This window comes from Paenibacillus sp. CF384, from assembly GCF_900106745.1.
GTDB lineage: Bacteria > Bacillota > Bacilli > Paenibacillales > Paenibacillaceae > Paenibacillus_Z.
Map to the genome: position 1 here is coordinate 115,343 of NZ_FNNV01000010.1, position 115,343 is coordinate 230,685.

General features: G+C 50.6%; 96 protein-coding genes, 1 pseudogene and 1 riboswitch (2 of these 98 running past the window's edge). Of the genes and pseudogenes, 25 read left to right on the forward strand and 72 right to left on the reverse strand.

Annotated elements, in window-relative coordinates:
* From BLW29_RS17395 to BLW29_RS17420, 6 genes are all read right to left on the reverse strand, one after another.
* Positions 1-192, reverse strand: the 5' end (the start) of a protein-coding gene (locus BLW29_RS17395; RefSeq protein WP_090981855.1) for a phytanoyl-CoA dioxygenase family protein. Its footprint begins 597 nt before the window's first position; 192 of the gene's 789 nt are visible here — the first part of the coding sequence; its start codon is at positions 190-192; its stop codon lies off the left edge, out of view.
* A 72-nt stretch (positions 193-264) separates the two neighbouring features.
* Positions 265-3,030, reverse strand: a complete 2,766-nt coding sequence (locus BLW29_RS17400; protein WP_090981857.1) for an alpha-mannosidase — start codon at positions 3,028-3,030, stop codon at positions 265-267.
* Between the two features lie 54 nt (positions 3,031-3,084).
* A complete protein-coding gene (locus BLW29_RS17405; protein ID WP_090981859.1) occupies positions 3,085-3,975 on the reverse strand; it encodes a carbohydrate ABC transporter permease in 891 nt (296 codons plus the stop codon).
* An 18-nt stretch (positions 3,976-3,993) separates the two neighbouring features.
* Positions 3,994-4,950: a carbohydrate ABC transporter permease gene (locus BLW29_RS17410; protein ID WP_090981861.1), complete on the reverse strand. Its 957-nt coding sequence runs from the start codon at positions 4,948-4,950 to the stop codon at positions 3,994-3,996.
* The gene (locus BLW29_RS17415; RefSeq protein ID WP_177186689.1) at positions 4,947-6,368 is read right to left on the reverse strand and encodes an ABC transporter substrate-binding protein; all 1,422 of its coding nucleotides are present in this window, start codon (positions 6,366-6,368) and stop codon (positions 4,947-4,949) included. Before BLW29_RS17415 ends, BLW29_RS17410 begins: the two co-directional genes overlap by 4 nt.
* Before the next feature lie 209 nt (positions 6,369-6,577).
* On the reverse strand, positions 6,578-7,756 hold the full coding sequence (locus BLW29_RS17420; RefSeq protein ID WP_090981866.1) for a GntR family transcriptional regulator: 1,179 nt from the start codon (positions 7,754-7,756) through the stop codon (positions 6,578-6,580).
* Positions 7,757-7,967: 211 nt separating this feature from the next.
* On the opposite strand from BLW29_RS17420, the gene BLW29_RS17425 reads away from it, so the two are divergent.
* The 3 genes from BLW29_RS17425 (at position 7,968) to yhbH (ending at position 11,003) form a co-directional block, all read left to right on the forward strand.
* Positions 7,968-9,203: a DUF2157 domain-containing protein gene (locus BLW29_RS17425; RefSeq protein ID WP_090981868.1), complete on the forward strand. Its 1,236-nt coding sequence runs from the start codon at positions 7,968-7,970 to the stop codon at positions 9,201-9,203.
* Entirely contained in the window at positions 9,196-9,726 is a 531-nt protein-coding gene (locus BLW29_RS17430; protein WP_177186690.1) for a GDYXXLXY domain-containing protein, read from the forward strand. The genes BLW29_RS17425 and BLW29_RS17430 overlap by 8 nt, the downstream gene beginning before the upstream one ends.
* Before the next feature lie 116 nt (positions 9,727-9,842).
* Positions 9,843-11,003, forward strand: coding sequence for a sporulation protein YhbH (gene yhbH, locus BLW29_RS17435; RefSeq protein ID WP_090981871.1), 1,161 nt, complete (start codon positions 9,843-9,845; stop codon positions 11,001-11,003).
* A 53-nt stretch (positions 11,004-11,056) separates the two neighbouring features.
* On the opposite strand, the gene BLW29_RS17440 is transcribed toward yhbH, so the two are convergent.
* Together BLW29_RS17440 and BLW29_RS17445 are read right to left on the reverse strand one after the other, a co-directional pair.
* The gene (locus BLW29_RS17440; protein WP_090981873.1) at positions 11,057-11,920 is read right to left on the reverse strand and encodes a class I SAM-dependent methyltransferase; all 864 of its coding nucleotides are present in this window, start codon (positions 11,918-11,920) and stop codon (positions 11,057-11,059) included.
* A 198-nt stretch (positions 11,921-12,118) separates the two neighbouring features.
* Entirely contained in the window at positions 12,119-12,907 is a 789-nt protein-coding gene (locus BLW29_RS17445) for an SDR family oxidoreductase (RefSeq protein ID WP_256208697.1), read from the reverse strand.
* Positions 12,908-13,116: 209 nt separating this feature from the next.
* On the opposite strand from BLW29_RS17445, the gene BLW29_RS17450 reads away from it, so the two are divergent.
* From BLW29_RS17450 to cyoD, 5 genes are all read left to right on the forward strand, one after another.
* Positions 13,117-13,368, forward strand: coding sequence for a hypothetical protein (locus BLW29_RS17450; protein ID WP_090981875.1), 252 nt, complete (start codon positions 13,117-13,119; stop codon positions 13,366-13,368).
* Positions 13,369-13,658: 290 nt separating this feature from the next.
* Entirely contained in the window at positions 13,659-14,699 is a 1,041-nt protein-coding gene (gene cyoA, locus BLW29_RS17455; protein WP_090981878.1) for a ubiquinol oxidase subunit II, read from the forward strand.
* 17 nt (positions 14,700-14,716) lie between these two features.
* Positions 14,717-16,687: a cbb3-type cytochrome c oxidase subunit I gene (locus tag BLW29_RS17460; RefSeq protein ID WP_090981879.1), complete on the forward strand. Its 1,971-nt coding sequence runs from the start codon at positions 14,717-14,719 to the stop codon at positions 16,685-16,687.
* Positions 16,687-17,313, forward strand: coding sequence for a cytochrome o ubiquinol oxidase subunit III (gene cyoC, locus BLW29_RS17465; RefSeq protein WP_090981881.1), 627 nt, complete (start codon positions 16,687-16,689; stop codon positions 17,311-17,313). The genes BLW29_RS17460 and cyoC overlap by 1 nt, the downstream gene beginning before the upstream one ends.
* A gap of 1 nt (position 17,314) precedes the next feature.
* Complete coding sequence (cyoD, locus tag BLW29_RS17470) at positions 17,315-17,653, forward strand: cytochrome o ubiquinol oxidase subunit IV (protein ID WP_090981883.1); 339 nt, start codon at positions 17,315-17,317, stop codon at positions 17,651-17,653.
* A gap of 349 nt (positions 17,654-18,002) precedes the next feature.
* Here the strand turns inward: cyoD and BLW29_RS17475 are convergent, their stop codons facing one another.
* The 14 genes from BLW29_RS17475 to BLW29_RS17540 all read right to left on the reverse strand — a co-directional run bounded on the left by BLW29_RS17475 (position 18,003) and on the right by BLW29_RS17540 (position 40,925).
* Entirely contained in the window at positions 18,003-19,292 is a 1,290-nt protein-coding gene (locus BLW29_RS17475; RefSeq protein ID WP_090981884.1) for a copper amine oxidase N-terminal domain-containing protein, read from the reverse strand.
* 601 nt (positions 19,293-19,893) lie between these two features.
* The gene (locus BLW29_RS17480) at positions 19,894-20,955 is read right to left on the reverse strand and encodes a carbohydrate ABC transporter permease (RefSeq protein ID WP_090981886.1); all 1,062 of its coding nucleotides are present in this window, start codon (positions 20,953-20,955) and stop codon (positions 19,894-19,896) included.
* Positions 20,956-20,963: 8 nt separating this feature from the next.
* The gene (locus tag BLW29_RS17485) at positions 20,964-21,899 is read right to left on the reverse strand and encodes a carbohydrate ABC transporter permease (RefSeq protein ID WP_256208698.1); all 936 of its coding nucleotides are present in this window, start codon (positions 21,897-21,899) and stop codon (positions 20,964-20,966) included.
* Positions 21,896-24,199, reverse strand: coding sequence for a DUF5696 domain-containing protein (locus BLW29_RS17490; protein WP_090981888.1), 2,304 nt, complete (start codon positions 24,197-24,199; stop codon positions 21,896-21,898). Before BLW29_RS17490 ends, BLW29_RS17485 begins: the two co-directional genes overlap by 4 nt.
* Positions 24,189-26,285: a YIP1 family protein gene (locus BLW29_RS17495; protein WP_090981890.1), complete on the reverse strand. Its 2,097-nt coding sequence runs from the start codon at positions 26,283-26,285 to the stop codon at positions 24,189-24,191. Before BLW29_RS17495 ends, BLW29_RS17490 begins: the two co-directional genes overlap by 11 nt.
* Positions 26,286-26,303: 18 nt before the next feature.
* Positions 26,304-27,185, reverse strand: a complete 882-nt coding sequence (locus BLW29_RS17500) for a carbohydrate ABC transporter permease (RefSeq protein ID WP_090981892.1) — start codon at positions 27,183-27,185, stop codon at positions 26,304-26,306.
* Positions 27,182-28,153, reverse strand: a complete 972-nt coding sequence (locus BLW29_RS17505; protein WP_090981894.1) for a carbohydrate ABC transporter permease — start codon at positions 28,151-28,153, stop codon at positions 27,182-27,184. The genes BLW29_RS17500 and BLW29_RS17505 overlap by 4 nt, the downstream gene beginning before the upstream one ends.
* Positions 28,150-31,104 (reverse strand): extracellular solute-binding protein, encoded by a 2,955-nt coding sequence (locus BLW29_RS17510; RefSeq protein ID WP_090981896.1) that lies wholly within the window; start codon positions 31,102-31,104, stop codon positions 28,150-28,152. The genes BLW29_RS17505 and BLW29_RS17510 overlap by 4 nt, the downstream gene beginning before the upstream one ends.
* Positions 31,098-32,216 carry an ABC transporter ATP-binding protein gene (locus tag BLW29_RS17515; protein WP_090981897.1) on the reverse strand — a complete coding sequence of 373 codons (1,119 nt, stop codon included), beginning with the start codon at positions 32,214-32,216 and terminating at the stop codon, positions 31,098-31,100. The genes BLW29_RS17510 and BLW29_RS17515 overlap by 7 nt, the downstream gene beginning before the upstream one ends.
* 109 nt (positions 32,217-32,325) lie before the next feature.
* Positions 32,326-33,774, reverse strand: coding sequence for an ABC transporter substrate-binding protein (locus BLW29_RS17520; RefSeq protein WP_090981899.1), 1,449 nt, complete (start codon positions 33,772-33,774; stop codon positions 32,326-32,328).
* 210 nt (positions 33,775-33,984) lie between these two features.
* Complete coding sequence (locus BLW29_RS17525) at positions 33,985-35,118, reverse strand: substrate-binding domain-containing protein (RefSeq protein WP_090981900.1); 1,134 nt, start codon at positions 35,116-35,118, stop codon at positions 33,985-33,987.
* Positions 35,119-35,145: 27 nt separating this feature from the next.
* Entirely contained in the window at positions 35,146-37,500 is a 2,355-nt protein-coding gene (locus BLW29_RS17530) for a family 78 glycoside hydrolase catalytic domain (protein ID WP_090981902.1), read from the reverse strand.
* Between the two features lie 184 nt (positions 37,501-37,684).
* Positions 37,685-38,794: a mandelate racemase/muconate lactonizing enzyme family protein gene (locus BLW29_RS17535; RefSeq protein ID WP_090981904.1), complete on the reverse strand. Its 1,110-nt coding sequence runs from the start codon at positions 38,792-38,794 to the stop codon at positions 37,685-37,687.
* An 892-nt stretch (positions 38,795-39,686) separates the two neighbouring features.
* Complete coding sequence (locus BLW29_RS17540; protein WP_090981906.1) at positions 39,687-40,925, reverse strand: MFS transporter; 1,239 nt, start codon at positions 40,923-40,925, stop codon at positions 39,687-39,689.
* A gap of 184 nt (positions 40,926-41,109) precedes the next feature.
* Between BLW29_RS17540 and BLW29_RS17545 the strand changes: the two genes are divergently transcribed.
* A complete protein-coding gene (locus tag BLW29_RS17545; protein ID WP_090981908.1) occupies positions 41,110-42,969 on the forward strand; it encodes an LTA synthase family protein in 1,860 nt (619 codons plus the stop codon).
* 104 nt (positions 42,970-43,073) lie between these two features.
* Here the strand turns inward: BLW29_RS17545 and BLW29_RS17550 are convergent, their stop codons facing one another.
* The 3 genes and pseudogenes from BLW29_RS17550 to BLW29_RS31460 form a co-directional block, all read right to left on the reverse strand.
* Positions 43,074-44,321, reverse strand: coding sequence for an ATP-binding protein (locus BLW29_RS17550; protein ID WP_090981909.1), 1,248 nt, complete (start codon positions 44,319-44,321; stop codon positions 43,074-43,076).
* A gap of 123 nt (positions 44,322-44,444) precedes the next feature.
* Positions 44,445-46,305: pseudogene (locus tag BLW29_RS17555) on the reverse strand (ABC-F family ATP-binding cassette domain-containing protein).
* A gap of 107 nt (positions 46,306-46,412) precedes the next feature.
* Positions 46,413-46,556, reverse strand: a complete 144-nt coding sequence (locus tag BLW29_RS31460; RefSeq protein ID WP_177186691.1) for a hypothetical protein — start codon at positions 46,554-46,556, stop codon at positions 46,413-46,415.
* Between the two features lie 171 nt (positions 46,557-46,727).
* Between BLW29_RS31460 and BLW29_RS17560 the strand changes: the two genes are divergently transcribed.
* Complete coding sequence (locus BLW29_RS17560; RefSeq protein ID WP_090981911.1) at positions 46,728-48,173, forward strand: SpoVR family protein; 1,446 nt, start codon at positions 46,728-46,730, stop codon at positions 48,171-48,173.
* Between the two features lie 64 nt (positions 48,174-48,237).
* On the opposite strand, the gene BLW29_RS31825 is transcribed toward BLW29_RS17560, so the two are convergent.
* The 6 genes from BLW29_RS31825 to BLW29_RS17590 form a co-directional block, all read right to left on the reverse strand.
* Positions 48,238-48,396 carry a Uma2 family endonuclease gene (locus BLW29_RS31825; protein ID WP_256208707.1) on the reverse strand — a complete coding sequence of 53 codons (159 nt, stop codon included), beginning with the start codon at positions 48,394-48,396 and terminating at the stop codon, positions 48,238-48,240.
* A 274-nt stretch (positions 48,397-48,670) separates the two neighbouring features.
* A complete protein-coding gene (locus BLW29_RS17570) occupies positions 48,671-49,555 on the reverse strand; it encodes a transglutaminase family protein (protein ID WP_090981913.1) in 885 nt (294 codons plus the stop codon).
* Positions 49,552-50,553, reverse strand: coding sequence for an alpha-E domain-containing protein (locus BLW29_RS17575; protein WP_090981915.1), 1,002 nt, complete (start codon positions 50,551-50,553; stop codon positions 49,552-49,554). Before BLW29_RS17575 ends, BLW29_RS17570 begins: the two co-directional genes overlap by 4 nt.
* Before the next feature lie 27 nt (positions 50,554-50,580).
* Entirely contained in the window at positions 50,581-52,038 is a 1,458-nt protein-coding gene (locus tag BLW29_RS17580; RefSeq protein ID WP_090981916.1) for a circularly permuted type 2 ATP-grasp protein, read from the reverse strand.
* 219 nt (positions 52,039-52,257) lie between these two features.
* Positions 52,258-52,632, reverse strand: coding sequence for a LytTR family transcriptional regulator DNA-binding domain-containing protein (locus BLW29_RS17585; RefSeq protein WP_090981918.1), 375 nt, complete (start codon positions 52,630-52,632; stop codon positions 52,258-52,260).
* Positions 52,633-52,783: 151 nt separating this feature from the next.
* Positions 52,784-54,682 carry a PrkA family serine protein kinase gene (locus BLW29_RS17590; RefSeq protein WP_090981920.1) on the reverse strand — a complete coding sequence of 633 codons (1,899 nt, stop codon included), beginning with the start codon at positions 54,680-54,682 and terminating at the stop codon, positions 52,784-52,786.
* 443 nt (positions 54,683-55,125) lie between these two features.
* Here BLW29_RS17590 and BLW29_RS17595 point away from each other — a divergent pair, with 443 nt between their 5' ends.
* Positions 55,126-55,932, forward strand: coding sequence for a DUF2161 domain-containing phosphodiesterase (locus BLW29_RS17595; RefSeq protein ID WP_371264737.1), 807 nt, complete (start codon positions 55,126-55,128; stop codon positions 55,930-55,932).
* A gap of 20 nt (positions 55,933-55,952) precedes the next feature.
* The gene (locus BLW29_RS17600; protein ID WP_090981922.1) at positions 55,953-56,273 is read left to right on the forward strand and encodes a Rieske (2Fe-2S) protein; all 321 of its coding nucleotides are present in this window, start codon (positions 55,953-55,955) and stop codon (positions 56,271-56,273) included.
* 85 nt (positions 56,274-56,358) lie between these two features.
* Here the strand turns inward: BLW29_RS17600 and BLW29_RS17605 are convergent, their stop codons facing one another.
* The 3 genes from BLW29_RS17605 to trmL form a co-directional block, all read right to left on the reverse strand.
* Positions 56,359-57,555, reverse strand: coding sequence for an aminotransferase-like domain-containing protein (locus BLW29_RS17605; protein ID WP_090981924.1), 1,197 nt, complete (start codon positions 57,553-57,555; stop codon positions 56,359-56,361).
* Positions 57,556-58,016: 461 nt separating this feature from the next.
* Complete coding sequence (locus BLW29_RS17610) at positions 58,017-58,268, reverse strand: AbrB/MazE/SpoVT family DNA-binding domain-containing protein (RefSeq protein WP_090981926.1); 252 nt, start codon at positions 58,266-58,268, stop codon at positions 58,017-58,019.
* A gap of 148 nt (positions 58,269-58,416) precedes the next feature.
* On the reverse strand, positions 58,417-58,881 hold the full coding sequence (gene trmL, locus BLW29_RS17615; protein ID WP_090981928.1) for a tRNA (uridine(34)/cytosine(34)/5-carboxymethylaminomethyluridine(34)-2'-O)-methyltransferase TrmL: 465 nt from the start codon (positions 58,879-58,881) through the stop codon (positions 58,417-58,419).
* A gap of 114 nt (positions 58,882-58,995) precedes the next feature.
* Here trmL and BLW29_RS17620 point away from each other — a divergent pair, with 114 nt between their 5' ends.
* The gene (locus tag BLW29_RS17620) at positions 58,996-59,724 is read left to right on the forward strand and encodes a response regulator transcription factor (RefSeq protein ID WP_090981930.1); all 729 of its coding nucleotides are present in this window, start codon (positions 58,996-58,998) and stop codon (positions 59,722-59,724) included.
* 99 nt (positions 59,725-59,823) lie between these two features.
* On the opposite strand, the gene serC is transcribed toward BLW29_RS17620, so the two are convergent.
* The 12 genes from serC to liaF form a co-directional block, all read right to left on the reverse strand.
* Complete coding sequence (gene serC, locus BLW29_RS17625) at positions 59,824-60,912, reverse strand: 3-phosphoserine/phosphohydroxythreonine transaminase (protein WP_090981932.1); 1,089 nt, start codon at positions 60,910-60,912, stop codon at positions 59,824-59,826.
* Between the two features lie 184 nt (positions 60,913-61,096).
* A complete protein-coding gene (glnA, locus tag BLW29_RS17630; RefSeq protein ID WP_090981934.1) occupies positions 61,097-62,521 on the reverse strand; it encodes a type I glutamate--ammonia ligase in 1,425 nt (474 codons plus the stop codon).
* Positions 62,522-62,793: 272 nt separating this feature from the next.
* Positions 62,794-63,855: a 3-deoxy-7-phosphoheptulonate synthase gene (aroF, locus tag BLW29_RS17635; RefSeq protein ID WP_090981936.1), complete on the reverse strand. Its 1,062-nt coding sequence runs from the start codon at positions 63,853-63,855 to the stop codon at positions 62,794-62,796.
* Positions 63,856-63,998: 143 nt separating this feature from the next.
* The gene (locus BLW29_RS17640; protein ID WP_090981938.1) at positions 63,999-64,511 is read right to left on the reverse strand and encodes a DUF2062 domain-containing protein; all 513 of its coding nucleotides are present in this window, start codon (positions 64,509-64,511) and stop codon (positions 63,999-64,001) included.
* Positions 64,512-64,531: 20 nt separating this feature from the next.
* Positions 64,532-65,482, reverse strand: coding sequence for a 4-hydroxy-3-methylbut-2-enyl diphosphate reductase (locus BLW29_RS17645; protein WP_090981940.1), 951 nt, complete (start codon positions 65,480-65,482; stop codon positions 64,532-64,534).
* Between the two features lie 70 nt (positions 65,483-65,552).
* On the reverse strand, positions 65,553-67,034 hold the full coding sequence (locus tag BLW29_RS17650; RefSeq protein WP_090981941.1) for a sensor histidine kinase: 1,482 nt from the start codon (positions 67,032-67,034) through the stop codon (positions 65,553-65,555).
* Between the two features lie 4 nt (positions 67,035-67,038).
* Entirely contained in the window at positions 67,039-67,731 is a 693-nt protein-coding gene (locus tag BLW29_RS17655; protein WP_090981943.1) for a response regulator transcription factor, read from the reverse strand.
* Positions 67,732-67,896: 165 nt separating this feature from the next.
* Positions 67,897-69,540, reverse strand: a complete 1,644-nt coding sequence (locus BLW29_RS17660) for a S1C family serine protease (RefSeq protein WP_090981945.1) — start codon at positions 69,538-69,540, stop codon at positions 67,897-67,899.
* Between the two features lie 219 nt (positions 69,541-69,759).
* Positions 69,760-70,173 carry a YugN family protein gene (locus BLW29_RS17665; protein WP_090981947.1) on the reverse strand — a complete coding sequence of 138 codons (414 nt, stop codon included), beginning with the start codon at positions 70,171-70,173 and terminating at the stop codon, positions 69,760-69,762.
* Between the two features lie 60 nt (positions 70,174-70,233).
* Entirely contained in the window at positions 70,234-70,899 is a 666-nt protein-coding gene (locus tag BLW29_RS17670; protein ID WP_090981949.1) for a response regulator, read from the reverse strand.
* A complete protein-coding gene (locus BLW29_RS17675) occupies positions 70,886-71,926 on the reverse strand; it encodes a sensor histidine kinase (protein ID WP_090981951.1) in 1,041 nt (346 codons plus the stop codon). Before BLW29_RS17675 ends, BLW29_RS17670 begins: the two co-directional genes overlap by 14 nt.
* 7 nt (positions 71,927-71,933) lie before the next feature.
* Positions 71,934-73,034, reverse strand: a complete 1,101-nt coding sequence (gene liaF / locus BLW29_RS17680; protein ID WP_256208699.1) for a cell wall-active antibiotics response protein LiaF — start codon at positions 73,032-73,034, stop codon at positions 71,934-71,936.
* A 262-nt stretch (positions 73,035-73,296) separates the two neighbouring features.
* Between liaF and BLW29_RS17685 the strand changes: the two genes are divergently transcribed.
* Positions 73,297-74,592: an ammonium transporter gene (locus tag BLW29_RS17685; RefSeq protein WP_090981953.1), complete on the forward strand. Its 1,296-nt coding sequence runs from the start codon at positions 73,297-73,299 to the stop codon at positions 74,590-74,592.
* 101 nt (positions 74,593-74,693) lie between these two features.
* Here the strand turns inward: BLW29_RS17685 and BLW29_RS17690 are convergent, their stop codons facing one another.
* The 11 genes from BLW29_RS17690 to metA all read right to left on the reverse strand — a co-directional run bounded on the left by BLW29_RS17690 (position 74,694) and on the right by metA (position 86,524).
* On the reverse strand, positions 74,694-75,074 hold the full coding sequence (locus tag BLW29_RS17690; protein WP_177186692.1) for a hypothetical protein: 381 nt from the start codon (positions 75,072-75,074) through the stop codon (positions 74,694-74,696).
* A 100-nt stretch (positions 75,075-75,174) separates the two neighbouring features.
* Positions 75,175-76,563, reverse strand: a complete 1,389-nt coding sequence (locus tag BLW29_RS17695; protein ID WP_090981955.1) for a methyl-accepting chemotaxis protein — start codon at positions 76,561-76,563, stop codon at positions 75,175-75,177.
* A 128-nt stretch (positions 76,564-76,691) separates the two neighbouring features.
* Positions 76,692-76,820 carry a hypothetical protein gene (locus tag BLW29_RS31830; RefSeq protein WP_256208700.1) on the reverse strand — a complete coding sequence of 43 codons (129 nt, stop codon included), beginning with the start codon at positions 76,818-76,820 and terminating at the stop codon, positions 76,692-76,694.
* 77 nt (positions 76,821-76,897) lie between these two features.
* A complete protein-coding gene (locus tag BLW29_RS17700) occupies positions 76,898-77,416 on the reverse strand; it encodes an RNA polymerase sigma factor (RefSeq protein ID WP_090981957.1) in 519 nt (172 codons plus the stop codon).
* Positions 77,417-77,529: 113 nt separating this feature from the next.
* The gene (locus BLW29_RS17705; protein ID WP_371264742.1) at positions 77,530-78,108 is read right to left on the reverse strand and encodes a 3D domain-containing protein; all 579 of its coding nucleotides are present in this window, start codon (positions 78,106-78,108) and stop codon (positions 77,530-77,532) included.
* A gap of 92 nt (positions 78,109-78,200) precedes the next feature.
* The gene (gene thrS, locus BLW29_RS17710) at positions 78,201-80,138 is read right to left on the reverse strand and encodes a threonine--tRNA ligase (protein WP_090981962.1); all 1,938 of its coding nucleotides are present in this window, start codon (positions 80,136-80,138) and stop codon (positions 78,201-78,203) included.
* A 443-nt stretch (positions 80,139-80,581) separates the two neighbouring features.
* Entirely contained in the window at positions 80,582-81,580 is a 999-nt protein-coding gene (locus BLW29_RS17715; protein ID WP_090981964.1) for a putative sporulation protein YtxC, read from the reverse strand.
* A 342-nt stretch (positions 81,581-81,922) separates the two neighbouring features.
* The gene (gene mqnC, locus BLW29_RS17720) at positions 81,923-83,059 is read right to left on the reverse strand and encodes a cyclic dehypoxanthinyl futalosine synthase (RefSeq protein WP_090981967.1); all 1,137 of its coding nucleotides are present in this window, start codon (positions 83,057-83,059) and stop codon (positions 81,923-81,925) included.
* A gap of 162 nt (positions 83,060-83,221) precedes the next feature.
* Positions 83,222-84,400, reverse strand: coding sequence for an aminotransferase class I/II-fold pyridoxal phosphate-dependent enzyme (locus BLW29_RS17725; protein ID WP_090981969.1), 1,179 nt, complete (start codon positions 84,398-84,400; stop codon positions 83,222-83,224).
* A gap of 6 nt (positions 84,401-84,406) precedes the next feature.
* Entirely contained in the window at positions 84,407-85,567 is a 1,161-nt protein-coding gene (locus tag BLW29_RS17730) for a PLP-dependent transferase (protein WP_090981971.1), read from the reverse strand.
* A gap of 39 nt (positions 85,568-85,606) precedes the next feature.
* Positions 85,607-86,524 (reverse strand): homoserine O-acetyltransferase MetA, encoded by a 918-nt coding sequence (gene metA, locus BLW29_RS17735; RefSeq protein ID WP_090981973.1) that lies wholly within the window; start codon positions 86,522-86,524, stop codon positions 85,607-85,609.
* Between the two features lie 98 nt (positions 86,525-86,622).
* Positions 86,623-86,729: riboswitch (SAM riboswitch) on the reverse strand.
* Between the two features lie 479 nt (positions 86,730-87,208).
* Here metA and corA point away from each other — a divergent pair.
* Complete coding sequence (corA, locus tag BLW29_RS17740) at positions 87,209-88,144, forward strand: magnesium/cobalt transporter CorA (protein WP_090981975.1); 936 nt, start codon at positions 87,209-87,211, stop codon at positions 88,142-88,144.
* A gap of 60 nt (positions 88,145-88,204) precedes the next feature.
* On the opposite strand, the gene BLW29_RS17745 is transcribed toward corA, so the two are convergent.
* Positions 88,205-88,852: a metal-dependent hydrolase gene (locus tag BLW29_RS17745; RefSeq protein ID WP_090982080.1), complete on the reverse strand. Its 648-nt coding sequence runs from the start codon at positions 88,850-88,852 to the stop codon at positions 88,205-88,207.
* A gap of 210 nt (positions 88,853-89,062) precedes the next feature.
* Complete coding sequence (locus BLW29_RS17750) at positions 89,063-90,337, reverse strand: MFS transporter (RefSeq protein ID WP_090981977.1); 1,275 nt, start codon at positions 90,335-90,337, stop codon at positions 89,063-89,065.
* Between the two features lie 186 nt (positions 90,338-90,523).
* Between BLW29_RS17750 and BLW29_RS17755 the strand changes: the two genes are divergently transcribed.
* The 3 genes from BLW29_RS17755 to BLW29_RS17765 all read left to right on the forward strand — a co-directional run bounded on the left by BLW29_RS17755 (position 90,524) and on the right by BLW29_RS17765 (position 93,316).
* The gene (locus BLW29_RS17755; RefSeq protein ID WP_090981979.1) at positions 90,524-91,426 is read left to right on the forward strand and encodes a LysR family transcriptional regulator; all 903 of its coding nucleotides are present in this window, start codon (positions 90,524-90,526) and stop codon (positions 91,424-91,426) included.
* A 13-nt stretch (positions 91,427-91,439) separates the two neighbouring features.
* Positions 91,440-92,249, forward strand: a complete 810-nt coding sequence (locus BLW29_RS17760) for a histidinol-phosphatase (RefSeq protein ID WP_090981981.1) — start codon at positions 91,440-91,442, stop codon at positions 92,247-92,249.
* Between the two features lie 152 nt (positions 92,250-92,401).
* Complete coding sequence (locus BLW29_RS17765) at positions 92,402-93,316, forward strand: EamA family transporter (protein ID WP_090981983.1); 915 nt, start codon at positions 92,402-92,404, stop codon at positions 93,314-93,316.
* Positions 93,317-93,326: 10 nt separating this feature from the next.
* Here the strand turns inward: BLW29_RS17765 and BLW29_RS17770 are convergent, their stop codons facing one another.
* Positions 93,327-94,166: a DUF695 domain-containing protein gene (locus BLW29_RS17770; RefSeq protein WP_090981984.1), complete on the reverse strand. Its 840-nt coding sequence runs from the start codon at positions 94,164-94,166 to the stop codon at positions 93,327-93,329.
* 228 nt (positions 94,167-94,394) lie between these two features.
* Here BLW29_RS17770 and BLW29_RS17775 point away from each other — a divergent pair, with 228 nt between their 5' ends.
* A complete protein-coding gene (locus tag BLW29_RS17775) occupies positions 94,395-94,703 on the forward strand; it encodes a winged helix-turn-helix transcriptional regulator (protein ID WP_090981986.1) in 309 nt (102 codons plus the stop codon).
* An 867-nt stretch (positions 94,704-95,570) separates the two neighbouring features.
* Here the strand turns inward: BLW29_RS17775 and sdhB are convergent.
* Genes sdhB through BLW29_RS17790 form a run of 3 tightly spaced genes read right to left on the reverse strand, consistent with a single transcriptional unit; the run spans position 95,571 to position 98,792 of the window.
* A complete protein-coding gene (gene sdhB, locus BLW29_RS17780) occupies positions 95,571-96,335 on the reverse strand; it encodes a succinate dehydrogenase iron-sulfur subunit (protein WP_090981989.1) in 765 nt (254 codons plus the stop codon).
* Positions 96,336-96,349: 14 nt separating this feature from the next.
* Positions 96,350-98,095 carry a succinate dehydrogenase flavoprotein subunit gene (gene sdhA, locus BLW29_RS17785; protein WP_090981991.1) on the reverse strand — a complete coding sequence of 582 codons (1,746 nt, stop codon included), beginning with the start codon at positions 98,093-98,095 and terminating at the stop codon, positions 96,350-96,352.
* Between the two features lie 25 nt (positions 98,096-98,120).
* Positions 98,121-98,792, reverse strand: coding sequence for a succinate dehydrogenase cytochrome b558 subunit (locus tag BLW29_RS17790; RefSeq protein WP_090981993.1), 672 nt, complete (start codon positions 98,790-98,792; stop codon positions 98,121-98,123).
* A 229-nt stretch (positions 98,793-99,021) separates the two neighbouring features.
* Between BLW29_RS17790 and BLW29_RS17795 the strand changes: the two genes are divergently transcribed.
* Positions 99,022-99,915 (forward strand): LysR family transcriptional regulator, encoded by an 894-nt coding sequence (locus BLW29_RS17795; protein WP_090981995.1) that lies wholly within the window; start codon positions 99,022-99,024, stop codon positions 99,913-99,915.
* Positions 99,916-100,682: 767 nt separating this feature from the next.
* Here the strand turns inward: BLW29_RS17795 and BLW29_RS17800 are convergent.
* The gene (locus tag BLW29_RS17800; RefSeq protein ID WP_090981997.1) at positions 100,683-101,345 is read right to left on the reverse strand and encodes a potassium channel family protein; all 663 of its coding nucleotides are present in this window, start codon (positions 101,343-101,345) and stop codon (positions 100,683-100,685) included.
* A gap of 268 nt (positions 101,346-101,613) precedes the next feature.
* Between BLW29_RS17800 and BLW29_RS17805 the strand changes: the two genes are divergently transcribed.
* Entirely contained in the window at positions 101,614-103,227 is a 1,614-nt protein-coding gene (locus tag BLW29_RS17805) for a CPBP family intramembrane glutamic endopeptidase (protein ID WP_090981999.1), read from the forward strand.
* A 54-nt stretch (positions 103,228-103,281) separates the two neighbouring features.
* Here BLW29_RS17805 and BLW29_RS17810 read toward each other — a convergent pair whose 3' ends face one another.
* From BLW29_RS17810 to uvrC, 4 genes are all read right to left on the reverse strand, one after another.
* Positions 103,282-104,259: an ABC transporter permease gene (locus tag BLW29_RS17810; protein ID WP_090982001.1), complete on the reverse strand. Its 978-nt coding sequence runs from the start codon at positions 104,257-104,259 to the stop codon at positions 103,282-103,284.
* The gene (locus tag BLW29_RS17815; RefSeq protein WP_256208701.1) at positions 104,252-105,208 is read right to left on the reverse strand and encodes an ABC transporter ATP-binding protein; all 957 of its coding nucleotides are present in this window, start codon (positions 105,206-105,208) and stop codon (positions 104,252-104,254) included. Before BLW29_RS17815 ends, BLW29_RS17810 begins: the two co-directional genes overlap by 8 nt.
* Positions 105,208-106,011 (reverse strand): GDSL-type esterase/lipase family protein, encoded by an 804-nt coding sequence (locus BLW29_RS17820; protein WP_090982003.1) that lies wholly within the window; start codon positions 106,009-106,011, stop codon positions 105,208-105,210. The genes BLW29_RS17815 and BLW29_RS17820 overlap by 1 nt, the downstream gene beginning before the upstream one ends.
* An 82-nt stretch (positions 106,012-106,093) precedes the next feature.
* On the reverse strand, positions 106,094-108,055 hold the full coding sequence (gene uvrC, locus BLW29_RS17825) for an excinuclease ABC subunit UvrC (RefSeq protein WP_090982005.1): 1,962 nt from the start codon (positions 108,053-108,055) through the stop codon (positions 106,094-106,096).
* Positions 108,056-108,255: 200 nt separating this feature from the next.
* On the opposite strand from uvrC, the gene BLW29_RS17830 reads away from it, so the two are divergent.
* The 4 genes from BLW29_RS17830 (at position 108,256) to BLW29_RS17845 (ending at position 113,021) form a co-directional block, all read left to right on the forward strand.
* A complete protein-coding gene (locus tag BLW29_RS17830; protein ID WP_090982007.1) occupies positions 108,256-108,402 on the forward strand; it encodes a YqzM family protein in 147 nt (48 codons plus the stop codon).
* Positions 108,403-108,832: 430 nt separating this feature from the next.
* Positions 108,833-109,939, forward strand: coding sequence for a ribosome small subunit-dependent GTPase A (gene rsgA / locus BLW29_RS17835; protein ID WP_256208702.1), 1,107 nt, complete (start codon positions 108,833-108,835; stop codon positions 109,937-109,939).
* Positions 109,940-110,073: 134 nt separating this feature from the next.
* The gene (locus BLW29_RS17840; RefSeq protein WP_218147112.1) at positions 110,074-110,673 is read left to right on the forward strand and encodes a TetR/AcrR family transcriptional regulator; all 600 of its coding nucleotides are present in this window, start codon (positions 110,074-110,076) and stop codon (positions 110,671-110,673) included.
* Between the two features lie 80 nt (positions 110,674-110,753).
* A complete protein-coding gene (locus BLW29_RS17845; RefSeq protein ID WP_090982011.1) occupies positions 110,754-113,021 on the forward strand; it encodes an MMPL family transporter in 2,268 nt (755 codons plus the stop codon).
* Positions 113,022-113,111: 90 nt separating this feature from the next.
* Here the strand turns inward: BLW29_RS17845 and BLW29_RS17850 are convergent, their stop codons facing one another.
* The 4 genes in view from BLW29_RS17850 to cysT are tightly spaced (at most 21 nt apart) and all read right to left on the reverse strand, a layout consistent with a single transcriptional unit that may run on beyond the window.
* Positions 113,112-113,342 carry a YezD family protein gene (locus BLW29_RS17850; RefSeq protein WP_090982013.1) on the reverse strand — a complete coding sequence of 77 codons (231 nt, stop codon included), beginning with the start codon at positions 113,340-113,342 and terminating at the stop codon, positions 113,112-113,114.
* Between the two features lie 21 nt (positions 113,343-113,363).
* Complete coding sequence (locus BLW29_RS17855) at positions 113,364-114,428, reverse strand: ABC transporter ATP-binding protein (protein ID WP_090982015.1); 1,065 nt, start codon at positions 114,426-114,428, stop codon at positions 113,364-113,366.
* A gap of 3 nt (positions 114,429-114,431) precedes the next feature.
* Positions 114,432-115,313: a sulfate ABC transporter permease subunit CysW gene (gene cysW / locus BLW29_RS17860; protein ID WP_090982017.1), complete on the reverse strand. Its 882-nt coding sequence runs from the start codon at positions 115,311-115,313 to the stop codon at positions 114,432-114,434.
* Between the two features lie 13 nt (positions 115,314-115,326).
* Positions 115,327-115,343, reverse strand: the end of a protein-coding gene (cysT, locus tag BLW29_RS17865) for a sulfate ABC transporter permease subunit CysT (protein ID WP_090982019.1). The gene runs 832 nt beyond the window's last position; only the last 17 of its 849 coding nucleotides appear in the window; its start codon lies beyond the right edge, outside the window; it ends in the stop codon at positions 115,327-115,329.

The following is a 115,343-nucleotide window of genomic DNA, read 5'->3' on the forward strand; positions in this document are numbered from 1 at the left end:
TGTCTCATAGCCCCGTCCGACCTGACCGAAACCTTCCGTGCCCGCAGCTCTATGCACACGTTCCGAAGCTTCCAGGCATTGCTTCACCTCTTCTGCGTTCAGGACATCAGGTATGACAAAATATCCCCATGATTCAAAAATAAAACGATCGGTTTCTGTTAATTCGCCTGGTGACACTACCGGGTTCAACATTGAGCTATCGCTCCTTCTGTAAGTGTAAGTTTAGAAATGATCATGGCGTACTATCACAACTATATGCCAGTCCTACGAGCCGAATGTCAGTCGGATCGTCTGAATCCGTTTGGCCCCAAGCGTGATCGTAATTGCCCCGTCCTTCAGATGCAGGTCCGTGAAATCTGCAATCGGCTGTTCATCCAGCGAGACGGCTTCCGCAGATTCGATCGGACGATCGAACCGGACAACAGCTGTTTCCGCATGCTCCGACGAGTTGAACAAGCGGATATTCACCCCATAAGCCAGCTGCTCCGCTTGCTGAAGCGCACTTATCCGGACTGCGCCATTGTCCACTTGGACGTAGGAATGGACTGCCGGCAAGTCCCGCTCCCGCCGCTGCAGCGATTCATAACGAATGTCATCTCTTCGCACCGTTAACGACTGCAAGCCGGCGGCAAACTGCTCGCGTTCTGCCCATAGATTCGGAAGCGATACAGTCTGTGCTTCGAACGGTCTGATGGCATAGTCGAAGGTCATCTCGCACAGGAGCTGACCGCCATCCCCACCATCGCTCAGCACTTCCTTATCCGTACTGCGATATAACGTAAGCGCGACGGTACGTGCCTCGTCTTCTTTCATCGCCATCTCGTAGAGCCCCTTCGAGTATAGCGCTAGTCCCGCTGTATCATCTCGCAAGGCAACAATGCCGTTATATGGCGCATCCCCTCGCGCTGTCTCCAAGTGAGCCGCAGCATCATTCTGCTTATTCGGGCGCTTAACGAGATCAAACGGCGTACTCGCAAAATGATGATCCGTCTGAACCCCTGATGGGAACAGCAGCTTCAGCCGGTGATTGCGTGCCGTGTTGTTCACGATCGTTTGGCAGCGCAGCACCGGATCATCTTTGCGCAGCTCCAGATAAGTGCGTATCCCCAATCCGACCTTGTCATCACGGCGGCTTGTATCGTCGTGCGTGATGCCGGCCGGTACGATGAAGTTGATTTCGACACATGCGATACTGACCAGCGGTCCATCTGTAACCGTTGAGATCACGGCGCGGCAGCCTGCGGAATGAAAGATCGCATTGTTAGCCGGCGCTACATAATTCCAGCCCTCGCCGATATCAGCCGCATCTTCAAACAACAGCAGCCCGTCATGAACCTTGCCGGTGTGCAGATTCGTCACTCGAATCGTGCCGTTCTCATTCACACGCATTTCGATTCGACCGTTATTCCAGGTCGTCTCGTTGACCTTCATCGTCCCGAGCAGTCGACGCGGCTGCACGAGCGTAGTCATGCCATACTCCCCGAAAGCCGGCACCGGAATGACTGTCTTCTCAATCGCAAATGCTGCATAACCGCAAGGCGGAATGCTTCCTACGAAGGCGAGCTTCAAGCGATCCACCGTTTCCGCGCTTGGTATATCGCGATATTTGCGAATACGTCTTACTTTATTACGTGCGATCTCCACAACTTGGCAATCCAGCAATTGTCCGCTTGCATCCCTCAGCTGGAGGAAGCTGCCCCCAAGTACGATGGATTTCAGTCCGCCGGCGCCGTCATGCGGAAGCTCTGCATCTACAACGACGACGCCGTCCCCGGCATCCTGAAGCGGATTGTACACGACGAGAATATCGGAACCGACAAGTCCGCTTGGATCAATATGGTTGGCCAAATAGTGCAGCTGCTCGTGGTTCATTTGCTGCGCAATGAGTCGGCTTTGATCGAACCGATAGATCATGTCCCGATGGACCTGATCGATGGAACAGCCGCAGATGGAATCATGCGGATGGTTCTGCAGCAGGAATTGCCAAGCCTTCTCCAGAAAAACGCGCGGATAAGCCCTTCCTTCAAATCCGGCGAATACAGCCCATGGCTCGGCCCACTTCTCAAGCAGAAGCTCACACTGCTGATTGCGCTGCTTCAAGTGGATTCGGGAGGACAGCACATTCACCAGCACCCAGTTGTTGATCCCGTTAAAGCCATTCGTTCGCTGCTCCCCTTGGTACAATTTCAAGTCGCTGACTTTGCCTCGCAGCGCTTCCAAATACTGCTCCAATGTGGCATGCCTAAATGTGACACCTTCAAGCCCCTCCGCTTCATTCAGCGTTTGCAGCATCCACGGCAGACGAGGCTCGATTTCGATATGATCCACGCCGTCCATGCCCATCATGATATCCGTCGTTGCCCGTTTGTTCTTATAGGCGAGCATCGAAATCGCCCGTTCAATAAGCTCCGGTTCCTCATAGCGGAACTCGCGGTCCACGAATGGCCAGCGAAGGAAGAAGTAGAAATCGCCGTAAGCGCGGTCTTCGTCCAGCTTCAGTCCAAGCACGCGGCTCCCGTCTGCCCCTTCCCATTCCATTTCCGCCGGGTCGCCGTCGCCGCGGAAGCCGCGGAACAGCACCGCATTATCAATGCCGAATCCGCGCAGCAGCTGCGGAAATTGACTGTTATGACCGAATATATCAGTGACATACCCCGATTTGACCGGTTCCGTGCCAAGCTTGCGCGATTCGCGGAAGCCTGTCTGCAAATTACGAATGAGCGATTCCCCGCTGACCAGGAACTCATCCGGCATGACATACCATGGCCCAACGCCGATTCGCGACTCCCGAATGAAGCGCGTTAGCTGCTCCCGCCGCTCCGGACGGATTTCCAAATAATCGTCAATGACGATGGTCTGACCATCCATCAGAAAATAGCGATAATCCGGATTGGCCTCCATCGTATCGAGCAGCTCATCGATCATATAAACAAGTCTTGTGCGAAACCCTTGATAATCCTGATACCATTCCCGGTCCCAGTGGGTATGGGATACGACATAAACCGTTTTAATGGAAGATCGCTTCGTCATGAGTTCCTCCTAACAGACCGAATAGGCGTTATTCCGCAGGGAGCCGCGGTGCTGCTACCCTTTTATCCCTGCCATTGCATAGCCTTGAATGAAATTGCGTTGGAGCAGCAAATACACCAGAATCGGAGGCAGCACAACGATGGCTGTCAGCGCGAAGAAATCGGGATACTCCGGCACTTGGCCGCTTTGCATCATCGTCGTAAGCAAGCTGGTGACGCCTGTATTGATGACCTGAATATTCGGATTGTTGATCGCTACAAGCGGCCACAAATAATCGTTCCAAATCGTAATAAACGTCGTAATGACAATAACCGCAAGGACAGCGCGAACCATTGGCAAATAAATACCGAATATCGTCCAGAATACACCGGCACCGTCAATTCGGGCAGCCTCCTCATATTCGAACGGAATCGACTCCATCGTTTGCTTCACCAGAAAGATCGCAGCAATGTTCACAATACCGCTTCCGAGCAGCAGCGCCCCCCACGTATCGATCATGCCGTGACCGCCTTGCCCCAGCCAATCATTGCCGCCGAGCATCGGAAAACGAGCGAACAGCAAATACGTCGGGATGAGCGTTACCTGACCCGGAATCATCATCGAAGTGAGGAAGATGACAAACACCGTGTCGCGTCCTTTAAACCGAAGCTTGGTAAACACATAAGAAGCGATGAGCGACACGAAACAAGTAACCGCAATGTAGTAGATGCTTCTAAGCGCTGTATTGATGAAGTAGCGGAAAATAAGATTGTTTTGAAACAGACTGACGTAGCGGTCCAAATTAATCTCAGTCGGAATCGGGAGCAGAATCGAGTCGTAATAATCCTTGTTCGAGCCGATGGAAGCCATCACCTGAAAGAGGAACGGATAGAACATGACGGCACTTCCGACAATGAGCAGCAAGTAGATGGCGAAACTTTCAAGCTTGCTTCGTTCATTCACCATGTCTTAGCGTTCCTCCCCTTAGGTTTGGTTTCGCTGCGAAATGCGGTATTGAATCATCGTAAGCGTGAACGTGAACAGCAGCACCATGACGGAGGAGGCACTGGCCATCCCCATATTGAAGGACTGGAAGGCATCCTGATAGATGCGATGCAGAATGATGTTGGTATGGCCCTGAGGCCCCCCGTGAGTTAGGAGCTGCACCGGCTCGAAGATCTGAAAACTGGCGATAATTCCCATGATGGCAATGTACATTGTAATCGGACGAAGCGATGGCAGCGTAACGTAGAGCATGATCTTGAACCTCGACGCCCCATCAACCTTTGCCGCCTCATATAACGTTGTATCAATCCCTTGCAATCCGGCCAAATAGATAATGACCGTACCTCCGATGCCCTTCCAAATGGAGATGATTATAAGCCAGAAGGTCATCCAGAAGACGCTTTGTTGAAAAATAATCGGCTCCATGTCGAAACGCTCCATCACCTTGCGCGCTAAGCCGGTAACCGGATCAAGAACCGCATTCGCGATCTGCGCAACGACCGCGAAGGATACGAGAACAGGCAAATACCACAGTGTTCGGTAGAGGCCGACGGCCTTCACCTTCTGGTTCAGCAGAAGCGCAATGAAGAAACCGATCGACATACATCCAACCAGGATAAGCAATCCATACAAGCCTGCATGCAGTAAAGTGACTAAATAATCGCCCGTCGTAAAGAAGCGATGAAAGTTATCTAGAGCGACCCACTTCGGCAGTCCGAGCACGCCATTCCATTCCGTAAAGGACAAGTAGATGACGAATAGAACCGGAAATAAAGAAAAAACAGCGAAAAAAACAAACATGGGCGCAAGTAAGGAATATCCGATCACACCGTCACGGTGACGATTATAGAACGGTCTCAGCCGCTGCAGGATGGACGAGGAATTCTCCCCGGGCACCGCCCGGGGAGCTTCGTTCTTCAACTGGACCGATCTCACTTCAGCTGTTCCTCAGCTGTTTTCTGTGCATCCTTCAGTGCGTCCTCGATCGGTTTATCTGTTGTCAGCGTAATATCCTGCGCTTTATACCACGCTTCCCAGATTTGCGGACCGTTCTTCGGATAAACCGGAAGCGGAGCGCTTTGCTCGTTCGCTACGATGTCGTTGAACACTTGAAGCTCCGGATAGGCTTTGAGCAGATCCGTGTTTTTGCCAGCTTCCATGTTAGCCGGAAGTCGGCCCGTTGCGTTTGCTTCAAGCTCTTGATATTCTTTGCTCGCCAGAATCGTCAGGAATTCAATCGCTGCCTCTGGATGCTTCGATTGCTTGAGTGCATAGAAGAGCGTGTTCCCAACGATGACGTTGCCCGTATGACCTGCTTCAGGAACCGGCAGCGGTGCAAAGCCGCAGTTTGTGCAGCCCATGGATTTGCCCCAAGCGATATGCCAAGGACCGTTAACCGCGAAAGCTACTTTCCCGCTGTTCAACAGGTTGAAGAATTGGCCTTCATCCGTCATGGACGTGGAGCCCGGAGGTGCTGTTTTGGAAAGCTCACGCAGGAATGTGAGCGCTTTGACGTTCTCCGGCGAATTGAAGGTCACCTGCGACCAATCCTCATTCGTGAAGTCTCCGCCTGCTTGGCGCATGAACGGCGCAAGACGGAACGCTCCGCCAAGACCCATGTTTTGAACGATAGAGCCGTAGTATTTACCTTTACCTGCTACCGTCGCTTTCTTGGACATATCAAGCCATTCATCCCATGTTTTCGGCGGTGTATTCGGATCAAGTCCGACCTTCGTCATAACATCCTTGTTATACACAAGGCTGAATACGCCTGTCATCTGAGCTACCGCATACGGCTTGCCGTCATGCATAGCCGCTTTCATTGGACCTGGAGCAAGCTGAGCAGCCACATCTTGCGGAACCTCCAGAAGCGCACCGATCCGCGCAAACTCCGGAATGAAGTCTTCACCGTCTGCCACATCCGGCGGATTACCGCCCATGACGGCAACCATGATGGCTTGACGAAGCGTATCCGCCCAGCCTTTATCGATATATTTAATCGTAACGCCCGGGAATTTCTCTTCCATCTTCTTCTGAATATAATCATAAATCTTCGTCGCTGTCGGATCGTTGGCTTCCGGCATCGCATTGGCCACGTTATGGCTCCAAACCGTCAACTCAAACGGTTCGGCTGCCGGAGCTGCAGCAGTATCATCGCTGCCGTCATTCGTCGATTCCGTCGCCGTGGAATTCGTATCGGAACTGGTTGTGTTGTCCGTTGTCGTTGGTGCTGCTGCGTTATTTTTGTTACCGCTTTCATTTTTGTTGCCTGAATTGTCGGAACAAGCTGTTAAAACGAGTGTTAACACCACGAAGATGGACAAGATCGAAGAAACCCATTTGCTCCCCTTCATTGACCCAAGCTCCTCTCGCCTCTTAAATTGCTTGTGAACCAAATCCATTTCAAATCATGATGTCAGCGGACTGTCGGCTGCACCTCCCTACATATGTATTATATGATATGTCGATATATTACTCCCAAAGAAACTTTATTGTCAACGACTACTTTTGTCGAAAACTTCCATAAAAAAGAACCCTTCGCAATGAAGAGTTCCGCGTTCGTTTATGGTTTGGTGCGAACCGGGCAACCTGCCGTTGAAACGCTTGAAACGAGGTGAGGTTCAATGAGCAGTTTCCGATATTTGTTCTCCTGCTGGTTCATTTTCCCCGTGTCGTCCAGTAGTCCAAGCAGCTGCTCTGCCGCCAATCTTCCTACGGTTTCCTCGTGCTGGTCGATATAGGTGAAGAAATTGAACTCGCGGCTCGGCGATAAATTATCGAACGTCACGATGGAAATATCCTTCGGCACCTCGAGTCCGAGATGGCGAACGATCCGAAACAAATGCAGTGCCATCGTACCGTTTAGCGTAATGTACGCTGTCGCTAGACCATTCTTAACGTAACGGAAGAGCGGATGCTGCTCATCCAGCTCCTCCCGCTCGTAATCGACATAGAAGTCGGTCAGCATCATAGCCGGATTAATCATTTCCCCCAGCTCCTTGAGCGCCTTCATATAACCGGACAGCCGCTGCTCAATCGTCGTCGTAGACAGTGGAACATCGGAACAAATCGCGATATCCCGGTGGCCTAGCTCATAGAGATGATTGACGGCCAGCCTCGATGCTTCTACCCCGTCAGATCCTATGAAGTGTGTCTCGATTCCGGTCAAATACCGATCGATAATGACTAGCGGAAACCGCTCTAGCTTCAACCTTAAGATCTCCTCGTTATAGGTTTCCGCATCCACCGGGAAGATTATCAAGCCGGAAGCGCCCATGTACAGCAGTTCGCGGATAGCTGCAGCTTCACGCTCCTTGGAATTCTCCGACAGCATGAGCACGAAATTATAGCCGGATTGTTTCAACGCCTTGGAAATGCCTTTATTCATTCTCATGGAGAAGAAATCGCTTATATTGGGCAATATCAATCCAATTACGTTTCGGCGGCTCTCTTCTTGTTCTGCAGGCGTGATCATGCCAATGCTTGGCCCGGATTGCGCCGTGCTGCGCAGCGATAGCGCCATATCGTGGACGTAGCTGCCCTTCCCTTGAATCCGGTTCAGCCAGCCTTCCTTGGTCAGACCGGTCAGCGCATTGGATACTGTAATTCGGCTCACCTCAAACTTCTCCATGAGCTCCTTCTCCGTAAAGATTTTATCGCCCGGACTCCAAACGCCTGTCTGAATCTGGTTCTTAATAAAGTCTTGAATGACTTGATAGATCGGAATCCTTCCGTCTTGCATGTGAAAACCTCCAATCTGATCGAATGAAACAGCCCGAAACTTGTATAGTTGTATTATAACCAATATGACATATTATGCAATAGGGTTTACATCCATGACTTGGGCTTCTATCTCAAACAAGGCTTATCGCCGGTACCAGGTAAAGTTAGTACTATGTTTTGAAATATTGTTGACTATACTGAAAGTAAGAAGAGAGAAAGAGGTGCGGCAGATGAGCAGAAAATGGCTGCAGCAAGAGGGTCCTTCCTGGACTCGGCAAGGTATCATCACCCCCGAACAATTCCAACGCATTCTCGCCCAATATCCGGAGAAGAAGCGCGCCATCGGCATAATCCCTATACTGGGAAGCATCTTGGTTGGTCTTGGCATCCTCAGCTTCGTCGCCGCGAACTGGGGCCAAATCCCGCAGCTGATGCGGCTCATCCTTATCGCGGTTATTATGGTTGGATTCTACGGGGCAGGAGAAATGTTCCGCAGGAGAGATCATGAGAAGCTAGGTACTGCTCTCATTGGACTCGGACTTCTCACTTTCGGAGCTGGCATCGTACTGACGGGTCAAATGTTTCATCTGCAAGCTTATGATGTCACTTCATTTATAGTGTGGGGAACAATCGGCGTGCTGCTCACTTATCTCATTAAGAGCCGCTACCTATTCCTGTTAACCTTACTGATCTTCACAGGACTACAATGGTACAATTCGACGGAATTCAGTCATTTTAGCTATGTCGCGCTTGCGATTATGATGCTTGGCCTCGGTTATTACTGGCTGAAACGTCCCAATACACTGCTTGCTTGGTGTCTGGCTGCCAGCTTTACGATTCAGAGCATCCTGCTTGTAACCGTCAACGATTGGGCCTTCTCCTGGTTCTTCATCCCGATTTGGCTGCTTTACAGCTTGATGGATTGGGCCCGGGAACGCAAATCCGTCTATCCGTTTCAAGCGATCCCGCTCGTGGCGGCGTTTGTCCACAATCTGTTTATCGTCCTGTTCTGGAACGATAGCAATGATTCATCCTTCTTAAAGGACCTGTCTGCACAGCCACTTTGGTTCACCCTTGCGCTGGTCGCTCTGTTCGCACTATCGATTGCGGGCAAATATCGAAACCACCGTCTCATGTCGAGCCCGGATTGGCTGCTGGCACTTCCATTCTTCTACCTGGCTCACGGCGCGGATGCTGCCTATCTGATCGTATTGTTCGCTTTCTCCCTGTACTTGCTGTGGAGAGGCTATGCGGAAGAATGGGCTGTCAAAATCAACCTGGGTACGCTGCTGTTTCTTACGAGCACGATGGCGGCTTATGGGAAGCTGGCATGGGATTTTATGGACAAATCGATCTTTTTCATCCTTGGCGGCGTCATCCTGCTTGCACTGAGCTGGTTCTTGAATCGCCGTAAGAAACAATTTCTGGTCGAGCTCCATGAGGAGGAGGAGAAGCCGCATGAATGATCAAACGATGTTCAAACGAGGCCGCAATGTCTGGCTGATCCTGCTCGTTGCGGTTCAACTGCTCTTCCTTGGCGGCATCGCTTGCTTTCATTATTCAGCGCTGTGGGTTGGCAAAGAAATCACGCTCCGAACCGTTCCCGTCGATCCTCGCGATCAGCTGTATGGCGATTATGTGCAGCTCAATTATGCGATTAATAACGCCGCTTGGTCGGATTGGAAAGATGGCGACAAGGCTAAGCAAGGCGATACCATTTATGTACTGCTTGCGCAAGATGGGGACGCGTCTACGTACGAAATTAAAGGTGTATATGACCGTAAACCCCCTCGCGGCACAGGCGAGGTTGCACTTAAAGGCCGCGTGCAGTATACCACGGATGACACGCTTCGGATTACCTATGGACTGGAGCAATACTATGTGGAGGAAAATACGGGCAAAGAGCTGGAGCAGCGCGCCGGCAAGCTGATCGTACATGTCAAAGTAGCCCCTTGGGGCAGCGCCATAATTGAAAGAATTCAGCCCTAGACTGCCAGATTGCTAGATATGGGCCAATATTGCCTCACATAACCGTTCGAGACTTGAATAGAATGAATAACAATAAGAATCTTTCTAGCTCAATCGGTATGGGGAGGTGCCCAGGCATGGCAGAAAATGAAGGTACGCTTTACACCGTGTCTCGTGAGGACTGGTCACTGCATCGCAAAGGACATCAGGATCAAGCACGGCACCAGCAGAAAGTGCGCGAAGCGATAAAGCAAAATTTACCCGACCTCGTCTCGGAAGAAAACATTGTCATGTCGGATGGGAAGCATGTCATTAAAGTTCCGATCCGCAGCCTTGATGAATATCGTTTTGTCTATAATTTCAACAAAAACAAGCATGTCGGCCAAGGCGACGGCGACAGCCAAGTCGGCGACGTGCTCGGCGTTGACCCTGCTTCCGCCCAGAAGGGCGGCAAAGGCGAGAATGCCGGCGATCAGCCGGGCGATGACATCGTGGAGGCTGAGATCAGCCTCGCTGAGCTTGAGACGATGCTCTTCGAGGAGCTGGAGCTGCCGTTCCTGAAGCAGAAGGATCGCGATCAGTTGGAAACCAAAGAAATCCGCTTCAACGATATACGCAAGAAGGGGATCATGTCCAACATCGACAAGAAACGGACGATCCTTGAGAACCTGAAACGGAATGCAACGAGCGGTGTGCCGGGTATTCACGGTATTTCGCCGGATGACCTGCGCTACAAGACGTGGGAAGAAATCATTAAGCCGCAGTCCAATGCGGTCATTTTGGCCATGATGGACACGAGCGGATCGATGGGTTCCTTCGAGAAGTACGTTGCCCGCAGCTTCTTCTTCTGGATGACCCGCTTCCTGCGGCATCAATACGAGAATGTGGAGATCGTGTTTATCGCGCATCATACGGAAGCGAAGGAAGTCACGGAGGAAGAGTTCTTCACCCGCGGCGAGAGCGGGGGGACGATCTGTTCTTCCGCTTATATCAAAGCGATCGATATTATCGACAGTCGCTTCCCTCCGACGCTCTATAATATTTATCCGTTCCACTTCTCCGACGGTGACAATCTTACAAGCGACAACGAGCGCTGCGTGAAATTGATCGGCGAGCTGCTCAAGCGGGCGAACTTGTTCGGCTATGGCGAGGTTAATCAGTATAATCGCTCCAGTACGCTCATGTCAGCGTATAAGCACATCAATTTGCCCAACTTCATGCACTACGTGATCCGCGAGAAAGGCGAAGTGTATAACGCGTTGAAGTCGTTCTTCCGTAAGCGGGAATTAGTGGTGTAATTAAAATGGCTGTCACTAAAGCGAGTTTGTCGCTTTGGTGGCAGCCTTCTCCATTATTGGACCGTTCCGAATGTAATCCTCATCCCGGGTGCATAAGCAGCTGCACTCGTTGAAGTAAATGCCGATGCAATTAGCCTCTCTGCCTCGTACTGCCGCTCTGCTTCATCTAGTTGCATTCCACGCAACAACAGGTTACGAATATAAGTCTCACGCTCCCCGGGATCGCTGAAGCGCATGGCTTCATACCGCTCAGCCCGATTCTGATCATCGACTGTCGGATCCAGTACATTCACTCTATCGCTTACGCGGCACTCCACTTGGCGTAAACCTAACTGATTGAAGTATAGAGGAAGCTTTGCACCGATGTTGCCATCCTTGCCCGTGCATTTGACATCTCGCTCGAATAACTCTTGCAGTAGTCCAAGCGGCATGATACGGGATTGATCAACACCTTCTAAATAAAAGCCGGCATGATTCCCATTCCAATGAGGCTCGAACGTGATTATTTTCCCATCCTTCTTCACACAGTCGATCATTTTCCGCAGCAGCTGCATCGGATCCGTCATATGGAGCAATACAGCATGACAGAGCGCAATGTCATATTTCTTCTCGAACTTGTACGTGAGGAAATCCCCGTTCATAAATTCTGTATCGTAGGGAGCTTCATTAAAGAGCGCGCGGGCATGATCGATAAGCTTGCTGCCGGCATCGATGCCGGAGTACGTTGAACCACTTGGCAGCAATGGCATTAGTCGCAACCCCAGATGTCCAAATCCACAGCCATAATCGATGATGTTGACAGGAGAGTCAATCTTCCATACGCGCTCGATAAGAAACTGTATATAATCATCGTTGTAGTATAAGCTTGCCGATCTCTTTAAGTACGCGATTTGTTCATCCCAATAATAGTGTTCCATCGCCGTTCTCCTTAGCCATATTAGCGCCGCGGTCGCTTCATTAAACATACAGGGTAACCCCATAAAACAATAGACTGATATCCAAAATTTATATATACTATTATACGGCTATGCCTTTTTTTCACTTATACACTCAAATAAAAACGACACCTTTAAAGGTGTCGTTTCTTTATTTATATAGGATGAATCGCACTTGTTTCACTTTGATGCTTTAAGCATGTTGTCCACAGACTTACTGAGCTGGCCGAAAATAAAGTTCGGCGCGATTCGGCTCATAAGCTTCAATGCGTTGCTTTGTCCTGGGCGAATTTCGAGTTTATCTTGTTCCATCCCACGAATGGCAGCTCCAACCAATTGGGATACGCTCATCGCTTTCGAACCTGCCATATCTGCCGAATCGAATGAATCTAACAGCGGAGTCTCGGTTAACGGAGGCGCCAGTTCAAATACTTTTACTCCCGTACTCTTAAGCTGCGCCCTCAGCGATTGTGTATAGGAGTGGAGCCCAGCTTTCGCCGCACAATACACGGGCGAGATCGGCAGCGGCACAAATGCCAGTCCAGAGGAGACATTCATAATCGCGGCAGACTCCTGTGATTTCAGATGGGACAGGAATTGCTTCACCATCCGAATAGGTCCGCTTAAATTCGTGGCGATCTCGCGGTTGAGATCTTCCAAATCAACATCCGGATCATGCAGATTAATTCTGCGCATCAGTCCTGCATTATTAATGAGGACGTTAAGCTTCGGGAATTGCTTCACCACTTGATCAAACAGCGCTGCAATCGCTTGAGAATCCCCCGCATCGCTTTGCATCGTATGTACGGTCGGAAGCTTCTTCTTCGCCTCATCCAACCTCGCTTGATCCCTTCCCGTTATGATAACGGTATTCCCTAACTTAATCAGCTGAGCTGCGAATTCGAAGCCTATACCCGAGGTGCCTCCTGTAATCAGAATTGTGTTCCCGCTCATTTTCATACCTTTCATCCTATCCTCTCATCATCATTTTGGAAGAAGTATCCTGCATAATGTATTCGCGGAATTGTTAATCAATCCCTTGTACGTCTGTTTTCAATAAAAGTGTCCGAATCTTGAAAAATAATTGAACAAAGTATGAACAAAAGGTGAAGATTGTGTTATAATTAGACATAATTAATTTCGAGCAGAACATTCTCTACGAGGAAGTGAATATTACGATGGCTAATGTAGCAGTTAAACAGCAGACAGAGCGGGACGGGAAATCATTGTTTTTCGTAATGAAGATTGCGGCATGGACAGCGCTTTGTGTTGGGCTGGTTCTGTGTTTGTTCAATATTAACGACTTTAGCGACAGCAATGCTACATTGATGTCGGGTGTTGGCTTCATGGTAGGCAGCGTGTTTATCTATATGATCGGTACAGCGATGAGCCTGGTGCACAAACGCAGCTCCGAATCTCTATCGGAGTAACACATGAAGAATAACATCTAGTTGCCGAATGGAAGTATCGTTCAGCAACCCCAAATAAGAGGACTGTTTCCAGATTTCTGGGTACAGTCCTCTTATTTTTTGTCCAATTAAGTCTAACCGTTGAACAGATTATTACAGAAATAAGTCGTTCTCTTGACGCCTTTGTTAACAGCACACACACGGCGCTCAGAACGTGATACTATCTTTTTGCAGAGGTAGTGAATGAAATCACAAACATTTTCGCTAACGAGAATCTCGGTGAGCATAAGGTACGTTGGGAGATGAGAGAAATGAAAATTGCCAAGATCATACGAAGGTTTGCAGGTCTTGCCACAATGGCTGGCATTGCTGTAATGACCTCGGGCTGCCAATCAATCGCTGTTTTCGACCCTAAAGGGCCGATTGGAGCCCAGCAGAAAGACTTAATTTACTTCACCATGCTGCTATGCCTGATCGTAATGGTGCCCGTGCTGCTGCTGGCGGCATGGATCGTATGGCGTTACCGCGACAAGAAGGATAACAAAGCCGCCTATCATCCGAAGTGGGAACACAGCACCAAGCTGGAGACCATTTGGTGGGGCATTCCGATTGTTGTTATTATCGTGCTCGGCATCGTAACGGCTCGCTACACCTACGACTTGGATCCGGCTAAGCCAATCGAATCCGATGTGAAGCCGATTACCATACAAGTAACATCGTTGGACTGGAAATGGTTGTTCCAATATCCGGAGCAAGGCATTGCGACAGTCAATTATCTGGTCATTCCGGAAGACACACCGATCAAGTTCGAGCTCACTTCCGACGGTCCGATGAACTCCTTCTGGGTCCCTCAGCTCGGCGGGATGATTTATACCATGTCCGGCATGTCGACGACGCTTCACTTACAGGCAGACGAACTAGGTGAATTTATGGGAAGCGGCGCTAACTTCTCAGGACGTGAATTTGCCAAAATGTCCTTTACCGTTAAATCCGTATCGCAGGATGAATTCGGTAAATGGGAAAAACAAGCCGCAGCCAGCGGCAATGCGCTGACAGAGGAAGGTTATCAGAAGCTAGCGAAGCCTGGTACGTCCGATAAGCTTACGTATGCCTCGATTCCCGAAGGCCTCTTCCACCGGATCGTACACGATTATTCAATGAATCGCGGCGCACCGGCAGGCATGGGTCAGAAAGCAACAACATTAAGTGATGAGCATGCACTGGGTACGGATGAGGAACCGTCAACCGAGGAGCAGCCTTCAAAGGACGATACGAAGTCTTCTACCAACGAGACTCCGCAAGATAACCATTCCGACCACGACCACATGGATGGCATGGACATGACCAAATAACGAAAGGAGGCAGTACCATGTTTGAAAAAATCAAATCATTCGCTTCGTGGTTCTTCGTTACCGGCGACCCGCTGATTTATGGAGCGGATATCGCGATCACGTTAACTGCGCTTTCGATTATATTCGTATTATCGTATTTCAAGAAGTGGACCTGGCTCTGGCGCGAGTGGCTGACTACTGTCGATCACAAAAAAGTAGGTATTATGTATATCATCGCTTCCTTGCTCATGCTGTTCCGCGGCGGCGTCGACGCCTTAATGATGCGGACGCAGCTTGCTTTTCCGGAGATGAAGTTTCTAACGCCTGAACATTATAACGAGGTGTTCACGACACACGGCGTTATTATGGTACTCTTCATGGCGATGCCGCTCATGTTCGGCTTATTCAACATCGCAGTCCCTTTACAGTTAGGTGCTCGCGACGTCGCATTTCCATTCTTGAATTCACTTAGCTTCTGGTTGTTCTTCATGGGCGCCATGCTGTTCAATATGTCTTTTGTTATCGGCGGTTCTCCGAATGCGGGATGGCTGTCCTATCCACCTCTATCGGAGATGACCGGCAGTCCCGGCGTAGGTCAAGATTTCTACATCTGGGGCATTCAAATTTCCGGTATCGGTTCATTGATGACGGGGATTAACTTCATCGTCACGATTGTCAAAATGCGTGCGCCAGGCATGACTTGGTCGAAACTACCGATCTTCACTTGGTCCGTGCTTTCAAGCTGCATCACGATCATTCTGGCATTCCCTGTATTGACCGTAACGCTAGCTCTTCTGTTCTTTGACCGCTACTTAGGCGCTCATTTCTTCACGATGGACGGCGGCGGCAACGCCATGATGTACATTAACTTAATCTGGATGTGGGGCCATCCGGAGGTGTATATCGTCATCTTGCCTGCATTCGGGATATTCTCCGAGATTGTAGCCACGTTCTCGAAGAAACGGTTATTCGGTTACGCCTCCATGGTATTTGCCATGATGAGTATCAGTCTCATGTCGTTCTTCACCTGGCTCCATCACTTCTTCACGATGGGCTCGGGAGCGAACGTCAATATCTTCTTTGCCATAACCACCATGATCATCGCGATCCCGACAGGCGTCAAAATCTTCAACTGGCTGTTTACAATGTTCCGCGGCCGAATTCGATTCAGTACGCCAATGCTGTGGACGATCGCGTTTATCCCTTGCTTCGTTGCAGGAGGGATGACAGGGGTCATGCTTTCGGTAGCTCCTGCAGATTTCCAATTCCATAACAGCTACTTCCTGATCGCTCACTTCCACCAAGTCTTTATTGGCGGTGTTGCGTTCGGATACTTCGCAGGTCTGTACTACTGGTGGCCTAAGATGTTCGGCTTCAAGCTGAATGAGAAAATCGGGAAATGGGCGTTCTGGATTTGGAACATCGGTTTCTATGTCTGCTTCATGCCGCAGTACTTCCTGGGACTTGACGGTATGACTCGCCGAGTCAACAGTTACACCTGGGACAGCGGCTGGTGGCCGCTCAACTTCACGTCGACAATCGGCGGCTTCTTAATGGGTCTGGGCTTCTTGTTCCAAGTATGGCAAATCGCGCACAGCATTAAATTCATGGACAAAGATACGACCGGTGATCCGTGGAACGCCCGTACGCTGGAGTGGTCGATTCCTTCACCGGCGCCGTTGTATAACTTCGCCATTACGCCTACGGTTTCGGATAGAGACGAATTTTGGGAAGAGAAAGAGCGCATCGCCGCAGGTCAAGCACCGAAGGCAGCACCGCCGCTGGAGCCGATTCATATGCCGCGCAATTCGGCAATCCCATTCATTCAATCGATCTTCTGGTTTATGGTCGGTTTCGGTCTAGTCTTCCATTGGCTCTGGATTGCTATCCCAGGCTTTGTCGGTATTGCTGCAACAATGTTCGCGCACTCGTTCAATTACAAGACGGATTATTACATCCCGGTGGATGAAATCAAACGCACGGAAGCTGCGGCAAGGGGGACTGTGTAATGTCGAATCACGCTAACCATCCGCATTCGCAGGCTCTTGCCCACGAGGCAGGTCATGATGGACATCATGACCTGGAAGAGCTTCGCAAATTCGGTTTCTGGATTTTCCTTATTACCGACTGTATTCTCTTCTCTGTATTATTCGCTACCTACCTAGTCCTGCACCATAGCACTGCAGGTGGCCCGGATGCGAAAGAGATTTTCGAAATGCCCGGCGTTATCGTCGAAACCTTCATTCTGTTAACGAGCAGCTTCACGAGCGGTCTCGCGGTTCTGGCAATGAATGTAGGCAACCGTAAAGGCTTGATCGGCTGGCTGGTTGTTACTGTTCTGCTCGGTGCCTGCTTTATCGGGCTTGAAGTGAGCGAGTTCGTGAAGCTTGTTCATGAGGGTCATACCATTAGCACCAGCGCTTTTCTATCCGCTTTCTTCACGCTCGTCGGCACGCACGGGCTGCATGTAACTGTAGGTATCTTCTGGATTACAGGCATCATTATTCAGCTTTCACGTCACGGTATCACACCGGTCACTAAGCGTAAAGTGACGATTACGAGCCTGTACTGGCATTTTCTCGATGTGGTATGGATCTTCGTATTCACAATCGTCTACTTGATGGGGGTGATGTAAGATGGCGCAGCACGGCAATGAGTTGCATGGCGAACATGGCGGCCATACAGGAGGCAGCCACGGCTCGCTGAAAGAATATGTCACAGGCTTCGTTCTTTCCATTATTCTGACGATCATTCCACTGTTAATTGTGATGAACCACTGGATGCATGGAAAAGCGCTGGTCGCCGTCCTTCTTGGTACGGCAGTATTGCAATTTGTGCTCCAGCTTGTCTTCTTCATGCATCTGCGAGATGAACGTGGACCTCGATATAATCTGATGACGCTCCTTCTCGGCTTAGTCGTCGTCATTACGATTGTCGTCGGCTCCATCTGGATCATGACGAACAATGGGATGTAAGTTTTTTCATAAAAAGTGGCTGTCGAGAGCATCTCGACAGCCACTTTTTTGTCTATATTACATGGAAAAAACTTTAACGGTTGCCAGAGCGGCTATTTTATGAAAATTCGCCTTTTTGAAATTCTAACGGTTGCGACAGAGGTTATTTGAGCCAAATTGGTCGATTACTAGTGAAAAACATTCAAATAAGTTCGCTGGCAACCGTTAGAAAATAAAATGGGTAAAATCATGCCAAATAGCCGCTCCCACAACCGTTAGATTTGGGAATGCGCAACACAGCATACGCTTCGTCGGCGGATCCTCTCGGATTCATTTTATAGTTCAGATCTTGCTACCGGCTTTCTCGAAGCTAACTCGAGCTCGACTGTGGAGATGCCACAGTTACATTTACACTCCGCGTGCCTCCATCCCATACGACCGGCATGCCAAATGCGGCTGTTACAGCGCGAATCGGCACATACGCTCTGCCGTTATGGATAATCGGCTGTAGTTCAGCGGCAGCCTTTTCCTCATCGATCCACAGCTGCGGGCTGCCGTCGGAAGATGCGCTCACCGTCGATTGCTTCGTGCGGATCAGAACGCTCTTCGTCACAGCGTCCCAAACGACGTTTTCGTTCGACAATGCAGCGATGGCGCGTACAGGCACAAGCGCGTGCCCGCCTACGAACAGAGGCATAAACGACGGATCCGCTGCAGGCACTCCGTTAACCGAGAGAAAGCCTTTACTGGCCGGATGGAGCTTAATTGCGGAGGTTGATCCTCCTGTTATCGATCCGCTTCCCACTGAAGCCTCGATGGATATAACGCCGTCCCCCGGAAGCAGCCGCTGTAACGTACCATCGAACGCTTCACCGTAAGCCGGCATCGTAAACGAAACGTCGTATCGGCCAAACTTATGCGCGCCCGAATAGAGCAGCAATGACGATTTGGACGGAAAATGAACACCTTTAGCCGATAGAACCGAGCTGCGGTTGTTCAGCGTGGTCGTCCAGAAAATTTGGATCTCGAACGATTCAAAAGCCACGTTGTTGCCTCTGACATGCAGCGGTTCATTGAAATGTACCGAATTTCCTACAGCAGCTGAATGCTCAGGCAGCACTTCCAAACCCATATATTCGGCATAGGACTTGGCATCGTTCAGAACCAGCCGCTGTTTTCCTTGATCCACGGCTAATTTACCATCCCAAATTTCATAAATAGTCATGTAACTGCCATCCGTAAATTGGATATCCATTTGATTCCTGAAATTATGTTCACCAACCTCGGGTGCCGGCACCGCTTCTGCCTTGCCTTTAGTCGCTATTCGCTGCAAAATGCTGCAAACCACAGTTATCGACTTTTGATCCTCTTGGCGAGCTCCGAACAATGGGATATAACTGTTATCTCCCAGGCTCGGATAGACTTGCTTTATCATTCCCGGCTTGCAGTCTGCGGCAATCGTGGCCAAACTGCCGCTGTCCGGCTGCTTTGCTTGCGCGTCAGCCGCTGCATGAACTACGTCGTCTCCTGCCACAAACGCAGGAAGCGCCAATAACGCAAAGAGCGCCGCACCAAGCATTACTGTTCGCCATCTAGCAACTAGCCACGTTGCACTCCCATGCCTAACTTCATATCGTATCGTTTGCATAAACCGTGTCATGTTCGACCTCCTCAGCTAGCTCTGCGTACAATGATCTCCATCCTCCTATGACGATTCCAGCTGCGAAAAGTTGCGCGAAGTTCCAAACAAGGTATAATTTGGCTAGGATTTTTGGTTCTGAAATTCTAACGAACCGCAGAGGTCTTATTTGACCGCATTTTCCGGGTTCAAAATTCTAACGAACCGTGGAGGTCTTATTCGGGGATAATCGACACCATTTTGCCCAGAAAACGTCAAATAGCGGCTCTACGATTCGTTAGAATTTTTTCCGAACTATTTTGGGGCAAATAAGCCCCGTACGGTTCGTTAGAGCAATTTGGTGGTTGGCGGGTTGGCGGGGTTGGCGATTGCTGGGTTGGTGGGCAGGCAGTTGGCGATTGCTGGTTGGTGGGTTAATAGGCAGGCAGGGGTTCGGGGTTCGGGGTTCGGGGTTCGGGGTTCGAGGTTCGAGGTTCGAGATTCGAGATTCGAGATTCGAGATTCGAGATTCTAGGTTCGAGATTCTAGGTTCGAGGTTGGTGGCTTGGTGGGTTGGTGGCTTGGTGGGTTGGAAACAAAAAAAAGCTGACCCCGCAAGGTCAGCTTCCCATAACCACCAAATCTACTCCACGATCCCCGTTCGCTCAATCCCCTCGACAAAATAGCGCTGCGCTAAAGCGTACAGCAGCAGCGGCGGCAAGATGACGAGAAATGCCGCTGCCATCATCTGCGTCTCAATGAGATCAAACGGCACCAACGCATTCCCGGCGATCGTCTGCAGGTTCGTCGGCATCTGCGCCATCTGATTGCCCATCATGATGAAGCTGACATCCTTCAAGTACATCGATGGCTCGAACGTGTCGTTCCAATGCCACACGAAGGAGAACAATCCGACGACGAGCATGGCAGGACGCGAGAGCGGAAGCATGATTCGGTAGAAGGTCCGAAATGCGCCAGATCCGTCCATACGCGCACTCTCTTCCAATTCCTTCGGAAACGTAGCGAAGAACTGCCGGAAGATCATGATGAACAGCGCGCCTTTCAGCCCTTGCCCGAACAATGCAGGGATCAAGAAAGGCAGAGGCGTATTCAACCAGCCCAGCCTAGCATAGAGCACATATACAGGGATAAACATCGTCTGGATCGGAATGAGGAATGTGAGCAGAACGATGGCAAACCAGAAGTTCTTGAACGGAATGTACAGTCTGGCAAAAGCATACCCCGTCAGCGCGCAGGATACAGTCTGGAACAGCGCCGCCAATATGGCAATTAAAGCGGTTTGCCACAGTGCCTGCACATATTTGAGCCCACGCATAGCAACCTCATAATTATCCCAGTCCAGCACGCGCGGGAAGAAGTTCACCGTAGGATCAAGCAGATCCGATTGCGTCTTGAGCGAGGTCGAGATCATGTAGAATACGGGCTGCAAATAAATGACCGCGACGCTCGTTAAGATGATGTACAGCAAGCACTTGAATATGACCCCGTCGGTCAATTGCCTCCCGAGGATAAAGACGCGCAGCCTCTCCAGCTTGTGCTCACGCTTCAAGTAACGGCGCCCTCGCCCCGCCAATGGCGTGAACAGGTCCGAGAGCTGAGCCTGCAGCTTCTCCAGCACAGCTATAGTGCCTTTCGGATTCGTCGAGGAGCCTTCGGGATTCGGAGCGCTATTCGGATTCGGCATCTTCGTCGTCACCTTCTTCCTTTATTCTGAAGTTTCGCAGCGAGCAGCACCAAGACAATCGGAATCAAGATAATGACGCTGTACAACCAGCCCAGCGCACTGGCATACCCGAAACCGGTTTCCGGGTCCGCCATATTCGTCGAGATAAACTTTAGAATAGGATTAAACGGACTCGCCGTCTGATCCACCAGCGTATAGACCAAATTGAGAAACAGGAAAGGCACCGTGGAGGGAAAAGTGATTTTCCAGAACGATTCCCACGGTGTAACACCATCGATGCGGGCTGCTTCATAAACCGAAGCCGGAATGGTCTGAAACGCCGCCAGAAACAAAATAATTTGAATACCCGAAAACCATAAAATAATAACGAACTTCCCGATCAGCTCGACCAGCACCTCCGCAATATTGACCGGCAGCACCTCGTACAGCATATCCGCGATATGATACTGATCGGCGAATGGGAGCTTCGCCTGTCCTTGATCGAACAGCGCCGTAAGCACCTGACCTGTTGCGAAGATGACCGGCAGGAAGAACAACGTCCGAAAGAACATGCGTCCTCGAAACTGCTGATTGAGCATAATCGCGATCAATAGCGCGAAGATAACCGTAATGGGAACGGTCAAAAACATTTCGCGTACGAACAGAAACATATCAACCGGAAACTCATTGTCGTAAATAAAGGCATATTTGAAGTTATCCCAGCCGATAAAATCATACTGCAGCCCGCTTCCGTCCGTCGCCACGCTCACTTTCGTAAAGCTCATGTAAAGAGAATTGCCCAGCGGATAAAGCATGAAGACCGCGGTGCCGATCAGCCAAGGCAGCAGAAACAAATACCCTTCCAGCGCCAGCTTCAGCTTACGAATTCGGTTATGGCGGGCATGCTCCTTGCGATGGAGCGATTCAACCGGCAATACGGCTTCCCTAGAGACGTTACCGTTCACTTGCCCACCTCCCCTCTCACAACTGCATAATTGTCAGCCTCCACTGTTACTCCATCCACCGAAGCGTAGGCTTTATCGTTATAGTTCACGATGATCCGCGTCCCATTCTCATACGAGGTCTCGAACACGCCGTCCGCCAGCTTGACATGACCGTCCATATAAGAATTCCAAACGCCTTCACCGGTTGCTGCAAAAGCTTTATATTCTGAGATAATCTGCGATTTCACCAGTTGATATTGCCCGCTCACATAACCGGAATAGGTCGTGCGGCTGAGATCCCGAATATCGCCGGATGCAACAACGTAATAAGGCAGCGCCCCATATTCCAGCTCGCGCAGAAACTCCGTTCCGGGGTCCGTTCGCAGCGTGCCTGAACCGGACGTATACGCTACGAGTCCGTGCAGCGCCATCGGATAGAAGGGAACACGCTCATCGATCGCCAGATCGTAGTTGTAATCGAGCGGCAAGTTATAGAACATATCCGCGTGGCCGATGGAGAATGCATACGGGTTCGACGTACCGGCCCATCCCAGCTTGCTTCGCAGCAGATCCAGCGTTTGATTCGTCAGCGCCGCCGTCTCCGTGCGGTTCGAGGTGCGTCCGGGCGTGTAGTCGCTGAACAAGCCGTCGCCGTATTCATCCATTAATGCGACGCCGCCAACTGACAGCGCTTGCCAATCCTTGATCACACCGGGCAAATAATCTTCAAACACCTTCCAAGGATTAATCGTGTAATAGTAGAGCGCTTGATTATAGAAATCGCCATTCTGATAAAATTTAACGACCTTCCCCGAAATCTGGCGCACGCCATCCTTCTTCGGCGAGAAGCCGCTGCCAAAGGAATCGACGCCGATCTTCAGATCGTCATTAAGCACGAGGGGGATGCCCTTCTCCTTCAGATGTTTCTGCAAGGCGAGGAAGGCGGATTTGCCGCCAAGCTTGCCCCCGATCGGGAACCGATCCGGAATGGAGCCGGCGAAGCCGCCCTTCTGCCATCCCCGCAAATTCACCCGCAGGCTGTGAATGCCTTCCGCATACAGGTCATCGACAATTGCTCGCACCTCGTCGAACGTGCTGACGACAACGACGCTCGCCCCAAGCGGCGTCGGCTGCTCGCTTGCCGCCATGATGAAATCCAGCGTAAGCGGTGGGTCGCCCGCAGCGTTGCCGGCAGACAGCTTACGGGTATCCGCCAAGTAAGCACGGTACCGCTTCGCCATTCCCACGTAATCGGATGCATCCTTCTCCAAGAACAGATAACGCATCGTGAACGAGGACACGTTGAGCGCCTTCTCGTACACGCTGTTCACATTGTTCGGATCGAGCCCTTTTTGCAGAAAATAATTGTTGCGGTACTTGAACTTGGCATACACGTTGTTGAAGCTCGTCTTGAGCTGGGACGGCATGGCGACAATGTTGGCCGCAGCTTCCCCTTGCTCGATAACGGAGATAAACCCTTGGTCTCCGCGCTTCATCCCGAACACCGGATAGTTGATGCTCTCTCTGAAATAGGAATTATCCACCGATGGAATCGACCAATCGCGGCCATAGACCGGGTAGTCATAAGGCAAGGTCAGTGCCGCCCTCTTCTTCCCGAACGTGATGAGACCGCCCGGCCCATCCGGCACGAACAAGTAGCCTTGCCCATCATCCAGCGCCGCACCGAAGAACGGAAGCACGGATAAGCTGACCACCTGGAACTGCGCCCCTTCGGTGACTCCCTCCTGCGGCAAATGAACGACGAAGCCATCCTGCTCCATGACATATTCGAGATAGACCGAAATGCCGAGCTGCTTCATCTCATATCGAACGCCGACTCCGTTCTGAATCGGCTTCCACGAGATCGCAGCCTCAGAGTCAATCGTATTGGCGGTTTCCTCTGCTTTCGTATCCAGATTGTAGTAATTGACCAGAATCGGCGAAGCCGCATTCTTCTTCCATTGCCCTTTAGTCGGATCCTGCTCTTGATCTTCCTTAGACGGATTGCTCAGCCACATATCGCCTGCCGCTGTCTTCACGGCAATTTGACCTGTAGCCGGATCTAGCCACAGACTGCCTGCTTGCTGCTCGCTCATTCGGTACCATGTCGCTCCGCCATAGCTCATCTGCTCCGTCTTCGGTGCATCTGCAGACATCGACAGTTTCGTCATATATGCGGCTGCATCTTCCATGGAATAGTTGGAAATAGACGTAACCGTAGGTGCCTCATGGCGATACATCCAGAGCAGTGCAAGCGCGATGACGGCCAGCACGATTAGACGATTTCTTAGCTTGCGAACCCAAGGTTTCTTAAGCCACACGTTCCATCAGCTCCTCTCCCAGTGTTAGGAAGAAGTCGACCGACTGGTATACGAGACCGAACAGCACGAAGCCGAATATCCATAAGCAGGCCATCGTGAAGAGCGAAACCGTCGCCATCTTTATCGCTTCCTTCAGGTTGTAGTTATGCACGCACATGGTGCCGATAAAGAGCAGAATGAACATCCACGCATACATGCCGTTCACGATTAAGTTGTAGATAACCGATTCCTGAAGCGTCAGCACGCGGGAGATGAGCTGGGCCGGCAGATTGATGACCACGATCGGCATCAAGGCAAAGCTATTCACGATAAACACGTTCCGGAACGTCCCCTGCCCTTTCAAGACAGAGCCTGTTAAGTAACTTCCAATGACCCATATGAACCAAGGAAGGATGAAGTTCTGCACTTCCGTCCATAGATTGAGTTCCTGAAACCGCGTTTCGACGAAAATAAAATTAGCGATCGCTTTCCCGATCAGCGTAAAGCCGAAGCTTAAGATGACGATAATAAACGCTACCGTGAGCTTAATCTTCATCCCTTCACCAATCTCCGTCATGCCGTTCAAGGGATGACGCAGAATACGGAACGCTTGCAGGACGGACTCGCGCCAGCCGGACAAAGTCGACCGGTCCACACGGGCTGTTTTCTTCCGTTTAGGCGTATACCAACCAAGCTTCACGGCCAACCGTTTGCCACCGAATACGACAATGAGCAGTCCCACCAGAATACTCATACAGAGTGCGAAATATTTCATCAGCCAGTTCATGCGCACTTGCCAGAACGCTTCCGAATAGCCCTTCTGATCAAATGCCTTGGAGAAATAGTTCATCGCGCCTTTATAGTCGTTGTCATAGAAGTCAGCCTTCGCAATGCCCTGGTAAGAACGCTCGTAATTGGCATTGCGCAGCAGGATCTCCCGCCAAAGCGGCTCGCCCTTCTGATACTGGCCATCCGCGAATAAGGTCACCGCCTCATGCACCTTCGTGCCGAATTCGGTTCGTTTGAACACCTGAATATCGCCAAGCTCCCCATCCGCCACAAGAATATTGCCGTTGGACTGCAGCCCGACGGCAGTCGCTCGCTTGAACAACCCAAGCCTTGCTTCTCCTGTTGACGCATTGCCGAACCGGAAGATCAGCCGGCCCTTTGAATCATATTGGAAGATCCGTCCGCGAGCCGCCTCAAGCACCGTAATAATGCCGTTCGCATCCACAGCGACACTTGTAAAAGACAGCTTGTTCGGAGGCACGAGCCAAGGCGCAAAATTCAAGTTGCCTAATAAATCGACGCCGCCGGAATTGAGCTGCCGCAGCTGACCTTCCCTCATATCGCGGTTAACCGTATAAATAAATCCATTCGCGTCCACCGTCATATCGGTAATCGCACCCGGCAGCAGCAGCTGTTCGCTCTTCAACTGTTCGTCGGTATAGAACTTGCGCTTCAATGTTTGGATCCAGTCCATCGGTACTTTGTTCGAGCCGAAGAAGCCCGCAAACTGACCGGTCGGCGTTAATTGCAGCAGCCCTTGATAACCGCCTTTATTGGCTACGTAGATATATCCCCGCCGATCAAGCACCAGCTTTGCCGGTATGAAGGAATACGACTTGGACATCGCTGGGTCTTTGGGCTCGACGTATTCACGCAGGAACTTCGCATTGCGATCGAATACCGCAATGCGCCGGCTTCCCGTATCGGCAATATACACTTCGCCTTCCTTGCTGATAAACACGCCTTCCGGCTTGCGAAGTTGTTCCTTGGGATTCGATACTTTCCCATCCTCCGACTTCGATACATCCGGAAATGTCCGCACCTGCTCACCTGTAGGCGACAGCTCCACTATGCGATCATTGCCTGTGTCTGCTACGAAGATCGCATCATCCTCGGCAATAAACAGATCCTCCGGGTCTTTGAAGCCGGTCCAAGCCTGAACAGGAACAAAGGCGTCAGGCGTCCAGATCCACCGTCCGTTCGCATCGCTCGACAGTGTCCAGTAAGGAAGCGCGGCATTTGCCACCGATGGAAGTACAAGAAGGAAGAGACAGAATCCAAGAAGTAAGGCGTACATGGAACGTTTCCCGGCTTTCACACTCTGGTCCCCCTTTCTCTATTTGATGCCCGAATGTGCCATCGTCGCCATAACGCGGCGCTGCGAGAGCATGAAGAATACAATGTTGGGTACGAAAATAATCAAGCTCGCCGCAGCCGCGATCCCCTGCCCGACCACGTTGTTCGCCGCGCCGTTCGTCAGCGTCGTAACATAGTAAGGGAGCGTCTTCATCGATTCGATCGTCACGAACAAATTCGACGTTTCCGTCTGCGCCCACGAAGCTTGGAACGCCAAGATCGCTACTGTTGCAGTAGCAGGTAGACACATCGGCATGATAATGCGCACGAAGATCGTATATTCCCGGCCCCCGTCAATCTTCGTTGCTTCGATTAGCTCATCGGGAACCTGATCGACGAACTGCTTAAGCAAGAATACCCCTACGGGCATAGCGACCAGCGGTAAAATATGTGCCAAGTACGTATTCATAATGCCGATATGCGTAATGACCAAGTAGCGTGGAATCCCGACCGATTCAGGCGCGAACATAAGCGATACGATGATGAGTGCATTAAGCGCCTTGCTGCCCGGAAAGGTGATCTTGGAGAACGCGTAGGCCGCCATCGTACTGATGAGCACAATCCCCGCCACGGTTGCGCCGGTAGTCAGAATGCTGTTGAACAAGTAACGCGTGAACGGAACGACAGCCGTGACGGACTGCTGAAACAGCTGTTGATAGTTGAATAAGGTCGGATTGACGACATAAAATTTCGGCGGGTAAGCGAACAGCTCTCCGATCGGTTTGAATGCTTGGCTGAATACGAACACCACGGGCAGCAGCATGAACAAGCCGAGCAGCGTCAGAAAGATCGTCGTAATCGTCTGGAACAGATCCCACTTGAACGTACGGCGAATGAAGCGGCGAATCGAATGCGTGTTCATCGTTCATCCTCCTTCGTACCGAACAGCAGGAAGGAAAACTTCGAAGAGCCGTAAATCAGCAGCAGCAAGATCACGGACAATGCCGACGCATAACCGAACTCGTACCGGACAAATGCAAAATCGTCGATATGATTCGTCATGAGATGCCCCGAATAGCTCGGCGTAATCAACTGACCGGTTGCGGTGGCAAGCAGCGTCCCAATCGCGCCCGCCTTCAACGTGCCGACGACGGCCATGACGGCGCCGAAGAGCATTTGCGGGCGGATGGCCGGAATCGTAATGTAGATGATCTCCTGCAGCCGGTTGGAGATGCCGTCGATTTTGCCCGCTTCGTACATCTCTTGATTGACCGTCTGCAGGCCAGCCAGCATGGCCAAGAATCCAACGCCCATGCTCGCCCATAACGATATGGCAATCATGATCGGCATGAAGTAAGCCGGCTTCTGCAGCCATAGGATCGGAACGTCGGACAAGCCCCACTTGAGCATCAGCTGGTTCAAGTAACCGACCCGATCCCCGCTGAACACGACGGTCCAGACGACGGTCATCGCAACGCCTTGGAAGATGGAGGGCGTATAGATCGCGAGTGCGAGCAAGTCGCGAGCCGTCTTCGGCAGCTGGTTAATGAGCCAAGCAAGCAGGAAACATAGGAGATAGCCGCCGGGACCGACGATGAGCGCAAACTGAATCGTATTCGGTATCGCGTATTGGAAGAAGATCCGGTCCTGCGTCAGAATGGCTAAGAAATTATGCCAGCCCACAAACTCCGGCCTAGAGAACGCATCGAACGTATAGAAGGAAAGCGCGATTGCGGCCACGATCGGCACGACGATGAAGATAATGAACGTAATCATGAACGGTGCAACGAAGATATAACCGGCAACCGTTTCCCTGCGCATCCATCGCCTTGTCTTCTTCTCCGGAACCACAAGCGGCGCTGCTTTGGATAACTCCACCTCGTAACTCATGGCTCCTCCCCTTTACCCGGGCTCGGCACATCCGGAATGTCGATCGGATGAAGAACCTTCCCAACAGAATCCCGCATTTTGAACTCCACCTGCTTGCGCGCCATTTCCTGATTGATGGCAATGATCGCTTTATCGAGTTCTTCCCTCGGTACCGCGTTCGCTGCCACTACATTCTGCCAAGCAAATACGAGCTGCCTTGCCGTAAAATAACCGCCCGGCACATTCGGTGCTTCCTTGTACCATTTCCATTGCTCCAGAATGGCTGACAATTGGGAACGCGGCCAAGGCAGCTTCGCAAAAGCATTCATGTTCGCGGAATTCCAGCGATATTCCGGTCCATAGATGGCTTCAATATCGTTGCCGAACCGAACCTGCGTCTTCTCTGACGTCCACCACTGGAGGAACTTCCATGCCAGCTCTTGTTTCTCCGACTTCTCATAGATAATACCGGCCTGCAGCGGGCCTCCTGCCCAGCGAAGAATGGTGCCGCTCTTCTCGTCCAAGTTGCCCGGGATAGGCGCAATCTGCCATTTGCCCGCGATTTCCGGCGCAGCCACCTGCGTAAGCAAATACGTGTTAAAGTCGGTAATCCCGATTGGCATATCCCCTAGACGGAAGTGATTGAAGAAGCTCGGTACTTCCTTCGGGAGCTGGAATAAGGTGAATAACTGCGTCCATTGCTTAAACCCTTTAAATGCCTCATCCGTATCGAGCCCCGATACTAATCCGTCCTTGCTATAGAGCTCTGCACCGTTCTGATAGAGGAAGGATAGGTAGTCCGCAGGTGTATAGAAGAATTCATGTCCACTCTGTTGCAAAGTCGGCAGCATCGTGTAGACATCCTCCCAGGTTTGCGGCGGCTTCAGCCCAAGCTCATCAAGGATGTCGGTTCGGTACATCATGATTTTGAAGTTTTGCGTTTCCGGCAGCGCGTAGTTTGCACCATCGTAGTGGAACACGCGCATCGCGCCCGGATTGAACGCTTGAATGGCATCGTTGTAGCCCGGCATCTTCGTCAAGTCAGCTAACGCGCCGCGCATGGCGAAATCGCCGACTACGCCACCGTCAACGCCAAGGGCGGCATCCGGCTGTTCGCCGGCGAGATTGCCCAGAATGAGCATATTCGGGTCAGGCACGATGTTCACGTTAACATGAATGCCGGTTTCCGGCGTGAACGTTTCATCAGCCAACTGCTGAATAAGCCGTACATAGTTCCGGCCTCGATTCACCCACACATCGATGGCCTTAGGATCATCGCGCGTAAAGTTATAGTCGATAACGAAGGAGCGGTAGAAATTGACGGCTGTATTCCCCAGCTTCTGCCACATATTCGGTGCCATTTGAGGCAGCTCCGCCCCCGGCTGCGAAACCCATAAGTAATCCAGCATAAGCGGTTGATCCAGCATCCGAAACGCCCAGCTGCTCAGTTTCTGCTGCGTCGTCGCAAACAGCTGCAGCTCGCTCGGGATTTGCCGGATGCGGCTCTTCATGTTATTGAATTCATAGGCAGCTGCGCGGAACGAGGATTCTACATCCGATTCCCCGATTGTCAGTCCTGACAACCGATCGGCCAGTCCCGTCAGATCCGATTCGATCTCCGTCAGACGTTCGTCGATATCCGGGATATATTTCTCCAGCTGCCAATCGCGGTTTAGATCGACGTTGCCGCCGCTCGTGTAGGAACGCTCGTAATTGCCCGTTACCTTCCGGATTCGCTGCTCCAGTGCCGATATGCGATTCAGATTGCGAAGAAGTCCCTCGTAGATAGGCTTCATCGGCGCCGCTGTCGGACTGATGCGCACGATGTGCTTGCCCTTGGTCAGTTCGAACAGGAACGGCTTGCCCTGCTTATCGGCCAGCGATTTCCCCGCCCAGCCCCAAGACTTGCTGTACGCAAACTGCACATCCAGCATTTCCTTGAACGGCGTTTGACCATCAATCATGATCGACTCATTCGTGTAGGTATTGTTCAGAAACGCCTGCTTGAATTTGAAGCCAAGCTCATACAAGCCTGTCTCCGGTACCTCAATCTCCCACTCTGCCCATTGACCGGAGATGCGGAACTGTTCGCCGCCCATCGCATTGTAATGGATCAACCCTTCCGGGTCAGGTGAGATGAGCGCATCGCTGACCGATTGCAGCTGGATCGACGTGTTGGACTTGGCGCTCATCTTCTCCGCCTCCACCAGCTGTACGAAATCTCCGTTCTGTGCAGTCGCCCGGTAGTCGCTTGCCACCTCGGCATACACGGGAATTTGCAGAGGCGCATCCGCGTAGAGCGACTTTAGCAGCATCGCGCTCTGCTGGTTCATGAGGCGCACCGTATGCGCACCTTTGGTGAAATACCATTTGAGCGGCGTTATATCTGCAGTATAGTCAGCAAGCCGAACATCCTGCTGCTCCTTCACGATCGTCGATTGAGGCAAAATATCATTCCCAAACTCATCTCGCTTGAGCGGGTAACCTTGATACACGAACTTATGCTTCAAGCGGATATTGTCCGCTTCCAGGAAGGGCAGCTCGCCGTCGATGTATACCCCGCGTATAATGTCCGTCACCGCGTCATCCGCCGATTCATAGACAACGCCCAGATTATACAGCCCGTCCTCCGGGATCGTTAGTTGGTAATCAACCCAGCTCTCGCCGTCCTTCCAGAGCAGTCCGTTATCCGTCTTCGAGAAATGCGTCTCGTCGGACACCGCCGTATAAGCTGAAGCATCAACCGAAATTCGCTCCGGCAGGGCAGCGGCATCGCTGAAGGACTTCCCTTTGGTGGCCTGCCACTCCAAGTAGGTCGGCAGTTTGCCATTAATATAGTCCTTCTCTGTCAGTACCGGCGCGGGACCGGCAGGACCATCTGCCATGGTATAAGGCGGAACGCCGCCAAAGAGCAGCAAGGAGGATAGAATCATAAGGCATGCTATTCGTTTCCAAAACAGCGGAGTCAGCATAACGCTTCCTCCGTCTGTGGATCGAAGAAGTGGATCTGCTCCATATCGAATGCGACCGTCACCGCGTCTCCTTCCGCAAAACGTCTGCGCGGTTCCACTCGTACAACTAGCTTGTGATCTTCATTATTCAGATGTAAATAGGCGTCGGAGCCCAGTAATTCTCGGATTTCAATGGCAGCGGTCAACGATCTGCCTTTATAAGACTCCATATCCGCTCCATCGCGCAGGACGGTCATCGTTTCGGCTCTTACGCCCATGATGATTTTTTTGTCCATATAATGCTCCAAGCGGATTAACGCCGCCTTCTCTGCCGGGATTTCGAGCGAATACCGTTTTGTATCGAAATACGTCTTCGAATCCCACTTGCGGATATGCCCGTGAATGAAATTCATGGGCGGCGTCCCGATAAAGCTGGCAACGAACATATTGGCGGGATGACTGTAGATGTCCTCGGGAGTAGCAACCTGCTGAATGAGGCCTTGCTTCATGACAACGATCCGGGTTCCCATCGTCATCGCTTCGATCTGATCATGGGTCACATAAATCGTCGTTTTCTTCAGCTGCCGATGCAGCTTCGTCAATTCTTCCCGCATCTGAACACGGAGCTTCGCATCCAAATTCGACAGCGGTTCGTCCATTAAGAACACTTCGGGTTCGCGAACCATGGCGCGGCCGAGCGCCACCCGTTGTCTCTGACCGCCAGACATTTGTCTGGGCTGTTTATGGAGATGCGCTTCAATTTCCAATACTTTGGCCGCTCTCGCTACTCGCTCCTCAATGACATGATGAGGAAGCTTGCGCAGACGCAACCCAAAGGCGATGTTCTCGAATACCGTCATATGGGGATAAAGCGCGTAGTTCTGGAATACCATCGCGATATCGCGATCCTTGGACGACACATAATTGATCATCCGGTCGCCGATGTACATCTCGCCCTCGGTAATTTCCTCAAGACCCGCAAGCATACGCAGCAGCGTCGACTTTCCGCAGCCGGACGGCCCGACGAGCACCAGAAACTCGCCATCGGCAACCTCCAGATGGAAGTCATCCACCGATTTGCGTCCCTCGCCCGGATACCGTTTGGAGATATGGTTGAATAACACCTGTGCCATGCGCACTAGCCCCCTCTGATCACAACAGTTAGCCTGCAAACCATAATCGCCTAAGCCTCAGGCGAATGCCCTCGGCTTAGACGATCGATTTCGGATTGTACTCGCTTGCCTATTTCATTTTGGCCATCGCATCTGCAATCGCTTTGTTGGCTTTATCTGCTACAGTCGGGAAGTAGTCGTACGCGGACGTTTCTTTCTGGAAGGCATCTGTACCCCAACCGCTGTTGGTCGCCGATATTTCCGCTCCACCCGGAATAAAGATCGTCGGATCGACTTCACCGATAGATGCCGCATACAGAAGCGCATCCACGTTCAGCCCTTTGTACGTTTCCATTTGCTTGAAGTGATCGGTGATTTCAGGCGTTGTGGAGTTCGGGAGCGAGCCGCCGATATCCATCAGAATCTTCTGGCCCTCTACCGTTGCAGCCCAGAATTTCATGAATTGGAACGCTTGATCTTTGTGTTTGCCTGCTTTCGTCAGGAACATCGGGTTGTTGAAGGAGGTGCCTACTTGCTTCGCCGTTCCTTTAGGCGTTGGCGCAATGTCCCATTTGAATTTCCATTGCGATTTAAAGCCCGGAATCGTCGGCGATACGTGATAGTAGAACGCTGCATGACCCGTTGCGAAGATATCGCCTTCAAGTCCCGCTTCCTTCACGCGCTTGTCATTGAGCATGATGCCGTCTTTGGAAACCCAGTCCATCATGAATTGATGGTCATCCATGACGTTCTGATCGTTGCCGACATAAGTAATCGTGTTCTGGAGGTCGCCGTTCAAATCCATAATGTGGTCGGAATGACCATTGGAGGCTGCGATATTCGCGCCTGCAAAGATCGTGAGGATGACATCATTCGCAATGCCCCATACTTTGTCTTCAGGGTGTGTAGCTTGCTTCGCCATGTCGACCAGATCCGTCCAGGACCAGTCATTCTTAGGAGCGTCAATGCCGTATTTATCGAGGATGTCTTTATTGTAGAAGAAGATGAAGGTGTCGTTGCCGCGGGATAGACCATATTGCTTGCCTTGATATTGGAATGGCTCTAGGATGCCTTTGCTGAATTGATACTCTTTGTACTCCGGATCTTCTAAGTAAGGGGTCAAATCTTCAGCCAAGCCTTGTTGTACCACATCCACGAACGTTGGATTCCAGAAAATATCGATCGGCTCGCCGGCCGCGATACTTTGCGTTACCGCTTTAATCGTGTTCGGACCCGGATCGTTAAAGAGCCACTTCACCGTAATCCATGGATATTTCTTCGTGAAAGCGTCGGATATTTTATGCCATTCCGGGCTGTCTGCCGGTACCCAAGTGGAAATCGAAATCTCAACCGGTGTCTTATCTACTTCTTGGACCGGCTCAGCGGCTGCGTTGTCCGCTTCATTGTTTGCTGCTGCGGTGTCATTCGAGGTTACTGCCGTGTTCGTGGTGTTTTCTTTCGTATTGGCAGCGGCGTTCTTAGCGTTGTTATTATTGCCGGATGAACAGGCTGCGACAAGCATGACTAAGGTGAAAGCGATTACAAAAGAAATGGGCTTCAATGCGCTTCGTTTAAACAAAGGAATTCCCCCTTGATCGAAATAAAATCATGACCTTACCCTGCCATTCATCTTTCGAGAAGCCGCGCTATTCACTTTTCACGTGCTCAAGTCTGCTTATTCCTACATCACCTCTTGTAAAAGTATACTTAAGTTGATTCATCTTATACCCAATACTACAACATACTTTTCCATTATACAATATGTTATTCCAACAATTAAAGTATACTTTTATGTCGAAAATTCAGATGAAGCCGTCTTTGCTTCTCCCGTGCTGCTCCGAACGATCAATTGCGGTACAATTTCATCCCGCATCTGCTCGCTCTTCCTTTCGAACAGCAAAATTTGCGCCGCGCGCCTGCCGAGCAGCAGCGTGTTCTGATTGATCGTCGTCAAGCTGGGGACTGTAAATTGACTGACCAGTATATCATCGTAACCGATAATGCTAATATCGTCCGGCACGAGCAGGCCTCTTTTGCCAGCTGCTTTGATCGCTCCGATCGCCTTGCTGTCGCTTGTCGCAAATATGGCTGTTGGCCGCTGCTCTAGCGACAGCAGCCTGTTCAGCCCCTCCGCCCCCATCTGCTCCGACTCGCGCTCCCCGTCAAGCACACAAACCAGGTCCAAATCAAAGGCAACCCGGTGCTGGGTCAGCGCCAATTTGTAGCCCTGCAGACGAAGCGCAAACTCCTGATTCATCTCAACCGGTGATTTTCCCGTCAAAATAATGCCAATGCGCTCATGACCGAGCGACAGCAGATGTTCCGTTGCCAGATATCCGCCTACGAAATTGTCTACGATTACATAGGGAATCTGAAGATGAGGGTAGTAGAAATGAACGGTGACAAGTCGTTTGCCTTCATCCTTCCAGCGTCTAAGCAGGTCGAGCGGCATTTCGTTTCCGTTCTTCAGGTGGGGATGCAAAATGATGCCGATATCATCGCCCTCGGGCATTTGAAATTCATCATCCATCCCCCAGATATTGAAGGGAATGCCGTGCTGCTCGCACTCTTCCTTAATCCCGGTCAATAAATCCGCGAAGAAGCGATGATGATAGGCCGAAGCAATTTCATTGTTATAGACAAAATAAATTTGACTAAGCTCCGCCCGCTGCTGCAAGCCGTTGGCGGCCGTTCGTTCCATTTCCGGCTTCAGAAAGCTGCCTTTCCCGCGCGTACGGCTAATAATGCCTTCGTTCGCCAGCTCTGCCAACGCTCGGCGCGATGTAATTTCCGAGGTGTTGTACATGCGGGCGAGCTCGATCTGAGTCGGCAGCGGCTCGTTGTGGCGGATTTTACCTTCTGCAATCTGCCGCTTTAGATCCTCGATGATATGCTGATAGACATGTTTTCTTTTTCCACGCACGAACCTTCCTCCCTACCTAACCCACATTCATGCCACGGAGTGCTCGGTTTCCTCTTGCGGGATAATGCGAAGCGGATAATTGGCAGCTGCATCAATCCGATAGTTTGAAGGTACTTCGGCGGTGCCGGTGAGCCCATCCGGACCTGTCTTCCACTTAATCGTGATGGATTGGCCGCCGGGTAAAGGCATGACCGCTTCCGCCGACTCTACTCCATCATAGGGAGACCTCAGATGAATGATCCCGCTCCCCAGATCGGATAAATCCACGCCTAGCACGAGCTCATTGAGCAAGTAAGCCGGAGACGCCCCCCAGCCATGGCAGGCGCTGACCGGAATACCTTCTTGCAGATAGGTCGGTGTATGGCCTTGATAGGTGCTCGGAATGGTGCAGGCAGGCATCTCCGCATCGAAGGTTTCCCACCAGGTCGTCGCTCCGCGACTCAGCATCTCGCCCCAATAGCTGCGGATAAGCGATAACGCTTCTTCTCGGCGTCCGACATTGCGCAGTACTTCGAGCACGATATGTTGGAAGAAGGGACCTCTAACCGGCGGGAGTTGGTTGGCGAAATAGTAATCGTCCAAGAAACGATTCGTCTCTTCTTCCGTCATAATGCCGCACCATGCTGCCATGAAGTTCGTTTGCAGCGAATAGTTGTCGGATATCGCATCACCGTCCAAGCAATCTGCGAACAGCCCCTTCTCACCTACCCACAGGTGCGTTCGAATGGTTTCGACCAAGTTCACCGCCTCGGCTTCAGCTTGCTCCGCCTTGCCGCTAGTTGGATCGAGCTCACGCATGATATCGGAGTAAACCTTCAGCGCCTTGTAGCGCAGGAAGGAGATCGCGGCAACCTTGTCGCGTCGGTCGATATCGTCCGACCAATCGATAAAGCACCAATATCCGGTCCGATCTGCCCGCGCGAACAATCCCGTATCATCGCTCTGTTGTCTGAACCAATCGATCAAGCGATCGGTAGCCGGCTCGAGCTCCGCGAGCAGCGCCGAATCGCCGGAGTACCGCCAATAATCATGTAAGCCGATTAGCCAATAGGCGCAGAAATCAGGCAGCAGCATACCATTATCCTCTGGACCGGTTCCGGGAATCGAGCCATCCGCCAGCTGAATGCGAGCGCCTTGAAGCAGACATTTACGCAATAGAGCCGTGTCCGCGAAGTTGGCATAGATGATTTTGCCCATAACCATGGAGTCCACCACCCACAGTGCCTTCTCGCGCCAAGGACAATCCTCCGTATGATCGTGAGAGTTCATTCGTGTCGTATACAAGCTCACCTCATGGATGCGATTCAGCAGATCATCCGAACTGCCGAACTGCGTCTGCCTAGTGAATGGATAGCCGACTTTCTCGCAGCTGAGCGAGGTGACCGCGACGGGAACCGGAGTCGCCATGAACGTGAGCTTCAAATATTGAAACACGCGCCGGCCGAATGGCTGTAGTCGTTGGCAGCCCTGTTTGAGCACGAAAGTGTCCACTTCCTGCAGCTCCAGCGATTCACCGTAAGCGATTCGGACGACCCCGCCTTCCGGAGCGTCAACCTCGAGAATCGGCCTGCCGACAACAATTCGGCCGAAGTCGTATACGACCGCAGGCATTGAGCCTGGTCTGGACGCATCTGCTTCTAGGACGGTGGTTGAGTGTGATTCAGCTTGAGAGTCCGCTGAAGCTGTTAGTAGAGATTCCGGCTCCGTTATGCTGCCGAGGTTTAATTCTGTACGTATAATGGCGGAGGCTTGGCAAGCCTCGGTTGCTAGAAAGGGGATTTCGCGCGCAATGAGGCGCGGCCACGGACTGTTCGGATCGCACGCTTGTGCAAGCTCCTGCGAATCCGCCCATGCTGAGTTTAATACTTTATAGTGAAGCTGCTGCCAATCGTCATCTTGCTGCGCCAGATAGATCTCTTTAAAGCCGCCCCATAAACTGAGCCGTTCATTGGTCGTCCGGAAGCGAGGAGACAGCCTTGATTTCCATGAATGGTCAGTTGCTGAGATGACGGTTGCAGCAGCGTCGGCTCCTTCGACCATGAGCTGGGCGATGAAGCCCGCTTCGCCTTGCATTTGGTTGGTAATGATGTTGGACTCGCCGAACTGGTAGCAAAGCACTGAAATGACATTATCGCCTGCTTGCAAGTAACGACCTACTTCATACGAATCATAGTACTGATAATCTGGTGTACATGGCGATGGCCCGCGGCCGACCCATTGTCCGTTAATCCAGAGATTGTACTCCAGCCTTGCCGACAGATGAAGCACCGGTTGTTGCGCAAGCTCCGATGGCTCAAGATGAATTACTTTACGGAAATCCACATATTGGTTTTTGCAATCACCGCGCCGCTCCAGCCATATCCAGTTCGCATCCCATCTCATAGCCGATCTCCTCTATGTCCAATTTGCTTAAACTGACAACCTTAGATGAGTTAAGTATATTATGCAATTCAATTATTATCAATACGTATACATTATATTTTTAAGTATAAAAAAGAGCCGTACTAATCATCTGTTAATGATTAAGTACAGCTTTATGGCATATCATGAACTAAACTATAATACCTTAGCGCTCGCGCAACGCCTCGATCGCTTCTTCATCAAACTCAATGCCGAGCCCCGGTGCCTTAGGCAGCAGCACTTCGCCGTCCTTGAACGTAAATAAGCCCGGTTTCTTCAGGATGCGATCGATATTCTTAACCGTCTCTTCCGGTGTAAGCGGCGGGAAAATCAGCGCATACTCCAGCATCGAGCAAGAAGCGATGGAGGCTCCGACCTGCATCGTCGTTGTCCAATCCAGACCGCTCGTTCCATGCAGTATGCATGGGACGCCGAAAGCTTCGGCGAGAACGCCAGCCTTGCGGCATGGCCAGATCCCACCGCTAATCGCCGCATCCGGCTGCAAGATATCGACCGCTTGATGGACCAAGTAATCTCTGAATATAGGCAGCTCTTGAGCGAATTCCCCTCCGGAAATCGGAAGATCGACTTCCTCGGCGAGACGTCGGTAGGATGCCAGATCATCACGTGCGAATGGCTCCTCAAGCCAATTCGCATCGACCGCCTCCAAGCCGCGCGCAACCTGAAGCGCTTGCTCGTAGGTCCAGATCCAGCCCGGCAGATGGGCGGTTCGATCCAGCATCAGCTCCACTTTATCGCGGCCCCCGACCCGCTTGCGCACATGCTCCAGTACGCGCACATCATCCATTGGATCCGGACGCCATGCGCGAATTTTGAACCGTTTATGACCCATTTCATAATAACGAACGAGCTGTTCCGCCTGGTCCTCGATGGCAATATGCGATTGATCGGACTCTCCGGGCCATACGCAGGTCAAGTAATAAGGCATCGTTTCTCTGGCGCTGCCAAGCAAAGAGCGTACCGGCAGTCCTGCCGCTTTGCCGGCAATATCCCACAAGGCATGCTCGACCGACGGACAGCCTGCAAGCGCGCCGCTTTGCAGATGCGCTTCGATGTCTAGCGGGCTCTTGCCCAGCAGCCGCGGCTTCACCTGCAGCTCGAGTTTGCTCGCATCGGTTAACCGAAAACCGTAGCCGGTAACGCCTTGGTCGGTTTGAATCCGGGTTAGACCTACACTCGTTACGCGAAGATCATCCGGCTGAGTCGGCGGCGGAGCTAATCGTACTGTAAACGTCTCGATATTCGTAATTCTCATCCTGACTCACTCCAATTCATTATTATGAAATGATAAGTATACTGTAGATGGAATTATGTCAATTCAAAGTATACAGCGATTAAGTGGTCCTGTAAATCACATCTGGACCGAATGCAGCTTACGGCCAGCTGATAACCCATCTACTTTTGCTCCATGTGCGGTATCTGCTACCTCTCTTTAGTTCATCTCAGCTACTTTCTCCCCATGCGCGGTTCCTGCTACCTCTCATTCGCAAATCTCAGCTACTTTCACAACATGTGTGGTACCTGCTACCTCTCTTTCGCTCATCCCTGCTACTTTCACTCCATGTGCGGTACCTGCTACCTCTCTTTCGCTCATCCCTGCTACTTTCACTCCATGTGCGGTACCTGCTACCTCTCTTTCGCTCAACCCAGCTACTTTCACACCTTGTGCGGTACCTGCTACCTCTCTTGCCGTTTTCGCAAGAAAACCGCCACCTTCCAATTCTAACGAAACATCGAGGTCTTATTCACACGAAAATAACCACATTTCAATTCTAACGAACCGTGGTGGTCCTATTTAGAGGAAATGCAGCGAATAGAGGGTTCTAAGCACGAAATAAGGCCTGTACGGTTCGTTAGATTTTCAAATGGAGTCGTTTGACTGAAATAAGACCTCTACGGTTCGTTAGAGTTTATTGGGCAGCGGGGAGCAGGCCACAATCAGTGGTCTGTGGTCTGTGGTCTACGGACTGCGGTCTGCGGGCTGCGGTCTGCGGGCTGCGGTATGTGGTATGTGGTATGCGGTCTGCGATCTTCGATCCGCGATCAGCGGCAGTCCGCGATCAGCACTCATCCTTCCGCACAAAAAAAACCTCTGTTTCCACTTCAAAAGTGGCCACAGAGGTTTCTCGTCTACATTCTAATCCCTACTATCGGTCCAGCTCCAGCTTATGCAGTCCACCCGTACTTCGATGATAGAGAACGAATGCCATCAAACCAATCAGACCGAACAATCCAGCAGCGTAAAGCAGCCAAGAAATCGGCATCGTCTCCGATAAGGATGTGCTGAGCAGAGGCCCGATACTGCCGCGGATGCCGAACAGCATGAGATGAAGCCCGAACACAACCGCTTCACGCCCCGGAGCGAGTCGGAAGACGTAGGCTAGGAAGCCGATATCCCAGATCGCGTCCCCTAAGCCTTGAATCCCGCTTCCAATCATAACAGCCGGCAAATTGCTGAAGATCGCATACAATATGGGGACGATCGCGAACGCAGCCAATCCATAAGCTACGGTTTGTTTGGCCGACAGCTTATCAATGACGCTGCCGACAACAAAGTAAGAAACAAGCAGACAGGTAAAATACGTTGCTCGCGCATAGCCAATTTCCGTATTCGTAAGCTCCAGCCAGTTTACTTGAATAATTTGATACAGCGGCTGAGCAATAATGTTGCCGAAACCCGTAAATGTGCAAGCTACAAAGAAGATCGCCAGCTCGCGATTCTGCTTGATGAGCTGCAACTGCTCTTTAAGTGAAGCCCGCTTCGCGGTCTGCAGCCTGGACGGCGCTTCCTTACGCGCTTTCACCTTTGCGAAAACGAGTATGGAGATCACACCGGTGATGGAAGCAAACAGCAGCGGCCCCGACGGCCCGCCAACATCGATCCACTTGCCAATCATGAATGCAGTCGGAATCATAATAATCCCCATGGCTACTCTTGTGTTGCCCATCAGCTTCCCGCGATGCTCAGGCGGATACATTCGGACGACCATGGAAGCATAGGCAGGTGCCTGCACCCCCATTAGCGTATGGAAGGCTAATGCTGCAACAACATACATCAAGGGAATGCCAAAAAATGCAGGCAGTATAATCAGTGCCCTTGCGATTAAGTTTGGAATCACGATAAACGGCTTCGGGTCGCCAGAGCGTTCAATCCAGCTTGCCCATATCGGAGAAAGCAGCAATCCAATCGCCGGCGCCGCTGACAACAGTCCAACCTGGATATTGGACGCTCCCTGCTGAATCGCCATCGGGATGTAAAACTGATTGAACACAACATTAAAGAAGCTGAATAATACCGAGGCCGTGGCATCAAAGCAGAAATTATGCCAGGCTCTTGGACCGAGCTGCAGCCGAAGCGTCGAGACTAGCGATTTTATGGCATTCATATTCTATCGTTACCCTTCATATTGGATCATTTTTCAGAGTATAGTATAACACTCCTTCCGTCTTTTGGCGTCTATTTTCCATTTTGACAAACCGTCTTGCATGGGGGCATAATGAACGTTAAGAGAACGTAAAGAGTTCGTTAAGAGATTACCAGATCAAGCTTGTGTATAGGAGGATTTCAACATGCCGCTTTGGCGCCTTAAACGGCTGTTTCAGATGAGGCCGTTTATTTTTTTCACCCTTATATTAGTCATTAAATCGACATTAGCATGGCTCGTTATCTTTGACGGAGGTCCATCCTGGACGCTGCTCGTCACGGAGCTTCCATTCTTTTGGATCCTATTCTGCTTAATTGAATGGTTCGCCACCAAACGAAAGCTGGCACTGTATGTGACGGTTAATTTACTTGTCACCGCGATCTTGTTTGCCGTCATTATGTATTACAAATATTTTGGAATCATCGTGACCTATCATGCGCTGGAACAGGTCAATCAAGTAACGGCCGTGAAGAGCAGCGTGTTCTCTCTGCTGGATCCTTATTATTTGTTTATTTTTCTCGATATTATCGTATTTACTGTTTTGCTTGTCAGACGATCGAAATTTCAAGGCTGGAAAACATTCAGTCAGATCCCGCTTAGCCGGTCTGTAATTTCGCTTGTGTTCATCATTTCGCTTGCACTATGTCTCTTCAATATATTACCCAACCGTGCCAGCATGAATGAAATTGTCAAAGCAGAAGAGATGGGTATACTCAATTACGAAATCTACACGATCTTCGCAGATGACAATACACCGAAAACCCCGATGAAGGAGATTACCCGTGAGCTGATCGATGAAACGAAAGGAATCACGGAACCCGCTGCACCTAAGTATTCGAGCATAGCAGCAGGTAAGAACCTCATCATTTTGCAAATGGAAGCTCTGCAGAATTTCTTGATCGGACTCTCAATCGACGGACAAGAAATTACGCCGAATATGAACAAATTAGCTCGAGAGCATATGTATTTCCCGAATTTCTACCAGCAGGTTGGCCAAGGCAATACCTCCGATGCTGAATTCGTCGTGAATACGTCATTTTATATTCCGCCGCGAGGTGCGGCAACAATGGCTTACAGTGACAAAGAACTGCCAAGCCTTCCTCGTCTAATGAATCAGAACGGCTACCAGAGCGCCACGTTCCATACGAATGTCGTGGAATTCTGGAACCGGATCGAGCTTTATAAAGCGCTTGGATTTGACAAATACTATGATCAATCCTTCTTCGGCAAAGAAGATATGGTGTTCTTCGGCCCTTCCGACGAGGTGTTGTACAAGAAAACAGCCGAACAACTAGATAAGTTGCAGCAATCCGGCAAGCCGTTCTATGCGCAACTTATTTCCATGTCATCGCATCACCCCTTCACAATTCCCGAGGCGAAATACAAAATGAAACTGCCCGAGCGTTATGAAGGTACATTCGTAGGTGATTATATTCGCGCTCAGAATTACGCGGACTATGCGCTAGGTTTGTTCGTCGACGATCTGAAGGCACGCGGAATTTGGGATAACAGTGTCTTTGTTATGTATGGTGACCATCTTGGTCTGCCGGTTTACTCGTTAGACAACGACGACAAGAAGCTGATGCGTGAAATCTACGGTCATGAATACGGGTTTACCGACATGATCAACATTCCGTTAATTATCTCTGCGCCCGGTATTACAGCACCGGCGAAGCTTCCGCAAGTTGGCGGTCAATCGGATATTATGCCAACGATAGCGAATTTGCTTGGCATTTCTTTGGCGGATCACATTCATTTCGGGCAAGATCTGCTCAATCAAACGTCGAACATTTTACCCGAACGATACTATCTGCCTACCGGATCAATGATTAACGATCAAGAATTGTTTATTCCCGGTACTGTATACAGTGACGGCACCCATTATCCGCTGCATGGCACTGTTCAGAATGGATCAACGGTATCCGAGGATCAATACAATCGCGCATTAAAGCTGCTTCATCTATCAGACAGCTACGTGAGTCAGCTGCCACCGTTGAAGCCTTAAACCCAATATCCTATGCCATTACAAAAAAGCACTCTTCTCGCTAGCAGCCGGTCACGATGCCGCTAATGAGGAGAGTGCTTTATTTGGGTGCATTTTGATCCATGTTATCCATACAGCCCGTATTTGATTTCGCAAACGGTGCCTTGCCCCGATTCGCTTGTGAATATGATTTCCCCGCCCATTACCTTGACGAGGCTGACGACGACCATTAACCCCAGTCCGGTGCCTTTCTCCTTCGTTGTGAAGAACGGCATCCCGATTCGTCTTAGCTGCAGTTTACTCATGCCCACTCCGGTATCGGAAATCTGAATGTATACCTGCCCCTTCTCAATCCGAGTCGAAATCGTTAACAACCCGCCTGCCGGCATCGCTTCAATTGCATTCTTAATGAGGTTCAACAGACATTGCTGAAACTTCTTCGGTTCCCCCATAATGTAAACGGCGTGCTTCTGTTGATGCAGAATTTGGATTTCGATGCTGGACATAACGGAAAGCGGTGCTATCCATGGAATGAGCCCTTCAATCTCCGCAATTACATTGATTGGTCTCGCTTCTTCAATCGTCGGTTTGGCATAATTCAAGAAATCTGTTATCACCGCATTCGCATGCTCGACTCCTTCTATGGCATGCAGCCGATATCGTTCCATGGATTCGCTGCTGACGCCGGGCTTCGCCATCATTTGGAGAAAGCCATGTGTCGTTGTAAGCGGATTGCGGATTTCATGGGAAATCGAGGCCGCCAGCTCGCCAATCATATGGAACTTCTCGGCTTTGTAGAGCTCTTCCTGCATGTTTTCCTGACTTCTAACCTTATTGCAGGTGATGACGACAACAACGGCGGAAACCATCGTCCCAAGATATAACATCAGCATTTGAGATGCACTCAGGTTATCGCTTTCCGGATATACCGCCAGGAAAACAACATAATGAATGAGCATGAAAACCAGCGCATATCCCATTGTCCGTGAAAGTTGACTCTTCCATAACATCCGGTAATGAAACCATAGTCCCAGAAGTAACAATAACACGTTGCTTACCAAATTCGCCTCGATATCCGTACCCACAAAGAAGAATCCGCAAAGCGTAACCGAAGCACCAGCCATGATTCCGGGCAGCGTACCTTCAAACATAGACGTCATCATAATGCTGATCGGCATAAGATGCAGCGAGAAAACAAGCGGATCGATGGGCTCGATCAATTGGTAACAGGTAGATAACACGACCATGATGATCGCGATTACCTGATTCCTTCGCCGAGCCGACAGCATGATCCTTGGGCTTATAAATACAAATGTACAAGAAGCTAATATATAGAGCAAACCATGAAATTGATAAATCAGGATAGCGGACATGGGTGTGGAACACGACTCCCTCTAGTAGGTTCGACAATAGAATAGTAAATAATAACTATTTTTCTCATCTAACTATAACATAGAGTTATATGTTACATCTCCATTTTTGGGAAAGATGTTCAATTATGGTTCCATCCATTTTGTGTAAATGTCATTCAGTTGCTCTTGTACTTGCTCCCTTTCGCGCCAACGCTGAGCGAGCTCATCCACTCCGATCTGCTCGGACTTCTCGTTCAATTCCATATCCATCTCTGCCAACCTGGCTTCGAGCTGGCTGATTTGCTGCTCCAGCTTCTCCGTGTTGGGCTTGGGTTGCTTCGAAGGAGAATGGGCATAATGGTCCGCTGCTTGATTGCGCTTGACCGGATATGCTTCCTTCTTCACGGCAAGCGGCTGACTTTCCTCCGTGCGAAGCTGCTTGCGCTTCTCGGCATAATCATCGTAAGCGCCAAGATAAACCGTGAGCGCAGCTCGATCGAGCTCCCACACTTTATTCGCCAGTCGATTAATAAAATAACGATCATGCGATATCGCAAGAATCGTACCGGGGAAGTCTTCCAGCGCATCCTCAAGCGCTTCTCTGGAGGCGATGTCCATATGATTCGTCGGCTCATCCAGCAGCAGCAAATTCGGCTTCTTCAGGATGAGCAGCGCGAGTCGCAGCCGCGTCCACTCGCCTCCCGACAACTGGCTTACGCTCTTGAACACATCTCCTTGGGTGAATAGATACCGCGCCAAATGCGAGCGGGCTTCGCCCTCCTCCATCCCCGCAGCCTCACGGAAATAGGCGAGCACATTCTTCTTATCATCCGCAGGATATTGCTGCTGAGCCAGATAACCGATATCCACGCGTGCTCCGATATCGATCGTTCCGCTGTCCGGCGCTTCCGTTCCGAGAATCAGCTTGAACAGGGTCGTCTTGCCTGTTCCGTTAGGGCCAAGCAGCATAATCTTCTCGCCGTATAGCAGCATCCCATTGACCTGCTGTAACAGCTTCCGGTCACCGTAGCTCTTGCTTAATCCCTGAACCTTTGGGATCAAGCACCGGACGCTTCAGCCTCTCCATTCGATCCAGTGCCTTCTGCATCGAAGCCGCCCTGCGGAAGAACTTCTCGTTGCCGCCGACTCTCCCCCACTCCTGCAGCTGCTTAATCGTCTCTTTCATCTTCTTAATGACCTTCTGCTGCTCCTGGTACTCGGCAAACTGCTGCAGCAGCTGCGCTTCCTTCTCCTTCACATAACCGCTGTAATTGCTATGGTAAGTAACGGCTTCGCCGTCTTCGATATCGATTATTTTCGTAACGACATGGTCCAGGAACATCCGGTCATGCGAAACAATCAAGCAAGTACCGTCATATCCGTTCAGATACGATTCCAGCCATTGCACGCCTTGCAAATCCAAATGATTGGTCGGTTCATCCAGCAGCAGCAGTTCCGGCTTGCTGATGAGCTGCGCCGCAAGGCCAATCTTCGTCTTCTCCCCGCCGGATAAGGTGCCATACCGTCTTTCGTACATTTCACGCGGAATTAGCAGCCCCGTCGTGACCGTATCGATCTTCGCATCGAGCTCATAGCCGCCTTCATTCTGAAATCGCTCCTGCAGCACGGAGTATTCGCGAAGCAGCTGCTCCAGCCGCTTCTCGCTCGTGCCCGGATCGGACATTTCCGACTCCAGCTTCGTCATTTGCGCTTTGCACGCCAGGAGCTCCGCATACCCGGATGCCAGCACGTCGTATACTGTCCCATCGTCCCAAGCCGCCGGGATTTGGGCCAAATATCCGATTTTGGTATCCTTGCGAATCGTAAGCTGTCCTTCATCCGGTTTTGACAGTCTTGCGATGAGTGAGATCAAGGTAGATTTACCGCTTCCGTTGCGGCCAACCAGTCCTACCCGCTCCCCTTCGTGAATTTCGAAGGTTACATCTTCAAGCACCAGCGTCGCGCCGTAATATTTCTTTATATGTTGACCATTAACTATAATCATCATGGAATCCTCCCAGTTGTTTCGGAAGATCGCCCCCGCATTGGAACCAACAAAAAAAGAGCCGCAGGAAAATGCCCTGCGACTCTTCGGTCTTTACCGATCGAGGTCTAAGGTAGGCGTCTTCGCTTGAGTGATGGTGCCGTATTGGCAAATTTGGACAGACTGCTCCCGTTAGGTCCAAATGCATGCACGATGCCAGCCATAGCAATCGGCAGCTGGCTAATACGGTTGTTCACCATTTCTGAATTCATCCTACCTCACACCTCCTTCCTAATATTTATCTAACCATAACACAGATTACAGCCGCGCCGCAAGAAGAGCAAGACGAAACGGGCTATCGCCATAAAAAAAGCTCATATCGCTGTCCGCCCTCCCATACATATAGCTATGAAGCACACTCGCATTACAAGGGGGAAGCGAAATTGCACCAGGATGAGATCAAAGCATTAGAGCGGGCTATTGACGAAATCACTGAGATTGCACAAGGATTTGGCCTCGATTTCTACCCGATGCGGTATGAAATATGCCCGGCCGATATCATTTATACATTCGGCGCTTACGGCATGCCTACCCGGTTCAGCCATTGGAGCTTTGGCAAAACATTCAATAAAATGAAGATGCAGTATGATTTTGGCCTCAGTAAAATCTATGAGCTTGTCATTAACTCCAACCCTTGCTATGCCTTTCTGCTGGATGGCAACTCACTCATACAGAATAAGCTGATCGTCGCGCATGTATTGGCCCATTGCGACTTCTTCAAGAACAATGCGCGCTTCAGCGCCTCGAACCGAAATATGGTGGAAAGCATGTCCGCCACGGCCGAGCGTGTGAGTCAATACGAGCTGGAATATGGCACAGATGCCGTAGAGAAATTTATCGACGCCGTCCTGGCCATCCAGGAGCATGTCGATTCTACCATTATCCGCCCGTATAAGTTGGATAAAGCCCAATACATTGAGCTGTTGAGCAAAGCTAATCAAGTAGAGAAAGTGCCTCGCCAATCGCAATATGATGATTTGTGGTCGCTGGATTCCGAAGAACAAGCCGCGCAGGCGAGTCTCAAAGCATCCAATAATGAACCGAAGAAATTCCCGCCTCAGCCGGAGAAGGATCTCATCTGGTTCATCGAGGAATACTCTCCGAATTTGCAGGATTGGCAGCGCGATATCATGTCCATGCTGCGCGATGAGATGCTTTATTTCTGGCCGCAAATCGAGACGAAAATCATGAACGAAGGCTGGGCTTCGTATTGGCATCAACGGATCCTTCGCGAGCTTGATTTAACTAGCGCGGAAACGATCGAATTTGCCTCGCTCAATTCTGCCGTCGTGCAGCCGTCGCGACATTCACTGAATCCCTATTACTTGGGGCTCAAGATCTTCGAAGATATTGAGCGCCGCTGGGATAACCCGACCAAGGAGGAGCAGGATCGCTTCGGACGCAAGCCGGGGCTTGGGCGGGATAAAATCTTCGAAGTGCGGGAGTTCGACTCCGACATTTCATTCCTGCGCAATTATTTGACGAAGAAGCTTGTGGGCGATCTGGATCTCTACGTCTTCGAGAAGAAAGGCGCGGAATGGAAGATCACCGATAAAGCATGGGAAAACGTCCGCGACCAGCTTGTGACCTCTCGAGTCAACGGCGGATTCCCAAGCCTTGTCGTAACGGATGGCGACTTTAACCGCGTCGGCGAACTGTTCCTCTTCCACCAATATGAAGGGGTCGAGCTGGATTTGAAATACGTGGAGCGCACGCTCCCTCACGTCGTTCAACTGTGGGGCAAATCCGTTCACCTCGAGACAATCGTCGAGGACAAACGAATCGTATTCAGCTGCGACGGCAAGAAAACGAGCCGGAAATTCATTTAAAGAGAAAAGATCGCATACCCGTGCAGTCATCTAGGTGACTGTGGGATGCGATCTTTTTGTTCATCTATGAATTTTCCAGACTGAACAGCTTGTTCAAGGGCATATGCAAGTCTTGAAATACGGTGGATTGCACGATTTCTTGTTCTGTATATAGCTTCCTCACTTGATACGCGCCATCTTGAAGTGCATATACATGAACCGTGCGATTGCCGGGATCAACAATCCAATATTCCTGAACGCCATATTTCTGATATAAATTAAACTTTTCATTAAGCTTTGCCGTTTAATAATTCCCACGTACCGTCCCAGGTCAACCAATCTTGATAAATATGAATAATGTTCTTCTCACCCGGATTTGACATCATGTTCGACCTCCTCTTGATTTCTCACTTATCAGTTTATATTAAATGTACAATGATCACACAAATTGTGGTAAACTTACATCTAAATCACAGCACAAAAAAACCGCATCCCCAAACACTCGGGGGATACGATCTCTAGGCTTCGACCCTTCTCACATCAACCTTCACTTCCAAATTCGCTTCGCTCGTTCCCCGGTAGACACCTTTGACAGGGACAATATCCTTATAATCCCGGCCATGGCCCAGTTTCACGTAACGTTCGCCGACCAGCGCATCATTCGTAGGATCGAACCCGCACCAACCAAGACCCGGCACATAGGCTTCCACCCAAGCATGCGAAGCCTGCTCGAAATCCGCGTTGCCCCCGCGCAAGTCTCCAACAAAGTGATAGCCGCTCACATAACGAGCAGGCACACCCTTCGAGCGACATGCCGCGATCATCAGATGGGCAAAATCCTGACAGACGCCGCGACGTCTGCGCATCATGTCTCCTGCGATGGTGTGCACATTGGTCGCTTCCGGATCGTATACGAACTCGTTGCGTATCCGATTGGATACATAGGCCAGCCAGCTGTATACGCCCTGCTCTTTCTCATTGGAATCACTTAGCTGGGGCGTTTCCGCAAATGCCGCAACCTCCGGCGTAATGCCTGTATACTCCGTAGGCAGCAAGTATTCGGCAAACCGGTTTATCGCACCGTCCGTCGCCAACCAATCCCAAGCTTGACTAGGCGTCATGCCTTCCTGACCTTCAATCGGTTTAACGGCTTCCTTCGTGACGACCGTCATCTGCGTGCGAATAACCAACTTGCGATGCTGATCATTAACAGAGAACGCGTGCACGCGATTGCCGAAATAATCATCATAACTAAAGAGCGGCGCATTCGGCTCCACCGAGATGGAATGCTGATAACACGATTGCTGCTCATTCGTAAATGGCGTCAGCCTGATTTCATTGACACTGTCCATAACGGGATCCATGTACGAATATTGGGTTGTGTGCGTGATGCAAAGCTTCATGCGCTGACCTCCCCCATACGAAAAAAGGTATGAGCGAACGACACCCCCAGCTGCCCCGCAGCTTGGAGTAAATGTCCTGTCACTCGTCCTTCTTCATCACGCTGCAAATCCTCCCGCTCCAAACAAGCCAGCTCCGCCTTCAGCTTGACCACTTGCCGGATGATGCGATCATGTGCCGTACGAAGCTGTTTCTCCTGCAGTTGAATACCGCGCAGATGCTCATCTAGGGCATGCAACGAATAATGGACCGAACGTGGGAATACTTCATTCAGAATCAGGAACTCCATAATCGCTTCCTGCGAGAAACCATCCGCGTAATAACGGCGAAAAGTTTGGTAACCACTTACGGAACGCAGTACCGCTTGCAGGAATGGATACACATCATTACCGCTATCCATATCCGAAGGGAGCAAGGTTCTGGACGTAATCGCAGATTGCATAATACGAAGCGTATTCTCTGTTCGTTCCAGATAACGACCGCATTCAATGAAATGGAACTCGTTCTCACGCGGCATTACCGACTGTGTGATCCCTTGAAAGAGAGCGGTCCAGTCTTTAATTTTGCCAAAAAATTGATGAGGCGACTCCCGGGTCCAATCCCCTGCCTGCTTCTCACGCAGCCACAGATAGAAACCGTTCGTCACGTCCCACAGCTCGCTTGGCAGCTTCTCCCGAAGCGTTCTTACATTATCCCGAGCATGATTAACGCAAGTAACGAGGGAATTCGCATTGTCGCGATCAAGGGTGATATACAGCACAACATCCTGTTCCGTGTAGGAGCCGTACTGCGACTCGTACGCGTCTCTGCTGCCGAGTGCATCGACGATTCGTCCCCATTTGCACAGCGATTGGGCTTTCTCGCCTGGTTCGCCTTTCGGTATCGTATGGGAGTCATCTGACTGAAGGTGATAGTGAACATCAATTAGCCGAGCATGGTTCTCCGCCCGTTCCATGTACCGCCCAATCCAAAACAAAGCCTCTGCATTCCGGTTCAGCATCGTCCATCCCTCCGATTCCTATAATCGTTAACGACTAAGCACCCACGTATCTTTTACGCCGCCGCCCTGCGAAGAGTTCACGACTAAAGAGCCTTCCTGAAGCGCTACACGAGTCAATCCGCCCGGAATAACATGGGTTTGAGCACCCATGAGCACAAATACGCGTAAATCAATATGGCGCGGCTGCATAGCCCCTCCGAGCATCACCGGCGCCCGTGACAGCTTCATCGTCGTTTGAGCGATGTAGCGCCCAGGATCGCAGCGGATGGCGTCTGCGAATGCATGAATCTCCTTGGAGGATGCAGCAGGGCCAATAAGCATCCCGTAACCGCCGGAGAGCGAAGTTTCCTTGACTACGAGCTGATCCAGATTATCGAGGACATACTCCCGTTCTTCCTTGCGTGACAAAATGTAAGTAGGTACGTTATGCAGAATCGGCTCCTCGCCTAAGTAATAACGGACCATATCCGGAACATACGCGTAGATCGCTTTGTCGTCTGCTACGCCTGTACCCGGGGCGTTGGCGATGGCAACGTTGCCTGCGCGATAAGCATTCATGAGACCCGGCACGCCGAGCAGCGAATCCGATTGGAATGCTAATGGATCCAAATACTCGTCATCCAGTCTCCTGTAGATGACATCTACCTGTCGCAAGCCACGAAGATCGCGCAAATAGATTTTGTGATCCTTGTAGACCAAATCGCGGCCTTCCACCAGATGGATGCCCATTTGCTGAGCCAGAAACGCATGCTCGAAGTAGGCGGAATTGTAAGCACCCGGAGTCAGCAGCACAATAAGCGGGTTAGACTTCCCCGTTGGCGCCAAGCTGCGCAGCGAGCTGAGAAACACATTCAAGCTGCGCTCGATATCCGCTACCGCACTGTTCAGGTACAAGTCGGAGAACAGCTCACTCATCATACTTCTCCCTTTATACAAGTAAGAAAACCCTGATGGTGTACGAAGATTATCCTCCAGCACAAAATAGCGGCCCTTCTCGTCCTTAATTAAATCTATGCCGGATGCGGTCATATAGACGTTCTGCGGGACTTGCAGCCCTGCCATCTCAGGTCGAAAATATTTATTGCCGATGATCATTTGTCTTGGGATGATGCCGTCATTGACGATACGCTGCTCATGATAGACATCATGGATAAAGGCATTCAACGCTTTCACCCGCTGCTTCATACCGCGTTCAATGCTTTCCCATTCATGCTTTGGAATGATGCGGGGAATATAGTCAAACGGGATTGTACGCTCGAGCGGTTCATTCTGATTCTGGGTATAGAGTGTAAACGTGATTCCTTCCTCCAGCATCCGCTGTTGAATGGTTGTGTGGCGCGCTGTCAGCTCCGGCGGCTTCATACGGGCGAACGTTCGATGAACACCTTCATAATGCGGACGTACATTAAGCTCCTTATCGAACATCTCGTCGTAGAAAGATTGTGAATCGTAAGGATCGAATTGTGATTTCATCGCCATCGACATGTCAACCGCCTCCAAAGCCGTCAGTGTCACTATCATGTTAGTTATTGTGCTATCTCTTCTGTTTAACCGTACTTAAAAATGGATTATATTACTAGCATCATACCCAAATACGCCATGCGTGTCAACTTATATAACACACAAAAGGCCCGATATAAGCAGCCTTTACAGTAATTTAAGTCATATTATTGTTAGGTTGCGCTTACACGCCTTCCTACCACATTACGCAGCGGAAGTCGCGTAGGTTACCCCTTCATTTTCTCGGATAATCAGGTGCTTTACTTTGTCGACGTTCGCTCCCGATACCGTGGCATATAAGCCGCTTCCGTTCTCGGCCGTATCATCGAAGTACACATTTCGTTCAACCGGATTGTAGCTCACGGCTGCCGCCATATTAACAACAACGTTACGATCAAGTCGTTCATAGCCGAACGGTCCAAATACAAGCATCACTTGCTCCATCGTTTGGGGATACTGATAGCTCGCACCACTCTTGGTCATAAACTTGGGCCCTTTCGAAGAATGTGACACGAAGCATATCTTATCCATCGGAACCCACTCCTTTTCTCCGTTCTTGTTCAGCAGCAACAACTGCATGTCCAACACCCCTTCTACAACAGAATAAGAACTTATGTTCTAATTCTAACAGATGATTGCTTTGCCTGTACACCGCCTACATGCTTGTACCTCTCTAATCGAATGAAGGCCGCAGTACGCAACTTGCGCGTACTGCGGCACTCTCACTCCACTATCGGTTAAGCAAGCTTCCTACGTAACGCAGCAGCTCGTTGGCACAGACCGGGCAGTATCCATGCTCATCAATCAGCCGCTTAGTTACTTCATTAATACGCTTGAGTTGTTTCTCATCCGGCGTTTTGGTCGAAGTCGTGATTTTGACGATATCCTTTAAGTCCGTAAACAGCTTCTTCTCGATCGCTTCGCGCAGCCGTTCATGGCTGTAGTAGTCGAATTTCTTGCCTTTACGAGAGTACGAGGAAATCCGAATCAATATCTCTTCTCGGAACGCTTTCTTCGCATTCTCCGATACTCCGATCTGTTCCTCGATCGAACGCATAAGCCGCTCATCCGGATCCATCTCTTCGCCTGTAAGCGGGTCTTTGATCTTCGCCCAGTTGCAGTACGATTCAATGTTATCGAGGTAATTCTCGAATAACGTTCTTGCGGACTCTTCGAAGGAGTAGACGAACGCCTTCTGTATTTCTTTCTTGGCGAGTCCGTCATATTCTTTCCTGGCTGTGGAAATAAAATTTAAGTATCGTTCCCGCTCTTCCTTCGTAATCGAAGGATGCTGATCAAGTCCGTCTTTCAATGCACGCAGCACATCCAGGGCATTGATACATTGCAGGTCCTGCTTTATGAGCGCGCTCGAAATCCGGTTGATGACATAACGCGGGTCGATACCCGACATGCCCTCTTCGATGTATTCCGACTGCATTTCCTTCAGATCCGCTTCCTTGTAGCCTTCAATCTCCTCGCCGTCATACATGCGCATCTTCTTAACGAGGTCCATCCCTTGCTTCTTCGTCTCCTTCAGACGAGTCAAGATGGAGAAGATGGCAGCAGAGCGCAGCGAGTGCGGCGCGATATGAATGTGTTTCATATCGCTTTGACCGATTAGCTTCTTATAAATCTTCTCTTCCTCCGACACCTTCAGGTTGTAAGGGATCGGCATAACGATCATCCGGGATTGCAGCGCCTCGTTCTTCTTATTGGCGATAAAAGACTTATACTCGGTTTCGTTCGTATGCGCGATGATGAGCTCATCCGCGGAAATCAAAGCAAATCGGCCGGCTTTGAAATTACCCTCTTGGGTCAGGGAAAGCAAATTCCAGAGAAACTTCTCATCGCATTTGAGCATCTCTTGGAACTCCATCAGACCGCGGTTCGCCTTATTCAGCTCGCCATCGAATCGATAGGCACGCGGATCGGATTCTGAACCGAACTCCGTTATGGTGGAGAAATCGATGCTTCCTGTCAAATCGGCAATATCCTGAGACTTCGGATCAGATGGGCTAAATGTTCCGATCCCGATACGATTCTCCTCGGAAATCAATACGCGTTCGACTTGAACATTCTCAATATCGCCGCTGTATTCCGTTCTCACTCGCATCTGGCAGGATGGGCATAGATTGCCTTCAATTCGGACACCAAGCTCCCGCTCTGCTTCAGGCCGCAGTTCATGCGGGATAAGATGAAGCGGATCCTCATGCATCGGGCAGCCTTTAATCGCGTATACAGCTCCTCGTTCCGTTCTGGAGAACTGTTCGAGGCCTCGCTTGAGCATTGTAACGATGGTGGATTTGCCGCCGCTGACAGGTCCCATAAGCAGCAATATCCGTTTCCTCACATCAAGCCGCCGGGCTGATGAATGGAAGTATTCCTCTACAAGCTTCTCAACGGCACGATCCAAGCCGAATATCTCTTGTTCGAAAAACTTGTATTTCTTAGCCGTACCGCCATCATCCACAACCCCGAACGACTCGATCATCTCATAAACACGAGAATGCGCAGTCATGGCCGGAGTAGGATCTCGCTTCAGCAGGTCGATGTAGTCCTTGAAAGATCCGCTCCAAGCAAGTTTTTCGCCTTCCGCCTTGTACGCCGAAATCCGTTTCAAAATATCCATGCCGTAACCTCCTATAAGTTTTGCGATTGCAAAACTCACTTCGTAAGCCTATACTCCGACCAGCCTGATGCCACTACCTAGAACGCCTCATGCATGCGGGTAATATTTATCCAGCCATCTAAAGCTGCCCGGCATTTTTTATTGAAGTATTACATTCCTATGCGCTTTCGCAAGGGAAGTTGCCCTATTTTTTAAACAAGATTCCGCCATAATTCGCACTCTGCAGACACTAATTTTACAAAATGTTAATTCGGTTAAAACGAGCATCTGCCCGTCTCCATTGGGCCGGAAGCTAGACGTATGAAGACTTGACTCCTTCCTTCGCGCTCCTATAAACCCATGTCGAATGGCGGTAGTTGCGACAAACTTCTGGCGTGGCCGACACGAATAAAGTTGTGACACCGGATGTAACCACTAATTAATGGCTTAAGGGGATGTCCATAATGTGCTATAATCGTGAACAGACTACCCTCCAACGGAATCGAGGCGATGAATTGGCTGTCAAACACGAAACCGAGCTGTATCCGCCAATCAAGTCTTATTTTGAGAAACAGGGATTTGAGGTAAAGAGCGAGGTAATGCATTGCGATCTCGTTGCGATCCACCCGGATACGAATGAAACCATATTGGTGGAAATGAAGAAAACCTTCAATCTCGCGCTGCTGCTCCAAGGTATCGAGAGGCTGCGATTAAACAGCCATGTTATTCTCGCCGTGGAACGCAATCGCAAGAAGGTTGGAGCACACAATCAGCGTTTCGGCGACCTAACCGAGCTGTGCCGCATGCTTGGCATCGGCTTGATGACGGTAACCTTCTTCAAGACCAAATCACCTGTGCTGGAGATGCTTTGTCAACCAGGCGATCCGCCGGTAAGAGGGCAGCGGCGCGTCCGTCAAGCACGACTGCTCACCGAATTTCGCGAGCGCAGCGGCGACTATAATACCGGCGGCAGCAACAACCGCAAGCTCGTCACCGCCTATCGGGAGAAGGCACTTCGTGTGGCGTGGGCGCTTAACCAGCACGGCGAGCTTTCCCCACGCGCAGCAGCGGAGCTGACAGGCATTCCACGAGCCAACCATTTTCTCCAGAAAGATTACTACGGCTGGTTTGAACGAATTCGGCGAGGGCATTATAGCTTGAAACCGGACGGAGCTGCAGCGCTGAAGCAGTACAACCACATTATTGAAGCTTGGCTGCAGCAGCAGCCTGCACAAGCGTTAAACACCGCAATCATTCCTAGAAACAATTGATCAAAGGAGACCGGATACAGATGAGCGAAACGAATAGCTTTAGGATCATTGGCAATGTTGAGGATTTCCCGGAATTTCCTGCACACGTGAAATTGAACAACCAGCCGTATTACATTGTTGAAGCACCGCGCAAGGCCGATGAAGAACAGCGCTATAATCTAATCTCGGCGATCTGTCCGCATGCCGGCGGCATTGTCAGACCGCATCTAAATGAGCTTATCTGCCCGCTGCACTACTGGTGCTTCGATAAAGCGACAGGTGAATCCACCAATATTCCGGGAGAGCAGCTGGATTGCTCGCCGCTGGAGGTTCGGGACGGACAATTTCTGCTTCAAGCCTAATTCGAGCGTAACCAAAGAGAAGAAGCCCAGACTCCTTTAATTAAGGACTCTGGGCTTCTTCTCTTAGACATCTATTGTTCATGAATTAACGACGCGCCAGAAACTCATTCAACGCTTCTGCGAAGCGCGAAATACCTGTCGCCATGCGCTCGCCTTGTGTATACGTAAAGTTCAGACGCGCAGTATTGCGTGCAGGCTCTGCCGCATAGAAGGATGAGCCCGGAACGAAGGCCACATTCTTCTTCACAGCCGCGCGAAGCAGCGCTTCGGCATCCAGTCCTTCGGGCAGCTCCAGCCAGAGGAACATGCCGCCTTTAGGCTGGATCCATTTCACATCGCTCCAGCCCTGCTGCGTCAGCAGCTTCTGCATTTGCTGCATACGGTCGCCATACGCCTGTCTGATTACTTGAATGTGATTATCCAGCGAGAAATGCCGGAGCAGCTGGTCCAGCGTCTGCTGATCAAGTGAGCTGGAGTGCAGATCAGCCGCTTGTTTCGCTTTTGCCATCATCGAGATCACGCTGCGATTGCCGATTGCCCAGCCTGTACGAAGCGCCGGTGCTACTGTTTTGGAGAAGGTACTTGTATAAAGGACATTGCCGCCATCTGCTTTACCGTCAAGCGAGAACAAGGTCGGATAGTCGGCATTGACATCAAATTTAATATCCCCGTATGGATCATCCTCTAGAATGGGAACACCATAACGATGGCTTAATTCAAGCAGCCCTTTACGGCGCTCCATGCTCCAAACACGCCCTGTTGGATTACCGAATGTCGGCACCACATAGATCAATCTAGGTTTATGCTGCTTGATGAGTCGCTCCGCTTCCGCAATGATCATGCCGTCTTTATCGCTGGCAACGGGAACAACATCCAAACCGCTTAGATTAAACACCTGTAAGCTTGCAAGATAGGTCGGGTTCTCCACCAAGACAATATCGCCCGGCTCCATCAGGACGCGAGTAATCAGATCAATCGCTTGCTGCGAGCCGGTGGTCATGATCATTTCATCCGGCTGGACGTGCATGCCCTTCTGCGCCATCCGCGCGCAAAGCTGCTCACGAAGCGGCAAGAAACCCTCCGTAAGAGCATATTGCAACGTATTCTTACCGGAACGGAATACGCGCTCGGACGCCTCTCTTACCGCGTCAATCGGAAACAATTCTTCGGCAGGCAAACCGCCTGCGAACGAAATAATCTCTTTGCCTTGCGTTAGCTTCAATATATCGCGAACAGCAGATGATTGCAGCCGTTCGACATGATTCGAAAACCGGTATTCCACGTTCATTCCCTCCCCATTTCCTTTATCACACATTTTACGCGCAATTGATGATGGGAGCAACTAGAAGAACGCTGTACAACATACGGATTTATTCGCTTTTCTTCAATTTGTTACAGCATTCAGCTTTGTATTGCATTTTATGTCTGAGACAGAGTTACTGTAACATCTTGTTCACAACTTTGTTCGTTTTCTTTTTGCATGTCGTTGGGTATAATGAAATGGAGTATGTATGATTTGTACTGGCAGCTTAGGAGGGAATACGAATGACCATTAATTTTCTTATCGTCCTCACTGTCTCGGCCTTGTTCCTGATCGCCATGTGTACGGCGTCTTACAATGACGACAAGACTAAAGGTTTGTAATGCAATAGGACCAAGTGCTTCACAAAAAAAGAAGCTTTCAGCGATTGTTCACAATCGTCGGAAGCTTCTTTTTTGATGCAAATGGAGCTCCGCACTGGGTTAACCCCGGCGCAGTCCCGCCATTTCTGTCATACATCCTCCACACAGGTAGCGCTCTTTAAACTCGCGAACACCATCAAGTGTGCCACAGAACACACAACGAGGACGATAACGTTCCAAAATGATATGGTCACCTTGAACAAGAATCTCGACAGGGTCCCCTTCATTCATTTGATATCTTTTACGTAGCGATTTTGGCAATACGATACGCCCTAATTGATCAACTTTACGCACAACACCAGCCGGTTTCACAAATACACATCTCCTGTAGTCGCATTTTGCAAGTAAACGTCAAATGACAGTTGCTCCCTACTAGGTTCGATAATGACCGGTTAATTCCTGCAATTATTTCGATTTTCTTAGTATTCTGCAATAAAATATGTCTATTTTTAAAAGAAACTTAACTTAACCCCGCAAAACCGTTTTGTCGAAACGCCTCGAACACCACGATTGCCGCAGAATTCGATAAATTAAGCGATCTTACTTTGTCGGTCATCGGCACTCGAATACAGGTATCAGGATGCGCATCAAGCACATCCTGCGGAAGCCCCTTGGTTTCTTTCCCAAATACGAAGAAATCGCCGTCTTCGTATCGATGCTCCGAATACACCTTCGAACTTCTCGTGCTTGCGCAGAAGAAACGCCCCTCCGGATACAATTCCTTTAGCTCCTGAAACGAATCATGATAATGAACCTCTACGGCATACCAATAATCCAGCCCCGCCCGTTTCAATGTCTTGTCGTCTGTGTTAAAACCCAGAGGCCGAACCAGATGAAGAATAGTACCTGTAGCTGCACAAGTACGTGCAATATTGCCGGTATTTGCCGGTATTTCCGGTTCAACGAGAACGATATGGAATGCCATTTGTTATCAAATCTCCTTCACATTTTACATAGCTTTTACGCTTGCTTAATCTATTGAGAAAACTTGTATGTCATAATACCCCTATAATGTTGCATGAAAGGGGAACATAAACGCTTGAAAAAGAAAATACTAATCGTCGATGACGAGCCATCTATCTCCACATTGCTTGAGTTTAACTTAAAACTTGCCGGATATGAAGTGCGCTGCGCTTCAGACGGAGAAGCTGTGTTCGACTTCCTTAAACCGTTTCGTCCTGATCTCATCGTGTTGGATCTTATGCTCCCCAAGATGGACGGACTGCAAGTATGCCGCGAGCTTCGCAAACAAAATAACGTCGTTCCCATTATCATGTTAACTGCGCTCCACGATGTAAGCGACAAAATCGCAGGTCTTGATCATGGCGCTGACGACTATATGACTAAACCATTCTCACCGCAAGAGCTGCTCTCCCGCATTCAAGCCATATTGCGCAGAACACAAGCGCTCCCGGGATCAGGCGAATCAACAACGCATACAATCGGTCCACTAACCGTTCTGTCCGAGCAACGTGAAGTTCAGCTCGAAGGTAAATCCGTGGAATTGACTCCTAAAGAATTTGAACTTTTACTTTACTTATGCCGTCACCGCGGGAAAGTACTTAGCCGTCAGCAGCTGCTGCATGGTGTATGGGACTATCATTTCCTCGGCGATACCCGCATCGTGGATGTGCATATCAGCCATCTGCGTGATAAAATCGAGAAAAATGCGCGAACGCCTGAATATATCATGACGGTGCGAAACGTTGGCTACAAACTTTCCGGACCGGGAAGCAGCACATCTACTGCTGATTCGTCATTAGCGTAACGTATGCACGCCTATATGCACTCAAGAAGACCGCCGATCTTCCACGAATGGAAGAATCGGCGGTCTTTTTACTTTGCTTATTTAGCTTGATTACGACTGCTAGCCATTGCGCTTCTGGAAATCGCCCATGAAATCTGCAAGTGCTTTGCAGCTCTCAAGCGGCACAGCATTGTAAGTCGATGCCCGCAAACCGCCGACGCTGCGATGACCTTTCAAGCCAACAAAACCTTGCTGTTCGGATTCTTTCACGAACTGCTTCTCCAGCTCTTCCGAACCGAGGCGGAACGTGAGGTTCATGAGCGAACGGCTATTCGCGTCTGCAAAGCCGCGGTAGAAGCCGCCGCTGTTGTCGATGGTATCGTAGATGAGCTTTGTTTTGTCGCGATTGAATTGCTCCATCGCTGCAACGCCGCCTCTCTCCTTCACCCATTTCAACATGAGGCCAACCAGATATACCGAGAAAGATGGCGGTGTATTGTAAAGGGAATTGTTCTTCACATGTGTATCGTAGCGAAGCATCGTCGGGATCGATTTCGGGCTCTCCGAAACCAAATCCTCGCGTACGATAACAATCGTTACTCCGGATGGACCCAGGTTCTTCTGTGCGCCGGCATAAATCATACCGAATTTGCTGACATCGACTGGGCGGCTGAGAATATCGCTGGACATATCGCCGATCAGTGTCACATTGCCTGTTTCCGGATAAGCCGCAAATTGCGTGCCTTCAATCGTTTCATTCGACGTAATATGCAGATAGGCCGAATTTGTCGGGAGTTGCAGGTTGCTTAAGTCTGGAATGCGATTAAACTTATCCGATTCCGATGAAGCTACAATGGCGGTTTCGCCAAACAGCTTCGCTTCCTTGATCGCTTTGTCCGCCCAGCTTCCCGTGTTCACGAATGCAGCCGTCTGTCCGGCGCCTAATAAATTCATCGGAATCATAGCGAATTGCGTACTAGCTCCGCCTTGCAGGAATAATACCTTATAATTGCTTGGTATTCCGAACAACTCGCGTAGGAGCGACTGCGCACCGTCGTTAACCTGTTCAAAAATGCTGCTGCGATGGGACATTTCCATAATGGACATGCCTGCACCTGCATAATCAATAAACTCCTGTTGCGCCTGCTGCAATACTTCCAGCGGCAATGCTGCTGGTCCGGCATTAAAATTATACGCACGATTCGTCACTGTAGCTCACTCCACTCTTCAATTTGCTTATCCGTATGATAGCAAGTTTCACGCTTCGCATCAAGTGTAAAAGTCGAACAAAAACCAATAGTTTTATTACGAATATTCGGATTTAGCGATTTTATGGATAATGAAAAGCGAGCTCTCCGTGTGAGAGCTCGCTGATTTCTAGAATAAGTTCGAATTAGCAGTCGAAGTATAGGCTGTACTCGTGCGGATGAACACGGATTGCAACAGCTTTCGCTTCAGCACGCTTCAGTTGTACGAAGTTATCGATGAAGTCTTTGGAGAATACGCCGCCTTCAGTCAAGAACTCGGAGTCAGCTTCCAAAGCGTCAAGCGCTTCATCAAGCGTTCCCGGAACCGAGCGAATTTCTTTCTTCTCTTCATCTGGAAGATCATAGATGTTTTTATCGAATGGACCATAACCAAGAGCAACTGGGTCCAGCTTGCGTTTGATACCGTCAAGACCTGCAAGCAGCATCGCTGCGAATGCAAGGTATGGGTTAGCTGTGGAGTCCGGTGTACGGAACTCGATACGGCAGCCCTTCGGCGTAACTGCAGCAACCGGAATACGGATTGCAGCAGAACGGTTACCCTTCGAGAATACAAGGTTAACTGGCGCTTCGTAGCCTGGAACTAGACGCTTGAAGGAGTTCGTCGACGGGTTTGTAATTGCGATCAACGCCGGAGCGTGGTGCAGGATACCGCCGATGTAGTGCATAGCCAGTGGGCTTAGGTTTGCATAAGCACCTTTGTCATAGAACAGTGGTGAATCGCCATCAAAGATGGAGGAGTGAACATGCATTCCGCTGCCGTTGTCGCCGAAAAGCGGCTTAGGCATAAATGTTGCAACTTTGCCCCATTGGCGAGCAACGTTGTTGATGATGTATTTGTATTTCATAAGGTTGTCAGCTGTTTTAGTCAGCGTATCGAAACGGAAGTTGATTTCAGCTTGACCAGCTGTTGCAACTTCGTGGTGATGACGCTCAACGCGAAGGCCGGATTCTTGCATGATGCGAACCATTTCGCTGCGGATATCTTGTTGGGAATCAACAGGAGCAACCGGAACGTAGCCGCCTTTTACAGGTATTTTGTAACCAAGGTTACCGCCTTCTTCTTTACGAGCCGTATTCCAGCCAGCTTCAGCGGAATCAACTTCGTAGTAGGAAGTGTTCATTTTGCTTTCGTAGCGAACTTCGTCGAAAATGAAGAACTCGGACTCAGGTGCGAAGTATGCTGCTGTACCTACGCCGGACTTTTGCAGGTATTCTTCTGCTTTCTGAGCGATGCCGCGCGGATCGCGCTCATAGCGCTCGCCATCAGGCGTATGAATGTTACACATAATATTCAATGTTGGGTGATCTGTGAACGGATCGATGAAGCTGGACTCTGTGTCCGGAATCATAACCATATCAGACTCTTCAATACCGCGGAAACCCGGGATCGAGGAACCGTCAAAAGCTACGCCGTTTACGAAAGTGTCGGCATCTACTTCCGTGGAAGGAAGTGTGATGTGGTGCGCGTGGCCGGAAAGATCCACGAAACGGAAATCTACAAACATGATGCTGTTCTCTTTGATTGTGCTCAATACGTTTTGAACTGACATTAGGTATTTCCTCCATTTCCGAACATTTGCGATGTGTAGGACATTAATTGTTCAACTTCTGATCTGAAACTATGATTGTTATTATAGGGTTTCATGTTTAATACCGTCAATAGTCATGTAAGGTATTTTTTAAAGCATTTGTTAGCTAACTTCACATAATTGTCAGATTGTTGAAATTCCCTGTATTGACGCCAAAAACAAGAAGCTGCAGACCCCTTATATGAAGGGCTGCAGCTTCCGAAATCCGATTAATTATACAACAACTTGGATTATTATTTAATCCACGTATTGAAATATTCTGCCGGCTCTTTAGGTGTGTCGAAGCGTCTGCCTACTAATTTTCCCAGCTGTTCCAATTCTTTTAGAAGGTTCGCGAATTGGTCAGGGAACAAGGATTGAACGCCATCGCCTGTCATCGAATTATCAGGATCTGTATGCATTTCTATAATAAGCCCGTTCGCACCCGCAGCAACAGAAGCTTTCGACATCGGCTCAACCAGCTCGCGGCGCCCCGTTCCATGGCTCGGATCCGAAATAACCGGCAGATGGCTGAGTGATTGCAGCACCGGAATTGCGGCCAAGTCGAGCGTGTTTCTAGTGTAGGTTTCGAAAGTACGAATGCCACGCTCACAAAGCATAACGTTCGGATTTCCGCCCGCAAGAATATATTCGGCAGCGTTCAAAAATTCATCATAGGTTGCACTGAAACCTCTTTTAAGCAGAACCGGCGTCTTCGCAGTACCCAGCTTCCGCAGCAAATCGAAGTTCTGCATGTTACGCGTGCCAACTTGCAGAATATCAGCATACTCGCAGCAAATATCTACGTATTCCGGCGTCATTACTTCCGTAATCGTGAGCAGCCCATGCTTGCGGCCTGCTTCCGCCATCATCTTCAAGCCCTCTACACCAACGCCTTGGAAGCTGTAAGGTCCTGTACGCGGTTTGAACGCACCACCGCGGAGAATTTGGCCGCCGGCAGCTTTCACCAGTCTGGCAATCTCGTCGATCTGCTCCGGTGTTTCTACTGCACAAGGGCCGCCCATAATGGCAAGATGCTCCCCGCCGATCTTCACGCCTTTAATTTCAATTACCGTATCGTCCGGATGGAAGTCCCGGCTGGCAAGCTTATAGGACTTCGATATCTTAATGACGTTCTCTACGCCCTTCATTTGACGAAGATGCTCTGCCAAGGTTGGCTCTGCTTTCCCGATAATACCAATAACCGTCCGATCTGTCCCGCGGGAAACATGCGCCTGTACCCCCGCTCTCTCGATATGCTGCACGATCTCTCCAATTCGCTCTTCCGTTACATTATTTTGAGTTATTACGATCATAAGTTCGACTCCCTCTCTATCACGCTTAGACGCGTGTTCGCTTCGACGCTTTTATGCTGTTAGGCTTTTATGCTTTTAATCGCTAAAGCAAATATACATGAAAAAACCAGCCTCGTCAAGAGACCGGTTTACTGTCCGATGTTTTATTCCGTGACTGGCTTCACTTCGACGACTGAGAGGCGGCGAAGCTTTCTTTTCTCCTTGCGTTTATTGGCCACGTACTGCAGCGTCATCTTCACAGGGAAATAGAACAGCGCGCCAAGCACCATACCATCGATAATTCCGCCCACGATCAGCTTTAAATTAACGAGCAGCATGTGGTCGAGCCATTCCGGCGCTAAGGGAACCGAAATTTTGATATGGTTTGGAAGCACCCAGCCGCCAACCATACTATTGATAAATGCGACTGGAATAAAAATGATTTTGCCAAAAACAAAACCGATCAAAGCGCCCGCCAAACTGGCATTCATCATATAGATCAGTGGGAAAATCAGGAAAAAGGCTAACCCATAAGTTGGTAAAGTAAACATTTCGACAAATATACCGATTGCGAAACCGAGTGCTACAAACGATGGGCCGCCTGGTGCCCGCATAAGCTGCGTATATTTCAATTTGAGCCAACGTTTCATCGAGCGCGGTTTGCTTGAAGTCGTCATTTGAGTACCGCCCCTTTCACTCACAGCGACGATTTCACTCGCACAGTAGGCAACAATTTGTTCATGTTGACTGTACGCCGTGCTTCCCAGGTAGAGGAATCCTCGTCGTTAAACTGCTCCAGGTAAGCGATGACTTCCTTCGTTAACGGTGTCGGTGTCGATGCCCCTGAAGTAACAGCTACCCGCTTCTTGCCTTTCAACCACTCCACGTCAATCTCCGATACATCCGAAACGCGGTAAGCTGGCACGCCGGCAATCTCTTCCGAAACCTGCGCAAGCCGGTTGGAATTGTTGCTTCTTGGGTCGCCTACCACGATACACAGCTCGGCTTCCTTGGCTTGTTCCGCAACCGCTTCCTGCCGGACCTGCGTCGCCAAGCAAATTTCATTATGGATTTCTGCTGTAGGGAATGTCTTCAGCAGCTTGCTGATCAAATGTCTGATGTCCCATTGCGACATCGTCGTCTGATTCGTAATAATGATGCGATCGTTGCTTAGCGCAAGCGTATCAATCTCATTCTCACGCTCTATAAGATGGACATGATCCGGTGCGATACCTATGGCGCCTTCCGGTTCCGGATGCCCTTTCTTGCCGATATAGATGACCTCGTAGCCATCGGAAACCTTCTCCCGGATCAAATCATGGGTTTTGGTTACATCCGGACAAGTGGCATCCACAACTGTCAAGCCTCTGTCCTTCGCACGTCTGCGCACTTCCGGAGAAACGCCGTGCGCGGTAAAAATGACAGTACCGTCCGAAATCTGCTCTAAAATTTCCAAACGGTTCTCGCCGTCTAGCGTAATAATGCCTTCTTGCTTAAATGCCTCTGTCACATGACTATTATGAACGATCATGCCTAAAATATAGATCGGCCGCGGCAAGTCTAAATTTTTAGCTGTTTGCAATGCCAAAACCATGGCATCGACGACGCCGTAGCAATAACCACGGGGCGAGATTTTCACAATTTCCATACTGCTTGCACCTGCTTTCCTGCTAAACCAGTGTTCACGGACAGGCCTCTTTAAGACCCAGTTCTATTTATTATACTTCATTCGACTTCTCGTGGAAAGCAATTGGAAGCCATACGATAAATGTCGTCCCAGCACCTTCGCGTGTCGATACTTCGACCGAACCGCCATGCTCATCAATAATCCACTTGGCAATCGACAGTCCCAGGCCGGTTCCGCTCGTTTCCCCGCGCGATTCATCTGCACGATAGAATCGTTCGAAGATGTAGGGAACCTGGTCGTGATCCATGCCTATTCCGGTATCTTTGATGACAATGCCGGCTTGATCGCCGGATACGATGGCACGCAGCTCAACATAGCCGCTAGGTGTGTACTTGAATGCATTCTCGACGAAGATAAAAAAGAGCTGTCGAAGAAAATCGGCATGCGCATTTACTTCTACGTTAGAAATGGCATCAAGGTTCCCGATTTTCCATTCTGCATTTCTTGGAAGCAGCTGTGCCTTACGTGCCACGTCCTCAACCAGCGGAAGCAGCGGCTGAATGGACTTCTCCATTTGGTAGCCGGAATCTGCGCGCGCAAGGGACAATAAATCGTTCACAAGGCTGGACATTCGTTTCGCTTCGCCTGCGATATCCAGCATGGATTCGCGCGTCAGCAGCATCCGGCTGCGTTCTTGTTCACTTAATTGCGGCATGCCTTCACCGTCTGCATCGGTTCCCTGCGTTAACGTCGGCAGCCACATCCGCTCCAGCAGCTCGATATTGCCGCGAATCGTCGTAAGCGGCGTGCGAAGCTCATGCGAGGCATCGGAAACGAATCGCCGCTGCGCTTTGTAGGCTTCGTTCAACCCATTGTAGGTCGTTTCGATCCGGCCTAACATGCCGTTTAACGTATCGACCAAGCGCCCAAGCTCATCGTTAGGTCCTTCTCTCGGAATACGCACACTGAGATCGGAACCATTCTGGATTCGGTCACTCGCACGAATCACCTTCTCAATCGGCCGCAGCGCTTGACGCGCAAGAAATAACCCAATCGTAAAGGCGATAAGCACGACGATAATCAGAGAAGAAATCAAGGTCGTCCTCAGCTCGGTCAGAAACTTATCTTCCCTGCCTGAATAAGCCGCAACCTGCAGCAGTCCGAATATTTCATTATTTTGCTTTAAAATATGCCGATATACGAGAAACGGATAAGGTCCTGCCTTTACATGCTCAAACCCTTCGTAGCTGTCATTGATTTCCTTTTTGTCCGGCTTCGGTAGAAGCTGGTCGATCCTGCGCAGATTCGACGTCGTCTTGACGACACCATTCTTATAATTATCAACTTGAATAAACATCTCGTCATCGCCGATAACGAAATTGGGGGTTTGATAATTACCGAACATATCCAGCGTCGACGTAATATTGATCGCATTCACTTGCTGCTCGATCTTGGCTTTCATTTCCTTGTACGTGTTGTAGTTGACGAAGAAGTATATGGCGACCCCAAAGGCAATAAGCGTGACCGCCAATATCACCGAGTACCATATGGTGAGCCTTAAGCGAATCGACATGGAATCAGCCTCCTTCGCCTCTGAGCACGTACCCGGTGCCCCGAACGGTCTGAATCAAGCGCGGGCTCTTGCCGTCCTCCGTCTTCTGGCGCAGCATGGCAATATAAACCTCCAGCACATTGGATTCGCCGCTGTAATCAAAGCCCCATATTTTGTCCATAATCGCATCGCGCGTCAGCACTCGCCGCGGATTCTGCATAAGCAGCTGGAGCAGGTCGAACTCCTTCGCAGTGAGATCAATTCGGCGTCCGGAACGAATCGCTTCGCGCGAATCCAAATCCAGCGTCAAATCTTCAAACTGCAAGCTGCTCGAGTTCTCTTCCAGCTTGTCGGTTTTGCGTCTAAGCAGCGCACGCACACGAGCCAGAAGTTCTTCAAGCGCAAACGGCTTTACCAAATAATCATCTGCGCCAAGATCCAGTCCGCGCACACGGTCAGTGATATCGTCCTTTGCCGTCAGCATCAGAATCGGCACAGAGCTTCCGCCTTCACGAACCCGGCGGCAAACTTCCCAGCCATCCAACTGCGGCATCATGACGTCCAGAACGAGCAAATCCGGATCGCTTACGAGCATTTGCTTCAAGCCCTCATGCCCGTTGTTCGCCGTCGCGACCTCATACCCCTCAAAGGCCAGGCTTCGGCGAAGCAGAGAAGTTATTTTATCATCATCATCCACTACTAATATATGCGCTCTCATCCTAATCCCCCATCGTCATACAACTAGTTTTTCCTTCCAAAACCTGCCTACATATTATAGCGCAACACCGGTTTCCCACGAAACAGCTTGTCCGCATTCTTCCATAAAAGAAGCGCAGACAGTCTATGCGACTGTTTGCGCCTTGGTAACACTGTTCGATTGCTATTACTGTTGCTGGCTTGCAAACTCATTCTTATTGCCTACGGTTACTTTCAGATCCATCTTCTCACCGTTACGAATAATGTTGAGCGTAGCATTGTCTCCTACCGCTTTCTTCTGGATTTGAGCAATCAAATCTTCACGGTTGCTGTATTTCTTGCCGTCCAGACCGGTGATCACGTCATATTGTCTCAGATCTGCCATATAAGCAGGCGATTTGTAAAGTACGCTCGACACGATCGAGCCTTCTTTGCTGGATAAACCAAGCTCTTTGGCGATTTCATCCGTAATCTCAGCCAAGTTCGCGCCGATGAAAGGAACCGGCTTCTTCGGAATTTCCTTATTCGCTTTGAGGTTCTCCAGCACTTCTTGAATCGTGCTTGTCGGGATTGCGAATCCAATGCCTTGTGCCTGCGAGCTTACGGCCGTATTAATACCGATTACTTCACCTTGCAGGTTGAGCAGCGGTCCTCCCGAGTTACCCGGGTTAATGGAAGCGTCCGTTTGCAGCAAATGCTCGTATTGACGCGTGCCTTGGGAATCCGGAATGCTGATCGGGCGTTCCTTGGAGCTCAATACGCCGACTGTTACCGTATGGTCAAAGCCGTATGGATTACCGATGGCGACAACCCAATCGCCGATGTTGATCTTGTCGGAGCTGCCAATCGGGAGTGTCGGGAAATCTGTTCCTTCTACTTTCAAAACCGCTAGATCCAAGTTGTAATCAGAACCAAGCTTCTTCGCAACAAGCGGTTTATTGTGACCTTGCACGGTTACTTGAATTTCATCGGCATCGCCGATAACGTGCTGATTCGTTAAGATGTAACCCGTGGAATCAAAGAAGAACCCTGTGCCGATTCCTTCCGGCGTTAATTCGCCGCTGCCTTGATCGGCACCGCCTTGTCCGGAGCCATCGCCCCGCCCTTGGTCGCCTTGACCGCCTTGGTCTCCGAAGAATTGGCTGAAGAAATCATCCATCGAATTGCCTTGGGCGCCTCCGCCGCTGCGCTGCTTCGTGAAGGTTTCGATCTTAACAACTGCCGGACTTGCCTTCTCGAACAGCTGTGCGATATTGTTCGGTCTGACCACGTCGGCCGCTGCCGATACTTTGCCGTCATCGCCAGGTTTACCCACTGCGGAACTTGCTTGCTCCGTGGATTGCGAGAGTGCTTGATCAGCAGTAAACCAGTTCTGCTTATCCGATACGAACATAAGCGAACCAACAACGATTACGCCAGCGAGGAACGATGCAAACATCGCCTTGAATGGACTGCGTTTGGTTTCTTTCATTTGCCAGCCGCCGCGCGCTGCGGATTGTGAGGGTGCAAATGCGCGAAGCTGCGTAGGCGGCGTAACTTCAACCGAGTTTTGCAATCCATCCGAGCTGCCGCCAAATCCGCCTTGTGCAGCAGCATTAGCAGCTGCATCGCCGCTGACCGGTCGTTGTGACGGTTCAGAATCGGCAGCTCCGGATTTGAATGGTCCATAGGAGTAGTAGTAAGAGCTCTTATCGGTTTCCTCATGCGGCTTACCTTCGTTTGCGTTGTACGGCTGCTGATCTTTATCGCGATTATCTTCGTTATGGTTATTGTTGTTTTCATTGTTGAAGAAATCGTCGTAACCATTATTTTTTTTGTTTTGATCGTCCATTGTTTATTCCTCCTCAAATGTTTTCCCATGTTTGTTAAGTTTGCAATAAGTGCTGTATGTTCTTGCTTGTGATTGGCTTCGCGAATCATTCAGCTTTCATAGTTCTATCATGCACAATCTACCTTAAATCAAACTTAAAATTGTTATAATGTAACATAAAAAAACCGGGCTTAGCTGAATAATCAGCCTAACCCGGTTATCGCGCAATCTGCGACTCTCTCATTGAAGCAATCGTTGCTCTACTTCGCCCAGCACTTCCTTCGCTTTCGTTACCCATTTGGACTCGACTTCGGCATCCGGATCAATCGGTTCCTGAAACTGATCGATTAAACTGCCGAGCGCACGCGGTTGAGCGTGCTTATCCAAACCTTCATTGTACAGATGCTTCAGCACGAACGGCTGCCCCATTCTGATTTTGGCGTCAAGGTCCTGTGTATCACTGTCGATATTTCCGTTTATCACATCGAAAGGCATGCGCAGCCACACTTTATGCGCCTCATCCAGGTAGCGGTCAAAGTAGCCATGCTCATAATCCCAATTCCCGCCAAGCGAGAACTCGTGCTCCTCCAGCATGCTTCGGACTTCCGTAAATTCCTTCTCACTTGATTCCAGCTTGAATTCAAGGGGGATCATCGCTCTATATTCTCCTCCTGGCCTAATGTTTACCGTTAGCTTGCCCGGAGTGAATGCCTGCTATCCCGTCTTAACCCAACCTTTACGATGCGCGAATACGGCAAGCTGCGTTCTGTCTTCCAGCTCGCATTTCATCAGAAGGTTGCTGACATGCGTTTTGACCGTCTTAATGCTAATATGAAGCTCTTCCGCAATTTCCTTGTTGGACATCCCTTCGGCAATGAGCAGAAGCACTTCTTTCTCCCGCTCTGTCAGCCCTTCATCAGCCCCTTGCGTGCTCCGCTGACGCAGCCCTCTCGTAAGCGCCTGCGAGACATCATGAGTCATCACCGGCATTCCTTTGGCCGCCCCATTGAGCGCGTAGATGAGTTCCTCTGCCGAAACGGTCTTCAGCACATAACTAACCGCACCTGCTTCAACTGCCGCAACAACCTTCTCATCTTCAAGGAAGCTTGTGAGCATGACGATCTTGAGCTCGGGAAATTCCTTCATTATATGGCGAGTGGCTTCAACGCCGTCCATCACCGGCATCATGAGATCCATAAGGACCAGCTGCGGCGGCCCGTCTTGTATGCCGGCCTTTAGCATATCCAGCGCTTCTTTACCGTTAGCTGCTTCGGCGATCACTTCGAATTTCGGGTCCAGCATCAAGTACGTGCGCAATCCCGCTCGAACCATATCATGATCGTCGACAATCATTATTTTCCAGCTGTTATTTGAACTCATCGCTAAGGTTCTCTCCCTTATTCAAATAATTAGGCAATGTCACTCTGACTCTTGTTCCGCTTCCCGGCTTACTAATGATGGAGGCATCACCGCCGAGCTTGTTAGCCCGCTCCCTCATCGTCGATAGCCCATATGAGCCTCGCTTCACTTGATCCGCCCGGAAGCCGGCACCGTCATCCTGCAAGGTCATCACGATCTGCCGCTCCGTCTCCGCTACCGTTAACAGTGCTGTTTGCGCACCTGCATGCTTCACGATATTGGCCATCGCCTCCTGCACAATCAGGAACAACTGGTGCTCCTTGGCTTCAGACAGCTTCTCCCGCACACGCCATTCGAGTACACCTTGCAGTCCGTTCTGCCGGCAGTAGTCCGGAAACCATTTGTCCAGCGCTTCTTGAAGTGACCTGCCCTCAAGCTCCATCGGTCTAAGCTGCGCGATAAACCCGCGCATCTGCTTCTGCGCCATCGACGACATAGAGATCAACTGCTCCATCACGTCGCTCGCCCGGCTCGGGTTAAGCTCAAGCAGCTTAGGAAGAGAAGATGCCGACATATGTATAGCGAACAGCTGCTGCGAAACCGTATCGTGGAGATCTCGTGCAAGCCGTCTGCGCTCTTCCAGCACCGCCGCTTCATTCGAAGCGGTTTCCCTCATCACCTGCTCTTCCCCGGAGTGCTGAATCCAGTGCATCCGTTCATCGAGCGACTCCATCATATCGTTGAATTCACGAAATGCCGGCGTAAACGAACCTTCTTCCGGCAGCCGTGAGCTGTAGTTTCCGTGCGCTGCCTGCTTCAAGCCAAGCACGAGCAAATCCATCTGACGCTGAATCCGTTGTGCTGCCCAATACCCGAATACGGCGCTGATCAATAAGAAAAGCACAGCAACGCCGATCCACAGCGTCCTGCTGTACCCTTTTGCCGTCAATTCGGTCCCAAACTGCCAGAGAAATACCGAAATCGTCGCTGAAGCCAGAAATAGCAAAATCATATCCCACTTGTTATTGCGAAACAATCGAACCATCATGTGCGCATCACCCTACCTTCGTAACGCGCACATCACCGATAAACGTACTGACGTGGAGCCTGATTTTCTTGTCGTTCTCTTGAAAATAAGGTGTTTCGATATCCATATTCTTAAAAATTCCGCCTTCTTTATGTTCAAGCACCGCGACATCGCCGATAAATGCGCTGGAAACGACGTGCACGCCGATTTCATAGTCGTCAGGCAAATACACTTTAACGTCGCCTATAAAGGAAGAGATATTGATTGTGGTCTCGCCCGGCAAAATTTGCGCCTTGGTCAGATCAAGCACGGTGTCACCGATAAAATGGGAGATATTCATCGGCTTGAGTTCCCAATAATCTTGGCCTAGATAAATGTCGCCGATGAAACCCGATCGCGTCTGCACGTTCGGATCATGATTCCACCACTCTACGCGTCCATTACGGTGATGGTGCCTGGCATTTCGCAAATGCCTCTCTTGGCGCTCCTTGACATTATTCGCATGCCTCTCGAAGTGCTCTCTGGTTCTGGCAGCTTGTTCTTCCCACTTCTGCCTCTTATGCTGCAGCTTCGTATACGCATCGTTAGGACGAACAGGCGGTATGACTTGTTCGCCCTCTGCCTTCATCTCCGAAGGCGCCTCACTCACGTCATTAGGTGCGGTAACCTCAGCTGGCGGCTTCGTCGGATCCGGATGAAGCGGCGGTGCCGGAGGAATGTCCACATGTACTTGACCGTAATTGTAGGCTTTCCAATCCTCGCCCGGATTCTGATCTTTCTTCTTCGGCTTCGGTTTAAGAATCATCCGTAAACCGAATATTATAAGCACTAAAGGCCCTACGAATTGCATCACATCGCCGACCGACCAGGCAAACCATTCCAAGTTGCGCCCTAGAAATACAAAGCCGACGATGAGCATGATCGCTGAACCGAAGAACGATCCGCTTCCGTGAACAGCGCGCTGCAGCATCCCTTGGATGCCAAGGAACAACAGCAGCAATGGCCAATAGGTGGAAACCACCATTCCGATATCGAAATCGACTACGCCGCTTTGTCTTAACATTAAGCCTACGCCCATTACTATAATAAAGAGGCCCCACATAAACCGACTGACAAAATTTCCATTCATTGCCGCCACCAGCTCCCAATCGCATCTGCAAAGGTTTGTACTCCAAGTATAACAGGTGCCGCAAGCGACATAAAAGGGTCTCACGGTTGACCCTTTCCTACGTCTGGAGACGGAGCGGATATGTGTTCTTGTTCAATTGGACGAGTTGATGTTAGGTCTTGTCACTTCACTCGTTGACATCATTAACACGGCACTTATATAATGGGTTTCGGATTGGAATGAGAGATAAAACCTAACATGACATACTAGAGGAGATGAGAGCATGGATTTAGCCACTCTGTCCACCGGGCTGGATACCATTTGGGTCGTGCTGACAGCGGCAATGATTCTACTCATGGAAGGCGGCTTTGCGCTTCTGGAAGCAGGCTTTGTGAGGCAGAAAAACGCAGTCAGCATCATTATGAAGGTATTCGTGGACATTGCCTTCGGCGCACTAATCTTTTACTTCATCGGATTCGGCCTGATGTACGGGAAAGATGCAGGCGGGTTAATTGGAACAACCGGCTTCTTGCTAGATGGAGATATGTCTCATATTTCGCTCAACATCTCCCACGAGACTTATTGGCTGTTTCAATGCGCTTTTGTAATCGCCGTTATTTCCATTGTTTCCGGGGCGGTTGCGGAACGCATTCACTTTAGAGCTTATATCTTGTATGCGATTGCGATGACCGGCTTAATCTATCCGGTTGCCGGACACTGGGTCTGGGCGGTTGGCGGCTGGCTTGGCAAACTTGGCATGATCGACTTCGCCGGCTCTGCCGTTATCCATGCATTAGGCGGTTTTGCAGCACTCGCCGCAGCGATCTTCATCGGACCGCGTATCGGTAAATTCACACCGGAAGGCAAAAGCAACATCGTCCCCCCTTCCAACCTGCCACTCGCATCGGTTGGAGCATTCATCCTTTGGTTCGGTTGGTTCGGCTTTAACTCCGGAAGCACGCTCAGCGCAACGAACGGCTCCATCGGCCATATCGCGGTTACAACGATGCTGTCTGCAGCAGCAGGCGGAGCAATATGTATCCTCTTCACGATGATGCGTTATAAGAAAGCCGATCCGCCGATGGTTATCAACGGATCGCTGGCAGGTCTGGTGGGGATTACAGCAGGCTGCGCTTTCGTTTCCGATGGGGCTGCCATCTTGATTGGCTCGGTATGCGGCATCGCCATGGTCCTGGCAACCGAGTTTCTCGAGAGCAGAGGCGTCGACGATCCTGTTGGTGCGTTCGCCGTACACGGCGTCAGCGGCAGCCTCGGCACACTGGCAGTTGGACTCTTCGCCTTGCCCGAGATGACTAAAGGAATCGGACAAGAGTACTATGGCTTGTTCTACGGCGGCGGTTGGAATTTACTTGGTGTACAAGCGCTCGGCCTGGTCATCGTCAGCATCTGGGGGTTTGCACTTACATGGGGCGTTCTACTGCTTATCAGAAAATTCATGCCTGTACGCGTCTCCAGGGACGAAGAACTTATCGGACTTGATGTCGGCATTCATGGCGTACCAGCCTATAATCAAGACCATGACTTCCTTGATCTGGATCAGCTAAAGTCACGCAAGTAACTACAAAGACGCCTCCTTCACTCCGAAGTTCAATCTCGGGAGAAGGAGGCGTCTTCCTTTGTAGAAACAAAAAAAACCGTCCACACGCGGACGGTTACAAGTTAATTCATCTCATCATCCATCTCGCTCGAGACTTCGATGGTATCGGCAGCATTATTGTTATTATGTAGAATCGCACGAGCTTGCTCCACTTCAAGGCGGAGTTTGCGCACTTTCTCCATAGGGCGTTTCACGTAGTGAATGTATTCCACGGCAAGATGATGATCCGGTTTCTTGCCCGTAAGCATCCGGCGAAGTGTCGACATGGATTGATAGGAGCGCTCTTCATGTAGACGACGCTTCTCGTAACGTTCGACCATCTGCACAATTTCCGCAATCTCTTGCTCTCTCTTAGCAATATATGTGTTGAGGAAAGGAATGACTTCAGCAGCTTTACGGTGTCTCAAACGAGAAGGTGGTGTGTAAGTAATTGGTTCTGTCATGACAACTCCCCTGCCTTCGCATGTTATCATTTATCACACTACTTATCTTACACGATCATTTCCCGTTTGGAAACACCTTTTTCATCAAAATTGTTGGCAATTATTTGACGCTTATGTCAGCTCCTACGACACCGATCAATCGACCTTCCTCCGAACGAATCGGTACCGAGAGGGTCAAGCAAGGTTTCTTCGTAATCGCTGAGATGTACACCGGAGATGTGAAGGACTTCCCTTCCATCGCCCGCTTCCACCACTCACGGCCTTTGGCATTCAACAAACCCGCCTCAGGCTGGGAGAAAATAAACGACCCGTCATCGCGGTTCGACCATATCGCCTCGATCTCCGGCAATTGCCCAAGCAATCGAGAGAGCTGCTCTTGATGCGCGGATTCGTCAAGCGAGAACAGTCTCGCATCTGCTGCCAATTTGCTTAGCTTCTCCAGCGTCCCGTTTACGTTAATTTCGCTTTCTTTCACTTCGTGCTTAATGCCAACTTGCCCGATTGCATTTGTCAGCTCTCTGGATGACTTATGTAAATTAGTGCTGATTCGGTCCAGCTTCTTAATTTGTCTGCGCTGTTTATGTGTAAGCTCAAGTGTCTCGTCTACGCTTCCAAGTGTCTGGTTCACCGCATCGACAACATCCTTAAGCATGCCTGTCGTAGCGTTCATGCTTTGCGTCTGCTGCTTGCTTGCCGTACTGCTCTTGCTGACCAAGCGGTCTACTTCATGAATACGCGAGAAAATCAAATCCATACGATTCTTTGTTTGCGCCATCTCTTGAATACCTTGCTCTACTGCCGATCTTTCCAAATCCACGGAGGCAACCACTTGCTTGACCCCGTTCTCAATCTCTTCAACCAAACCACTGGAGCGTCTTACCGCCTCGTGACTTTGCTCCGCAAGCTTCTTGATTTGCTGGGCCACAATGGAGAAGCCTCGGCCGAATTCACCTGCATGTGCAGCTTCAATAGAAGCATTGAGCGCAAGCAGCGATGTTTGGGACACGATCTCTTGGATGAAGCTGTTGATTTCATTGATCCTGGAAGTTTGTTCAATCAGCTCGCGGATATGACGGTCCATCGTTCCGTTATGCTGCTGCAGATCATTCATCACTTTATCCGTGTTCGTAAGCGAACGGCAAACCTCAAGCACGACTTCCTTCGTTTCTTTACTTTCCGTATCGAGCAGCTGCGCCGTGTCGCTGATTTGTTCAGCAGATGCGGCCACCTCTTGCAGTGTCGAGAACGTCTCGCCTATACGGTCCATGGCACGTTCGCTGCACAACCGAAGCTCTCCCTCGGTAACAGCAGATTGATCGGCAATGTCCGTCAACTGGCCTATGGACTGATTGACTTCCTCTACCGCAGCGGTCAATTGATCCGAAATAACGAATGACTCATTGATTAATTGCGTGAGTACAGCATTCTGTTCTGCTTCTTCTTGCTTACTAGGCGTGCCTGAAGTTCTGAAACGCTGCAATAGCGGCATGATATTATCCCCCTTTTTTCGACAATTGGTCAGAATTAACTAATAGTATAGTTCACAGTCTCACAAATGAAAAGAGGGACCCCGCCGGGTCCCTCTCACGTACTGCTTCGTTAATGCGGAAGCTATGTTTATTTATCGGCTTTCTGTGAAGCGGCTTTCGTTGTTGCATTTGCTGAGTTTGCTGCGTTTTCTGACGCAAATTCTGCGTTGTATTTACTTTGGGCTGCATTAAATTTGTTGTTTTTATTTTTAGCCATTCCTGCTCACCTCCCCGTACAACCAATAGTATGGCAAGGCCGGGAACAGTTTATGTAAGTCTGAAAATGAATTATTGCTAAATCATTTTATCGCGTAAGAACTGCTTTGTTCGATGGATTCGGGCTTTGATTGTTCCGACCGGAACCTGCATCACCGCTGCGATTTCAGCATCCTTGAAGCCGTAATAAAATTTGTAGAGCAGCATGACCCTAGACGCCGGATCCAGCAAATCGAGCAGCTCATTGATCTCGAGCATGACCGCCGCTTCATCTCGATAACCGGCTTCTTGCGGCCTATATAGGTGCTCCATTTCGCTAGTGGGACGCATTCGAGCCGCTTTCTTATTCAAGTTCAGTGCGATATTGCTTGTAATCACTTTCGCCCATGAGAAGAGCTTGCTGCGCTCCCTCAGTGTCCCTTGCTTCGCGAGCATACGCACCCATGCTTCTTGAACGGCATCCTGGGCGTCCGACTTGTTATGCACCTTCGCATAGGCCACATGAATCATCTCTTTATAGAGTTCAAGCAGCTTGTCCTCATAAGCCTCTAATTGCAATAATACATTAGGCTCTGTATGAGATGAGTCAATGTTCATGGATATCCGCCCTCGACAGTGGATGATAGCGCTTTCAACGTGTATTCTAACATACCTGTTCCGCAAAAAAAAGAGAATATTCAACAAATCGTCGAATATTCTCTCTATGTCGATTAAGACTCAAGCAGCTCTCTTGGAATCGTCTTCTCTGCCGTGACTGCTTCATTCAGCTCATTCAGCCAAGCTTCCGTCAGCTTGCCGTTGCCGCGCCTCAGCACCTTAACAGTAACCTTGCGTTTCCCCCACTGCTTGAATACCTGCTTCCTGGTTTCAAAATACAAATCGATCTTCTTTCCTTTAATCGCAGACCCGGTATCGGCTACGATACCATATCCGTATCCAGGTACGTACAGAAGGGTTCCAATCGGAAACACTTTGGGATCTGCGGCGATTGTCGAAACAAATGCTCTTCGCACGCGAACGCCTGAATACGTGATCCCGTATTGCGGATGCCCCGGCCGCTTACCCGTCGATTCCACACCTGCAGTGTAACCTGTTGCTATAACTTGAATGGGCTTGAATGCCTTCGCTTTCGGCTGCTTGCTAATAGGTCGCTGTGTGATTTGCTTCTGTTCAATCTCAGCTCCTACGCTGCATGCTGCCGTGCAGTCTGCAAGTAAGAGACCGATTAACATCATCATTGCTGCAGTACTAATCGTTAGAACACGTTGAAACGACAAAAAGCTTGTCATCATCTGGGTTGTTATCCTCCTTAGTTCGAAGGATACCCAAGTGCGACAAGCTTTATGCGGCAGCCGGCATCATGTGCCAGCAGAGTGAATAATTAGATTTGCTTCTCGGCAATTTGCGTTTTAAGTTGTGCAATCAGCTCTGATACCGGCATGGAGCCCAAGTCGCCTTCACCGCGTTTACGTACGGAGACGGATTCGGAGTTCGCTTCATTCTCGCCGACAACGAGCATGTAAGGTGCTTTCTCGAGCTGTGCTTCACGGATCTTGTATCCGAGTTTCTCATTGCGAAGATCGGATTCAACCCGGATACCTGCAAGCTGCAGCTTCGCTTCAAGCTCACGTGCATAGGCTTCGTACGCAACCGAAACCGGGATGATTTTGGCTTGAATCGGGGACAGCCACAGCGGCAAGGCACCAGCGAAGTTCTCCAGCAAGAAGGCTGTCATACGCTCCATCGTGCTGATGATACCGCGGTGGATAACGACCGGACGATGTTTCTTGCCGTCGTCGCCAACGTATTCCAATTCGAAACGCTCAGGCAGCAGGAAGTCCAGCTGTGCCGTCGAGAGCGTCTCTTCTTTACCGAGCGCTGTCTTGATTTGAACGTCGAGCTTCGGTCCGTAGAATGCAGCTTCGCCTTCCGCTTCGAAGAATGGCAGGCCAAGCTCTTCCACAACCTCACGAAGCATACGCTGCGACATTTCCCACATTTCGTCGTTCTGGAAGTACTTCTCTGTATCCTGCGGATCACGGTAGGATAGACGGAAACGGTAATCCTTGATGCCGAAATCCTCGTACACTTGACGAATCAGCGTGACAACGCGCGCGAATTCTTCTTTAATCTGATCCGGACGACAGAAGATGTGAGCGTCATTAAGCGTCATTGCACGCACGCGGTGCAAGCCTGTCAGCGCACCGGACATTTCGTAACGGTGCATCGTGCCAAGCTCAGCGATCCGAACCGGTAGATCGCGATACGAACGCATATCGCTCTTGAAGACCATCATATGATGCGGGCAGTTCATCGGACGAAGAACGAGCTCCTCGTTGTCCATGATCATTTTTGGGAACATATCCTCGCTGTAGTGCTCCCAGTGTCCGCTTGTTTTGTACAATTCAACGTTCGCAAGAACAGGCGTGTAGACATGTTGGTAGCCTAGGCTTTCTTCCAAATCCACGATATAACGCTCCATAGTTCTGCGCAGACGTGCACCGTTTGGCAGCCACAGCGGAAGTCCTTGTCCTACTTCACGGGAGAACGTAAACATCTTCAGTTCACGGCCCAGCTTACGGTGATCGCGTTTCTTCGCTTCCTCCAGGAAATGAAGATGCTCATCGAGCTGCGCTTTCTTAGGGAACGCTGTGCCGTAGATACGCTGCAGCATTTTGTTCTTGGAATCGCCGCGCCAGTATGCACCGGCAACGCTAAGCAGCTTGAACGCTTTAATCTTGCCAGTCGAAGGCAAATGCGGCCCGCGGCAGAGATCGAAGAATTCGCCTTGATCATACATCGTAATTTGCGAATCCGCCGGCAGGTCGCGAATAAGCTCTAATTTGAGGGGATCGTTGATTTCAGTAAAGATAGCAATCGCTTCCTCGCGGCTTACTACGCGGCGGCGGATTGCTAGATCCTCCTGCACGATACGTTCCATTTCTTTCTCGATTCTGACCAAATCCTCAGGCGTAAGGGACTGCTCCATATCGATGTCATAGTAGAAGCCGTCTTCGATAACCGGACCGATACCAAGCTTCACATCGTTATTGCCGAACAGACGTTTAATCGCTTGTGCCATAAGATGCGCAGTACTGTGACGATAGACTTCAAGACCGTCAGCGGATTCAACCGTAACGATTTCTAGAGCAACATCGCCTTCAAGCGGTGTATACACATCTACCACTTTACCGTCTACTTTACCGGCAATCGCGTTCTTGCGCAGACCGTTGCTGATGGAACCTGCAACCTCTTCAATTGTTGTGCCCTGTTCGTATTCCCAGACAGCGCCGTCCGGAAGCTTGACCTGAATCGCCATACCCTTCGTTCCTCCTGGATGTGGTTCTTGCGGCCGCATCACGATGCCTTCGCAAGACCGAAATTTAACAATCTATGCGGTATGCAGCCAACAAAAAAAGCACGCATCCCGCAAAGGGACGAGTGCTCTAATAGACCCGTGGTTCCACCCTAGTTCAATCAGCGCCTAATCAACCTTGCCGGCCACTGATCCTTGTAGACGTCCTATAACGGGAACGGCCCGGTACAGCTTACTTCCAAACTTCACCATGAAGTGAGGGCTCAACTGGACAGCTACAAAGGGGTATATCGCCACTGCATCGCGAGGGAATTTCAGCCTAGGTTCCCTCTCTCTGAATCGAGCATCGCTGGTGATACATGTCTTTGTCATTGCTTTTACATGTCAATCATTATAATCTGACACCGACTGACAGGTCAAGCCTATATTGCGGTGTAAAATTCTTCTCACGGTATGACATTGCGTACCCGCTTCTCCGACACGACATCTGTCGCCTGCACAATAGGCAGTCCTTGCTCATCGAAGAAGTAGCTGCAATGGCCGCATGTGCAGCATAACCGTACCCGGTGCTCGAATATCGTTTCTAGCGTGCGCATCACGGGCAGCTCCGGCTGCCTCGTATGAATCACAATTTGCTGCGGCGATACCGTAATCAGCGTACTGACGATCATGTCTTCCATGTTCATTTCAGACTCCAGCATTTCCGCTACGATGCGGTCGGCCTGCACCGTTTCCAGCATTTGAAACTCTTGATCGTAAAGCACGAAGTCGCTGCCTCCCTTGTGCAATACATGCACAATCGGGAGCTTCACTTCCTGCATCCGGACAAAATATTTGAGCAGCGATATAAATTCCTGGTATTGCTTATCCATCACGTATTCATCTACTGCGTAGGCGACGACTTCCTTCAGTTCTTGCCAGTAAGCGGCAAGTCTAAACGTAACGAACCCGTCGAGATGCAACCGAGTGTTGCTGCTCAGAAACTGCTCGATCTCATCCGCCACTTTACCCATCCGGCGTTCTCTGTCCGATCGCAGCATAGCCGTATCGGTATCATCTTCCTGCACAGCCGGGACAGCGGCGCCGTAAAGAATATTTTGGCAGTAGCGCTCGAGCACTTCGATCTCTTTGACCACGTCATAATGAAACTGCTTGCGTATGATCGCCTTCAGCAGCATCGGCTCCAGTTCGGACATAATGTAGCGTGCAAAAGCGGTCGCGGATCTTCGGTACATTTGCGGGCCATCAGAAGCGAGCTTGAAATCCGCAAGGTCAACGAGGCATGAAATTTCCATGGTTTCGTACTCTGGCCTTGTGAAGCTCACGAACGGAACAGCGGTATCCTTATCGCTATGTAAATCGACAAATTCCTCGCTCAAACAATGGTGCAGTCGATCAATCGCTTCATGGGAAGCCGAAAGCAAAGAAACAGTGAACAGTTCCATAGGCTCACTCCTAAAAGTTTTTGCGAATAGCAGCCAGCTGGCAAGCGGGCTGGATATGGTGGCCGGACATTCGGCAAATTGGGCGTTAAACGAACGCACGAGGGTGGACTCAGCAGGATCAATTGCATACGAAATCCAGAGGTCGAATCGGGCTTCCTTAACAGTATATGGTTCTGCAAAAGCATATATACGATGTAGGCATTGGCACAGCTAGTGAGGGATTGGAATGGAAGGGCAATCGTGGCAGTTGAGGCGGCAGTTCATGCCCCCTAAACGAACAAAAGCTTCCCTTCAGGAAATACATTTCCTGAAGGGAAGCTTTATAGGTACAAAGAGGTCGATTTAGTTTTGCATGATAAAGTCGTTCTGCGCCATTTCGGATTCGTTATACATCTTCAGAATCTCGTAGCGTGTGTTGCGCTGTGCCGGGATCTTACCTGTCTCACGAATCAAGCGAAGAATGGAATCAATGTTGACCTTATGCGTCGTTCCGGCAGCGGAAACCACGTTCTCTTCGATCATCGTGCTGCCGAAGTCATTACAGCCGTAGGAAAGGGAAAGCTTGCCCACTTCCGGCCCCATCGTCACCCACGAAGATTGGAAGTTATCGATATTGTCGAGCGTAATCCGGCTGATCGCTAATGTTTTCAAATACTCTTCAGGCGTCGCTTTCTCCCGCTTCATATTCGTGTTCTCCGGCTGGAATGTCCACGGAATGAACGCCAGGAATCCTTTGGAATTATAGCCGTTCGCGATACACTCATCCTGTGCGTCACGGACGCGAAGCAAATGAAGCGCACGCTCTTCCATCTCTTCGCCGAAGCCGATAACCATCGTAGCAGTCGTATTCATACCGATGCGATGAGCGGTCTTCATAACGTCCATCCAGTCCGTCCAGGAACCCTTCAACCGGCTGATCTTGCGTCTGGTCCGGTCATCAAGAATCTCGCCGCCGCCGCCCGGAAGGGAGTCCAGCCCTGCACGATTCAGCTCGCGCAGCACCTCTTCAAGCGATTGTCCGCCGGAAAGCAAGACCATCTTATGAATCTCCGCCGGGGAGAAGGAATGCATCGTAATGCCTGGGTAATGCTGTTTAATCTTACGCAATAAGTCCAAGTAATACGAGAACGGCAGCTCTGGATTCACGCCGCCTTGCATCAGAATCTCGGTTCCACCGACATCCATCGTTTCTTTAATCTTCTGCAGGATAACTTCGTCCGGAAGCACGTAGCCTTCCTTCGAGCCGGGCGCCCGATAGAACGCGCAGAATCGGCAGTACACATCGCATACATTCGTATAGTTAATGTTCCGTCCGACAACAAAGGTCGTTACCGGATCAGGGTGATGCCGCAGCATAATCTGATTGGCCACATGGCCCATTTTCTCAATTTCATCGGATTCAAAAAGCGTTACGCACTCCTCAAGTCCAATTCGTTCTCCTTGCAGTGCTTTATCTAGAATGCGATCTACCTGTTGCACGCCAGAGACCTCCTTCTCTATCAACATATCCGTTACTTGCTTGCTTTCAATTAATACTACCACAAACGCCAACCAGCGTCATGCACCGACATCAGCCGAAAAAGCCAGCCAAAACGGCGAAAAACGCGGCTAGTCCGCCGGGACTGCCGCGTATCGCTTTATTTAGCCTTTAAGCGCTTGATCCAGATCGGCAATCAGGTCATCAATATCCTCTAGACCGACCGAGTAACGAAGCAAGCCATCCGTAATTCCGCGTTCATGACGAACCTCGCGCGGCATCGCCGCATGGGACATCATAGCCGGATAAGACAAAATACTTTCAACAGCGCCAAGACTTACCGCTACAAGCGGAAGCTTCACACGGCTGAGAACCGCTTTGGCACGCTCGCCGTCGCCTACATCGAAGGACACGACTGCGCCGTAACCCTTCGACTGTTTCTCATGAATTTCACGGCGCGGATGATTCGCAAGACCAGGATAGTACACCCGTGTAACTTCCGAATTGCTGCTCAGCCATTCTGCCAGCTTGCGAGCGCCGCGTTCGCTACGCTCCATGCGCGCTTGCAGCGTCTTCATGCCGCGGATCAGCAGCCATGATTCTTGTGCACCTAGAACAGTCCCAAGACCATTCTGCAGCTGCTTCAGCCTGCGGCCGAGGCTATCGGTTGCCACAACGGCAAGGCCTGCAAGCACGTCACTGTGGCCGCCAAGAAACTTCGTAGCGCTGTGCAGCACGATATCAACCCCAAGCTCGATCGGGCGCTGGTGGTACGGCGTCATAAATGTATTGTCCAGCAGCGTAATCAGCTCATGCTCCTTCGCCCATGTCGCGATCTCGCCGATATCGGTGATTTTCAGCGTTGGGTTGGAAGGCGTCTCCATGAAGACCGCCTTCGTATTCGGTTGAAGCGCCGCTTTCACAGCCTCGAAGTTCGTCATGTCCACGAAAGTGGACTCAATGCCAAGACGGTTCAGCACCGTGGTCAGCAGGCGGTAGGTACCGCCATAAACGTCCTCGGTTACGATAATGTGATCGCCTGTCGAGAACAGCAGGAACGCGGTCGAGATGGCTGCCATGCCGGATGCAAACGCAAACCCGCGAACGCCGCCTTCAAGCAGTGTAATGTAGTCTTCCAAAGCCTGACGCGTCGGATTGCCGGAACGGCTGTAATCGTACGTTGGCGGATTGAAGATATCATGATGATGGAAGGTAGAAGCTTGATAGATCGGTACGCTTGATGCGCCGGTATGTTCGTCGATCTCAGCCCCGAAATGAATCAATTTCGTAGCAAACTGCTTCTCGTTGTTGTTCTTGCCCTTGTCCGGATTCTGCTCTGCCATGATGGTTTATGCCTCCCCAAGCTCACGTTTTGCTGCTTCAAAGGCTTGCGCCAAATCCGCGATCAAATCATTCTCATGCTCAATGCCGACTGAGAAACGAAGCAGGCGGTCATCGACACCGATCTGCTGACGAATTTCCAGTGGAATATCCGCATGCGTTTGAACGGCCGGATACGTCATCAACGATTCCACGCCGCCGAGGCTCTCTGCGAAAGCAATCAGCTTAATATGTCGAAGGATCGGCTCTACATATGCGGCATTCTTCAAGCGGAACGAGAAAATGCCGGTGTTGCCGGAGGACTGACGGTTCTGCACCTCATGTCCCGGATGATGTGGAAGTGCCGGATAGTATACATCCTCGATCGCTTCATGAGTCAGCAGCCAGTTCGCGATCGCTGTCGCATTCGCTTGATGGCGTTCCATGCGGAGCGCGAGCGTCTTCATGCCGCGCATCAGAAGCCATGAATCCTGCGGTCCAAGCACAGCGCCAAGCGAGTTATGCAGGAAACCTATTTCAGCGGACAGTTCCTTGCCCTTCGTGACGATAAGGCCTGCCAGCACGTCATTGTGTCCGCCAAGGTACTTCGTCGCACTGTGCACGATGATATCGGCACCCAGCTCGATCGGACGTTGGAAGAACGGAGTGAGCAGCGTATTATCGACAATGGACAGCAAGCCTTTGGACTTCGCCCATGAACAAACCCGTTCCACATCCGTAATCATCATCAGCGGATTCGTCGGCGTCTCGATCAAGATTGCTTTCGTAGCTGGCGTTACCAGCTGGTTCATCGCATCGATATCATTCGTATCCACGTATGAAGCCGACACGCCGAAGCGAGTCATGATCTTCTCCAGCAAGCGGTATGTACCGCCGTATAGATCCAAGGAAACGAGCAAATGATCGCCTTGGCCAAACAGCGCGAAGACCGTCGTCAGCGCAGCCATGCCGCTGCTGCAAGCAAATCCCGCATCACCGGACTCAAGCTCAGCGGCCGCTTCTTCCAGCACGCTGCGAGTCGGACTCTTCGTGCGGGCATAGTCAAAGCCAGTGCTTTCGCCAAGCTTCGGGTGGCGGAAAGCTGTTGCTTGGTAGACCGGGAAGCTGACAGCTCCGGTAACAGGCTCTTTAATGGATCCAATTTGCGCTAAACGACTTTCTATTTTCATCTAAAGGAACTCCCTCTCATCGATTAATGAACTTCTTATTTAAATGCCTGCACCTAGATCATAAGGAGTTTGCTGATACACGTAGTAATTCAGCCAGTTCGAGAACAACAGATTGGCATGCGCTCTCCAGCTCGACAGCGGAAGCTTCGAAGGATCGTTGTTGGGATAGTAATTCTTCGGCAAAGCAATATCCATTCCTTTGGCCACATCGCGATCGTATTCCGCTTTGAGCGACAGCGGATCATATTCCGAATGGCCCGTTACGAATACTTGCCTGCCATCCTTGGAAGCGACCAGATACACGCCGGCTTCCGGCGATTCAGACAGGATATCCAGATCCGATACATGGTCGATATCATCGCGGCGCACTTCCGTATGACGGGATTGCGGAACCAGGAACAGTTCGTCAAAGCCGCGTACAAGAGGAACATTGCGCTTCTCCACCGTATGCGGGAAAACGCCGAACACTTTGTCCGTCAGTTCGTATTTGGGAATGCCGTAGTGGTGATATAGCCCCGCTTGTGCGCCCCAACAGATGTGAAAAGTGGACGTTACTCGGCGAGCCGACCAATCCATAATATCCTTCAGCTCTTCCCAATAGTTGACCTCTTCGAACGGAAGCGTCTCTACTGGCGCGCCGGTAATAACCAAGCCATCATAATACTCATGCTTAATATCTTCGAACGTTTTGTAAAACGACTCCAAATGCTCGGAAGACGTATTCTTCGACGTATGGGTCCTCGGATGAAGCAGCACGACTTCCACCTGCAGCGGCGTGTTCCCTATTAAGCGAAGCAGCTGTGTTTCGGTCGTTTCTTTAGTTGGCATTAGGTTGAGAATCGCGATCCGCAGCGGGCGGATATCTTGATGGTAGGCTACGCTCTCATCCATTAGAAAGATATTCTCATCTGTCAGAACATCTTTCGCAGGCAATTGGTCTGGTACTTTAATCGGCATGATAATCTCTCCTTGTCTGCTTGGATTGTCACGGAGGAGGAGCGCAATGAAAACAGCCCCTCTCATCAGAGAGGGGCACAAATGTATCGTTCATGCGCCTCTCATCTCTCAGAAACATACGTTTCCGCAAGAATTAGCACCGTACGTTTACACGCCGGTTGCCGGGCTTCATCGGGCTAGTCCCTCCGCCTGCTCTTGATAAGAAAGCTTGCTTATTTAATTTAAAGAAATACCTTAGTTCCTACTTTAAATCATTCCTTTATTCTCGTCAAGGAGCCCCCCAGCACCATCGTCAAAAAACGCGTAACCATGGGCTTTTCCCCGCATATGCTGTTACAGAACCATGTACGCTACTTTCTTCTTGAATGGAAAGACATTGTCGGAGTATACTAGACAAGAATTACGCTTTAAGTAGTGAATAATTGACCACAAAAGGGGTGTTTACGACTATGGAAGGCGACCCGAGGCCTGCGGGCAACCGCATTGATAACCGGTTTATACGGAAGATAACAGGAAGGCTCACGTCATCCAACCATAATCGCAAACGCGCCGCTTCCAGATAGATGGATTAGAGCAAGCAGTACGGCACGCGCGCAATATGGCTTGATTGATGTTGTCCGATTCTGTTCTCCTCCTCCTAACCGGCATCCGGGAATTACTGCAACAACGAGAGGAGGAACGCGGATGAAAATCCGTCACGTGAATCAAGGTGTTTTCACACCGGTTGATGACGTTCAAGCAGCCGTCGTGCCGCCTGCCGAAGGCTTCTACTGGATTGATGCCGATGTAGATGACCTCGCCGTGCTCCAGCCGATATTCGCGCTGCACGAGCTGGCCGTGGAAGACTGTCTGAGTGAAGAAGAGCAAAGGCCTAAGATAGAAATTCATGAAGGCCATTATTTTATTGTTATTAACAGCATCCGATTTGATGATGAAGAAATTTTCCTACGTGCCTTGAACATTTTTCTGGGCCGCCATTATATTATTACCGTTACGAAACAGAAAATTAACGAGCTTCGCGCGTTGAAGCCGATCCTGCTCGAAGAGCAAGTCAGCAGACCCGACCGCTTCCTCTATCATTTGGTCGATATCGTCGTTGATAATTACTTCCTCGTCGGCGATCGGATCGAAGCGCGGATCGAGAGCTTGGAAGAGGATATTCTCGTCCACACCAAGAAATCGCATCTCAATGAAATCATCGGACTACGAAGCGAGATTCTCTGGCTTAAGAAAGTACTTGGACCGCAGAAGGAACTAATCGCAACGCTTAATAAGAAAGACCTGAAGCTGATTGACGATCAATTGCAGAAGTACTTCAGCGATATCTATGAGAATGCCGTTAAGATCGCCGAGACTTTCGAGACCTACCGCGATCTGATGGGCAACTTACGAGAGGCTTACCAGTCTTCGCTTGCGAACCGCGCCAATGAAATCATGCGTGTCTTTACCGCACTGACCACGATCTTCATGCCACTCACCTTCATTACCGGAATATACGGAATGAATTTCGACTTTATACCCGGGCTTCACCTGCACGGCGGCTCCTACTTGCTGCTCACGTTTATGCTCATGCTCGGTTTCGGAATGTTCTTCATTTTCCGCAAGAAAGAATGGCTATGATTCGCTAATGAATAAAGCTCTCCCGGGACGCTCGCGGCCTCTGGAGAGCTTTATTTGTGTTTAACCGAATGGCATCTTAAAGGTCTTCTTAGTCAGTGGATACAGCCACTTAACTCCGCTTGGCGTCAATGTATCCGCAATAAGATGGGATAGATAACCGCTTATTGCGGTATAGGCGATCCCTTCGATCTCAAGCTGCTGTTCCAGCCCCCAACCGATTGCTCCCCATGCCACGACCGCCCAAACGGTATGCGTTAACCCTCGGTGGTTTAGCCATGGCACCCATGCAACATACACACCAAGTCCCATTAGCCAATGATGGCCGATCGCATAACCGGCATACAGCAGTCCTAAGCCGATTATACTCACAAGCGCATCCCGAATCATACCGTTGCGAGAGATGAGACCGAGAAGAAACTCGGCTGCCGCGGCAATCGTGAGATAGGGATAAAATTCATCTTCAAACCAATATAAATACCCCGCTGCTGCTCCTGCAGCGACTCCGCCCCACAGCATGAGTGCGCGGATTATCCTGGCCGGCTTGCTAAGCTTGCTGCTCAGCATGTTCGTACCGTCCAGATCCGCGCTCAAGGCGGAAAATGCCGCAACGATAATAAATGCCGCTGCATTGGTCAGCGTAATGGGATGCGTCGCAGCAGCAACCACCCCGATCGCGACGCCAATCGCCAAGTGTGTCGTCCCTTTCATATCTGCCTCCTCCTTCTGACTGACTATGCTGAAGCATTCATCGAACGTCAGTTCGCTTTTCGAATGATTATACCTTCTTTTCCATTCTCGTTCAATAGGAATTCCGACATATAAAAAGGCATCGCTTGAAGTAAGTTTCAAGTGATGCCCGGTATGATAGCTGTGATGAATCGGCAAGTTTACGACCAAGCAGCTGCTAGTGACAACTAGTTACACAAGTCCTTCTCCTGCCAACGCTTCCTTGCGGCCTTTGTCAAAATTCACAAAATACAGCAGGACAATACCAATGATGAAGAACGCCAGCAGCGCAAGGATGCCCAGTCGGCTGGACCCTGTGATCGTGCCGACAACGGAGAATACAGCCGGTCCGGCTACCGCGGCGAATTTGCTCGACAAGCTCAGGAAGCCGAAGAATTCAGCCGTTCGCGTTGGCGGCACCAAAGTGGCATATAGCGATCTTGCCGTAGCTTGGCTCCCCCCTTGCACGAACCCGACCATAACAGCCAGCGCATAGAAATGAAGGGCGCTCGTCATGAAGTATCCAAGCATAACAATCAGCACATAGACAAGCAGCGAGCAATAAAGCGAGTATTTCATCCCGATACGCGAGGCGAATCGAATGAAGAGAAGCGTACACGGATAGCCCACAAACTGCGTAATCAGAAGCGCGGCTATCAAATCCGACGTTTCAATTCCGATGCCGCTGCCATAAATCGTCGCCATGACGATAACCGTACTAATGCCATCGTTAAAGAACCAGAAAGAAGCCATGTACTTAAGCAGCTCAGGGTAATGCTTCAGCGTCTTCATCGTATTGGTGATGCGCTGCAACCCGCGACTCATCATATCCCCGAAACCGGCAGAGGTCCCTTTCGCCGTTTCCTTTACATTGCGCATTATTGGAATAGAGAACAAGATCCACCAAACCCCGACCGTAACAAAGACAGTCTGCGTTGCCACTGTTTTATTAGGAAAGCCAACTAGCGACCATTTCTCGATCATGATTAAATTGACCAGCAGCAGCAAGCCGCCGCCTAAATAGCCCATCGCATACCCTTTATTACTCACGGAATTAAGTGTCTCCGGTGTCGAGACCTCCGTAATCAATCCATCATAGAATGTATTGGACGCGGCATAGCCGATCGTACCGATGACAACCAATATAGAAGCAAGCAGCCAATCATTGGTCCCAACCATCGCCATACAGACCGTCGCAATGGAACCGATGAACATGAACACCGATAAGAAACGTACCTTTGATCCAGAATAATCTGCAATCGCTCCCATAATCGGACACAGAATGGCTACGAAAATCATCGCAATGGTTTGCGTGTACCCCCAGTAATTCTCGGCTGTATTGCCGCTCAAATCTGCGCCTGCTACTGTTTTGTAGTAAATCGGCATGACCGCGGCCATAATGGTTGTGACAAAAGCAGAATTGGCCCAATCATACATCATCCAGCTGCGTACTGCCTTCGGATTCATCCTTTTCGCTCCTTTATGGCGCATGAATTGTCACCTTAAACCAACATTCGACAGCATCCTGATTGAATCCTGCTCCAACTCCAGGCGGCCCATTAGCTGTTTGGTACCTTTTGCCGTCGAGCTGATTTTACATTATAATGATATATAGCTGTGATAAAAATCTTTAATCGCTAAAGGAGGGATTCCGTGAATATTAACCAACTCGAAACGTTGCTAACCATCTCACGCACCATGAGCTTTCGTAAAGCAGGAGAGCTGCTTAATCTAACGCAGCCGGCCGTTTCTGCCCAAGTCAAGAGCTTAGAGGATGAGTTTAAGACGGTTCTAATTGATCGGAATCAACCCGTCACATTAACGGACCGCGGACAAGTGTTTCTTGATCACGCCGAGCGCATATTAGCCATCGTAGAAGAATTGAAGCAGAAGCTCTCTGACCTAAGCCAAACTCCGCAGGGTCATATCGTGCTGGGAACGACCTCTTCGATCGCGATTCAAATTTTGCCACGGGTGCTGTCGTATTTTCAAAACCAATTTCCGCTTATCAAAACAACGATTCACTCCATGCCTTCTTCCGGCGTTATGGCCAGTGTTGAGAATGGTACCGTAGATATCGGCATCACTTATTTGTCGGAACGCAATCCGAATGTGGAAACATCCATCCTGTATTACGACACCTACGAACTCGTCGTTGCGCCCGAGCATCCCATGAGCCATTTGAAGCATACTACCGTAGAATCGCTTAAGGACATTCCCATGATTATGCTCTCGCCTGACACATTAGGACGACGTTTTCTGGATCAAATCTTCCGCAAATATAATTTGCACCCGAACATCGTCATGGAGCTTTCGAGCAGCGAGGAAGTGAAGCGGATGGTCGAGATCAATTTAGGCGCAGCGGTAGTGTCTAAGCTCTCCATAGCCAAAGAAGTTCAGCTCGGTACGCTCAAGCGGATTAAAGTCAATGAGCTCGATATGAGCCATCCTGTGGGGTTGGTTTATAAGTCGGGACGGTACATCAACTCAGCGATGCAGCAGTTTCTGAGCGATTTGAAGGGTATGCCCGAAGATCATTTCATAAGCAGCGAGTAGGAGGAGATTCAGCTTGAAATTTGATTTACATACGCACCACTTCCGGTGCGGGCATGCAGACGGTAATATCGAGGATTATATTCAGGCCGGAATCAAGGCAGGACTGAGCGTCATCGGAATTTCAGATCATTCCCCTTACTTTGCAAGCGAACAGGAACAACCGAATCCGGGCATTGCAATGGGAAAAAGCGAATTTGCTCGTTATGTAGAGGAAGTGCTGCGGCTCAAAGCCAAGTACGAAGGCACGATCGACGTCATGCTCGGTGTGGAGTCCGATTTCTTCCCTCAGCACGCTCAAGTTTATCGCGATGTCTATGCCGGTTATCCTTTTGATTATATTATCGGTTCCGTCCATCAGTCGCGCGGTGTCAGCATCTTCAATCGCAATCGGTGGAAGAACCTCTCTGAAGCACAGCACATCGATGAGAAACGCCATTATTATGAGCTTATCGGCCAATCCGCCCGCAGCGGCATGTTCCAAATTCTCGGTCATATCGATGCGATGAAAGGCTATTACCCTGCTTTCTCCGCCATTGACGCTGATGCAGCGATTGATGATTGCCTGAAAGTCATTGGGGAGAGCAGCGTCTCCATCGAAATCAACACCTCCGGCAGTACCAAAGATGCCGGCGGCTGGTATCCATCTGATGCGATATTAGAGCGTGCCTTGCACTTCGGTGTGACGGTATCGTTCGGGTCCGATGCTCATAAACCGAGCCGAGTCGGCGAAGATTGGGAGCTTGTTGCGAAGCGTCTGAAAGAAATCGGGTTTACGGAATGGTTCTATTACAAGAACAAGAAGCCTGTACGTGTAGCCCTGTAGATAAAAAAGTGGACCTGCACGCGGCAGGTCCGAAGTCATATATAATCAAAAGGGGGTCTTGGTTATTATAATACCCCTCCAATATGAAGGAACGATAACAGAACCATTTCATTTGTGTAACATTTAATATTATTAGATTGGTGGAAAGTTACATGTGGTTTGCAGCAGCCGTAGGCAGTGCGGTACTGTTCGGTTTGGCTGGCTGGTGGATGAAGGTGTCCCAGATGCAGAGCGGTTCCTCCGCTTACCTGCTTCTGGGTCTTTATATTTCCGGGACCTGCGGATTTGGCATTCACGCCGCTGTGGAGCATACGCTGCTGCCATCGCTCGCCGATCCGCGCGTTTGGTTCGCAGGCTTGCTCATCGGTGCGGGCTCCGCCCTCGGGAATGCGCTCTTCATGAAAGCATTGGAGTGGGGACCAGCCAGCCTGACATCACCGCTTACGAATATGAATATCATTCTGGTCATTGCGCTTGGCACCTTCGGCTACAATGAACAACTTTCGAACACTGAGCTTGGCGGCGTTCTGCTGCTTCTGCTCGCCGTCGTGCTTGTCTCCATGCGGGGCAAAGAAGAAGCCTTCCGCATAGCACCGCGATGGTACTTCTACGTAGGCATCAGCATTCTGCTCTTCGCGATTCGTAATGGAGGTCTTAAAGTCACAGGAGACCTGGAACTAAGCAGCGCTCCGGTCTTATTCGTGGCATACAGTTTATCGATTGTTTGGTTCGCCTTAGTTGCGCGTCAAGAGCGTTCCCGCAGGACTTCGCTCGGCAGCTTTCGTGCAGGTGCGGAAGAAGGTTCAAGACTCATGCAGAAGTCGCTTCGCTCCGCATCGATTGGGATGAAGTGGGGGCTTGTTGCCGGGCTGTTCTCCTACGGCGGTCTGCAGCTCTACGCAATTGCACTTGAAACGGGGCGAGCCAACATAGCCGGTCCCATATTTGCCGCCAACAGCTTGGTAGTGGCCGCAGGCTCGATCATTCTCTATCGCGAGCGATTGAATACTTATCAATGGATCGCTTTCGCACTGACCATTGCAGGACTTGTCCTCATACGACTATAAACCAATACCTTCATTGGGAGTTTCGTCTCAAGAATACTTTGCGCAGCGTTGTTTCGACGTTACTCAGGTTCCGGCGTACGTATCGGCGGAACCGTCCTGCTGCGGACAGCTTCATCACCGAGCCCCATCCATCGTAACGCCCTCCACTGCCTGCCAGCAGGGAATGAAGCTCGCGTACGCGTTCATTCACCGTATCAAGCCGAACGTCCTCGAAACGGCTAATCACTAGCGGATACGGGTAGCCCTGCTCGGGGTTCCCCTCCTTCTCCTTCTCGATGACATATCCTAATCCCTTGAGCATCGACTCAATTTCGCGTCTGTCGTCGTCCTCCCGAAACAACAGCCAGTGATAGACATTTCTAGGCTCGCCGATATTATCCCCTTTGTGAATCAGCGCATAAATCATCTGTGCATTATGCACAAACAGCTCCTCAAGCGCATCCGGCAGCATAAAGCTGTAAAATTCCCACTGTGGATCTGGTTTGCGATAGACCTGTGCTCGGAAAGTCCAATTCTCATCTAGCCAAGCATGAATCTCGGGGAGATCAGGCGTCTCCCCTTTCGTATAATAATAAAACTCAAGCCGAGTTGCTGCGTTGATGCGCCCAATATAGATGGCACCTACAGTACTTTTCAGCCAATGTTCAAGTTTGGATTCCAACTGCTCCAATTGTTTGACAAAATCCCGATTCGAACGATTATGCGCACGAACCGGATATAAGTTAATCGTAATCGAGAGCAAGTCCGTGTACGGTGTGAACGGTGCGGAGGTACGATATCCGACATTAATCAACACACGCAGCTGCTCCGATTCCGTCCGGCGTTCATAAAATCCCCAGTTGTCCGACATCCGGCACCTCAATATCGTGGTATGATAACAATTCTATAGCTTCTTAGAATTATTTCGGTTATGCGTGCAAAGTTAATAAGGTTTTTGGGAAAATTACCCATGTGTATCCAACTAACTTAAATATAGTATATAATGAATGAAAAGCTTTTGTCTTCTGTTGGCGAATAGCCCTCCCTTTTGAAAACGTCATGTGCTACAATAGAATCATTGAAAAAGTGGGGTGATAACGTGGATTATTCCAAAATGTGCCCAAAGTATGAGTGCGCAACAGAGCTGCTCGGCAAAAAATGGACTGGCATGATCGTTCGCGTTCTGCTCGGCGGGCCGAAGCGGTTTAAAGAAATGAAAGAGCAAATCCCGGAGATGAGCGATAAGATGCTGACCGACCGGATGAAGGAGCTCGAACAATTCGAAATTATTAAACGTAACGTCTATCCGGAAATGCCGGTTCGAATTGAATATGAATTAACTGCTAAAGGGCGGGGATTAGAACCCGTTATCCAATCGATTCAAGATTGGGGCGAGAATTGGTGTTAAAGGCTGCCGTGGACTACGGCAGCTTTTTTACTTACGGGACAAAGCGCTATAATGTTGCACCTTTCGCCAAAATGTTGTTTGGATTGTAACAATTTAGTTTTGGGGAGTGCCCTGATTGTTCCAACGAACCGTACAGGTCTTATTTGCCCCAAGATAGCTTTTGAAATATTCTAACGAACCGTGGAGGCGCTATTTGGAGGTGCGCAGGTGTTTGGGAGCCGATTTTCCCCAAATAAGCCCCCTACGGTTCGTTAGCTTTTCATATGACCTATATTCGGTAAATAACGCCCCTACGGTTCGTTAGATTTTCGCGGTGATGTGATGGCTCTCGACAGACGAAAGGCGTATCCAATGGATAATTGGATACGCCTTTTCTGCGCTTCGGTTTTCACGCGACTCTGGAGCGGCTGTCTTGGGTTTCACGCGACTCTGGAGCGCTGGTCTTGGGTTTCACGCGACACTGGAGCGCTGGTCTTGGGTTTCACGCGACTCTGGAGCGCTGGTCTTGGGTTTCACGCGACTCTGGAGCGCTGGTCTTGGGTTTCACGCGACTCTGGAGCGGTGTTCTTCGGTTTCACGCGACTCTGGAGCGGCGGTGGGAACGAGCGCCGCAGGCGGTACGATTGGGAGCGACTTTGGTGCGAAGCACCACGGGAGCGCTGAATCGTACCGCCTGCATGCAGTGTCCCTCGCTTGAGAGAGAGCGCCTAGCTCGTTCCCCCCTGCACAGCAGGGATAACTCGGCGACTTTGGTGCGGAAACGCAGCAACAGCTATTCCGAATTTGAGCGACTTTGGTACGAAGTACCACGGGAGCGCAAATCGGAATAGCTGTGCGAAGTGCTCCCACCACGGGAGCCTTATTATCCTACATACCCAGCCACTTTTTGAACAAGTGTTTAGTCGTATCCTTGTTAATCGCCGCAATCGAAGTCGTCAGCGGAATGCCTTTCGGACACGAGCGCACGCAGTTCTGCGAGTTACCGCAGCCTTCGATACCGCCGTCTTCCATCAGCGTTTCCAGACGTTCTTCTTGGTTCATCTCGCCCGTAGGGTGAGCGTTGAACAATCGAACTTGCGAAATTGCCGCAGGTCCGATGAAGCTGTTGCGATCGTTGACGTTCGGGCAAGACTCCAAGCAGACCCCGCAGGTCATGCATTTGGACAATTCATACGCCCATTGACGTTTCGTTTCCGCCATACGCGGTCCTGGACCAAGATCGTACGTGCCGTCGATCGGAATCCATGCTTTTACCCGCTTAAGCGCGTTGAACATCCGCTCACGGTTGATAACCAAGTCACGCACAACCGGGAATGTGCTCATCGGCTGCAGACGAATCGGCTGTTCCAGTTTATCGATCAGCGCGCTGCAAGCTTGACGTGGCTTGCCGTTGATGACCATGGAGCATGCGCCGCATACTTCCTCCAAACAGTTGGATTCCCAACATACCGGAGCCGTTCCTTGACCGTCTTGTTTCTTAGGATTACGCTGGATTTCCATCAAGGCACCGATTACGTTCATGTTCGGGCGATAAGGAATTTCAAACTCTTCCGTGTACGAGCCAGAGTTCGGAGCGTCTTGACGCGTAATGACCAGCTTTACTGTTTTTGTTTTCACTGCCGTTTCCGCCATCGTTATTCTCCTTTCTATTTTTCCTTGGAGTAGTCGCGTTTACGCGGTTTAATGAGAGAGACATCGACTTCTTCGTACGAAATTTGCGGGCCTTCCGGCGTCCAAGCGGCTTTCGTCGTTTTCAAGAAATCTTCATCGTTACGATCCGGGAATTCCGGTTTGTAATGCGCGCCGCGGCTTTCGTTACGCATAAGCGCGCCGAGCGTCATCGCTTCGGAAAGCTCCATCATGTTCCACAGCTGACGAGTGAACGCTACGCTTGCGTTATTCCACCGTGCAGAATCGTTGATATTGATATTCTGATAACGCTGCTTCAGCTCTTTAATCTTCGCGATTGTCTCTTCGAGCTTCTTGTTGAAACGTACAACGGTCATGTTGTTCGTCATCCACTCGCCGAGTTCTTTGTGCAGGACATAGGCGTTCTCTGTACCGTTCATGTTCAAGATGCTTTCATACTTGTCGGTTTGCTCTTTCTTCGCACGATCGTAAACGGAAGAAGAAATATCTTCAGCCGATTTCTTAAGGCCCTTGATGTACTCGACTGCTTTAGGTCCCGTAATCATGCCGCCATAGATCGCGGAGAGCAGCGAGTTCGCACCGAGACGGTTCGCACCATGATATTGATATTCGCATTCGCCGCAAGCGAACAAGCCGGGAATGTTCGTCATTTGATTGTAGTCGACCCACATGCCGCCCATGGAATAATGAACCGCAGGGAAGATTTTCATCGGAATTTTGCGAGGGTCATCGCCCATGAACTTCTCATAGATCTCAATGATACCACCGAGCTTCACATCAAGCACCTTCGGATCTTTATGGGACAGGTCAAGGTAAACCATGTTCTCGCCGTTAATACCAAGCTTCTGCTCCACGCACACGTCGAAGATTTCGCGAGTTGCGATATCACGCGGAACAAGGTTGCCGTACGCCGGGTATTTCTCTTCAAGGAAGTACCAAGGCTTGCCGTCTTTATACGTCCAGATCCGTCCGCCTTCACCGCGCGCCGATTCCGACATCAGACGTAGCTTGTCGTCGCCCGGGATAGCCGTCGGGTGAATTTGAATGAATTCGCCGTTCGCATAATGAACGCCTTGTTGGTATACCGCGCTTGCGGCAGTACCCGTGTTAATAACGGAGTTCGTTGTTTTGCCGAAAATAATACCAGGGCCGCCTGTTGCCAAAATAACGGCATCCGCAGCGAAGGTATGTACTTCCATCGAACGAAGATCCTGAGCGGAAACACCACGGCAAGCACCTTCGTCGTCAAGAATGGAGCCGAGGAACTCCCAGTGCTCATACTTCGTTACAAGGCCGGCTGTTTCCCAGCGGCGAACTTGCTCATCCAGTGCGTAAAGCAGCTGCTGGCCTGTTGTAGCGCCTGCGAATGCAGTACGGTGATATTGCGTACCGCCGAAACGGCGGAAATCAAGCAAACCTTCCGGAGTACGGTTGAACATAACGCCCATCCGGTCCATCAAGTGAATGATGCCGGGTGCCGCATCGCACATTGCTTTGACAGGCGGTTGATTCGCAAGGAAGTCCCCGCCATAAACCGTGTCATCAAAATGTTCCCAAGTGGAGTCGCCTTCACCTTTCGTGTTAACCGCGCCGTTAATACCGCCTTGCGCACATACGGAGTGCGAACGTTTAACAGGAACAACGGAGAACAGGTCGACATGAACGCCTGCTTCTGCCGCTTTTATAGTAGCCATTAAGCCGGCCAGACCGCCGCCAACGACAATAATTTTGTTTTTAGCCATTACATTATCGCTCCTTGTCTCAAACTTAAACGAGATTCGTCAATTGCAGAGCAGCTGAGGCCGCCTCTTTAAATTCATCGCCGCGGAATGCGCCAAGCGACAACAAGAACATCACCGCTACAATGACGAATACACCCATCCAAAGGAACGAGGAGATGCGTTGTGCACGCGGTCCGACAGTAATGCCCCAGCTAACGAGGAATGCCCACATGCCGTTGCTGAAGTGGAACGTTGCTGCAAGAACACCGATGATATAAAGCACGAAGTACAGACCGTTGCTTGTGATGTCATGCATTAAGTTGCCAAGTTCCTCATGCTTTACTTCGCCGAGCATAACTTGCAACCGGGTTTGGTAAAGATGCCAGAAGATAAAAATAAACGTAATTACACCGGTTATACGCTGAACAGCGAAAGCCCAGTTACGGCCATACTTGAACTGTCCGGTATTCACGTTCGACTGATAAGCAACATATAATCCATACACGCCATGGAACAATAGCGGCAGCCAGATGCCGAACAATTCCAGGAAGAAAACGAGCGGAAGATCATTCAAGAACTTGATGCTATCCGAAAATCCTTGTGATCCACCCTCATAGGCCGAATAGTTTGTAATCATGTGCTCGATGAGGAACAAACCGAGTGGAATTACTCCGAGTAAGGAGTGGATCTTACGCGATAAATACGAATTTCCTTTCATAACTTGTACGTTCTCCTTTCCAAACTGTGGGGTAGCATTCGCCATAATTCGCCAAAACCATTCTCCATTGTAACTCTAGCCCCAGAAGGCGTCAATAAATAATAGATTTATACATTATGGTGGCACAGTACACATAATACTCCTTTTATGCTTATAATGGAATTGCTTATTATTCATTAATTGTTATACCTTTTTTGCATATAGACATGAAGCTGTGAGGTGATTGTTTGTGTTAGATGAATTACATGTTTTTGCCGTTGTAGTGGAGCAATCCAGCATGAACAAGGCATCTGCCGCATTGAATCTGTCCCAGCCTGCGCTCTCCCGCAAAATTGCCAAGCTGGAGCAGGATCTTGGCGCATTACTCTTCCGCCGAGTCGGCAAGCGGCTTGAGCTGACTCGAATCGGACAGCTTACATACGAGTATGCCATCGAGGCCAGGCAGCAGCACTTACGCTATCTCAGCCTTGTCGCCGATTATAAGAGCGCAGGCCGTTCTACCTTAACCATTGGCGCGAGTCTTACGACACTGCAGACGACATTGCCTGATCTTATTCAAGCACTGACCCTCCGAAGTCCCGAGCTCGATATCAAAGCCATCACCGGCAAAACACATGAGATCGTCACGCTCGTCCGCGAGCGCAAAGCCGACCTAGGCATCGTCGCTTCGCGCATCGATGATCCTCAGCTTAAATGCGTGCCGCTCTTCGACGATCACCTAGTGCTCGTGCTGCCGCGCAATCATTTCGTCATGGATAAAGGCTTGCCTGTTATCAACGATTTAAACGCGCTGCCGATGATATTGTTCTCCAAAGGCACATGGTACCGGATCATGACCGATGAACTGTTCGAAAAATACCGCCTGCTTCCCGATGTACGTATGGAAATCGACTCCTTTGAGGCGATACTCCGGCTGTTGCATACATGCCGCGCCGCTACGCTGCTGCCCAAATCCTATTTGCGGCCGGAGATGCTTCAGGATAACGATCTCTCGGTTATCCCGATCCGCGAATTGGTTGAATCCAAGCGGACGACTTCGCTCATTCATGCGCAATCAGAGAGCTTGAGCCCGGTGGTACGGCTGTGGATCGACGAGATCGCTACGCATTATAAGCGGGGGTAGCGAGTTGGGGAGTGCTGCTGTTGCGGGAGGGTGGGATGAAGAGGTGGATTGGACTACGTTTCAGGGGATCCGTTTCCGTCGCTGTTGAACCCGGGAATATTGAACAATCACCTAGCGGTGTATTCCCGGCTTCAAAGGCGAGCGCTAACGCTCTCCAACGGAACCCCTTACACTCGTCCAACCATCTTCATCCCTTCCTCCCGCTGCACTTCCAAGCGCGACTAGCTCCGCATATTCTGCTCCGCTGGCGGCCGAGTTGAGCCGCAATTGCTGCCCCTGCAGCTCTGCGGCTCATTGAACTTCATGCAAGCAATGTCCCTCTTCCCCCGTGTAGGTTGCGGCTCATTCAATCGAACACGCCGGTATGCGGCGTCTTGCAATCCCAATTGAACCACGCAAATTTGAGGTTCAATTTCTTGTGAACGAACCACACCGTGTGTGCTGCGTGGTGAGAGTCGCTTTCTCAGCAACAATAAAGGTTAGGGACCGCTTCGGGAGCGGTCCTTTATTGTTACTTCTGGGAAGAGGCGACCGGAGGGGAGCGTGACAGCCTGGAGAGTTTACGTCCTGCCTTTAAAACCGTGATCAAACCTCAGCATAATTCGTTCAATAATGATCACGGGTTTAACAGCAGGCGCAAGGCTGTCACAGCTCAACGCAGGAAGCGTTCCTCTTCCCGAACAACAACAAAGGACAGAAGCCGAATCCGGCCCTGTCCTTTATTGTTTGCCATTTTTCGTATCCAATACCATATCGCTTGTATTCTTCTAATGAATGACCGTATCTTCAAATTCCTCGATCTGCTGATTCGTGCCGATGATCACCATGACATCCTTCTCCGTAAGCACATCGTTTCCGGTCGGCGCGATGATGATGCCCTTCGGCTTATTGATCGCAACGATGCTGCAGCCAAACCGCGCACGTGCGTTCAAATCCTGCAGCGAGACGCCGCTCAAGCATTTCGGCACGGCCAGCTCGGCAATCGTGTAATCCTTCGACAGCTCGATATAGTCGAGTAAATTCGGCGAAACCAGCTGATGCGCAACACGAATGCCCATATCCCGCTCCGGATAAACGACGCGGTCCACGCCGATTTTCTCAAGCACACGCCCATGAAGCTCGGTCATCGCTTTGGCAACGACTTTCTTCACGCCAAGATCCTTCAGCAGAATAGCGGTCAGAATGCTCGCTTGAATATCATCGCCGATCGCCACGACTCCACAATCAAAGTTACGTACGCCTAATGAACGAAGCACTTCTTCATCAGTCGATTCCGCCGTTACCGTATGCGTGAGCACTTGGCTCAGATCCTGTACAACCTCCGGATCTTTATCGATTCCAAGAACGTCATAGCCAAGTTCAATTAGCTCGCGAGCCAAGCTCGAGCCAAACCGGCCAAGTCCTATAATGACAAATTGATTGATTTTCATAATGGTAGTAATCCCCTATCCAAAACATGATTTCTTCTACATCGACTCGACTATATACAAAATGAAACTCATATAAATGAAGAACGTAACCCTTAGGACAAAGACATCCTTGTCAGCTTCCGCTGCCTGCCAATGTTTCAAATTATAAACCGTTCCTGCCCTCATTTCCAAGTAGGAAGGCCCCGGTTCCATGGATAATATTGTTTCATTTATGTTAAGGTAATGAATATCGCGCAATCGTTCTACTATTCGAGACAGAGGTGTTCAAATGAATACAACGCAGCTTCAGCCCCATTGGAAATTATTCTCATGGCTTGCCGGCATAGGTATCATCATTTATTTACTCATCCAAATCGTTCCTTCCACAGCTGAGACTTTCTTCGATTCGGGCAGCGAGTCGGTCATTACCAAGAGTAAAGCAGAAGCCGCCGCCTCTTCCTTTATCCAGAAGCAGTTCCATGCTCACCCCGCACATGTGCATGCCGTTCATCAATCCGACAGCCTCCTCTACGGTTATCTGGAGAAGAATAAGCTGACGAAAACCTATAATAAGAACTATGATACGGATTACCCTACGGACACGTTTCAAGTAACGGCGGAAATGCCGGATAAGAGCGAGATTTTCGTCTATGTTCATATGCAAAAAGGGACCGTAGTCGCGTGGAATCGGTTGAACGAATCGGATACCGTACCGGCACAAGGCAAAGAACTCACAGATGCTGCGCTCGCTTTTGCAGCCTCCAAGGGTTTTGCTAAATCATCGCTCTCGCTTCATAAGATGGATTCGGACAAAGGCCGAATCTGGTATAAAGCTGCCGGAAAGTCGGTTGGCGAAGCACCGCTCATTCTTGGCATTCGCGTCGAGAAGGCAGCGAACGGCAGCTTCCTTATTGCATCCTATAAACCGCAATTCTCCGTCCCATCCGCGTACACCGGTTATGTGAATGATCAGAAGCAAATCGCGAATTATTTGTCGACGATTGGCAGCTTGTTCCTGTCCTTTGTGTTGTTTATTCTCGCCATCATTTACGCGTCTCTTTATCGGAAACACACGTCGTTCTTGCGCGGAATTGTATTAACCGTGATTTTCTTGGCTATGTATTTGGCTAATGACTTCAACATGACGGACGGGATTGTGGCAGGCTACGGTGAAATCTTGCATGCGGACACCGTCGCGTATGTTGCGGTGATCGTTACATGTTTGATTACCGTTATTATGGCGCTTGCCGTCTACTTCTCCCTCGTTGGCGGAGATGGATTATGGAAGGGAATGGGCCGGAATTTATGGCCGCGATTCGGCCAACCCGGCTATGGGGAGCATGTATGGCGGAGTATGTGGCTTGGCTATTTGTGCGCGTTTATGCTGCTTGGCTTACAAACGATTATCTTCATTATCCTGATGCAAGTAAACGGCTCCTGGTCCACGACCGACGTCACCCAATCCCCTTATAACCTGGCAGCACCGTTGATCTTCCCGGTACTCGCTTGGTGTGCGGCGATATCAGAGGAAGCGGTGTTCCGCTTGTTCGGTATCGGTCTGATGAAGCGTTGGTTCAAGAACTCGTTCGTCGCTTCCCTCATTCCAACCGTCATCTGGGCGCTCGGTCACGTTACCTATCCGATCTTCCCATCGACTACGAGACTGCTGGAGCTAACGATTATCGGACTGATCTTCAGCTTCTTGTTCCTGCGATACGGGTTTATTACCGTGTTGTTCGCACATGCAATCTTCGATAGCGTAATGATGGCGATCTCCTTGATGTTTATGGGCTCTGCCAGCAATATCCTGGTCGGTATCGTCTACATCCTGCTTCCGATTCCAATTGCATGGCTCATGCGATACGTGGACAACAGAAAACGTCCGAAACCTTATACAACCTGATTACGATAAAAGGCTCTCCCGGCACCTGATCCGGGAGAGCCTTTACTGTGACTGCTAATAAACGTCTCGCCGCGTGAAGGAAAAGAATGATACGATTAAAGCACCGATTCCCCAGAGCAGCAGCACCAGCAGCGAGAAACCAAGCGACATCCCCGCAATCGGCGGTTCGGCATCCTGCAAGTAATCGATCAACTCCAAGTTGACCATGAACAAGTACTTCGCTGTTTCCCAAGAACCGACCATCGACCTTAGAATAGTGCCCGCAATAAGACAAGCCAGCATGATTCCCATGACCGCAGCGGTTGTGCGAACCAGAACGGATAACATGAAGGTGATGGTCGCCACCACAACAGAGACAAACCAGGCGAGTCCCATCTCCATGAGAATGAACTCCCACTGGGGTATGATTCGCACAGCGGATGTATCAAGCTCTCCGCCTGTCACCGAGAAGCCGGTCAGAACCGGCGCATCCCAGCCTTGAAAGCCAAATACGATACCCGAAATAATCGCCGACAACAAGCCGAACAATGTAATGATAATCGAGACCGATAACAGGAGTGCTAAATATTTGCTAAGCAGTATTCGCCAACGCTTTACGGAGCGGGTCAGTAACACTTTAATCGTGCCTGAACTGTGTTCGGAGGAAACGAGGTCTGCGGCGACAATCATCATCATGAGCGGCAGCAGAAGCGAAATGCCATTCTCGACGAAGCCGCGTACAAAAGTTGGTGCGCCCGGTTCCGATGGGTTGACATTCTGATCCAGGTAGTACTGCTGCTGGGCAATGCGCAGCTTCAGCTCACCTTCGTCGCCGCGTCCTCCGCCATTAGCAAGCCGGGCTTCCCAGCCGGCGATTCGCTGCTCAAGCGCGGTGCGCCAATCGACATCGCCGAAGCGCTTCAGGTTCTCCGCCGCCTGCTGATACTGAGCATAAGTGAACAATGAGATCAGAATCGCGATGATTAGCGCGACGACGAACAACCTGCGTTTGCCTGTGATCTTAATCATCTCGTTATAAACGAGGTTAACCAATGCTTTCCCCTCCCGTCAGCTCAAGGAACAGGTCCTCGAGCGAAGGCAGTTTGCGGCTCATCTCGGTTACGGTGACACCGGACTCGACTAGCGCCATGTTCCACCGTCCGATCTCATCCTCGATATAGGGCGTCAGCACCATCTCTCCCTGTACCTCTGCTGAGCCAGCCAACTCCCGAAGCAATGCTTCTCCCTTACTCATCGGCTGAAGTCGCCAGCTGACTCTCTCTTGCTGAGCTAATAGGTTGTCTACCGTATCGACTCGAATGACGCGGCCCTTCGATAGGATAGCAACACGGTCACACATCAATTGGATTTCGCTTAGCAGATGGCTCGATACCAGCACGGAGAGTCCTTCGCGTTCGGCCAAATAACGAATAAACTCCCTCATCTCCCGAATGCCCGACGGATCCAGTCCGTTCGTCGGCTCATCTAGGATGAGCAGCTTCGGCTTCCCGAGCAGCGCTTGCGCAATTCCCAGTCGTTGCCTCATACCAAGCGAATAGGTCTTCACTTTATCGTGAATCCGTGCTGTCAGCCCGACAAGCTCTACAACCTCTATGATCCTTGCCTCGTCGATACCCGGCATCATGCGGGCAAAATAGTGTAAATTTCCCCAGCCGCTCAAGAAACTGTACAGCTCAGGATTCTCCACGATGCAGCCCATGTTCCCGGTCGCTTCTGAAAACTCTCTTTGCAGATCGTAACCGCAAATTCTTATCGTTCCGGCTGTTGGCTTGATTAAACCGACGAGCATGCGAATGGTCGTCGTCTTGCCCGCTCCGTTAGGCCCCAGAAAGCCGAACACCTCGCCTCGTTTCAGCTCGAAGTCGAGCCCTTGGATAATTTCCCGCTTGCCGATCACTTTACGGAGTCCTTGGACAGCTAAAGTAATCTCTTCTTTATCGCTTGCAGCAGTCATACCCGCACCCGCAGCCTTGCTGATCATTAGCGCTCCCCCTCCCATGTGATGAGCGACGCGACCCGTTCCCCGATGAGCTTGTAGCCTTCAGCATTCGGATGGAACTGATCTCTGGCTAGATAATTCTGGACCTTCAACTGAAAGAGGTCCATCGTCGGCACGAGCACGGTGTCCGTGTATTTGGCCGCGGTTTCTGCCGTTTGGTAATTCCAATCCCGTACGATCTTGGTCGTTGTCTGTGTTTCCTTTAAGGCGATGAACGGATTGTATAACCCGATTAGGAAGAGCTTCGAGGCAGAATTGACGGCTCGAATGTCCTTGAGCACAAGATTCAGCTGCTCCGCATAAGCTTCTTGAATCCCAGCGATGTTGGAAGGATCCAAGTTGCCAAGCGTCTCGCCGCCTTGGAACAGATCGTTGCCGCCGGTACTGATTACGATGACATCCGCCGCCTTAAGCTCATTGCGTACGTCAGGCTTGTCCAGCGATGCGGTCAATTCTGGTGTACGCAGCCCATTAACGCCGTAGTTCTTGACAAGAATTTCTTGACCCGCCGCCTTCGTCTTCAGCTCGTCCACCATGTACCCTATGTACCCTTTGCCTTCCGGGTCGCCGGCTCCGCGAGTAAGGGAGTCGCCGAGTGCCACGACGCGGAACTTCCCGTCATCCACAATCGGAGTCGGCGATTCTTCCGCGGTCGATACCGGGACAGAATCCTTGCCGGACTTCCCGGTAAAATAATCCTGCATCGTCCATGCCAGCCCGCCCAACCAGACAAATCCGGATATGGCGGAAACGACCATGAGACCTTGAATCCATTTCCCTTTCATCCTGCATTCCTCCGCCCATTCAGGTAACTGTTTCACAAAAACGCCAGCTCATTATGGAGCTGGCGTTCTCGTCCGTTAGGTCTTATTCCTGCTGTTCTTCCTTCAGCGCTTCAATGATTTGAGAGGCAAGCTTCTCGCCAATCGACAGCGGCCGGAAGTCTTCAATGGCGGCTTCCCTTATTTTCTTAATGGAGCCAAAATGCTTCAGCAGCGCCTTGCGCCGCTTCTCTCCGATGCCCGGAATCGAGTCCAGCTTCGACGCCACCATCGATTTGCCCCGCTGCTCGCGGTGGAACGTAATCGCAAAACGGTGAACCTCGTCTTGAATGCGCTGCAGCAAGTAGAATTCCTGGCTGTCACGCGGCAGCGGCACCACTTCTGGCGGATCCCCTGTCATAAGCTGCGCTGTTTTATGTTTGGTGTCCTTCACAAGTCCGCACACCGGTACCATCAAGCCAAGCTCATTCTCCAGAATATCGAGTGCTGCGGAGATCTGACCGCGACCGCCGTCGACAATAATCAGATCCGGCAGCGGAAGCTCTTCCTTCAGCACACGCTCATAGCGGCGGCGGATGACTTCACGCATCGTCCCGTAATCATCCGGTCCGACGACCGTCTTGACCTTGTACTTGCGATATTCCTTCTTATCCGGCTTGCCATCCATGAAGACGACCATGGCCGAGACGGGATCCGTCCCTTGAATGTTCGAATTATCGAACGCTTCGATGCGGCGAACCTGCGGCAGACCCAGCGCTTCCGCCAGCCCTTCTGATGCTCTGAAGGTGCGCTCCTCATCCCGCTCGATCAGCTTGAATTTCTCATCCAGCGTCACCTTCGCATTGTTTACTGCCATCGTAACGACATCGCGTTTGCGTCCGCGCAGCGGCATGAACACCTTCACCTTCAGCCATTTCTGCAAGGAATTTCGCAGCTCGGCCTCCACTGAACCTGCTTCCGGCTCACCTTGCTCATCGCCCTCGGCATGATGCTCAGCAGGAACGGCCTCCACCATGTATTCTACGCCTGACTCCTGCACGCTCGCAGCTGTTTCCAGCTCCGCTTCCTGCGGCGGGGAAGGCAAGAAAATTTCCTTCGGCAGCGCCGGATTTTCCGAATAATACTGCGTCACGAACGTCATGAAATCATCATACGCCGTGCCGTAATACGGGAATGTCGTCGCTCTTCGCTCGATCAGCTTCCCTTGCCGCATGTACATAATTTGTACGCACATCCAGCCTTTCTCGATCGCATAACCGAAGACATCGCGGTCCATCGCATCGTTGAGCGTAATCTTCTGCTTCTCCATGACAGCATCGATGGCAATCAACTGATCGCGGTATTCTTTCGCACGCTCGAATTCCATCAGCTCCGCGGCGGATTCCATCTTAGCCTGCAGCGTCTTCTTCACTTCATCATGACCGCCATTTAAGAACTTGGTGATCTCTTGCACCATGTTCTCGTACGTGCCCGGCGCAATATCGAACTCGCATGGCGCAACGCATTGCCCGATGTGATAATACAAACATACCTTGTCCGGCAGCGTGCCGCATTTGCGCAGCGGATATAACCGGTCCAGCAGCTTCTTCGTTTGAGTAGCCGCGAATGCATTCGGATACGGTCCGAAGTATTTGCCTTTATCTTTGACGATCCGGCGCGTGACCTCAAGCTTCGGATGCGCTTCACTCGTTATTTTGATATACGGGAAGGTCTTGTCATCCTTGAGCAGGACGTTATAACGGGGATGATATTGTTTTATCAGGTTGCATTCCAGGATCAACGCTTCCATATTGCTCGATGTTACAATGTATTCGAAATCGCGGATTAAGGAAACGAGCCGCAATGTCTTTCCGTTATGACTGCCGTTAAAATACGAACGTACTCGGTTCTTCAGAACCTTAGCTTTGCCGACATAAATGATGGTGCCTTCGGCATCTTTCATCAAATAACAGCCCGACTGATCCGGCAGCAATGCCAGCTTACTGCGAATTCGCTCTTCGGCAAGGCGCTTGTCAGCGGCTGATTCCGTTCTCGGTTGATCCTCCATTGTCGTCCTCCTCCCGGCACATGGCTACCGTTTATTGTACCACAATGAGCCTGATTTTGCGGTAGAACTCGGCTTGCTTAGAAGTGGCTTTCGGCACAAATTCGCCTCACAATTGTCACGACCTCCGACTTTACAATTATTCTGGAAGTTGGGTATACTAGGGGGAGCAATCGTTGTTGTCTAAGGAGGAAGTTGAAACGATGGAAAATGTAAGAGACCCACGTGAGCATTTGAACGAGGAACCGCGCGACGATCTATTCGACGTTGCACTTGGCTTTGGCGGATTCTTTGGACTGCTGTTCGTTATTTTCGCCGCTGCGGTGATTATCAAATTCATCATTTCGTAATAATGTGGCCTTGCCTCGGAATCCGGGAGCAAGGCCATTTTAATGGAATGAGTTGACAAGGCGCTTCGAAGCGCATAGAATGACAACTAACGATAACTAAGGAGGCTGATGTCAAATGGTAGCTAATGTCATGAACGTTCAAGAAGTAGTTGCAGTTGCATCGGTCTCAGACGGATCAAGTACGGGAGTTACGCAGTAAGCTAAGGACATAGCCCTAGTTTATTTGTAATCGCCCAAGCCGCCGCAAGAGACCGTAATCCGGTTTCTTGCGGTTTTTTTTGTGTCCGTTTCGGTACGTACAACGTATCAGAGCGAAGACCGCAGGAGTTTATTTCCTGCGGTCTTTTTTGTTATCCATCCACACCAATCCAACTAATAAAGGGGTACACCAACTTTGAACATGAACCATCCCATGCAAGAGAGCTCGAACATGAACGAGCTGAAGGACTACGGCTGGAATGAATACTGGGAGAATGCTTTTACCCAAGTGTCCGGCAACAGTATCGGCGGCAAAAGCGGCAGCGGCGTAAGCCTTGAGCCTGCACGAGTCGTGGCTCAATTTACGAATCGTTACCGCATCATGACCGACGCCGGCGAATACGCCGCTGAAGTCAGTGGCAAATTTCAATTCCAAGCTGCATCACGCAGCGAGTTTCCTGCCGTCGGCGATTGGGTCGCCGTACAATCGTTACCCGGTGAGCAGCGTGCCATTATTCACAGTATCCTGCCGCGGCGCTCGGCGATGATTCGCCGTGCAGCCGGCAACGTGCCGGAAGAACAGGTCATTGGCACGAACATCGACACCCTCTTCATCGTCAATGCGCTCAACGGCGATTACAACGTCCGTAAGATCGAACGTTACCTCATCGCAGCCTGGGAAAGCGGCGCAACGCCTGTCGTGCTGCTGACGAAAGCGGATCTCTGCACCGATACGGAGCGCAGAGTCGCTGAAGTTGAGGCCGCGGCACCGGGAGTTCCTGTCCATGCAGTCAGCGCGCTGGAGAACGAAGGCCGCGAATCGCTCTCCCCTTATATGCTCCAAGGCCGCACCATTGCCGTAACCGGCTCATCCGGCGTCGGCAAATCGACGCTGCTGAACTGGCTGGCCGGCGGAGACCTGCAGCGCGTGCAAGGCATCCGCGAGGATGATGCGCGCGGCCGCCATACCACTACGCATCGCGAACTGTTCCCGCTTCCGGGCGGCGTCATCATGATGGATACGCCGGGGATGCGCGAGCTGCAGCTGTGGGAAGCCGATGACGGTTGGCAGGAAGCGTTCTCCGATATCGAAGCGATCGCAGAGACCTGCCGTTTCCGCGATTGCCGCCATCAAGCGGAGCAAGGCTGCGCCGTGAAGGAAGCGCTGCGCAGCGGCGCGCTCGACGAGCGCCGCTACGAGAGCTACAAGAAAACCGGTCGAGAGCTGGCGCATCAAGCGCGCAAAGAGCAGTCCGTCAGCAAACGGCAGAAGAAAAGCGCAGATAAACGGATCGAAGCACGCACAAGCTACGTGAAGCACAAGCTGGACATCGACTGATTTGACTGGCGATGGGCTGAGTAGTATGATCTTAGCAAGCGACTTATCAAGCGATAAGCTGATGATAGAGCTGGAAAGGAATCTCCACCGCAATGGCAGCCAACAAATCCAATCAATCACAAGAGACACGCGCCATGATTATTAGAACGGCGAAGGAGCTGTTTATGGAGCTCGGTTACCGCGCCGTATCCACGCGACAAATCGCCGATGCCTGCGGCTTAACTCAGCCTGCCTTATATCACCACTTCAAGGATAAGCAAGCGCTATACGTGGATGTCATGCGCTCGGTGTGCGAAGGCACCCGAAGCGTGCTCGACGGCATCATTCAAAGAGAAACAGATGTCAGGCATCGCCTCTACCGGATCACTGCCTATATGCTCGCAAGTCACCCCGAGGATCTCAGCCGGATGATGCACGATATCCGGCATGAGCTTGCTCCGGAGTCTCAGCGCATCATCTATGAGCTGTGGCGCAGCGCGTATCTTACGCCGCTGATTACCGTATTCGAAGCAGGCCAGCACGATGGACAGCTGCGCAGCTCGGCTCAGTTCGGCATTGATGCCGAGAAATCAGCGCGGCTCTTGATGGGGCTCATCAATCAGACTTTGGCCGCTGCCTCTACCGTTTCTGCGGCAAGCACAGCAGACACAAAGAAAAATTGGGATGATCAAGCCCAAATGCTCATCAACGTATTGTTATTCGGACTATCGGCCACCCCGCCACCTTCGGCGTAGGGCGGCCTGAATAGCCCTTTTTTTCTACCTATCACTTATCGCTTGATAAGTGAAAATCAAAAGGAGATGAATACATCCACATGGTAATCAAATGGCTCGAAACATTTACGCAAGCAGTCGGAGGCAAACGAGGCCGCTGGCTGACGCTTGCCGCCTGGATCATTATTGTCGCTCTGCTCAACATGACGCTGCCTAGTTCTTCAGAGCTGAAGGACGATACGCTGGCGAACTTCGATGCGAACAAACCATCGGTTCAAGCCGAGAAGCTGATCGCCGAGCAGTTCCCATCCGAAACCGGCATTCCCGCACTATTAACCTGGTATCGCGCAAACGGGATTACGGATGCGGATCTGACTGGCATTCAGCAGCTGGCGAAGCAGCTCGCTGCACATCCTGTCCCTCATCAGGAAAGTGTCGTCCCGCTTGATAAGCTGCCGCTTCCGGCGCTGAAGCAGCAAGTTTCTGAGGACGGAACGACGTTAGTTCAGCCTGTCCTGTTCGATAAGACCGCAGGCAGCGACGGACTCAAAGAAGGCTTGACCCAGATCGAGAAAGAAACCGCACTTATCTTCAAGGATGCAGGAAATCCGTTTCAAACCAAGCTTGCAGACGAATCCGGCAGCAGCGACCTTGCCGTACGAGCATCCGGACCTGTCGGTATCTCAGTAGACGCAACAGGTTTGTTTAAGAGCGCTGACGTTTCCTTGCTTCTTGCTACCGTATTTCTGGTTCTGCTCTTCCTGCTGCTCATCTACCGTTCGCCGGTACTTGCTCTCATTCCACTTATTGCAGTCGGATTCGCATATGGCGCTATCACACCGCTGTTAGGCTGGATGGCGGATCAGGGCTGGATCGCTTACGATTCCCAGAGCTTGTCCATTATGACCGTGCTGCTGTTCGGGGCCGGAACCGACTACTGCCTCTTCCTAATTGCAAGGTTCCGCAGCGAATTAAAGGAAGAAGGCCATACGTTCACCGCATTGAAGCGCGCCTTCAGCGGCTCTTCCGGCGCCATTGCCATGAGCGGACTAACGGTTGTCTTCTCCCTGCTCGTCCTGCTGCTGGCTGAGTTCGGCAGCATTCAACGCTTCGCTGTTCCGTTCAGCTTAGCCATTCTGATTATGATGATCGCCAGCTTGACGCTCGTACCCGCGCTCCTCAGCCTACTGGGCCGAGCATCCTTCTACCCGTTCATTCCAAGAACGCCAGAAATGGCTGCCGCCCGAGCGAAGAAGAAAGGTAAAGCCGCGCCAGCTCTACAATCGCGCCAGACCCTTGGCGATCGACTGGGCGAATTCGTTGTCCGTAAGCCGAAGCGAATTGCGGTGATAACGACAATTATCCTGGTCATCTGTGTTATTTTTGCTACCCAGATCAAATACACATTCGACACGCTCTCGTCATTCCCGGCGGATTCGCCGTCACGAGAAGGCTTTACCCTCATTGCCGATCATTTCAATGCAGGAGAGCTCGCACCTGTGCAAGTGATTGCAGAGACGAAGTCCGCCGAACAAGGCGAGGCGGTTCACTCCGCATTGGCTGCTCTTCCTTTCGTGAAGAAAGTAACCGATCCGGTCCAAGGCGCATCGAATTCGGATCTGCTCCGATTTGAAGTCGAATTGGCAGTAAATCCGTATTCCATCGAAGCGATCGATCATATCCCGCAGCTGCGGCATGCAGCAGAACAAGCACTGACTGCGACGACGAGCGACAGCACAGCCGATACCGCGAAGCAGGTATGGATCGGCGGGCAAACCGCAGAGCAGTACGACACCAAGCAAACTACCGGCGATGATGCGAAGCTCATCATTCCGGCCATCTTGATTCTCATCGCGATTCTATTGCTCGCCTACTTGCGTTCCTTCGTCGCGATGCTCTATTTGATAGCAACGGTACTGTTGTCCTACTACAGCGCACTCGGACTCGGCTGGGTGGTACTTCATTACTTGTTCGGCACAGAAGCCATTCAGGGACTCATTCCGCTGTATTCCTTTGTCTTTATCGTTGCGCTCGGCGAGGATTACAACATCTTCATGATTTCGAGCATTTGGAAGAAAGCACGTCACATGCCCTTGCGCCAAGCGGTGAAAGAAGGCGTGTCACAGACCGGCTCCGTCATCACCTCGGCAGGACTGATTCTTGCAGGTACATTCGCTGTGCTGGCGACTTTGCCAATCCAAGTGCTTGTGCAGTTCGGCACAATAACGGCAATCGGGGTGCTGCTGGATACGTTTATCGTAAGACCGTTCCTCGTTCCCGCGATAACCGTACTTTGCGGTCGAGCTGCCTTCTGGCCTGCTGCTGCTTCGAAAGCCGATCGATCAACACACATAAGTAACGAATCTTAACGAATATTAGCCCTCCCTAAGAAATCAGCAAAAAGCGCCGGGTCACTCGTCATCACGAGTGGTCCGGCGCTTCTTCAATCTCGATATGTCCTATCCGTTAACAGCCTTCAACTTATCGGTGCTGTTTGTTGGTTCTTGTCGTTGTTGCCCCGTTTGCCCGGTTTTGGCAGTCGCCGCATCGAACCGCTTGCGCTCTGTACGGTCGATCTGGACGACTCTGCCGTCATGAACCGTAATGAGCACCGAACCATATTCAAGCCCATTTACCTGTGTTGCTATGCGCTCTAACCATTCTTGATCCAGTACGATTGGCTTTGCCATTATAAATCCCTCCCGGACGAATTAAATATGAACTGGCAGCGGATCGATCTTCAGTGGATTCTCCACGATCGTCGCCGACTTGTCAGTAATAACGTATAAACGATGAATAAGGACGGAAACTTCATCACCCGGCTGCAGCGGCTCTTGATCCAGAGAACGGTGTGCCGACAACCGATTGCTGCCCACTTCCACATCGAGCTCCAAATGAGCGCCGCGGAAGAAAATATGCCGAACCTTGCCTTTCTCGGCAGCGGATGGGAACGGAATTTCCCGCTCGCGCCCTACCTCGACAAACTCCGGACGGATGAGCGCTTTAGCGCCCTCTGCCAAGGAGGAACCGCCGAAGCCGCGAAGGTCGCTAGGCTGCTCCACCACACTGGAGTGACCGATAAAGCCAGCCACGAATGCGGTTTGCGGATCGGTATAAATATGAACGGGCGACCCTTGCTGCTCCAGCTTTCCTTGCTGAACGATCAGCATTTCGTCCGCTACCTCGACCGCCTCGTCTTGGTCATGCGTGACGAAGATAGAAGTGATGCCAAGCGTGCTGATCAGCTGCTTCAGCCAAGTGCGAAGCTCCTTGCGCACTTTCGCGTCAATCGCCGCGAATGGCTCGTCGAGCAGCAGCAGATCCGGCTTGGGAGCTAGCGCTCTTGCGAATGCCACCCGCTGCCTTTGTCCGCCCGAGAGCTGATGCGGATAGCGATGCTCGAAGCCTCGAAGCCCCGTCAAGTCTAGCAGCTCCCCGACGCGTTCCTTGATCTCGGCTTTACCGGCCTTACGAATCGTCAGTCCAAACGCGATATTATCGAACACGGTCATATGTTTAAACAAGGCGTAATTTTGAAATACAAAGCCGATTCCTCTAAGCTGCGGCTGAACATCGTTTACCCGCTTCCCGTTAATGAAGATATCGCCGGAATCCGGTGTCTCGAGTCCCGCTAATATACGAAGCAGCGTTGATTTGCCGCCGCCGCTCGGTCCAAGCAGGCCGATCAGCTTGCCGCGTTCAATCGAGAAGCTGACATCATTGACGGCTTGATGGCCATGAAAGGATTTATTGATGTTGCGAACCTCAATATGCATTTCTTAGCCCTCCTCTTTCGGCGTTTTCTGCGCCGTTTTCCATTCGATGAAGCTCTTCACGACCAGCGTCAGCAATGCCATCATCACCAGCAAGGAAGCCACCGCGAACGATGCAGAGAATTGATACTCGTTATACAGAATTTCAATGTGCAGCGGAAGCGTGTTGGTCTCGCCGCGGATATGACCGGATACGACCGATACCGCCCCGAACTCCCCCATCGCTCTCGCATTACAGAGGATGATGCCGTAGAGCAATCCCCATTTGATATTAGGGAGCGTAACGCGCCAGAAAATTTGCCAGCCCTTCGCGCCAAGGCTTGCGGCGGCTTCCTCTTCCTGTACGCCCTGCGCCTGCATCAGCGGGATCAGTTCACGTGCGACGAACGGGAACGTAACGAATGTCGTCGCAAGCACGATACCGGGCAATGCGAAGATAATCTGGATATTATGATCCGACAACCACGGTCCGAGGAAGCCTTGTGCACCGAACAATAACACGAAGACCAGACCCGAGATGACCGGTGATACGGCAAAAGGTAAATCAATCAGCGTAATAAGTACGTTTTTGCCCCGAAACCGGAACTTGCTGATCGCCCAAGCGGCGGCAACGCCGAATACTACGTTAAGTGGTACCGCAATGACTGCCGTCAATAAAGTCAGCCTCAGTGCCGACCAAGCATCGGGATCCTTCAGCGCGGCTACATAGACGTCTGCTCCGCGTTTGAATGCTTCAATAAAAACCGACAGCAGCGGCAGCAGCACCACAAGCACCAGGAACAGCAGCGCGACGGAGATGAGTACTATTCGAATGCCGGCAGACTCGTTAATATGTTTCGGACGCTGCGCGGACTTCTCGGTTAAATGAACCGTAACTGCACCAGCCATAGTTTACACGCTCCTATTCCGCAATAACGC

Coding starts and splice junctions, on each gene's coding strand:
- BLW29_RS17575 (WP_090981915.1), bottom strand. CDS start 50,553: ATGCTGAACCGGAATGCAGAGGCTTTGTTTTGGATTGGGCGGTACATG.
- BLW29_RS17430 (WP_177186690.1), top strand. CDS start 9,196: ATGAATGATCAAACGATGTTCAAACGAGGCCGCAATGTCTGGCTGATC.
- liaF (WP_256208699.1), bottom strand. CDS start 73,034: ATGAATGGAAATTTTGTCAGTCGGTTTATGTGGGGCCTCTTTATTATA.
- metA (WP_090981973.1), bottom strand. CDS start 86,524: ATGCCGATTAAAGTACCAGACCAATTGCCTGCGAAAGATGTTCTGACA.
- BLW29_RS17580 (WP_090981916.1), bottom strand. CDS start 52,038: ATGTCGATGGCGATGAAATCACAATTCGATCCTTACGATTCACAATCT.
- BLW29_RS17695 (WP_090981955.1), bottom strand. CDS start 76,563: ATGCCGCTATTGCAGCGTTTCAGAACTTCAGGCACGCCTAGTAAGCAA.
- BLW29_RS31460 (WP_177186691.1), bottom strand. CDS start 46,556: ATGAATTCAGAAATGGTGAACAACCGTATTAGCCAGCTGCCGATTGCT.
- BLW29_RS17415 (WP_177186689.1), bottom strand. CDS start 6,368: ATGAAGGGGAGCAAATGGGTTTCTTCGATCTTGTCCATCTTCGTGGTG.
- cysW (WP_090982017.1), bottom strand. CDS start 115,313: ATGGCTGGTGCAGTTACGGTTCATTTAACCGAGAAGTCCGCGCAGCGT.
- BLW29_RS17855 (WP_090982015.1), bottom strand. CDS start 114,428: ATGCATATTGAGGTTCGCAACATCAATAAATCCTTTCATGGCCATCAA.
- BLW29_RS17850 (WP_090982013.1), bottom strand. CDS start 113,342: ATGGCAAAGCCAATCGTACTGGATCAAGAATGGTTAGAGCGCATAGCA.
- BLW29_RS17460 (WP_090981879.1), top strand. CDS start 14,717: ATGTTTGAAAAAATCAAATCATTCGCTTCGTGGTTCTTCGTTACCGGC.
- BLW29_RS17650 (WP_090981941.1), bottom strand. CDS start 67,034: ATGTCGATTCGCTTAAGGCTCACCATATGGTACTCGGTGATATTGGCG.
- sdhA (WP_090981991.1), bottom strand. CDS start 98,095: ATGGCTAAAAACAAAATTATTGTCGTTGGCGGCGGTCTGGCCGGCTTA.
- BLW29_RS17660 (WP_090981945.1), bottom strand. CDS start 69,540: ATGGACGATCAAAACAAAAAAAATAATGGTTACGACGATTTCTTCAAC.
- BLW29_RS17800 (WP_090981997.1), bottom strand. CDS start 101,345: ATGAAAATCAATCAATTTGTCATTATAGGACTTGGCCGGTTTGGCTCG.
- BLW29_RS17700 (WP_090981957.1), bottom strand. CDS start 77,416: ATGAACATTGACTCATCTCATACAGAGCCTAATGTATTATTGCAATTA.
- aroF (WP_090981936.1), bottom strand. CDS start 63,855: ATGATCGTAATAACTCAAAATAATGTAACGGAAGAGCGAATTGGAGAG.
- BLW29_RS17450 (WP_090981875.1), top strand. CDS start 13,117: ATGGCTAATGTAGCAGTTAAACAGCAGACAGAGCGGGACGGGAAATCA.
- BLW29_RS17770 (WP_090981984.1), bottom strand. CDS start 94,166: ATGTCGGACAACTGGGGATTTTATGAACGCCGGACGGAATCGGAGCAG.
- BLW29_RS17475 (WP_090981884.1), bottom strand. CDS start 19,292: ATGACACGGTTTATGCAAACGATACGATATGAAGTTAGGCATGGGAGT.
- BLW29_RS17840 (WP_218147112.1), top strand. CDS start 110,074: ATGATTATTAGAACGGCGAAGGAGCTGTTTATGGAGCTCGGTTACCGC.
- BLW29_RS17570 (WP_090981913.1), bottom strand. CDS start 49,555: ATGAAGCTTTGCATCACGCACACAACCCAATATTCGTACATGGATCCC.
- BLW29_RS31830 (WP_256208700.1), bottom strand. CDS start 76,820: ATGGCTAAAAATAAAAACAACAAATTTAATGCAGCCCAAAGTAAATAC.
- BLW29_RS17585 (WP_090981918.1), bottom strand. CDS start 52,632: ATGCAGTTGTTGCTGCTGAACAAGAACGGAGAAAAGGAGTGGGTTCCG.
- BLW29_RS17440 (WP_090981873.1), bottom strand. CDS start 11,920: ATGGAACACTATTATTGGGATGAACAAATCGCGTACTTAAAGAGATCG.
- cyoC (WP_090981881.1), top strand. CDS start 16,687: ATGTCGAATCACGCTAACCATCCGCATTCGCAGGCTCTTGCCCACGAG.
- BLW29_RS17790 (WP_090981993.1), bottom strand. CDS start 98,792: ATGAAAGGAAATTCGTATTTATCGCGTAAGATCCACTCCTTACTCGGA.
- yhbH (WP_090981871.1), top strand. CDS start 9,843: ATGGCAGAAAATGAAGGTACGCTTTACACCGTGTCTCGTGAGGACTGG.
- BLW29_RS17765 (WP_090981983.1), top strand. CDS start 92,402: ATGTGGTTTGCAGCAGCCGTAGGCAGTGCGGTACTGTTCGGTTTGGCT.
- BLW29_RS17400 (WP_090981857.1), bottom strand. CDS start 3,030: ATGACGAAGCGATCTTCCATTAAAACGGTTTATGTCGTATCCCATACC.
- BLW29_RS17690 (WP_177186692.1), bottom strand. CDS start 75,074: ATGACAGAACCAATTACTTACACACCACCTTCTCGTTTGAGACACCGT.
- BLW29_RS17725 (WP_090981969.1), bottom strand. CDS start 84,400: ATGGCAGAGCAGAATCCGGACAAGGGCAAGAACAACAACGAGAAGCAG.
- BLW29_RS17540 (WP_090981906.1), bottom strand. CDS start 40,925: ATGAATGCCATAAAATCGCTAGTCTCGACGCTTCGGCTGCAGCTCGGT.
- BLW29_RS17745 (WP_090982080.1), bottom strand. CDS start 88,852: ATGAAAGGGACGACACACTTGGCGATTGGCGTCGCGATCGGGGTGGTT.
- BLW29_RS17550 (WP_090981909.1), bottom strand. CDS start 44,321: ATGTCCGCTATCCTGATTTATCAATTTCATGGTTTGCTCTATATATTA.
- BLW29_RS17820 (WP_090982003.1), bottom strand. CDS start 106,011: ATGAAAGGGAAATGGATTCAAGGTCTCATGGTCGTTTCCGCCATATCC.
- BLW29_RS17665 (WP_090981947.1), bottom strand. CDS start 70,173: ATGATCCCCCTTGAATTCAAGCTGGAATCAAGTGAGAAGGAATTTACG.
- BLW29_RS17645 (WP_090981940.1), bottom strand. CDS start 65,482: ATGGAAATTGTGAAAATCTCGCCCCGTGGTTATTGCTACGGCGTCGTC.
- rsgA (WP_256208702.1), top strand. CDS start 108,833: ATGAACGAGCTGAAGGACTACGGCTGGAATGAATACTGGGAGAATGCT.
- BLW29_RS17685 (WP_090981953.1), top strand. CDS start 73,297: ATGGATTTAGCCACTCTGTCCACCGGGCTGGATACCATTTGGGTCGTG.
- BLW29_RS17705 (WP_371264742.1), bottom strand. CDS start 78,108: ATGACAAGCTTTTTGTCGTTTCAACGTGTTCTAACGATTAGTACTGCA.
- BLW29_RS17445 (WP_256208697.1), bottom strand. CDS start 12,907: ATGAAAGGTATGAAAATGAGCGGGAACACAATTCTGATTACAGGAGGC.
- BLW29_RS17405 (WP_090981859.1), bottom strand. CDS start 3,975: ATGGTGAATGAACGAAGCAAGCTTGAAAGTTTCGCCATCTACTTGCTG.
- BLW29_RS17595 (WP_371264737.1), top strand. CDS start 55,126: ATGTGCTATAATCGTGAACAGACTACCCTCCAACGGAATCGAGGCGAT.
- BLW29_RS17655 (WP_090981943.1), bottom strand. CDS start 67,731: ATGAGAGCGCATATATTAGTAGTGGATGATGATGATAAAATAACTTCT.
- BLW29_RS17715 (WP_090981964.1), bottom strand. CDS start 81,580: ATGGAACTGTTCACTGTTTCTTTGCTTTCGGCTTCCCATGAAGCGATT.
- BLW29_RS17420 (WP_090981866.1), bottom strand. CDS start 7,756: ATGCAAGACGGAAGGATTCCGATCTATCAAGTCATTCAAGACTTTATT.
- BLW29_RS17480 (WP_090981886.1), bottom strand. CDS start 20,955: ATGCCGAATCCGAATAGCGCTCCGAATCCCGAAGGCTCCTCGACGAAT.
- BLW29_RS17515 (WP_090981897.1), bottom strand. CDS start 32,216: ATGGCACAGGTGTTATTCAACCATATCTCCAAACGGTATCCGGGCGAG.
- BLW29_RS17500 (WP_090981892.1), bottom strand. CDS start 27,185: ATGAACACGCATTCGATTCGCCGCTTCATTCGCCGTACGTTCAAGTGG.
- BLW29_RS17535 (WP_090981904.1), bottom strand. CDS start 38,794: ATGAGAATTACGAATATCGAGACGTTTACAGTACGATTAGCTCCGCCG.
- BLW29_RS17590 (WP_090981920.1), bottom strand. CDS start 54,682: ATGGATATTTTGAAACGGATTTCGGCGTACAAGGCGGAAGGCGAAAAA.
- BLW29_RS17505 (WP_090981894.1), bottom strand. CDS start 28,153: ATGAGTTACGAGGTGGAGTTATCCAAAGCAGCGCCGCTTGTGGTTCCG.
- BLW29_RS17675 (WP_090981951.1), bottom strand. CDS start 71,926: ATGATGGTTCGATTGTTTCGCAATAACAAGTGGGATATGATTTTGCTA.
- BLW29_RS17510 (WP_090981896.1), bottom strand. CDS start 31,104: ATGCTGACTCCGCTGTTTTGGAAACGAATAGCATGCCTTATGATTCTA.
- trmL (WP_090981928.1), bottom strand. CDS start 58,881: ATGGCATTCCATATCGTTCTCGTTGAACCGGAAATACCGGCAAATACC.
- BLW29_RS17545 (WP_090981908.1), top strand. CDS start 41,110: ATGCCGCTTTGGCGCCTTAAACGGCTGTTTCAGATGAGGCCGTTTATT.
- uvrC (WP_090982005.1), bottom strand. CDS start 108,055: ATGGAGGATCAACCGAGAACGGAATCAGCCGCTGACAAGCGCCTTGCC.
- BLW29_RS17670 (WP_090981949.1), bottom strand. CDS start 70,899: ATGAGTTCAAATAACAGCTGGAAAATAATGATTGTCGACGATCATGAT.
- cyoA (WP_090981878.1), top strand. CDS start 13,659: ATGAAAATTGCCAAGATCATACGAAGGTTTGCAGGTCTTGCCACAATG.
- sdhB (WP_090981989.1), bottom strand. CDS start 96,335: ATGGCGGAAACGGCAGTGAAAACAAAAACAGTAAAGCTGGTCATTACG.
- BLW29_RS17730 (WP_090981971.1), bottom strand. CDS start 85,567: ATGAAAATAGAAAGTCGTTTAGCGCAAATTGGATCCATTAAAGAGCCT.
- BLW29_RS17600 (WP_090981922.1), top strand. CDS start 55,953: ATGAGCGAAACGAATAGCTTTAGGATCATTGGCAATGTTGAGGATTTC.
- corA (WP_090981975.1), top strand. CDS start 87,209: ATGAAAATCCGTCACGTGAATCAAGGTGTTTTCACACCGGTTGATGAC.
- BLW29_RS17830 (WP_090982007.1), top strand. CDS start 108,256: ATGGAAAATGTAAGAGACCCACGTGAGCATTTGAACGAGGAACCGCGC.
- BLW29_RS17530 (WP_090981902.1), bottom strand. CDS start 37,500: ATGAGATGGGATGCGAACTGGATATGGCTGGAGCGGCGCGGTGATTGC.
- BLW29_RS17640 (WP_090981938.1), bottom strand. CDS start 64,511: ATGACGACTTCAAGCAAACCGCGCTCGATGAAACGTTGGCTCAAATTG.
- BLW29_RS17805 (WP_090981999.1), top strand. CDS start 101,614: ATGAATACAACGCAGCTTCAGCCCCATTGGAAATTATTCTCATGGCTT.
- cyoD (WP_090981883.1), top strand. CDS start 17,315: ATGGCGCAGCACGGCAATGAGTTGCATGGCGAACATGGCGGCCATACA.
- BLW29_RS17425 (WP_090981868.1), top strand. CDS start 7,968: ATGAGCAGAAAATGGCTGCAGCAAGAGGGTCCTTCCTGGACTCGGCAA.
- BLW29_RS17750 (WP_090981977.1), bottom strand. CDS start 90,337: ATGAATCCGAAGGCAGTACGCAGCTGGATGATGTATGATTGGGCCAAT.
- BLW29_RS17815 (WP_256208701.1), bottom strand. CDS start 105,208: ATGATCAGCAAGGCTGCGGGTGCGGGTATGACTGCTGCAAGCGATAAA.
- thrS (WP_090981962.1), bottom strand. CDS start 80,138: ATGGCGATTCAGGTCAAGCTTCCGGACGGCGCTGTCTGGGAATACGAA.
- glnA (WP_090981934.1), bottom strand. CDS start 62,521: ATGTCAGTTCAAAACGTATTGAGCACAATCAAAGAGAACAGCATCATG.
- BLW29_RS17845 (WP_090982011.1), top strand. CDS start 110,754: ATGGTAATCAAATGGCTCGAAACATTTACGCAAGCAGTCGGAGGCAAA.